This window comes from Paenibacillus solanacearum, from assembly GCF_910593845.1.
GTDB lineage: Bacteria > Bacillota > Bacilli > Paenibacillales > NBRC-103111 > Paenibacillus_G > Paenibacillus_G solanacearum.
Map to the genome: position 1 here is coordinate 1 of NZ_CAJVAS010000005.1, position 115,343 is coordinate 115,343.

At 51.9% G+C, this 115,343-nt stretch carries 106 protein-coding genes, 1 pseudogene and 2 riboswitches (1 of these 109 running past the window's edge); of the genes and pseudogenes, 17 read left to right on the forward strand and 90 right to left on the reverse strand.

The window, feature by feature from the left end; all coding sequences use genetic code 11:
* Positions 1–1,413: 1,413 nt before the first annotated feature.
* The 22 genes from KXG62_RS07725 to KXG62_RS07830 form a co-directional block, all read right to left on the reverse strand.
* Complete coding sequence (locus KXG62_RS07725; protein ID WP_218091372.1) at positions 1,414–1,923, reverse strand: VanZ family protein; 510 nt, start codon at positions 1,921–1,923, stop codon at positions 1,414–1,416.
* Positions 1,924–2,006: 83 nt separating this feature from the next.
* Positions 2,007–3,383: a sugar phosphate nucleotidyltransferase gene (locus tag KXG62_RS07730; protein ID WP_218091373.1), complete on the reverse strand. Its 1,377-nt coding sequence runs from the start codon at positions 3,381–3,383 to the stop codon at positions 2,007–2,009.
* 18 nt (positions 3,384–3,401) lie between these two features.
* Positions 3,402–4,541 (reverse strand): glycosyltransferase, encoded by a 1,140-nt coding sequence (locus KXG62_RS07735; protein WP_246627342.1) that lies wholly within the window; start codon positions 4,539–4,541, stop codon positions 3,402–3,404.
* Entirely contained in the window at positions 4,538–5,743 is a 1,206-nt protein-coding gene (locus tag KXG62_RS07740) for a glycosyltransferase family 4 protein (RefSeq protein WP_218091374.1), read from the reverse strand. Before KXG62_RS07740 ends, KXG62_RS07735 begins: the two co-directional genes overlap by 4 nt.
* Complete coding sequence (locus KXG62_RS07745; RefSeq protein ID WP_343223446.1) at positions 5,740–6,939, reverse strand: glycosyltransferase family 4 protein; 1,200 nt, start codon at positions 6,937–6,939, stop codon at positions 5,740–5,742. Before KXG62_RS07745 ends, KXG62_RS07740 begins: the two co-directional genes overlap by 4 nt.
* Before the next feature lie 10 nt (positions 6,940–6,949).
* Positions 6,950–8,140, reverse strand: coding sequence for a glycosyltransferase family 4 protein (locus KXG62_RS07750; protein ID WP_218091376.1), 1,191 nt, complete (start codon positions 8,138–8,140; stop codon positions 6,950–6,952).
* Entirely contained in the window at positions 8,133–9,281 is a 1,149-nt protein-coding gene (locus KXG62_RS07755; protein WP_218091377.1) for a glycosyltransferase family 4 protein, read from the reverse strand. Before KXG62_RS07755 ends, KXG62_RS07750 begins: the two co-directional genes overlap by 8 nt.
* Positions 9,282–9,305: 24 nt before the next feature.
* On the reverse strand, positions 9,306–10,400 hold the full coding sequence (locus KXG62_RS07760; RefSeq protein WP_218091378.1) for a glycosyltransferase: 1,095 nt from the start codon (positions 10,398–10,400) through the stop codon (positions 9,306–9,308).
* Between the two features lie 70 nt (positions 10,401–10,470).
* Entirely contained in the window at positions 10,471–11,787 is a 1,317-nt protein-coding gene (locus KXG62_RS07765; RefSeq protein WP_218091379.1) for an oligosaccharide flippase family protein, read from the reverse strand.
* Positions 11,788–11,790: 3 nt separating this feature from the next.
* Complete coding sequence (locus tag KXG62_RS07770; protein WP_218091380.1) at positions 11,791–13,500, reverse strand: hypothetical protein; 1,710 nt, start codon at positions 13,498–13,500, stop codon at positions 11,791–11,793.
* A gap of 11 nt (positions 13,501–13,511) precedes the next feature.
* Positions 13,512–14,816 carry an efflux RND transporter periplasmic adaptor subunit gene (locus KXG62_RS07775; RefSeq protein WP_218091381.1) on the reverse strand — a complete coding sequence of 435 codons (1,305 nt, stop codon included), beginning with the start codon at positions 14,814–14,816 and terminating at the stop codon, positions 13,512–13,514.
* The gene (locus KXG62_RS07780) at positions 14,783–16,207 is read right to left on the reverse strand and encodes a hypothetical protein (protein WP_218091382.1); all 1,425 of its coding nucleotides are present in this window, start codon (positions 16,205–16,207) and stop codon (positions 14,783–14,785) included. Before KXG62_RS07780 ends, KXG62_RS07775 begins: the two co-directional genes overlap by 34 nt.
* 219 nt (positions 16,208–16,426) lie before the next feature.
* Positions 16,427–17,800 carry a UDP-glucose dehydrogenase family protein gene (locus KXG62_RS07785; protein ID WP_218091383.1) on the reverse strand — a complete coding sequence of 458 codons (1,374 nt, stop codon included), beginning with the start codon at positions 17,798–17,800 and terminating at the stop codon, positions 16,427–16,429.
* A 50-nt stretch (positions 17,801–17,850) separates the two neighbouring features.
* A complete protein-coding gene (gene galU / locus KXG62_RS07790; RefSeq protein WP_218091384.1) occupies positions 17,851–18,741 on the reverse strand; it encodes a UTP--glucose-1-phosphate uridylyltransferase GalU in 891 nt (296 codons plus the stop codon).
* 253 nt (positions 18,742–18,994) lie between these two features.
* Positions 18,995–19,642, reverse strand: a complete 648-nt coding sequence (locus KXG62_RS07795) for a CpsD/CapB family tyrosine-protein kinase (RefSeq protein ID WP_218091385.1) — start codon at positions 19,640–19,642, stop codon at positions 18,995–18,997.
* Positions 19,611–20,411 (reverse strand): YveK family protein, encoded by an 801-nt coding sequence (locus tag KXG62_RS07800; protein ID WP_218091386.1) that lies wholly within the window; start codon positions 20,409–20,411, stop codon positions 19,611–19,613. Before KXG62_RS07800 ends, KXG62_RS07795 begins: the two co-directional genes overlap by 32 nt.
* Before the next feature lie 241 nt (positions 20,412–20,652).
* Positions 20,653–20,829: a hypothetical protein gene (locus KXG62_RS07805; RefSeq protein WP_218091387.1), complete on the reverse strand. Its 177-nt coding sequence runs from the start codon at positions 20,827–20,829 to the stop codon at positions 20,653–20,655.
* Entirely contained in the window at positions 20,826–22,718 is a 1,893-nt protein-coding gene (locus tag KXG62_RS07810; protein WP_246627343.1) for an ABC transporter ATP-binding protein, read from the reverse strand. The genes KXG62_RS07805 and KXG62_RS07810 overlap by 4 nt, the downstream gene beginning before the upstream one ends.
* Positions 22,616–23,095 (reverse strand): signal peptidase I, encoded by a 480-nt coding sequence (locus KXG62_RS34610; RefSeq protein ID WP_425517336.1) that lies wholly within the window; start codon positions 23,093–23,095, stop codon positions 22,616–22,618. Before KXG62_RS34610 ends, KXG62_RS07810 begins: the two co-directional genes overlap by 103 nt.
* Positions 23,085–23,354, reverse strand: a complete 270-nt coding sequence (locus tag KXG62_RS07820; protein ID WP_218091390.1) for a PqqD family protein — start codon at positions 23,352–23,354, stop codon at positions 23,085–23,087. The genes KXG62_RS34610 and KXG62_RS07820 overlap by 11 nt, the downstream gene beginning before the upstream one ends.
* The gene (locus KXG62_RS07825) at positions 23,351–24,145 is read right to left on the reverse strand and encodes a hypothetical protein (protein WP_218091391.1); all 795 of its coding nucleotides are present in this window, start codon (positions 24,143–24,145) and stop codon (positions 23,351–23,353) included. Before KXG62_RS07825 ends, KXG62_RS07820 begins: the two co-directional genes overlap by 4 nt.
* A 24-nt stretch (positions 24,146–24,169) precedes the next feature.
* Positions 24,170–25,129 (reverse strand): nucleotidyltransferase family protein, encoded by a 960-nt coding sequence (locus KXG62_RS07830; RefSeq protein WP_218091392.1) that lies wholly within the window; start codon positions 25,127–25,129, stop codon positions 24,170–24,172.
* Between the two features lie 122 nt (positions 25,130–25,251).
* On the opposite strand from KXG62_RS07830, the gene KXG62_RS07835 reads away from it, so the two are divergent.
* Both KXG62_RS07835 and KXG62_RS07840 read left to right on the forward strand, forming a co-directional pair.
* A complete protein-coding gene (locus KXG62_RS07835; protein ID WP_218091393.1) occupies positions 25,252–28,056 on the forward strand; it encodes a PA14 domain-containing protein in 2,805 nt (934 codons plus the stop codon).
* Positions 28,057–28,205: 149 nt separating this feature from the next.
* Positions 28,206–29,711: an IS1182 family transposase gene (locus tag KXG62_RS07840; RefSeq protein WP_218091394.1), complete on the forward strand. Its 1,506-nt coding sequence runs from the start codon at positions 28,206–28,208 to the stop codon at positions 29,709–29,711.
* Positions 29,712–30,021: 310 nt separating this feature from the next.
* On the opposite strand, the gene KXG62_RS07845 is transcribed toward KXG62_RS07840, so the two are convergent.
* The 14 genes and pseudogenes from KXG62_RS07845 to KXG62_RS07910 all read right to left on the reverse strand — a co-directional run bounded on the left by KXG62_RS07845 (position 30,022) and on the right by KXG62_RS07910 (position 42,388).
* On the reverse strand, positions 30,022–31,293 hold the full coding sequence (locus tag KXG62_RS07845; protein ID WP_218091395.1) for an IS110 family RNA-guided transposase: 1,272 nt from the start codon (positions 31,291–31,293) through the stop codon (positions 30,022–30,024).
* Positions 31,294–31,667: 374 nt separating this feature from the next.
* Entirely contained in the window at positions 31,668–32,573 is a 906-nt protein-coding gene (locus tag KXG62_RS07850) for a glycosyltransferase family 2 protein (protein WP_218091396.1), read from the reverse strand.
* A 34-nt stretch (positions 32,574–32,607) separates the two neighbouring features.
* Positions 32,608–33,589 (reverse strand): annotated as a pseudogene (gene rfbB / locus KXG62_RS07855) (dTDP-glucose 4,6-dehydratase); the annotation flags it as partial.
* Positions 33,590–34,444 carry a dTDP-4-dehydrorhamnose reductase gene (gene rfbD, locus KXG62_RS07860; RefSeq protein WP_218091397.1) on the reverse strand — a complete coding sequence of 285 codons (855 nt, stop codon included), beginning with the start codon at positions 34,442–34,444 and terminating at the stop codon, positions 33,590–33,592.
* 3 nt (positions 34,445–34,447) lie between these two features.
* Complete coding sequence (rfbC, locus tag KXG62_RS07865) at positions 34,448–35,008, reverse strand: dTDP-4-dehydrorhamnose 3,5-epimerase (RefSeq protein WP_218091398.1); 561 nt, start codon at positions 35,006–35,008, stop codon at positions 34,448–34,450.
* Between the two features lie 14 nt (positions 35,009–35,022).
* Positions 35,023–35,901, reverse strand: coding sequence for a glucose-1-phosphate thymidylyltransferase RfbA (gene rfbA / locus KXG62_RS07870; RefSeq protein WP_218091399.1), 879 nt, complete (start codon positions 35,899–35,901; stop codon positions 35,023–35,025).
* Positions 35,902–36,149: 248 nt separating this feature from the next.
* The gene (locus KXG62_RS07875) at positions 36,150–36,377 is read right to left on the reverse strand and encodes a helix-turn-helix domain-containing protein (protein ID WP_218091400.1); all 228 of its coding nucleotides are present in this window, start codon (positions 36,375–36,377) and stop codon (positions 36,150–36,152) included.
* A gap of 83 nt (positions 36,378–36,460) precedes the next feature.
* On the reverse strand, positions 36,461–37,618 hold the full coding sequence (locus tag KXG62_RS07880) for a glycosyltransferase (protein WP_218091401.1): 1,158 nt from the start codon (positions 37,616–37,618) through the stop codon (positions 36,461–36,463).
* A 62-nt stretch (positions 37,619–37,680) separates the two neighbouring features.
* Positions 37,681–38,859, reverse strand: coding sequence for a glycosyltransferase family 4 protein (locus KXG62_RS07885; protein ID WP_218091402.1), 1,179 nt, complete (start codon positions 38,857–38,859; stop codon positions 37,681–37,683).
* Between the two features lie 103 nt (positions 38,860–38,962).
* A complete protein-coding gene (locus KXG62_RS07890; RefSeq protein WP_218091403.1) occupies positions 38,963–39,643 on the reverse strand; it encodes a sugar transferase in 681 nt (226 codons plus the stop codon).
* A 98-nt stretch (positions 39,644–39,741) separates the two neighbouring features.
* Positions 39,742–40,224 carry a thioredoxin family protein gene (locus KXG62_RS07895; protein ID WP_218091404.1) on the reverse strand — a complete coding sequence of 161 codons (483 nt, stop codon included), beginning with the start codon at positions 40,222–40,224 and terminating at the stop codon, positions 39,742–39,744.
* An 854-nt stretch (positions 40,225–41,078) separates the two neighbouring features.
* Positions 41,079–41,417: a helix-turn-helix domain-containing protein gene (locus tag KXG62_RS07900; RefSeq protein WP_218091596.1), complete on the reverse strand. Its 339-nt coding sequence runs from the start codon at positions 41,415–41,417 to the stop codon at positions 41,079–41,081.
* Between the two features lie 133 nt (positions 41,418–41,550).
* Positions 41,551–41,724 (reverse strand): hypothetical protein, encoded by a 174-nt coding sequence (locus tag KXG62_RS07905; protein WP_218091405.1) that lies wholly within the window; start codon positions 41,722–41,724, stop codon positions 41,551–41,553.
* 223 nt (positions 41,725–41,947) lie between these two features.
* On the reverse strand, positions 41,948–42,388 hold the full coding sequence (locus KXG62_RS07910) for a hypothetical protein (protein WP_218091406.1): 441 nt from the start codon (positions 42,386–42,388) through the stop codon (positions 41,948–41,950).
* Between the two features lie 214 nt (positions 42,389–42,602).
* Between KXG62_RS07910 and KXG62_RS07915 the strand changes: the two genes are divergently transcribed.
* Together KXG62_RS07915 and KXG62_RS07920 are read left to right on the forward strand one after the other, a co-directional pair.
* The gene (locus KXG62_RS07915; protein WP_218091407.1) at positions 42,603–42,977 is read left to right on the forward strand and encodes a helix-turn-helix domain-containing protein; all 375 of its coding nucleotides are present in this window, start codon (positions 42,603–42,605) and stop codon (positions 42,975–42,977) included.
* 463 nt (positions 42,978–43,440) lie between these two features.
* Positions 43,441–43,629 carry a hypothetical protein gene (locus tag KXG62_RS07920; RefSeq protein ID WP_218091408.1) on the forward strand — a complete coding sequence of 63 codons (189 nt, stop codon included), beginning with the start codon at positions 43,441–43,443 and terminating at the stop codon, positions 43,627–43,629.
* 337 nt (positions 43,630–43,966) lie between these two features.
* Here KXG62_RS07920 and KXG62_RS07925 read toward each other — a convergent pair whose 3' ends face one another.
* From KXG62_RS07925 to KXG62_RS07970, 10 genes are all read right to left on the reverse strand, one after another.
* Positions 43,967–45,208: a DUF1501 domain-containing protein gene (locus tag KXG62_RS07925; RefSeq protein WP_218091409.1), complete on the reverse strand. Its 1,242-nt coding sequence runs from the start codon at positions 45,206–45,208 to the stop codon at positions 43,967–43,969.
* A 15-nt stretch (positions 45,209–45,223) separates the two neighbouring features.
* Positions 45,224–46,540 (reverse strand): DUF1800 domain-containing protein, encoded by a 1,317-nt coding sequence (locus tag KXG62_RS07930; RefSeq protein ID WP_218091410.1) that lies wholly within the window; start codon positions 46,538–46,540, stop codon positions 45,224–45,226.
* 247 nt (positions 46,541–46,787) lie between these two features.
* Positions 46,788–48,212 carry a type I glutamate--ammonia ligase gene (gene glnA / locus KXG62_RS07935; protein ID WP_218091411.1) on the reverse strand — a complete coding sequence of 475 codons (1,425 nt, stop codon included), beginning with the start codon at positions 48,210–48,212 and terminating at the stop codon, positions 46,788–46,790.
* Between the two features lie 261 nt (positions 48,213–48,473).
* Entirely contained in the window at positions 48,474–49,517 is a 1,044-nt protein-coding gene (gene aroF / locus KXG62_RS07940; RefSeq protein ID WP_218091412.1) for a 3-deoxy-7-phosphoheptulonate synthase, read from the reverse strand.
* Positions 49,518–49,641: 124 nt separating this feature from the next.
* A complete protein-coding gene (locus tag KXG62_RS07945; RefSeq protein WP_218091413.1) occupies positions 49,642–50,178 on the reverse strand; it encodes a DUF2062 domain-containing protein in 537 nt (178 codons plus the stop codon).
* A gap of 33 nt (positions 50,179–50,211) precedes the next feature.
* Complete coding sequence (locus tag KXG62_RS07950) at positions 50,212–51,165, reverse strand: 4-hydroxy-3-methylbut-2-enyl diphosphate reductase (RefSeq protein ID WP_218091414.1); 954 nt, start codon at positions 51,163–51,165, stop codon at positions 50,212–50,214.
* 43 nt (positions 51,166–51,208) lie between these two features.
* Positions 51,209–52,744 (reverse strand): sensor histidine kinase, encoded by a 1,536-nt coding sequence (locus KXG62_RS07955; protein ID WP_218091415.1) that lies wholly within the window; start codon positions 52,742–52,744, stop codon positions 51,209–51,211.
* Position 52,745: 1 nt separating this feature from the next.
* Positions 52,746–53,438, reverse strand: a complete 693-nt coding sequence (locus tag KXG62_RS07960) for a response regulator transcription factor (RefSeq protein ID WP_218091416.1) — start codon at positions 53,436–53,438, stop codon at positions 52,746–52,748.
* Positions 53,439–53,612: 174 nt separating this feature from the next.
* Positions 53,613–55,190 (reverse strand): trypsin-like peptidase domain-containing protein, encoded by a 1,578-nt coding sequence (locus KXG62_RS07965; RefSeq protein WP_218091417.1) that lies wholly within the window; start codon positions 55,188–55,190, stop codon positions 53,613–53,615.
* A gap of 190 nt (positions 55,191–55,380) precedes the next feature.
* Complete coding sequence (locus KXG62_RS07970; protein ID WP_218091418.1) at positions 55,381–55,791, reverse strand: YugN family protein; 411 nt, start codon at positions 55,789–55,791, stop codon at positions 55,381–55,383.
* Positions 55,792–56,014: 223 nt separating this feature from the next.
* On the opposite strand from KXG62_RS07970, the gene KXG62_RS07975 reads away from it, so the two are divergent.
* Positions 56,015–57,316: an ammonium transporter gene (locus KXG62_RS07975; RefSeq protein WP_218091419.1), complete on the forward strand. Its 1,302-nt coding sequence runs from the start codon at positions 56,015–56,017 to the stop codon at positions 57,314–57,316.
* Between the two features lie 260 nt (positions 57,317–57,576).
* Here the strand turns inward: KXG62_RS07975 and KXG62_RS07980 are convergent, their stop codons facing one another.
* The 5 genes from KXG62_RS07980 to KXG62_RS08000 all read right to left on the reverse strand — a co-directional run bounded on the left by KXG62_RS07980 (position 57,577) and on the right by KXG62_RS08000 (position 62,403).
* Positions 57,577–57,918 (reverse strand): hypothetical protein, encoded by a 342-nt coding sequence (locus KXG62_RS07980; protein WP_246627345.1) that lies wholly within the window; start codon positions 57,916–57,918, stop codon positions 57,577–57,579.
* Positions 57,919–58,147: 229 nt separating this feature from the next.
* Positions 58,148–58,291 carry a hypothetical protein gene (locus KXG62_RS07985; RefSeq protein WP_218091421.1) on the reverse strand — a complete coding sequence of 48 codons (144 nt, stop codon included), beginning with the start codon at positions 58,289–58,291 and terminating at the stop codon, positions 58,148–58,150.
* 61 nt (positions 58,292–58,352) lie between these two features.
* Positions 58,353–59,009, reverse strand: a complete 657-nt coding sequence (locus KXG62_RS07990; RefSeq protein ID WP_218091422.1) for a 3D domain-containing protein — start codon at positions 59,007–59,009, stop codon at positions 58,353–58,355.
* A 225-nt stretch (positions 59,010–59,234) separates the two neighbouring features.
* Positions 59,235–61,172 carry a threonine--tRNA ligase gene (thrS, locus tag KXG62_RS07995; protein WP_218091423.1) on the reverse strand — a complete coding sequence of 646 codons (1,938 nt, stop codon included), beginning with the start codon at positions 61,170–61,172 and terminating at the stop codon, positions 59,235–59,237.
* 301 nt (positions 61,173–61,473) lie between these two features.
* Positions 61,474–62,403 (reverse strand): putative sporulation protein YtxC, encoded by a 930-nt coding sequence (locus KXG62_RS08000; RefSeq protein WP_218091424.1) that lies wholly within the window; start codon positions 62,401–62,403, stop codon positions 61,474–61,476.
* A gap of 302 nt (positions 62,404–62,705) precedes the next feature.
* Here KXG62_RS08000 and KXG62_RS08005 point away from each other — a divergent pair, with 302 nt between their 5' ends.
* Positions 62,706–64,265 (forward strand): L,D-transpeptidase family protein, encoded by a 1,560-nt coding sequence (locus KXG62_RS08005; protein ID WP_218091425.1) that lies wholly within the window; start codon positions 62,706–62,708, stop codon positions 64,263–64,265.
* 101 nt (positions 64,266–64,366) lie between these two features.
* On the opposite strand, the gene mqnC is transcribed toward KXG62_RS08005, so the two are convergent.
* The 3 genes from mqnC to metA form a co-directional block, all read right to left on the reverse strand.
* Positions 64,367–65,509 (reverse strand): cyclic dehypoxanthinyl futalosine synthase, encoded by a 1,143-nt coding sequence (gene mqnC / locus KXG62_RS08010; RefSeq protein WP_218091426.1) that lies wholly within the window; start codon positions 65,507–65,509, stop codon positions 64,367–64,369.
* A 121-nt stretch (positions 65,510–65,630) separates the two neighbouring features.
* On the reverse strand, positions 65,631–66,824 hold the full coding sequence (locus KXG62_RS08015) for an aminotransferase class I/II-fold pyridoxal phosphate-dependent enzyme (RefSeq protein ID WP_218091427.1): 1,194 nt from the start codon (positions 66,822–66,824) through the stop codon (positions 65,631–65,633).
* Complete coding sequence (gene metA, locus KXG62_RS08020; protein ID WP_218091428.1) at positions 66,821–67,747, reverse strand: homoserine O-acetyltransferase MetA; 927 nt, start codon at positions 67,745–67,747, stop codon at positions 66,821–66,823. The genes KXG62_RS08015 and metA overlap by 4 nt, the downstream gene beginning before the upstream one ends.
* Positions 67,748–67,854: 107 nt before the next feature.
* Positions 67,855–67,984, reverse strand: a riboswitch (SAM riboswitch).
* A 531-nt stretch (positions 67,985–68,515) separates the two neighbouring features.
* Between metA and corA the strand changes: the two genes are divergently transcribed.
* Entirely contained in the window at positions 68,516–69,451 is a 936-nt protein-coding gene (corA, locus tag KXG62_RS08025; protein ID WP_218091429.1) for a magnesium/cobalt transporter CorA, read from the forward strand.
* A gap of 115 nt (positions 69,452–69,566) precedes the next feature.
* On the opposite strand, the gene KXG62_RS08030 is transcribed toward corA, so the two are convergent.
* Entirely contained in the window at positions 69,567–70,568 is a 1,002-nt protein-coding gene (locus KXG62_RS08030; RefSeq protein WP_246627360.1) for an HRDC domain-containing protein, read from the reverse strand.
* Between the two features lie 263 nt (positions 70,569–70,831).
* On the opposite strand from KXG62_RS08030, the gene KXG62_RS08035 reads away from it, so the two are divergent.
* Complete coding sequence (locus tag KXG62_RS08035; RefSeq protein WP_218091431.1) at positions 70,832–71,134, forward strand: hypothetical protein; 303 nt, start codon at positions 70,832–70,834, stop codon at positions 71,132–71,134.
* Between the two features lie 155 nt (positions 71,135–71,289).
* On the opposite strand, the gene ilvD is transcribed toward KXG62_RS08035, so the two are convergent.
* Complete coding sequence (gene ilvD, locus KXG62_RS08040; RefSeq protein ID WP_218091432.1) at positions 71,290–72,975, reverse strand: dihydroxy-acid dehydratase; 1,686 nt, start codon at positions 72,973–72,975, stop codon at positions 71,290–71,292.
* A 219-nt stretch (positions 72,976–73,194) separates the two neighbouring features.
* Here ilvD and KXG62_RS08045 point away from each other — a divergent pair, with 219 nt between their 5' ends.
* Positions 73,195–73,488, forward strand: a complete 294-nt coding sequence (locus tag KXG62_RS08045) for a DUF3055 domain-containing protein (RefSeq protein ID WP_218091433.1) — start codon at positions 73,195–73,197, stop codon at positions 73,486–73,488.
* A 95-nt stretch (positions 73,489–73,583) separates the two neighbouring features.
* On the opposite strand, the gene KXG62_RS08050 is transcribed toward KXG62_RS08045, so the two are convergent.
* Complete coding sequence (locus KXG62_RS08050; protein WP_218091434.1) at positions 73,584–73,901, reverse strand: cupin domain-containing protein; 318 nt, start codon at positions 73,899–73,901, stop codon at positions 73,584–73,586.
* Between the two features lie 144 nt (positions 73,902–74,045).
* A complete protein-coding gene (locus KXG62_RS08055; RefSeq protein WP_218091435.1) occupies positions 74,046–74,558 on the reverse strand; it encodes an acyl-CoA thioesterase in 513 nt (170 codons plus the stop codon).
* Positions 74,559–74,830: 272 nt separating this feature from the next.
* On the opposite strand from KXG62_RS08055, the gene KXG62_RS08060 reads away from it, so the two are divergent.
* Positions 74,831–75,607 (forward strand): pirin family protein, encoded by a 777-nt coding sequence (locus KXG62_RS08060; protein ID WP_218091436.1) that lies wholly within the window; start codon positions 74,831–74,833, stop codon positions 75,605–75,607.
* Positions 75,608–75,773: 166 nt separating this feature from the next.
* Here KXG62_RS08060 and KXG62_RS08065 read toward each other — a convergent pair whose 3' ends face one another.
* Complete coding sequence (locus KXG62_RS08065; RefSeq protein WP_218091437.1) at positions 75,774–76,658, reverse strand: 5'-3' exonuclease; 885 nt, start codon at positions 76,656–76,658, stop codon at positions 75,774–75,776.
* Between the two features lie 169 nt (positions 76,659–76,827).
* On the opposite strand from KXG62_RS08065, the gene KXG62_RS08070 reads away from it, so the two are divergent.
* The 4 genes from KXG62_RS08070 (at position 76,828) to KXG62_RS08085 (ending at position 81,039) form a co-directional block, all read left to right on the forward strand.
* The gene (locus KXG62_RS08070; protein ID WP_218091438.1) at positions 76,828–78,399 is read left to right on the forward strand and encodes a spore germination protein; all 1,572 of its coding nucleotides are present in this window, start codon (positions 76,828–76,830) and stop codon (positions 78,397–78,399) included.
* Positions 78,400–78,460: 61 nt separating this feature from the next.
* Positions 78,461–79,621: a Ger(x)C family spore germination protein gene (locus KXG62_RS08075; protein WP_246627346.1), complete on the forward strand. Its 1,161-nt coding sequence runs from the start codon at positions 78,461–78,463 to the stop codon at positions 79,619–79,621.
* Between the two features lie 35 nt (positions 79,622–79,656).
* Complete coding sequence (locus tag KXG62_RS08080) at positions 79,657–79,902, forward strand: hypothetical protein (RefSeq protein ID WP_218091439.1); 246 nt, start codon at positions 79,657–79,659, stop codon at positions 79,900–79,902.
* 9 nt (positions 79,903–79,911) lie between these two features.
* Positions 79,912–81,039 (forward strand): GerAB/ArcD/ProY family transporter, encoded by a 1,128-nt coding sequence (locus tag KXG62_RS08085; protein ID WP_246627347.1) that lies wholly within the window; start codon positions 79,912–79,914, stop codon positions 81,037–81,039.
* Between the two features lie 98 nt (positions 81,040–81,137).
* On the opposite strand, the gene KXG62_RS08090 is transcribed toward KXG62_RS08085, so the two are convergent.
* From KXG62_RS08090 to KXG62_RS08115, 6 genes are all read right to left on the reverse strand, one after another.
* Positions 81,138–82,103 (reverse strand): AraC family transcriptional regulator, encoded by a 966-nt coding sequence (locus KXG62_RS08090; RefSeq protein ID WP_218091440.1) that lies wholly within the window; start codon positions 82,101–82,103, stop codon positions 81,138–81,140.
* Entirely contained in the window at positions 82,100–83,119 is a 1,020-nt protein-coding gene (locus KXG62_RS08095) for a Gfo/Idh/MocA family protein (protein ID WP_218091441.1), read from the reverse strand. Before KXG62_RS08095 ends, KXG62_RS08090 begins: the two co-directional genes overlap by 4 nt.
* A gap of 36 nt (positions 83,120–83,155) precedes the next feature.
* Complete coding sequence (locus KXG62_RS08100) at positions 83,156–84,238, reverse strand: Gfo/Idh/MocA family protein (protein WP_218091442.1); 1,083 nt, start codon at positions 84,236–84,238, stop codon at positions 83,156–83,158.
* Between the two features lie 691 nt (positions 84,239–84,929).
* Positions 84,930–86,108, reverse strand: a complete 1,179-nt coding sequence (locus KXG62_RS08105) for an LL-diaminopimelate aminotransferase (RefSeq protein WP_218091443.1) — start codon at positions 86,106–86,108, stop codon at positions 84,930–84,932.
* A gap of 72 nt (positions 86,109–86,180) precedes the next feature.
* On the reverse strand, positions 86,181–87,266 hold the full coding sequence (locus KXG62_RS08110; RefSeq protein ID WP_246627348.1) for a site-2 protease family protein: 1,086 nt from the start codon (positions 87,264–87,266) through the stop codon (positions 86,181–86,183).
* A gap of 18 nt (positions 87,267–87,284) precedes the next feature.
* Positions 87,285–87,659, reverse strand: coding sequence for a Spx/MgsR family RNA polymerase-binding regulatory protein (locus tag KXG62_RS08115; RefSeq protein WP_218091444.1), 375 nt, complete (start codon positions 87,657–87,659; stop codon positions 87,285–87,287).
* Positions 87,660–87,883: 224 nt separating this feature from the next.
* On the opposite strand from KXG62_RS08115, the gene KXG62_RS08120 reads away from it, so the two are divergent.
* Positions 87,884–88,567 carry a YdcF family protein gene (locus tag KXG62_RS08120; RefSeq protein ID WP_246627349.1) on the forward strand — a complete coding sequence of 228 codons (684 nt, stop codon included), beginning with the start codon at positions 87,884–87,886 and terminating at the stop codon, positions 88,565–88,567.
* 85 nt (positions 88,568–88,652) lie between these two features.
* Here KXG62_RS08120 and KXG62_RS08125 read toward each other — a convergent pair whose 3' ends face one another.
* The 18 genes from KXG62_RS08125 to KXG62_RS08210 form a co-directional block, all read right to left on the reverse strand.
* Positions 88,653–89,627, reverse strand: a complete 975-nt coding sequence (locus tag KXG62_RS08125) for an RluA family pseudouridine synthase (RefSeq protein WP_218091445.1) — start codon at positions 89,625–89,627, stop codon at positions 88,653–88,655.
* Complete coding sequence (locus KXG62_RS08130; RefSeq protein WP_218091446.1) at positions 89,624–90,193, reverse strand: cob(I)yrinic acid a,c-diamide adenosyltransferase; 570 nt, start codon at positions 90,191–90,193, stop codon at positions 89,624–89,626. The genes KXG62_RS08125 and KXG62_RS08130 overlap by 4 nt, the downstream gene beginning before the upstream one ends.
* Positions 90,194–90,400: 207 nt before the next feature.
* The gene (locus KXG62_RS34515; protein WP_218091447.1) at positions 90,401–93,067 is read right to left on the reverse strand and encodes a cobyric acid synthase; all 2,667 of its coding nucleotides are present in this window, start codon (positions 93,065–93,067) and stop codon (positions 90,401–90,403) included.
* Positions 93,068–93,094: 27 nt separating this feature from the next.
* Positions 93,095–93,916, reverse strand: coding sequence for an adenosylcobinamide-GDP ribazoletransferase (gene cobS / locus KXG62_RS08140; protein ID WP_218091448.1), 822 nt, complete (start codon positions 93,914–93,916; stop codon positions 93,095–93,097).
* A complete protein-coding gene (gene cbiB, locus KXG62_RS08145; protein ID WP_218091449.1) occupies positions 93,895–94,878 on the reverse strand; it encodes an adenosylcobinamide-phosphate synthase CbiB in 984 nt (327 codons plus the stop codon). The genes cobS and cbiB overlap by 22 nt, the downstream gene beginning before the upstream one ends.
* Positions 94,879–94,905: 27 nt before the next feature.
* Positions 94,906–95,451 (reverse strand): bifunctional adenosylcobinamide kinase/adenosylcobinamide-phosphate guanylyltransferase, encoded by a 546-nt coding sequence (gene cobU / locus KXG62_RS08150; protein WP_218091450.1) that lies wholly within the window; start codon positions 95,449–95,451, stop codon positions 94,906–94,908.
* Between the two features lie 113 nt (positions 95,452–95,564).
* On the reverse strand, positions 95,565–96,638 hold the full coding sequence (gene cobT, locus KXG62_RS08155; RefSeq protein ID WP_246627363.1) for a nicotinate-nucleotide--dimethylbenzimidazole phosphoribosyltransferase: 1,074 nt from the start codon (positions 96,636–96,638) through the stop codon (positions 95,565–95,567).
* Positions 96,639–96,643: 5 nt separating this feature from the next.
* Entirely contained in the window at positions 96,644–97,432 is a 789-nt protein-coding gene (locus tag KXG62_RS08160; RefSeq protein ID WP_218091452.1) for an ABC transporter ATP-binding protein, read from the reverse strand.
* 44 nt (positions 97,433–97,476) lie between these two features.
* On the reverse strand, positions 97,477–98,523 hold the full coding sequence (locus KXG62_RS08165; protein ID WP_218091453.1) for a FecCD family ABC transporter permease: 1,047 nt from the start codon (positions 98,521–98,523) through the stop codon (positions 97,477–97,479).
* Positions 98,524–99,543 (reverse strand): ABC transporter substrate-binding protein, encoded by a 1,020-nt coding sequence (locus KXG62_RS08170; protein WP_218091454.1) that lies wholly within the window; start codon positions 99,541–99,543, stop codon positions 98,524–98,526. It lies immediately after the preceding gene.
* A gap of 228 nt (positions 99,544–99,771) precedes the next feature.
* A riboswitch (cobalamin riboswitch) is annotated at positions 99,772–99,981 on the reverse strand.
* 46 nt (positions 99,982–100,027) lie between these two features.
* Complete coding sequence (locus KXG62_RS08175) at positions 100,028–100,549, reverse strand: type 2 periplasmic-binding domain-containing protein (RefSeq protein ID WP_218091455.1); 522 nt, start codon at positions 100,547–100,549, stop codon at positions 100,028–100,030.
* Between the two features lie 112 nt (positions 100,550–100,661).
* A complete protein-coding gene (locus tag KXG62_RS08180) occupies positions 100,662–100,931 on the reverse strand; it encodes an aspartyl-phosphate phosphatase Spo0E family protein (protein WP_218091456.1) in 270 nt (89 codons plus the stop codon).
* A 140-nt stretch (positions 100,932–101,071) separates the two neighbouring features.
* Positions 101,072–102,271: an aminotransferase class I/II-fold pyridoxal phosphate-dependent enzyme gene (locus KXG62_RS08185; RefSeq protein ID WP_218091457.1), complete on the reverse strand. Its 1,200-nt coding sequence runs from the start codon at positions 102,269–102,271 to the stop codon at positions 101,072–101,074.
* 16 nt (positions 102,272–102,287) lie between these two features.
* Complete coding sequence (locus KXG62_RS08190; protein ID WP_218091458.1) at positions 102,288–102,779, reverse strand: Lrp/AsnC family transcriptional regulator; 492 nt, start codon at positions 102,777–102,779, stop codon at positions 102,288–102,290.
* Positions 102,780–102,932: 153 nt separating this feature from the next.
* Complete coding sequence (locus KXG62_RS08195; RefSeq protein WP_218091459.1) at positions 102,933–103,211, reverse strand: hypothetical protein; 279 nt, start codon at positions 103,209–103,211, stop codon at positions 102,933–102,935.
* A gap of 168 nt (positions 103,212–103,379) precedes the next feature.
* Positions 103,380–104,309, reverse strand: coding sequence for a cysteine synthase A (gene cysK / locus KXG62_RS08200; RefSeq protein WP_218091460.1), 930 nt, complete (start codon positions 104,307–104,309; stop codon positions 103,380–103,382).
* A gap of 57 nt (positions 104,310–104,366) precedes the next feature.
* Positions 104,367–105,431: a flavin-containing monooxygenase gene (locus KXG62_RS08205; RefSeq protein WP_218091461.1), complete on the reverse strand. Its 1,065-nt coding sequence runs from the start codon at positions 105,429–105,431 to the stop codon at positions 104,367–104,369.
* A gap of 19 nt (positions 105,432–105,450) precedes the next feature.
* Positions 105,451–106,299 carry a cation diffusion facilitator family transporter gene (locus tag KXG62_RS08210; protein WP_246627350.1) on the reverse strand — a complete coding sequence of 283 codons (849 nt, stop codon included), beginning with the start codon at positions 106,297–106,299 and terminating at the stop codon, positions 105,451–105,453.
* A 33-nt stretch (positions 106,300–106,332) separates the two neighbouring features.
* On the opposite strand from KXG62_RS08210, the gene KXG62_RS34040 reads away from it, so the two are divergent.
* Complete coding sequence (locus KXG62_RS34040) at positions 106,333–106,626, forward strand: hypothetical protein (protein WP_246627351.1); 294 nt, start codon at positions 106,333–106,335, stop codon at positions 106,624–106,626.
* Between the two features lie 679 nt (positions 106,627–107,305).
* On the opposite strand, the gene KXG62_RS08215 is transcribed toward KXG62_RS34040, so the two are convergent.
* The 7 genes from KXG62_RS08215 to KXG62_RS08245 all read right to left on the reverse strand — a co-directional run bounded on the left by KXG62_RS08215 (position 107,306) and on the right by KXG62_RS08245 (position 114,965).
* Positions 107,306–107,719, reverse strand: a complete 414-nt coding sequence (locus KXG62_RS08215) for a hypothetical protein (RefSeq protein ID WP_218091463.1) — start codon at positions 107,717–107,719, stop codon at positions 107,306–107,308.
* 96 nt (positions 107,720–107,815) lie between these two features.
* Positions 107,816–108,655 (reverse strand): helix-turn-helix transcriptional regulator, encoded by an 840-nt coding sequence (locus KXG62_RS08220; protein ID WP_218091464.1) that lies wholly within the window; start codon positions 108,653–108,655, stop codon positions 107,816–107,818.
* Between the two features lie 322 nt (positions 108,656–108,977).
* Complete coding sequence (locus KXG62_RS08225) at positions 108,978–110,297, reverse strand: MFS transporter (RefSeq protein WP_218091465.1); 1,320 nt, start codon at positions 110,295–110,297, stop codon at positions 108,978–108,980.
* Positions 110,298–110,485: 188 nt separating this feature from the next.
* Positions 110,486–110,971: a hypothetical protein gene (locus KXG62_RS08230; protein ID WP_218091466.1), complete on the reverse strand. Its 486-nt coding sequence runs from the start codon at positions 110,969–110,971 to the stop codon at positions 110,486–110,488.
* A gap of 189 nt (positions 110,972–111,160) precedes the next feature.
* On the reverse strand, positions 111,161–111,580 hold the full coding sequence (locus KXG62_RS08235) for a DUF350 domain-containing protein (RefSeq protein WP_218091601.1): 420 nt from the start codon (positions 111,578–111,580) through the stop codon (positions 111,161–111,163).
* A 108-nt stretch (positions 111,581–111,688) separates the two neighbouring features.
* Entirely contained in the window at positions 111,689–112,369 is a 681-nt protein-coding gene (locus tag KXG62_RS08240; RefSeq protein WP_218091467.1) for a PspA/IM30 family protein, read from the reverse strand.
* Positions 112,370–112,577: 208 nt separating this feature from the next.
* Complete coding sequence (locus KXG62_RS08245; protein WP_218091468.1) at positions 112,578–114,965, reverse strand: endonuclease MutS2; 2,388 nt, start codon at positions 114,963–114,965, stop codon at positions 112,578–112,580.
* A 230-nt stretch (positions 114,966–115,195) separates the two neighbouring features.
* On the opposite strand from KXG62_RS08245, the gene KXG62_RS08250 reads away from it, so the two are divergent.
* Positions 115,196–115,343: the 5' portion of a phage holin family protein gene (locus KXG62_RS08250; RefSeq protein WP_218091469.1), read on the forward strand. It continues 221 nt past the right edge of the window; the window shows 148 of its 369 coding nt (coding positions 1–148); it begins with the start codon at positions 115,196–115,198; its stop codon lies beyond the right edge, outside the window.

A 115,343-nucleotide genomic window follows, 5' to 3' on the forward strand; every position in this document is an offset into this window, starting at 1 on the left:
CAGGATCGTGGTAGACTTTTTCATGGAGTCGTCACCTTTCGGTTTGTTTGTAGGGGTACAAACAGTTTACCGGGTTGACGGCTTTTTTTCTACCATTTTGTGGTTATTCAACAGACGTGATCTGTTATAACTATTCGGTTTATTTCATTACTGTTTTATTCAAACTGAATATCATCATTCCGTCAGGTATTTTCGTGCGTGATCAAATTAATGCAATCGGTGTGAGTGGTTTTTATTATCATTGCCCTCTCCTCTAAGGCTACAGTATCATCGAGAAACCATCTAAAGCAATCGATAAACGAATCGCCGGGGTTCATCCGATTGCCAAACACTCGTTGCCTATGAAAACTTCGCAATAAATATGTATGTAATAATTCAACCTTATTGCGCCTGAACCCAGATTCTCACTGTTTCTGCTACTCCATAATATCCAAAAGTTGATGGTTTCGAGTGTCCTGAATTTGATGGTTATGTTGACCGTTTAATGTAAAGCAGTCAAGCCCGCGAAGCGTTTATTTAGCTTGACTGGTGACTCAATGCTCCCACGCTTGATTGATGCCCAGCAAACCGTTGTTGGGCCTGCCACGCGGCGAACGATGAGGTGCAGGGGACGAGTTCCCTGCATTTCCCCTTTAGGGAACGGAAGGGGTAGTAGATCGGCTTCTAGCTTGCAGCATGTCGACTGTCAATGTCCTAATCGATACCCGAATGTGCGCTTTATGGTTCACAGTGATGTCACGCTGAATTTGTATAATAAACAACAAACAACCGCTCCCATTCGAGGGGCGGTTGCTGTGCAATTTGATCTTGAACTCTATCTTGGGTAGTAGCTGCCGTCCGGACGTAAACATACTGGAGCGCCTGTTACTAGATCCTGCCCCGGATGGTCTGGAGGACTACATGAAAGCAAAGTCTCGAAGGTAATGTGATAATGTCCGAGCACTACCGGTTTGTCATACGTTCTTTTCATGGGTAATTCATCTCCTTAGACATAATTATTACTTAGTATATCTATTAGAAAAATAAATATACTTCGTTCCACGAGAATGTTTACCTCCGTATACCCGGGCGAAAGTGCTTTTACTTAACTTTTATAGTAACTTCCGGTTCGAAGGTATATTTTTAGTATAGTACTTGCACTTTGACATATTCCATCGAACGCTGAAAAAAATTTTGTTGAAAAAATATTTTTTTAGTACGCTTTCTCGGCAAACATGATAGGGGGTTTATGGGAAAAATAGGTTGACTTGTCGTAATTTTGTGAGAATTGATAGGAAGTAATATTTTTTTGCGCTGGAGTTGGCGACTATTGGAAGCAATAGAAGAGAAGAGGGGTAAGCTTTCGATATGCGTATTCGGATGAACAACTATTTTCGGGGGAGTTGCAGGGGAGGTGAACCGATACGGAGGAAGCTAGCTAGCGCGCTCCCTCTTTTTTCTTTTACTAATAACATATAAAATAAACGCGCTAACGATCAGGCCGACAATTCCTCCCGTAAAGTCCAAGCCTACATCAATGGCTTCTCCTTTCCGATGAAGATGCAGCGTCTGATTCCATTCATCCACTGCAGCCGCAGAAGCTAAAAGGAGCAGCACTAGAGATATCTTCCAACGAAAGCGAATTTTATAAGGAAACAAGGCCAGATATAAAAGCCCTCCAAGCATAGAATACATAAACAGATGGGCTGCCTTTCGGAATAAAAATTCCACCGAACGAAACGGCTCGTGCTTGAATAAATAAATGCGATCCCCATACTTGACGGCAATATTGGGAAGCAGCTTGCCTAGTTCGCGCTCGTTGAGATGCTTATTCAAATAAGGGATAATCGTTTGTTTATCATAAGATTGGGATGAAAAGCTAAAGACAAGCAATATACATAACAGTAGCGGAAGACAATACACTACAGGTTTTAACCTTGCCATACATTCCCCTCTCGCAAGCACTCCACAATAACGGGATTCCTTGGCGTTGCCGCCCGGAGGAATCCCGTTTGCAGAATCTATTGTTATACTGAACAATAAGATTCGATGATTTCATCCCAAGACAAACAGAAACGGATTATATCCTCCTCCACTAACTCGCAGCCGGTTTGTACTTCTATAATTTCCAAATCAGTGATCGCCCGGATGCTATGTTTGGCTTCATGCGGAATCTTGACAACATCTCCGGCTTTTACATGATGCAAACGGCCATTCAAGATGAGTTCTCCCTCGCCGGCAATGATCGTCCATACTTCGCTGCGTTTGCTGTGCATCTGGTAACTTAAATTTTTTCCGGATTCGATACAAATCCCTTTCGTCAATACTTCGTAACCTTCAGAAAACTTCTTGAAATCCAACACCCGGTAAGTTCCCCAACGCCGCTCCTCATACATCGGGCGCTGCTCGAAATGCTTTATGAAATCCTTCACTTGCGGGGAGGCCCCCTTCTCGGCAACGAGAATGCCATCCGGGCTGGTGGATACGATAATATTGGATACGCCAATAACCGCGACGGGGATATCCAATTCATTAATCAAGTGCGTATTATGCGAATCGGGGCTGACCGCGCCATGCCCAATGACAGCAGAGCCAATCTCTTCCGTCAGCGTATTCCATGTTCCAAGATCCTTCCAGCAACCATCGAAAGGGACGACCGCAATATGTTTCGCTTTCTCTACGACTTCATAGTCAAAGCTGATCTTCGGTATTTTGGCATATTGCTTAACCATCTCTTCATACTGGATCGGTAGTCCTTTTTGTACGAGCAGATCGATAAGATACCCCAGTTTGAATGCAAATACGCCGCAGTTCCAGAGCGCATGTCGTTCGATCAACTGTGCAGCCTTTGCCTGATCCGGTTTCTCGGCGAAATGGCTAACCGTATAAAATGCCCGGCTCCCGTTCTGATCCGGAGCATGCGGAACGATATAGCCATATTTCTCGGAAGGATAGGTCGGTTGTACGCCCATCAGCGCCAACTCGGCACCTGATTGGTGAATAACGGCCTCTAGACTTTTCAATGCGGCAAAAAATGCGTCTTCCACGTAAGGATCTACCGGCATAATCGTAACGACTTCATTCGTACTTATGCCCTCCATGGAATATAAATAGGTTGCCGCGAGTGCAATGGCGGGAAACGTATCCCGCCGCTCTGGCTCAATAATTAACGGTACCTCCGCCCCCACCTGACTCTGTAACATTTCCATTTGTCCCTTACCCGTAGCGACGTACGAGTGATGACCCATCCCTGCGGTGTCAAGCTGTCTCCATACCCTTTGAACCATCGACTCCAGTCTTTGACCCGGTCCCTGAAGAATCCTAAGAAATTGCTTTGATCTAGAATCGTTGGATAAGGGCCAAAGCCTTTTGCCGGAACCCCCGGATAACAATACCAGTTTCATCTTCAAACCTCCCTTTCATTAGTTTTCTGAAACGGCAGCCAACGGCAGGTTGGCCGCACGACGATTCATTTTACTTTCGATGAAAGCCAACAACTCGCGGCAAAACCGTGCCTCACCGAAACGCTCTGCATGTCGACGTATCTCGACTGAATCCCAGTTCAGCTTATCAAAGCGATTCAGAGCATCGATTAAAGATTCGACAGTTGGTTGCTCGAAATAGCATCCGTTCAAACCGGGTATGATCGTATCCAGTGCCCCGCCCCCCCGGTAGGCGACCACGGGACGCCCGCATGCATTGACTTCCAGTGGGGTAATACCGAAGTCCTCTAGCCCGGGGAAGAGAAACGCATGACAATCTTTCATATACCGGACTACCTCCGCATCTGCCAGTCGTCCCTTGAACTCTACCGTTGGACCCGCAAGGGATTGCAGCCGCCCCCCATCGGGTCCATCGCCGATTACAACCAGTCTTTTGCCCAATCGTGTACAAGCCTCGACAGCCAGGTCCAGCCTCTTGTAAGAAACAAGCCTGGATACGATCAAATAATAATCTTGCTCCGCCGAGGTAGCCGACACGGAAAACCGAGAAACGTTGACTGGTGGAAAAATGACGGAAGATGAACGATCGTAATACGTTCTGATTCGCTGCTGTACAACAGACGAGTTGGCTACAAAATGATCCACGCGGCTCGAGGTGACTACATCCCAATGACGAAGGGGAATAACCATCGCTTCAACCATTTTTTTTATACTTTTAGGAATTTGGAGTCCTTCAACATAAGTGCCGAAATCCCATGCAAACCGCATTGGCGTATGGCAGTAGCAAACATGAACGGCATCCTTATCTGACATGACTCCCTTGGCATAAGCGCTGCTGGAGCTAATAATCAAATCGTAGCCGCGCAAATCGATCGACCGTACGGCCAGCGGATACAGCCAAAAAAAATGTTTAAACCGTCTAAGAATCCCGGGTATATTCTGCATCCAAGTGGTTCGAATATCCGCCCCGCGCAGCTCCGGCGCCAACCTGTTCCGGTCTGCAATCGTTGTATAAATAGGCGCATCGGGAAATAACCGATGAAGCACCGCCACAACTCTTTCGGCCCCGCCCATTTGGTTCAAATAATCGTGAACAATAGCTACCCGCATTTTATTCATTGGGAAACCCCCTTCCCTACGTTTTGTTCCAATACGATCCCACCGCGTGATTGCGGGGTTACGATGTGATCATAGATCGCCTCGATCTTTTCAACCGTCTTCTCGATGGTGAAATGTTCTTTCACCCTCTTATGGGCCAACTTTCCCATACCGTCTCTAAGGTTCGGATACGATAGCAGGCCCGAGGCATATTTGTACAGTTCATCCACATTTCCGATTTCGTATAGAAAGCCGCTTTCGCCATTAACGATAATTTCCGGAACGCCACCGGCATTCGTAGCGATAACGGGAGTCGATTGAGACATCGCTTCGATAAGCACACGCCCGAAAGGCTCGTGATCCGAGCATAATAAAAGGAGATCCGCCGCTGAGCAGATCTCCAACACGTCTTTCCTAAACCCTGCAAACCGGACTCGCTCGCTGATTTGCAGCTTGCCTGCGAGTTTATGCAGGTATTCCCAATATCTTTCGTTTTCTTCCCTAAACTTGGCCTCACCGACGACCCATAGGTATACGTCTTGGCCGTTCTTTATTAACCGATGCGCTCCTAGAATCGCGTCTTCCTGCCTTTTCCAAGGCGTTATTTGTCCGATGATTACCATCACTTGACTCCCCAATGGAGTGTTCAGCTGCTCTCTTACGGACTGTCTGCATGTTTTCTTTTCTTCATCGGACATTTCTCTGAGCGGAACGCCGTTATGTACGAGATGAAGCTTATCGGCAAGCTGCGGATGGCGGAATCCGTGAATAACGGATTGCGAAATTCCGATGATGGCCCGCACCGATATTCCGGCCAACCATTCAATGCATTTTCCGATGCCCCCCTTCGGGGGATTATCCCGGACATGCCATACGACCGGCCGGCGATGAATCCAGCCGAAGAGGGCGGCCATGATTCCAGCACGCAATGAATTCGCATGAATCAGCTCCACCTGGTGCTTGCGGATTTGGCTCGCAAACAAATACCCCGCCCACAGCATTCCTATCATATGCACCAGGAGAAGCAGTGGATTCTTCGTTAATCTCGCTCTGTAGCTGGGAATGCTCACCGTCTCCAGGCCATACTCGCGAGCCCGCTGCAGCAGCTCGCCTTCCGGGGCAAACAAAATCGGTTTCGCCTTCGTCATATGCCTCGCAGTTAGCAGCAAACTGATCTCCGCTCCACTGACATCGCTGGTATGGTTGTAGAATGCTACATTCATCGTAACACAAGCTCCTTCCGCTCTCTTTCGGCAATGGCTTGTTCAAACACCGACGTAATCCCTTTTGCCGCTCGTTCCCATGTATAATGCTGCTGCACAAATTCCAGACATGCTTCCCTCGAAGGGAGGAGCGTCCCTCCTCGCAGAACGGAGATGATTCGTGCAGCCATCGCTTCCGGCGTACTATCTTGAAATAATAAATTTTTCGAGAGCCCTTCCAGTATTTCTTTGGTCCCGCCGTATGGCGTCCCGATGACTGGCGTTCCACAAGCAAGCGCCTCAACCGTGACTAGTCCGAAGCCCTCAAGCGTCAACGTAGGCACGATGCTTAGATCGGAAGCCTGATACCATCGAACCAAATCTTCATTGGTTACCCTGCCCAAAAATCGAATGCGAGCGCCGAGACCCGATTGGTGCGCCAACTGCTCCAATGTTTCACGCATCGTTCCGTCCCCCGCGATATACAGCATAGCCTCAGGAATCTCTGCCGCGATTTGACGCATAGCCAAAATCAGGTGATCAATCCCCATCCGGTGAACTAGGCGTCTGGCACAGAACAGCACCTTATGATCCTCATGCAGGCCCATCTCTCTTCGCAGCCTTGGGCGATTGGATGCCGGTTGAAACCGCCGAACGTCAGGCGCGCCGGGAATTCGGTGAATTCGATCTTTATTTACTCCGTATTCGCCAGATAAAATATCTTTGAAATATTGGCTCAGTACAATAAAATGATCCGTTCGGCGATAAGCCATGAGCTCGATTTGCTTTTTCATCTCATACCGCAGCTTTTGTCCGAGTCCTCCCTGCCCTTGATCCTCCACGAACGATTCTTGAGCCCAGGGACCATGAAAATGGGTCACAATGGGGACGGACCGAGGAATCAAGTTCCGGGTAATTAGTGAAGAATAAAGGGCGAAATGCGGATTAAAAATATCTGTGTGTCCTGTTTTAAATGCCTTTCCGGTCACTTGCCTGAAGGCTTTGATTCGAGACCAGGTGCCCGGGCGATCAGGGTGGTTAATGACATCCTTCATATAATTCGGGGCTGTCGTTCGCTCTCCGAAGGCAGTCATAAAACCCGAAACCTGGTGTCCATACCGTCTCATAGCTTCCAGATAATCTGCAAAATAGCGGTTCAGGCCGCCGGGTGTATGTTCAATCCAACCCATACCGGTTGCGAGAATTTTCATAGTCATGTCCCCCTGTTTAATTGGCTAAAGAAACTCCATTCGATTTCCAGATTGGGGATAATACTTCAGAATATTGCGCTACACACTTTCGAAAATCATAATTGGTTGTCGCTAGCCTTGCCGCTTTGGCTATCCGTATTCGATCATTGTCGTCGTTCTTAAGCTTAACAATACTTTCTGCCAAACCCTTTGCGTCCCTAGGCGACACAATAATCCCATTAACCCCATGACAAATCGCATCCTTCATTCCTGTAGAGTCGGTAACAATGGTTGGCACGCCCGTTGCCATAGCTTCCAAAGGAGCAAGGCCGAACCCGTCGTTAATCGATGAATGGACGCAAAGGTGAGAGTTTCTTAATGCCGGGACGGGATCGCCAACGCCAAGCTTAATATCGATTCCAGATTTCATGTAATCCAGAATGAGATTACGAATGGACCTCCAGCCGATTCCGCCGTAGAGCGTAACTTCGATTTCTCTGTCTTCCGTCATCTTGACAGCTTCAAGTAAATATTGAAATCCTTTTAATAAAGAAACCTGGCCAACGGAAATGATTCTAAACTTCTCGCCCTTTGCTCTCGGAATGAGGCTGGATTGCTCCGGCACCGGCTGAAAACGTTCGGTGTTTACACCAAGCGGGGAAAACAAGAGCTTATCGGGACGAATCCCTTGACGAATGAAGGAATCCTTTTGCAACTGGGACGCTACAGTGATGTAGTCGGCCAGCTCGTATTCCCTCATGACGCGTTCTACCCATAGTTTATGAAAGGGTGATCCTTTCATCTTGTATTTACGATGTTCTTCGTTAGTGTCGGAGTAAAGCTCACTTACATGAGTAGTCGCGGCCTCGAGTACCGTAATTCCGCCAGCCCCACGAACCTTTCGAAAGCTGTTTTCCGCGTAGCCCGGAAATGAATGATACACAATCGGCATCTTTGCCAGCTGTATACTCACCTCACGATCAAAATAAACACTTTCCCAATATACCTTGGTCGCAGGCATCCATCGCATTGGCGTATATTTGACAAACTTATTCCATGTGGGACTGGGGATTTTATTTATCCCGTCAGACGAAGATGAAGATGGAGAAGAAGTGAATACATGCGCAGCGCCACCGCCATGCTTTACGGATTGATAAACAAAGTTCAAATGACCGCCTAACCCGCCTTGACCGACCCCAGCGATGCATCCCATAAATACCTTATACAATGTTCTTTCCCCCTTCCAGCACAGCCTCTACGAGGTCGATCCGTTTTCTTCCGGGCGTTCCAACGATTGGGGTGCTTGAACCGGAAATCAATTCAGCAATGGTGACCGCCAAATGTTCGGCGTCGGCTCGTTTCGCAACGTAAATCCCATCCATATAATCGGCCCATTCTGGGAGTCCTCCCGCATCGAATACAATCACAGGCTTACCCATTCTTCTGGCTTCAGGCACGACTAACGGCGAGGGGTCGGGATAGATTGATGGAACGACTACCACATCCGACTCGGCATACCAACCATCGATTTCTTTTCCCGGAACTTTGCCTACGAAATGTACATGGTCCGTTACTTTTAATTTTAGACTTAAGCTCTTCAAAGTTTCTTTGTACCAACCATCCCCGATAATCGTACATTCTACATTGAATCCTCTGTCATTCAATGTTGGGACGGCTTGCAGCAAGTACTGAACGCCTTTAGTATAAACTAGCCGGCCGACATATAAAATTTTGATTTTCTTCTTTTTCTGCGGCATGATGAGTGAGCTCATGTTCCCAAGTTGATTTAATGTGTTATCAAATACGCGAATTTTATCATCCGGAATTCCTTCTATTAATAAAAACTCGCGTATTGCCTCGCTGACGGGATAAACCTGGATACAACGATGAAGGGCAGAAACCATTGAAAGATGCAAAGAGATGGACTCAATCGCCTTCAGTGGGGAGACATTCGTTCCGCATCTCCGCGTATACCAGTTCAACATGCATGACAGGCCCCCCCGTTTCATGCACAAATCTTCATTATCCCGATATAACCTCGCACCTGATGGACACATGACGCAGTGAACTGTCGCTACCGTAGGATATTTACGGGCTAGACGTTCGACAATTTTTGCAGTATGCGGTATGGTATGCCATACGATGAGGTCTGGCCGGAATTTCTCTGCATATGCCATCCATTGTTCCGGGACATCCGCTAACGATACCGTTTTGAATTCCTCTTCGCCCCAAAAGTTGCTATCGTTTGTTTTTAAGGCAACCAGCGTTGTCTGATGACCTTTTTTTATTAATTCGAGGGAAAAATTGTATATAAATCTTTCGAGCCCACCTGCCGAACTAAACTGATCGGCTATCTGCAGTATTCTCATAATACCCTCCGCTTCATCTCAATGTTAGATGATTGCCCCTCTGCATGCCGCATCGTTAAACAAAACGGAATGTAACACACAGTTAATGTTTTTGCTAACGGTGGATAAAGTAAATTGTTCAAGCTCCCCCTTATTGCCTTGCGAGGTTACCGCTTTTCTTATAGCCTCTTGGAATCCCTCCGAACTAGGAGATACTAATCGAACATTTGGAAAACCCCAATGCTTAAGCTCTCTAAGCTCGTTAGAAACCACTTCAGCTCCTGCAGCTGTATACTCGAGCACCTTGATAGGACAGGCACATTGGTAGTAATCGTCTTCGTCACCTGGATACAGGCCAATGTCCGAAGCGCAAAAATACTTGGGTACCTCCGAATATGGAACCTTTCCCAACATTTCGAATCGATCAGGGTGACGGGATTCCATAATTTTTTGCCGTATTGGGTCAGCCAGTTCTCCATCGCCTATAAGTAAGCACTTCACATTCGGTATATCCAGCTGGTCGATTGCATCCATAAAGTAAAGCTTTCGGGAAGCTGTTAGTCCGATCAGGCTGATCAGTAACGTATCCGGGGATATCCCGATCAATTTCTTAGCCTCGATTTTTGGTATACAAAATTTAGAGGTGTCGATTGGAGTAGGGATCCAATGAGCATTTTTTGTCCATCGACTAGCCCGGATTTGCAATTCAATGGAGGTGCAAAGCGCTGTTCGGTCTTTGACAAGAAATTGTTGTTCCATCTCATCACTTAACAAATCAAAATAATCAATAATGATGGGAACCTCGAACTTATGGGGTGGATACCCTATGACATACCAGTTGTTAGGACAAATTACAGCATCAATCTTTAGTTTTCGAACAATTCCTTTGATCTTCATCCAAGCTAAGGTTTGATTCCAGATTGGAATTTTGTTATTTGGTAACCATTTGGCGGCAGTCGGCAAAAGCTGAATACTTAGCTGGTTCGTAATCTCTTCGTTGTGGGCCCCAAACTGTCTCCACGATTTCCATCGAACGATGTATGGTTCATGGCCGGCCAACCGTAGGGCGTCAGCCAAGTAATCCGTACGTTGTCTATTCCCCGATTGGTTGGGTGAAATACTTAGTAATAAAACCTTCATCAGATCTTTACTCCCCCTTTGGTTGATTCTTGAGCATGTAAATGAGATTGCACTCTCTATAATTAATTCGTTAATCCGTCACAGAGGGCTGATTACGGGTGCGCAGTACTTTCTGTTTTGCCTGGGCAACCATTGTTTTTAGCGGCTCCAGACTAAAATGAAACAACCGGCGCCAAAGCAACCCCAGGCTCGTGCATTTGTATATCACAAATGCCCACTTCACTAAACTCACGATCATAATGGCTAAAGCGGCTCCAATTCCGCCAAACCATTGCAGCATTATAAAGGCTGAAGTTCCACCGCAAACAAGACCTAGCAATTCCGCATAGGTTACGAAGTGAAATTTGCCTTCGGTGGATATATAATTCGTCATTACCACATAAGCAACATTCAGAGGCGCGCTAGCCAACAAAATCTGCCCCATCAGGATCGATTCGTTGTATTCGGGTCCATAAACAAAAGGAAGCGCGAAAGGCAGCAAAGCAGATGCGATAGCAGCCAGGAATAAGGTCATATAGAATAGGATCCCATGTATCCGTTCAACCTGTCTTTGCCTTTCCCCTTTCTGCATATCCATCAATTTGGGAAACAAGTAAGTACCAATTGCGCCAACGAGTATGGAAGGCAGCATCGTCGCAATACTGGCTGAAACTGTATATATCCCTAATGCATATGTGGTAAGGAACAGAGAAATAAGCAACTGATCTAGATTGTTGCCAAAAGTACCTACGATGAAGCCTGAATATAGCTGTATTCCCTTGCCAAACAACTCGCGCCCTGTTTTTAGAACGTTAGCAACCTTTGGCTGGATCACGTTTAAAACCCACATTAATGAGATTAAGAATAATCCCAATGACCAAACCAAACTGCAAATGACAAAGCTGCGTACAGAGTAATGATTTGTTAGCAGCAGCGTACAAATCATAAGCAAAATGCCCACCGGATTCATAATCCGGAGGGCCAGCACCTTACCAAACATATTTTTGGTTTGTAATGTACCGATCAATCCGTCGGACAAAAGGCCAAACGGCAAGGAAATCAAAGAGATTTGAGCAAGTGCAATGACTTTGTTCGATTGGTTGGCCAACAAATTAGGCAGAATACATTCACCTATCAAAAGACCGATTAGACCGATGCATGCACCAATAACCAAGTACACGCCGAAATACTCCCTTTGCTTTTCGGGAAACTGCTTCCCCAGATAAATAACCGCGCCCGGTAAGCCGATCGTGAAGAGAATCGTAAACAAACCACTCCAACGCGTAGCCGTTGCCAGCTCCCCCCTTCCTTCGGGGCCTAAGTATCTGGCACTGAGAATTCCGGTAACCAAATTAATCGCGATAACTAAAATGTTAATTCCAAGGCTGGATAGGAATAGTTTTTTCATAGGCTACCTTTGCTTGAACGATTTTACGAGTCTCTTCGCCTCACCGAATGGAGTATCGATGGATTCGTAGATATTCACCATCAGTTGGTTTTCAATTTGGTCGGTCCGAATATCGTCGAATATAAAAGATTGTTTGCCACTAACCAGTCGATTTACCCCTGTGAAGGAAAACGATTGCGAACCTATGGCTCTCCCCGAGGTATCGGCCAATTCAATCTTCAACTTGGAAAAATTTTGGTCGACCACGATGTTCTCAAGTCTCTTGATATCCAAATCCATATTCATCTTATACTTATATTTTCCTTGATCATATAAAGTGGACACAGACCAATAATTTAGATTGGCTTCGAACGGATAAAACGTCAGTTTGCTGTCATCCGTTTCCTTCTGAACCTGTGTCCGGAACGATGCGATCGGTATTCGGTATGGTGCGGCGGACTGACCATCCAACAGATTCATGACCAGCTCGTTGCCCTTCTCCGAATTCGGCAGATTAAAGGAGTAGCTGATCACGTAGCTTAAATTAGGGATAAGCTCCTGCACGACTGCGCTTTGTCTGGCGCCGAGGTAATTGTAGCCGTCGTTCGTACGAATTCCTGCCAGAATTCCAGGAACCGGTAAGGGCTGTCCCGTCTTGTTCTGCAATTTAAACTTGGCTACGGCCATCTGGTACCCCTCGCCTTCGGCTCCGTGCATATGCAGTTCTACCAGTGAAACGTCGACGCCTTGCGGCACCAGCTTATTCAGCGAATCAAATGCAATCACACTGTTAAAGCCGCCGGCAACTGGCTGTTCAGACCCGTACAGGGTATCCAGTGAAATATTCAGCCTTCCTATCCGCAAGCCTAGTACAGTTTTATCCGATTGAACATAATTCTCCTGATTCAAGACCGTTAAACTTTTTAGCTGTACACCCTCCTCCAGCGGAATTGCATAATATAACTGCTGCTTCTCCCCGGGCTCCAGTGTTACCGGTTCTGTCGCGGCAATTCTTTTGCCATGATACACTTTATTATCGGTATTCCCGTCTAACTGGATGTCCGGTACCATCTCCTTCATCGTACCCATGTTTTCCACGAGAAGGGTAACAACCGCCACTGGCCCTTGAGCGCTATTCTGATGAATTACCTGCATCGGCGTGTATCGCAAGCTTACGGACAATACTGGAATAGCGAATGGCTGTTTCCAGGCCAGCTTCTGCACTCCCCCATTATCAAAGGATTTCCCCCCGTTCCATTGATCGGTGATCGGAATGGAAAGAACCGTTTTCTCGCGGATCGGGTATTCAAACTCATCTTTATCCACCCAATAAAGTGACGTGATCTTAAAATCGGTATTCCGTTCCAATGTGACGAGATAGCTTAACTCAACCTTCTCCTGCGGTTGAATAGCCGCTGCGTTGTTCTCACTCGGACGCAGTGTGTAATAGGTACCGGTATCTGTCACTACCCGTAGATCATATTCCGGCACGCGTGTCATCTGACTGCCTGTATTAAACATTTTGATAACTACGCCGATCTGCGTTCCGCTTGCCGCCCGTTCATTTAATATGCTTTTTACTTCAACCTGAACCGACTCGTTCAGAGCATATCGTTCCACTGTTTGGTAAACGGGCACCGACTCGTTGTCGGCAGCCACAAGATTAACCGGATATGCCAATATACTAGCCAAAATAACGAAAGCAGCCATAGCTTTATTCCAATGATGTATCACGGTTTATGCCCTCACTTTTTCGCTTGATTGCCGGCGGATGCCAGCTGTACTATTTCTTTATCCTTCAATTGGTTCGGATCAGAGATAACAATCGTATCCCCTTCCTTCAAGCCGGAAAGGACCTCCTGGTACAACTCGTCATCGCTTAGGCGTCCAAGCTCCACCTTTCGCCGTTCCACGCTATTACCGCTTGTAACTAGGAAAACGTAATTTTCTTCCACTTTCTTAACAATGCTGGCCAAAGGGATAGCCAGTACAACTTGTTCGTTTTCGCTTGTGAGCTGAATGCGGGTTCTCATTCCCGGTTTGAACTTAAGATCACCGTTAGGGACTTCCAAAATTAATTCGTACCCTTTCGTTTGAGGATCAATGACACTGGACATAAAGCTGATATTCGCTTTAGCTTTTTCCTTTTCCGCGGAACCCGGCAGGTAGAATGAAAGCTCGCTTTTTCCTCGCACCAGCCGGGCTGCCTGCTCTGGCAGCTGGGACCTGATCTTGATCGGATCAAATCTTTGAATCAGACCAACCTTGGTTCCTTTTCCTGCGGTCATTCCCTTCTCCAGCTGCAGCTCGGTAAGAATGCCGTCCGCCGGCGCTTTAACGTCAAGACCTGAAGCCAGTTCGTCGAATTGTTGAAGGTTTAATTGGGTTTCCTTAAGCTGTGTCTGAAGCGAAGATAAAAAGTCCGTCGCTTCAAACGACTTCAGCTTTTGCCTAAGTAAGGCGAGATCCATTTGCGCATTGCTCAATTGCGACTCTGCCTGCTGTACCTGAAGTTTTTTGGCAAGCCCGGCCTCATAATCGTTTTTAATTTTATTTCGGGCTCGAGTCAGATCGACAATTCCATGCTCCGCCTTCTGTATGGCATTTTGCATTTCCGATCTGTTCAATTCCCTGTTATTGCGTGCCTGTTGAATGGCATCTTCCGCTTTTCGTACGGCAAGAGACAATCTCTCCCGTTCGAATTTGGCATCTTTGGAGAACAGCAGCAGGATGACATCCCCTTCTTTAACGCTGTCTCCTCGTTTTTTAAATATTTCTTCGATCGTCCCTTCCGTCTGAGCAAGCACATCGAATTGTACGGAAGCAATAAACTCCGCCGCCTGTTCCGGCGACTCGCCCAACTTCTGTTTAGCCAGCTTCCACGTTTTGACGCTCTTCTGCTGCTGTTCCTGGGCCAATACCTCTTTCTCCGGCTGAAATACTTTGATAGCCGAACACCCTGCAAGAACCGACAAACTTAATCCCAACACACCAACCGCTCTTAAATGACGGTAGGCTATTTTTCGACGATGCTTCCGTTGTTTACGCATTCCGATAACTCCCTCCTACGGATTAAAGTAATCTTGTCCAAGTAACCTATACAAAGCCAAATAATTGCACAAGTCGAGTAGTTTCCACCGATAGACCAGCTTCCAATTGTTGCAAGCAATATCCCTAATATGATTAATCCCGTAGTACTAGAATTGGCTTCTCTAAATGCCATCCGAAGTGCTTCGAAGATGATTAACCCATAAATCGCCCCACCGATAATACCGTCGGATATCATGATATTGCTTAAATCCACCTCTGAACTGGCCCCTGTGTCAGACATCTTTGCAGCCAAAGTCGTAATACCAAGTCCTTGACCAATCGGCATTTGGAACCCATGGAGCAACCCATTCTGGAACATCGCTAAATGAGTTAATGCGGTGGAATGTTCTTCATCGAACGGGTTCGCCAACCCGTTCACTTGATGAGCGATCAGTGCACTTTCGCTTTGGATTTTCGTAATTGCGGAAAAGCTAGCTAATAATGAGATACCCACAATAACAGTTATAATAACTCTAGCTGCTCCCCTTCTAACACTCATTACCGTAACAATTGCTAGAGAGAATGCTGTAAGAAAAACCGGCGTTCTTTGCGATTGCATAAACATTGCGTAACAAAGAAGAGGTAGCATCATAACAGATGCTAGTCGAAGTAAGATTGTTCCGCGAAGTAGCAATACCCAGGCAATGACTATACTAATAACAAGGTAAAGAGTATATTCCGCAGCATTCGTATATAAGGAAAATGCTCGTGACCCGTTGCCGATCATAAGGGCAGCATAACCAGCTACATCAATCCACGATTCTTCAAAATTCAAAAAACCGTAATAAATTTGCTTCAACCCATAAAGGGCGCTAATCACCCCAATTAAGCATACCGTTCCGCAGATAACCTTCATCCAACGCCCGTTTAAGTAAATTCGGGATAGAACCATCCAAAATAAGGGGACGATATAGAACATCACTCCCCCTAGTCCTGTCAGAAGGCTTCCTTGAAGCGGATTAAATACTTGCACCGCGTCGATAAGTATCATCCAGCGGACTAGTTTAAACAGCCGGGTATCCTCATCCTTCGGAATCCCTTGCCGCCGAATATATGTCCAATATACCCAATACGATCCGAGAAGCATGATCATGGCCGGGGCAAGAATAACAAGCGGGTCAAATGAGCTCCATCCGGATGAAGGAATGAGCGCCCTGCGAAGAAAACCCATAAAGGGGAGGTAGATGAGCAGCCCGAAAAGCACCCACCGGGGCTGACTTATACTTAGTGCAGTAAATACTAGGCTGATAGCCGCAAACAATATGATCCTTATTTTAGTTGGATCTACCACCGCTCGTCCTAATAAGTAGCCGCACATGCTAAAAAAAACAATCCAGAGGATCGTCTTCATGGCCCGGTTCCCTTGAAATTTGTGCAGAATGGCATACAAGCCCCAACGCCTACTTCCCTATTCGAGATTTTAGACACATTCGTATGTATTCCATGACTGCGGGCTTCATGAATAGTCGATGCCGCAGCCCGGTTTATTGTCGATGTCATGGGAATCAAAATACGTACCGAGGGAAGCGATCACCAGGTCCGAAGGTTCAAGCCTCCCCCGAGAAAACTATTAATGCATATTTGCATACTCGCAATTTCGTTTACTGCCGATACCGATTCCTTCGTATTCCAGGCCGTGGATATTCGCTGCCTGTAATGCATTACGACCATCAATAATTAACGGCCGTCGCATAAGGGAAACAACATCTTTGGGATCCAAACTTGTATATTCGGGCCATTCCGTTACGATCAACGCTGCATCTGCATTGAACAAAGCCTCTGTTGCACTTACGGCAAAATGTACCGACTCCGGAAGTAAAGACATCGCTTTATCCATGGCCACCGGATCATGCACTCGAACCTTAGCCCCCTGGGATAAGAGGGCATGTATTATGGGAAAACTGGGAGCCTCTCGAAGATCGTCCGTCCCTGGCTTGAAAGACAAGCCCAAGACCGAAATTTGTTTGCCGGACAATTCCCCAAGACGATCTTGCAGCTTCTCAAGCATAATCAATTTCTGAGACTGATTCACTTCAATTACGGCGGACAGAAGCTTGAAATCATAGCCGTTCGTATCTGCAATAAACCGCAGTGCCCGCGTATCCTTCGGGAAACAGCTTCCGCCATAGCCGATCCCCGCTTGCAAAAATGAAGAACCAATTCGCGAATCTTTGCCGATAATAGAAGCGACATGCGTTACATCCGCCCCAACACGGTCGCACACATTCGCGATTTCATTGATAAAACTTATCTTCATAGCCAGATATGCATTCGCTGCATACTTTGCCAATTCCGCGCTTCTGCGGTCAACTACAATATATTCGGGACCTCGATAACCGACGGGTCGCAAGGCTTGCATCGGGGGCTGGAAGCTTTGTTCCGCAATACCGGCATAAAGTTCATACAGAAGCTTGCTTGAATATTCATCGCCGCCTACGACAATCCGGTCGGGATATAGCGTATCCTGAATGGCCCTGCCTTGCCGTAAAAACTCAGGGTTGGACGTTACTTTCACGCGATCTTCCAACCCGACCTCCTTAATCTTGCGGTCAATTTGATCGGCTGTTCCCACCGGCACCGTACTTTTATTGACCAATACGGTCGGGCTGTTCTTCGTCCGAATAAAATCCAATGTTTCAGCCACGGCTGAGAATAAGTACGTCAAATTAGGCGAGCCATCGGAATTAGCCGGCGTACCGACCGCAAAGAAAATGACATCGGCATGCTCCACCGCTTCCCGCGAAGGCGTAACGAAACGAAGGTAATCCTGCCGCAATTGGATCAATTCTTTCAAACCCGGCTCATAAAAAGGCATGTTTCCTAGATCCAGCTGCTTGATCTTCGTCTCGTCTACATCCACGCAAGTAACATCATGCTCCAAGTAAGCCATTGAAACAGCGGTTGTCAAGCCTACATAACCCGTTCCGATCACAGTTACTTTCATATATTAACTCCCCTGACAAGCACACATTGTGCTGTTTCTTCTCGATTCATCTAGCCGATGACATGGGGCAAAGAATCTCTCTCCAGCATCGTTTCCATCGCTTTCAGAAGGGGACCGCGGAGCTCGTGATTGCGTAGAGCGAAGTCCAGGGTCGTAAGGATAAAGCCCAGTTTCTCACCGACATCGTAACGGGTTCCTTGGAAGTGAAAGGCATAGACTCGCTGTATTTCGTTCAATTTTTGAATGGCGTCCGTTAATTGAATCTCACCCCCGGCGCCTTCCTCCTGAAGATCAAGGAAACGAAAAATCTCGGGCGTAAGCACGTATCTTCCCATGATCGCAAGGTTGGATGGAGCTTTCCCAGACCGGGGCTTCTCGACAAATTGGTTGACTTGATACAAGCTGCCTGCCTTGGACAACGGATCGATAATACCGTAACGGTGGGTTTCGTTATCTGCGACCGGTTGAATCCCGATAATGGAGCTGCTGGTTTTCTCGAATTGTTGAATCAATTGCTTCAGACAAGGGGTTTCGGATTGAACAATATCATCGCCGAGCAGCACCGCGAACGGTTCATCGCCGATGAACCTTCGGGCACACCATATCGCATGACCCAAGCCCTTTGGTTCCTTCTGGCGTATATAATGGATTTCCACCTTGGAAGAACGGCGAACTTCCTCGAGAAGTTCCACCTTCCCCTTCATGGCCAAATTGGTTTCGAGTTCAAATGCATGGTCGAAGTGATCTTCAATTGCACGTTTCCCTTTCCCCGTTACGATAATAATATCCTCAATTCCCGATTCAACGGCTTCCTCAACAATGTATTGGATCGTTGGTTTGTCGATGATCGGAAGCATTTCCTTAGGCATTGCCTTGGTTGCCGGCAGAAATCGGGTTCCGAGCCCGGCGGCAGGAATAATCGCCTTTCTTACGCTTTTCATTGTTTTCCCTCCAATTGCGATTTTTGTCTGTTATCAGCAATAAAATACCTAACTTCGTTGTCTTAACAAAAAATAAAACAACAAAGTTAGATCCTTTATAATAAGGGCATTCAACCCTGCCTCACGTCACACCCTCGACAATGAATGTCTAAGGTTTATTGCAACCCACAGCATGACCGAGTGCCTACAATTGATAAAGGTATAGTAGACATTACCTGCGACGAAAAAAGAATCCGTGTAGAGGTTATGAAGATTATGACGATTTTTTGCTCACTTTGTTCAGCAACGTTCCGATCAAGCGCGCTTCCGCATGCGCCAGCTCCTCTTTCAGCTTCAGCGCAGTCCCTGGTTTTACCTTTCCACATTCCATGACGAGCAGAACACCGTCGCATTTGGCCGCCATAATCTTCGCATCAATATATTTCAATGCCGGTGGCGTATCTACCACAATCACGTCGAATCGATTCTTCAATTCCTGCATCAAACGATCGAACTCTTCGGAGGATAGCAGTCCCGACGGATTCATCTGCGTATATCCGGTGGGAATGTATGTCAGGTTAGGAAACCTTGTATTTTTCAAAATTTCATTGGAGGAATTCAACTTCGTCAAATACTGACATAAACCAAGTTGATTCGAATCGTTAAACCACGAATGGATCGCGGGCTTGCGAAGATCCGCATCAAGCAGAACAACCTTTTTGCCGGAAGTCGCATAAGACAACGCAAGATTAAGACAACTTGTCGTCCGTCCTTCCCCCGGACTTGTCGACACAACAGCTATGCTTTGCATTCCGTGTTTTTTGATTGAAAAATCCAGATTGACTTTGAGATTCATAAAAACGTCGTCAACTTGCGGCAATAATTCGATGTTATCCTTCGACTTTGGCATATTGAGCGTCACCTACCCGTTTTTCCTGAAATATCGGTTTCAATCTTTGCGCATGTTTTGTCTTCATCCTTGGAATCGATGCAAGCACGGGAGCCCCCATCAAACGTTGAATATCTTCCTCATTCTTGAGTGTGTCGTCCAAAAAATCGAGCAAAAACGCGATGCCAACGGCGAATAATAGCGAAACCGCAGCACTGATTAAAATATATTGATTTGAACGTTTGTTGATCGGTAAGGGGTTGTCATCGATACCAGCTGAATTCAGGATCGTTACGTTGTTCACCTTCATAATCTTGGGTATTTCGCTTTGAAAAACGGAGGATACGGCGTTTACGACTTTCGTCGCTCTCTCGTAAGAAGTATCGGCAACGGATAGCGTCATAACCTGCGTATTGTTTACCGATTGAACGTTGATCATGCGGCTGAGCAGATCCGGGGTCAGACCGAGCTCGGGATATCTTTGGACGACTTTATCCATAATCGCCGGGGTTCGAATAATTTCCTTGTACGTATTGATCAGTTGAATATTCAAGCCAACGGCTGAAAGATCCATTTGTTCCCTTCCCATCTGCTCGATTTCCACCGTCTTGTTCACAATAAATTTAGTCGATGCCTGATAAACAGGGGTATATACTGAATAGCTGTACGCGGCCGTTGTCAGCGTCGCAATGATGACGCATAGGATGATAAGAACCAACCTTTTTCGAATGATCCCAAAATACTGTTTAAGCTCCATAATTACCCTCCGTTGTTTGCTTTTCACAATCATCGTTAGATACATAACGTATCATAAGTACAATCACTACTCTATGATACAATTTGTATCTTGTCAAACATTTTTTTATAATCTGACATTATTTTTTCAAAACGACAGTTGCGATATAATTATCTTTCAATAAATTTATATAGACAAAATTGGAAATATCCGTATATAATATCGTTGTTGATACATAACGTATCGAAAAAACACGAACTAAGGAGGTGATCTTATGCCAAAAAGGTCTTATTCTAAGCCAGCCGTATTAAACCACCAGCTGATAAGCTTTGAAACGTTGCTGTCGTGCAATCCTCCGAATATTCCGGGGCAACGGCTCGACAATGGCAACAGAATTTGCTTGCTGCCCAACGGAGCTGGCTGGTTCGAATCGAAATAATGAAAAAGAGCCGGGATGCATAAACATTCCAGCTCTTTTTTTCATGCCAATTCAACCGCCTCCCTCTCCCGGCTGTATTGAATTTGATAGAGCCTGAAATATAGCCCTTTCTTACTTATAAGCTCGTGATGCGTCCCGTGTTCAACCAATCGTCCCCGGTCTAAAACCGCTATAAGATCCGCGTTTTGGATTGTGGATAGACGATGTGCGATAACCATCGTTGTCCGATTCCTCATAAGCTTCTCCAGCGCTCCTTGGACCAACTGCTCGGTCTCGCTGTCCAATGCCGAAGTAGCCTCGTCCAGAAGCAAGATCGGCGCATCCTTCAGTATAGCTCTGGCAATGGCGATTCGCTGCCGCTGTCCCCCGGATAATCGGATCCCTCTTTCTCCAATTTGCGTACCGTAACCATTAGGCAGTGCCATGATAAATTCGTGCGCGTTCGCTTCCTTGGCGGCCGCTATCAGCTCCTCTTCGCTTGCACCGATTTTACCGTAGGCAATGTTGTCCCTTATGCTCCCGTCAAATAAATAAGTTTCCTGGGGTACGTATGCCGTACAGCTTCTCAATTGGGCGTAGGACATCAAACTTACAGGCTGATTGTCGAATAATATTTCCCCTGACTGTGGCTTATAAAAGCCCATCAGCAAATTAAATAACGTGCTCTTGCCAGCGCCGCTCGGTCCCACCAAAGCAACAGTTTTACCGGAAAGTACGGTTAAATTAAATTGATCCAGGCTGATCGTATGACCGTTATAGCTGAAACGGATATCCTTAATCTCTATCCCACCACTTATAGTGGGAACCGGCTGATAATTAGAAAGTTCTCGTGTCTCGGTGGGCTCGTTAAATACTTCATGCACTCTTTCCAATGCCGCTACAGAACGTTGAAGAGCCCCCCACATGCCGGCCAATCCGGTCAGTGGGTAAACAAGGTATTGAACAAGATTGATAAAGGCAAGCAAGTCACCAACAGACATCGAACCGGCCATTACGTAGCGGATCCCTAGTCCTAGGCAGACAAGAAACGATAAAGAACCGGCCGAGTTGGCCCCTGCCTGGAACCAGCCCCTGAGATTTGCCAGCTTGAGTTCCAATGCCAGCAGTTTGCTATTGATGTCCTCATATTGAAAATATTTCTTGTTTTCGAGCGTGAATGATCGGACGATGGCATACCCGGCAAAGCTATCGTTTAAGAAGGCGTAGAGCCTGGCGAGCGTATCGTGAACCGCTCTGCTGTTACGTCGAATAAGTTGTCCGAATACGGCACCCGACAAAGCGGCAACGGGACCGAGCAGCAGACAAATTAACGCTAGAGTTCCGTTAATTTTAAACAAATAGACAAAGGCGCCAATGGCCATAAGCGGCAGCCGGACCACGCTAAGCATGTTGCTTCCGATGGCTCCGTCAATGCTATTTACATCGTTGGTCAACCGCGAGACCATCTCTCCGGAATGATGATTTTCGTAATATTTGGCGGGCAGTCGCATCATATGATGGAACAATGCATTCTTCAAATCCGTACGAACCTTTACCACCGCTGTTGCTTCGAGATATGTACTGAAGTAGCTGATCGCGCTGCTCAATACAACAAATAATACCCCATAGAACAATAGGCTCTTCACTTCCGATATATTTCTATCAACGGCAGCATCCGTCATGTTTTGCAGAAACCAAGTAAAAAACAGTGTAACTCCGATACCGCTGAACATCGTAATAAAGAGCCAGAGGTAGGTTTCCCAATAGCGCACAACATACGGCAAAATCAGGAGAAGCGGTCTCTTCATTTCCCCGATTTTCAAGTTACGTTTCCACATCGAATAAAATTTAGTTAAGATGTCCATAGCCGTTTTTTCATTCCCCGCAGTATTCTGGAAGTTCGCAGATACATATGAATAAGCCGGGAGAGCAGGGGAAACCGAATGACCAACCATCCCCACAGCTTCATCCAAGAGACGGATGTGCTAAAGACGATCAACCGCTTGCGGATCGATGTCATTCTCCCAATGACCCGGTTCGCCGGCACGGGTTCATCGGGGTACAAGTTCGAATCCCCCTTGCAGACGATCAATGCCTCCTTTTCGCTTTGCATTCGTCCGATGCAACGATGCCCGACCAATCTTCCCGGGTTGTCAAGAAACAATACGATGTCTCCTTTTTTCAACCTGGATAGATCGATAGGCTCGAAACGGCAAATATCCCCGGTACGGATAAACGGCAACATGCTGGCGCCATGGGAAGGGATATCGACATAACCTTGCTTCATCATGACATCTTGAATAGCTCTCAATAAAACGACATTAGCTTGCATCTTCTATAAGTCCCAGCTGATCCAGATGCGTCAGGAATGTAGTCACATCCTGCACCGCTTCCTGTGCTGTAATGTCATAATGCTTCTGCAATTCCAGAGCCAACGAATCCGCCGTTTGCGGCTCTTTTAGCAAAGTCCAGCAAAGGCCGCCGACTTCGTTTAGCTTGGTTACCGTATATTGCTCCGCATTTAAGATCAGCCATTCTTGTTCCGTTTCCATGACTTCCACATTCATACTACGTTTGAATTTCTTGCTCACTTGATTTCCTCCCAGAATGTATTATTCTTTTGAAAGTAAAGCTCATATACAGGTACCTTCCCTGCTAACAGTCTACACATCCGAAATACCTTCTTCGTTTCCTCCGGATGGTGCGCCCAGTAAAACACCCGCTGCAGAAGCTGCTGAATCCCCTCCATGACACCCATGCGCAATCTGCGATTGTCAGGGGATTGGCGCAAAATTTGAATCGCAGTTAAAGGATATGTCCCTGGAAGCTCAGGAAGCTCCGTGTCGCTACGGAAGGGTGAATTGTACACAACGACATCATTCTCGGTTATTTTGATGATCGTCGCTTCGTCGGATAGAATTGGCCTTGGTTGCGATAGCTGGGCCACGGTAGATTTCCCTGCGCCGGAATGACCGGCAAACAAGTAAGCCCTCTCCTGTTCCAACAAGCAAGAGGAATGGATGAGGAGGCCCCATTCATACTGTGTAATATAGGCGCTATACAAATTAACCATTGCGTGCTTTAACGCAAAGTCGTCGTGTATGCAGATGCGAACCGCTTTGTATTGCTTATCGATTTCAATGAGATAATCCGTTCGCTTATAGATCTTGCATTCATCCGTTATGGTCACTTCTACGTTGTAATCCTGAAAAGAAGAACCATAACCCTCTTCGATGACTACCGAGAGATCGGCTTCTTGTGTCGTTGCAAGAGAAACCGGCTCTGCATCATACTTTTGGCAAATGAACTCTTTCACAAAGTCGGATTCTGTTTTCAGCAGAAGCGTGTGCTCCGCGATCTGAACAATAAAGGCAGTTTCCATCCCTTTTTTCCCCTTCATCTAATCTTAGTAAGCTCTTCGCAGCGATTTCATCTGGTGTCTGATCGTATCGAAGATCAGATGCTTGAAAAAGAACTTGTACAAGAAGTAATGTTTCGTTCGAATTCCCAGCTTCGCGTACTTGATGACGTCATAACTCCAGTGTGTTTCAATAACGCAAAAGGGTAATGGCTTTATCTCGTGCAAATGAGGAAATTGTTGGTACACGATAGAGAGAGCAGCTTGAATTCTTTTGCTTGTCTTGTCATATGCCGCCTGTTCCATCAGCTCTTTGTAACTCAGCTTATCCCCACACTGATGAATCATTTGAACTATATCCAGCAAATAGCGTATCGAGTCCATCTGGTGTCTGGCTCCGTGAAGACAAATAAAATAAAACGTGTGAAGATCGGACATTTGTTTAACATAGCTGTATTCTTTGAACACCTCGGCATCCCGCCAGAACGGTTCAATATGCAGGTCGGACCAATGCTGCTTATCGAGTGTCCAGTGCAATTCGATCATCAATCCATCTTTATCGTGCAGCCGGGCATGATGATCTTTAATAATCTCAAAGCGATAACCCATTTTCTGAAGACAAGCGATGGAAGCATCTAATTGGGAAGCAGGAACGAGCAGATCGATATCGCTGCTCACCCTTGCGGCGAAATATCCAAAATACCGCTCTGCAAAGTGAACTCCTTTCAAGGGGATAACCTTTAGCCCCTCAGATTCGAACCTGTTAATGCTTTCCTGTTCCTTATGCTTCATAAACAGATTTTGGTGTAGTCCTTTCGTATACTTTTCACGAAGCTTTTCCGCAAAAAAATCAGGCGTTTGATCGATTCCTCTATGCTTCATTAGATGATAGACTTGTGATGATAGAGAAAACAATTCAATTTCCTTTAAAGCGATCTCGTACTGGGATGGTGTCCAGGCAAGCGCGCTTCGTGAATCATATAATGATCGAAGTAAAGGAAGTATCATAATATCCCCCATTTAAATTGTTACAATTCGTATCACAACACATCTTTACTTTAGAATACAAAGTGTATCATGTCAATATGCAAGCTGCTCTGACTTCAAAATATTTAGCAGGAGGTTACAAAATGAAACGTTTTACACCATTACTCTTGACCATTGTTTTGATGTTAGGCACCTGCTTACCTGGCGTCGGGATACTTTACAATCACCCAACTCCGCTAGCGCAGGCCGCGGTCTTGGAACGGCCTTATGTAGATTGGAAGCAGCAGGAAGTGCCGTTTGGCACCCGATCGTTCTACAGCGCCCCTTGGCGTTCCTATATGGATACATGGGATTCGGGACGCTTTCTCGAAACGTTAGGCATTAATTTTAATGTGGCCCCCCAAGAGGCGGAGGCAACCGCCAAGGTGCTCGCGGAGGCAGGAATCCGTTCCGCAAGGGTCGAAATCGGCTGGGGGCATCTTTCTTTCGAAGATGATTCGCAATTTGTTGCTCAACAGAAACAAAATTTTAACAGAATGCTTACCGCGCTGCGCGACAACAATATTCGTCCGCTGATTCTGCTAAACGCTAACTCCGGTAGCCCCGTCCCAAATAAACAATTTGAAGTTACGCTTAGCAAAAGTGCCAAAGCTGGCGATACAGTTATATATCTCCAGTCAACCGCCGGAATTCGCCCCAAATACACAGGATTGATGGGTATGGCCTATCAAACGATGTATCCCGTGATCACTCAAGTGGATTCCGTAACGGGCCGCTCTGAACTTTCCGTTCCATTGCCAAAGGATTTGCCACAAGGGAAACTCAGGTTGATTGAACTGAAATATCAACCTATATCCGGTACTCAATTTACCGATGGTTCGATGAACCCAGCCGCCGAAGAAACCTTAAATGGGTGGAACAACTATGTGAAAACCGTTACCGACTTTGTTAAAGACGTACTTGGTACAAACAATGCCTCCGATGCCGGTTTCGATTTGGAAGTGTGGAATGAACTTACATTCGGAAGCCATTTTTTGAACATTAACAACTATTACAACCCGCCGCTATCCTTCTCAAAACCGCTTAGCTATACGAGCAACGGCGGAACGGTAACCGATTATGAAGTCCTGCTGCTCGCTACTGCAGATTATGTAGCGCGTTCGGAGAATAAGCTGCCCGGTGTCCATGTAATCAGCGGCTTTTCGAACCAGAGGCCTTGGGAGAACGGCAGTTCCATATTGCCGGGGCAGGCAGGTTTTAGCCGTCACTACTATACGAGCAATTCCGTCGTTAATGAAACGACATTCCCTAATAAACCAACCTTCGGAGCTACAGGCACTCTTGACAAAGAATTCTACGTTCCCGATCATGATATTTATTTTCCGGAACGCTGGTTTTACGCCTATCAAACCGAATTTGTCGTTCGCGATCTTCAGCCATTTCCCGGTCCCTGGAGCATACACCATCGGTATTCCAATCCAGGGAATGGCAAACCATCCGAAGTATGGATGACGGAAACTAATTTATTCCGACTCCCCTTCGCACAAAATTTGATGACTGCAACAAACGTGGATATGAAGAACGAGAACCTAATCAATGTTATGCATCGAATGGGAATGAAATCCATGATGCGAATTTACACCTTTTATAGCCATAAAGGGATTAAAGCAGCAGAAATTTTTGCAGCGAAGGATGGAGATCTGACTTTTGGCGTACTTCCAAGCGCCTTTTTCGAGGAACTTCGGAAAAATAATTATAATTTGACGCCTTCCGTTCGGGAAAAAGCAGGTCCCAGCCTCAAAGCTCTTTCGAATGTTGTCCAATTGATGAAAACCGGGAAATCCATTGAGCTTACACGTCCGTTAAAGGTAGAAAGCCTAAATGAGCCTGAGCCGCGACTCGTCTTTAAAGGCGATGGCACGCCCGAACACCCCGATGTTTATCAACGTGACGATTTCACCTTACTTCCTTATCAGTTGGATTCCAATAAGTTTGCCGTTGGATATTACGTCATCACCAGGGACATGACGAAAACCTGGGATAGCACGAAAGATATTCTGGATCCGGCCAGATACGACATGCCTCCGGAACAATTTGAAATGACCTTGTCTAATATTAGAGGAAAGAATGTGAAGGTATATGCATACGATCCGTTAACCAATATGAACATTAACGTGCCACTTGTAAGAACCACGCCTACAACGATTACAGTGACGTTGGAAACAATGGACTATCCTAGATTCTTAATGATCGAAGAAGAAGGAACAGGCCCGCTTATTACGAGACCGCAATTAGTAAAGTCATCCGGTAAGGCCATATTTTCGTTTATTCCTAACTTATCGGGTAAAGTCTCGATCAGTTGGGGCCCGTATCCCATACGATCAACTGGAACATTTAAGGAAGAAAGCTTTCCTCTTAATCAGTTTGACAAACCCCCGATTTCTTCACGGGAAGTACAATTAATTAATATTACTAAAGAATCAGGTGAAATGGCTAATAGCAAGGGTTCGTGGAGATGGACGGGGACTATTGTGCCTAAATATACGGAGAATTACACGTTCTTAATCGATTCAGATAGTTGTAGGCTTGGACTCTATATTGATGGAAAAAACATCATTCAATCGTGCAGTATTATACCGGCTAGTGGTTCTATTCAGCTAGAAGCCGGAAAGCCGTATGAACTAGATTTAAGATACTCCAATGACTATGCTTTTCCGCATAATGTTTCCCTTTACTGGGCCAGTGCAAGCCAAACGCGAGAAATTGTCGCTCCCGACAACAAAGGCAAAAATCAATTGGTCGCAAATGTTACGGGAAATCTCGCCGGCGTTCTCAACTTGCCCAATTTGAAAAGCGGTGAAGGCGTCAAAATGGAATATGAAAGCGAAGGAATTATCATACGATTCCCCCAATGGAATTACGATACCCGAGGAGTACTCTGGCCGTAATCTACTTTCAATAAAATACCGCTTGCTCTTCGAGGATGCCACTGAAAAAATCCATTCATACGAAAAGGGTACAGTCCTTCAAGAAAGTTGAAGAGGCTGTACCTTTTTTGGCGTATAATGGAGTCATCACGAAAAGCGGGTGAGAGCGGATGATTCGGCAACAACAAACCTTGGTTCTAAGTCCTTACGCGGCACTGTATGACATCGTCGTGCCGAAGGATAACATGCTCCGTCAAATCAACGAACTGGTGGACTTCACCTTCATATATGAGGAACTGGAAGCAAAATATTGTTTGGACAATGGACGTAATGCCATTGACCCCATTCGCATGTTTAAATATCTCCTGCTGAAAGCCATCTTTGAACTTTCAGATGTAGACATTGTCGAGCGCTCTAAGTATGACCTGTCGTTCAAATACTTCCTTGGCATGGCACCGGAAGACCCGGTAATCGATGCGAGCTCCCTGACGAAATTCCGCAAACTGCGGTTGAAAGACATCAACCTGTTGGACATGCTCATCGGGAAGACAGTAGCCCTCGCCATTGAGAAGGAAATCCTGAAGAGCAACTCTGTTATTGTGGATGCTACGCATTCGAAAGCGCGATATAACCAGAAGTCGCCGCGGGAAATTCTGCAAGATCGTGCACGGAAGCTGCGGAAGGCCGTTTACTCCATGGATGAGTCGGTTAAAGTTCGCATGCCCGTTAAAAACACGAGCGATGAGCTGCAGGAAGAAATCGCGTACTGCCAAAGACTCATTACCTTCATCGAGACGGAGTCGGGAATTGCACAAGTACCGAAGATTTCGGAACCGTTGAACCTGTTAAAGGAGACGTTCGAGGATGATTTGGAACAGCTTCGTCTGGCAGCCGACCCCGATGTACGCGTGGGACACAAGAGTGCGGACTCCGCTTTCTTTGGCTACAAGACACATTTGGCCATGACCGAAGAACGAATCATTACGGCAGCTGTGATTACAACAGGCGAGAAGAATGATGGTAAGCAACTGGAGACGCTAGTCGAAAAAAGCAAAGCGGCAGGCATGCAGGTCAAAACTGTAATTGGCGATACCGCATATTCCGAGAAGGATAACATTTCGTACGCGAAAAAGAACGAGATCGAACTTGTATCCAAGCTTAATCCCAACATCACACAGGGCACCCGACAGAAAGAAGACGAGTTCCTTTTCAACAAAGGTGCAGGTATGTACGTATGCAAAGCGGGTCATATGGCATTCCGAAAGGCACGCCAAGGCAAGAAAGATCGCGGCAAAAACCAGAGAGATACCTATTATTTTGACGTTGAAACATGCAAGCATTGTCCGCTGAATGAAGGCTGCTACAAAGAAGGGGCCAAGAGCAAGACCTACTCCGTGACCATTGCATCTGATGAACATTCCGAACAAATGACATTCCAAGAAACGGAGTATTTCAAAACAAAGGCCAAGGAACGCTACAAAATTGAAGCAAAGAACAGCGAACTCAAACATGGACACGGGTACGAAGTCGCCACATCCTCGGGTCTGCTTGGCATGCAATTGCAAGGAGCAATGGCCATATTTGCAGTGAATCTCAAGCGAATATTGAAACTCCCTCAGTACAATGTAGTTTTCTCACGCATGCTCGCTTATTCGCAGGATCTCACCCATGGATAAATCGTTTTCTGGACATGAGAGACTTGGACCGGCGTATTCGGCAACCGAAAGGCATGCGGGAACAGAAGGGGCGAGATTTCGCTCCTTTTTTGTTGTGCTGCTGCACGCTGCTCCACGTACCGCCGGAGGCTTTCACTCCCATTGCTCAACGGGTCAATGCCCTTTCATTCCTCCGTTACGCCTATCCCGTGGGTGGAGGCCGGTTATCCTAACGGTACGGGTCTGGGCCCTTTTGTTCAACGCAATGCGGTACTCCGTGCAATCTTGAGATCCTGCGAATAAGCCAGTTTTCGTGCTGATCGAGAAGCGGTTAAGCTGTTTGCTTCATTGGAAGGGTTCGATTCGGTTCGTAGCCTTCACCGCTTTGTGCCATGGTAACCAGGAGGCGAGCCAGCTTGCCGCAAAGCTTCATCACGGAGCGCATCGGCTTCATGCTTTTCGTCTTTACATTCAATTCGTGCTGTCGTTTAAATGCTTCATCATTCAAGATGAGGGCCATGGTTGCCATAAACAGGACATGCCGAAGTCTGGGTCGGCCCCGTTTGCTGATCGACATCTGGCCTTTCCACTTGCCTGAGCTCGCTTCAGCCAGATTGAGGCCGGCATGCCGCAGCAAAGCATTACCATGTGCATAGCCGCTGAGATCGCCAGCTTCACCTAGTATGCCGGCGACCGACAGAGTGCTCATGCCTTTCATCGCCAGCAGGGGCCTAGCCAGCGGGATCCGAGCCAGTGCAGCCGCCACTTCATTCTCGATGACTTGCAACTGCTCCATAGCCAGATCATATTCGGCAAGCAGCTGTTGCAGATGAAGTTTGTAGGCTTTTTCAGCATGCTTGGCACCGACTGAACACCTTGCCAGTGCCAGCAGTTCGGAAGCTCTCCGTTCACCGCTGTGCCGTTTCATGACCGTTTTCCAGCCGTCGATGACCTGGCGGACGGTGAGCTTTTGAAGATCGGCAGGCGTAGGAAAGAGGCGTAGTGTGGCTAGCGATCCGGAGCCAATGAGGTGCTTGTATACCTGCCGCAGCTCCGGGAACACAATGTCGATCCAGCGGTGAATCTGGTTCTTGACGCTGACGAGACGATGGACAATGGTCTCCCGGTTTGCCATAAACACACGCAGTTCCATGAACATTTCACTGGTTTCTTTGATGAAGGTGTAGTAGCCGTTTTTGACCATGTCGGCGATAACAAAGGCATCTTTGATGTCGCTTTTGGAGGGCGTATTGTCGAGGTTTTCCTTGTTCTTTTTGACAAGATGAGGATTTACCAACACGACCTCGAGGTTCCGATCTTTGAGCCAGGCAGCGAGGCTGAGCCAGTAGTGGCCGGTTGGTTCCATGCCGATGATGGTGTCGTTAAGTTGGTGCGTCTCCTGCAGATCTTTCATCCACTGCAGCAGTTGAGTGAAGCCGGCATCGTCGTTAGAGAAGTGAAAGGGAGTCCCAAGCAGGATCCCACGGAAGTTAACTGCGCGAGCGACATGGGACTGCTGGGCAATGTCGATGCCGACGACAAGGTGCTGGGTTGAAATGTGTTCGAGTAGTTGATTTTGTTTGGTTTGAGCTTTAAACTTCAAGATAGAGCGACCTCCTTAAGATGGCTAAAGGGCTATGACCCGTGACTAACACCATCGTACCGGAGTCGCTCGTTTTTGTGCAAAGCGCAAAATTAACGCTCTACAGGAATCCTAACGGATTGAAATTTAAGGGTGACTTCCACGTGAATAAGACCTAAAAAAGAAGACATCTCCCTCAAAAAAATGGGGTAGATGTCTTCTTTGATTTTGATCTTACCACCGAAGAAAAAAACAGCCAATCCTATTCCTTTTCGATGGAAATACAGCATGGAATCCGCAGTCAAGTAACACCTACATCTTTATTCGTATTTTTGAATCGATCTACTAGTTTCCATTTTGCAAACGTCCCTTCGGGAACTTTATTAGTATAATTTTCAGCTTATAAAAGACTTCACCAATGTTTTCCATGCATAGATTAAAGACGGGGACGTTTGAATAGCTTTCCAAAGCTTTTTTTGCGCTCCGGCTTTATCCCCGTGTTTCAACATTTCTCTCCCCCAAAGTACCCGCCAGTTCGCTAGTTCTTGCTTCATCAGCTTCTTTTCTTTGTAAGGAACATTCGGATCTAGACACATTCTCTTAAGAACACCCTCTGTCTGTTCAAGAACTTTGCCTAGCTTTGCTTTGCTATTTTGCCCCGGATGCTCCATCATCAGAAAATCTTTGTCGGGAAGGTAGACACCCTTAGTATGCTTTATTAAAGATAATTGGATGTTTAAACTAAAATCAAGAACAAGATCATCATTTTTTACAGCATCCCAACAATTCTTTACCAAGGAAGTTCTATAGACCGAGGCTCCGACGAACCACATTCTGGAGATTGCCGCTCGTAGAAGGCCGTACGAATCCATAACGATCTTTTCCATTTCCTTCTGGTTTGCACCTAACGGATTTCCTTCCCGATCTATTCTTTCGTAGTTCGAAAAAGTCACGACGATGGAAGGATCACTGGCCATTATTTCAACACGATGTGACAAAAAATCGGGACGTAACTGGTCGTCATCCATAAGAAAACTAAACAGCTCTCCCCTGGCTAAATTCAGTCCTTTCCCCCAATTTCCTACCATGCCAAGCCTTGTTTCATTTCTAAAATATTTGATTCGGGGGTCGTTGTATCGTTGTATGACCTCGGTTGTATCATCGTCGCTTTGATCATCCACAATAACAAGCTCAAAATTGCCATAAGTTTGCGAAAGAACACTATTGATCGCATTCACAAGCCCCCAAGAACGGTTGTATGTCGGTATGATCACACTGGTTAGAAGTCCCTTTTGACCCATAAAATTCCCCCTCCTTATCGACTACACTAGAATAACCATTCAATATATGTTCCCACCATTCTCGATGATCGAGATACCATTCAATTGTTTGCGCAATTCCCGTCTCGAATGTATAAGCTGCCTTCCACCCTAATTTATCGATTTTGGAAGGATCAATCGCGTACCGCTTGTCATGCCCTGGACGATCTGCGATAAATTGTATTGCATCTTCGGATCTTCCTAATTGATGAACAATCGTTTTTACCACATCCAGATTAGTTCTTTCATTATGCCCTCCAATGTTATAGACCTCGCCATTTGCCCCTTCATGAAGCACTAAATCGATAGCTGAACAATGATCACTTACATGTAGCCAATCACGAATATTTTGACCGTCGCCATATACAGGCACCTTACGGCCGGATAATATACTTGTAATGGTCAGTGGAATCAGCTTCTCTGGAAAATGATTATGGGCCGTAATTATTCGAGCAGCGGGTAATGTTCACTGGCAAACCGAATGTTTCATGATACGCACGAACTAATAAGTCCGATGCCGCTTTACTCGCGCTATACGGACTATTCGGACGCAATGGAGTTTCTTCCGTAAAAAATGTGGTCGGGTCGAAAGTAAGTTCCCCGTATACTTCGTCCGTTGAAACATGGACAAATTTCGCAACACGATACTTCTTTGCTGCCTCTAACAGAATCTGCGTTCCCATTACATTCGTACGAACAAAAATGCCCGGGTCCAATATTGAACGGTCCACATGACTTTCTGCAGCAAAATGTACGATAAATTCAAACCTTTCTTTGTCGAAAATGGATAGGATAGTCTCTCGTTCTGTAATGTCTGCTTTTATAAAACGATAATTCCCCATCCTCTCTATATTGCGATGTTTGCTTAATTCACCCGCATAGGTCAGCGAATCTAAATTGCATATTTCATACTCAGGGTGGCGCTGTACCATGTATTGAACGAAGTTGCCTCCGATAAACCCCGCTCCGCCAGTAACGAGAATTTTTGCCCGTGTCATCTATTTCACCTCTTGGGATAATTCACTGATAAATTGTTTCAAAGCATCCTGCCAACGTGGTAGCAGCTTAAATCCGTTGTCAACCAGCAATTGCTTTGACAAACGGGAATTTTTGGGACGTGCGGCCCTAGTTGGGTATTGTTCCGTTGAAATTGCATTTACTTTCACTGTTTTGTTGGACAGCCTATAGATTTCGGAGGCGAATTCTGCCCAGCTGCAGTACCCTTCGTTAGTGACGTGATATAGCCCAAACTTATCTCCTTGGATCATATCAATTAACAATCTGGCCAAATCACATGTATATGTTGGGGAGCCGAACTGATCTCCGACCACATTGATTTCATCATGACTTTCAGACAGCCTAAGCATGTTCTTAACAAAATTGTTTCCATTCATGCCGAATACCCACGAGATTCTTACAATAAAATAATTAGTCAGTAGAGACTCTACAACTTTCTCTCCTTCATACTTTGTTAACCCGTAATAGTTAATAGGAGTGGGCATATCTGATTCTTTGTACGGCGTTTCGCTTTTTCCATCAAAAACATAATCCGTACTCATATACATAAATTTTGCACGTACATTCTTGGCCGCTAATGCCAGATACTTTGTACCTTCCACATTGACATTCCAGCAAGTTCGTCGGTCCTCTTCGGCCCTGTCGACCGCCGTATAAGCGCCACAATGAATGATCGCATCCGGACGCATCCTATTAACAAAGCTGTAAACCTCTTGTTCATTAATAATGTCCAAGTCTTTGGAACCAATTCCGTTCATGTCGAATCCGCGTATTAATCCTTCACGAACTACATCAAATCCGAGTTGCCCGGTGTATCCGGTCACTAAAATTTTCATTAGTTAATCTCCATATATGAAGTTATTTTCAGCATCCGCTAATCGCGGCGCTTTCCTATCTTTCTCAGAAAGAATAGGCGGGACTTCTAATGGCCAATCAATTCCAATGGTACGATCGTTCCAAATAATACCACGGTCTAGATCTGGAGAATATATCTCATCGACCTTATACTGTACCTCCGTATTATCTGCCAAGGTAATAAACCCATGTGCAAAGCCCGACGGAATGAGCAATTGCTTCTTGTTATCTGCACTCAATTCAATTCCAACCCAGCGGCCGAAGCTCGGACTCCCTTGCCGAATATCTACTGCAACATCGAAGATGACACCTCGCGTACATCGAACGAGCTTCGTTTGCGGCTTTGGATGCAACTGATAATGCACACCTCGCAAAGTTCCTCTTATAGCCGAAAAAGACTGGTTATCCTGAACAAAATTAAATCCGATTCCGGCTTCTTTATACTTCTTATCACTGTAAGTTTCCATAAACCAACCACGCTTGTCTCCATATACATCCGGTTCAATAATCTTTACACCCTGTAAAAAGGTTTCGATGACATTCATAACCACACCTCATGCTAATATTTAATATCCCCGTTTGCCACCCTCAGCAGATATTGGCCATATCCGGTTTTCGACGACCGTTTTCCCGATTCTATTAATTGTTCCTTTCTGATCCATCCATTAATATAAGCGACTTCTTCCGGAGCAGCTATTTTGATTCCTTGATGTTCTTCGACAGTACGTACAAAATTCGTGGCATCTACCAAACTTTGGTGAGTTCCTGTGTCCAGCCATGTGTATCCGCGACCTAGAAGCTCCACTTCGAGCTCACCCATCAACAAATATTGTTCGTTAACGCAGGTGATCTCTAATTCACCTCGTTTAGATGGCTTGATATTTTTCGCGATCTCTACAACTCTGTTATCATAAAAGTATAAGCCTGTCACCGCGTAATTTGATTTAGGACGAACAGGCTTTTCCTCAATACTTATAACCTTGCCAGTCGCATTGAACTCTACAACGCCGAATCGTTCCGGATCCGGGACATGATAACCAAATACGGTAGCCCCCCATTCCTTTTGCGCAGCACGTTGAAGGATTCTTCTCATTCCATTCCCATAATAAATATTGTCACCTAATATCATTGCAACCGATTGCTTTTCGATAAATTCTTCTCCGATAAGAAAGGCTTGGGCTAAGCCTTCTGGCTTTGATTGAATTTTATATTGGAGTGAAACCCCAAACTGAGAACCATCTCCCAATAAGGCCTCAAAACGCGGTGTATCATCCGGTGTAGATATAACTAATATGTCTCTTATTCCCGCAAGCATTAATGTAGATAAGGGATAATATATCATTGGTTTATCATAAACAGGCAGTAGCTGTTTACTTGTAACCATAGTTAATGGATAAAGGCGGGTCCCACTTCCACCTGCTAAAATTATTCCTTTCAACCTTGTCCACCCTCCTCTTTATAGAGCCAATACTTTAACTTAATAGACCACATCCCCCTCGGTCCCCCCCTTCGGCAACATGGCTCAATATTTATAGTTTATCGGATGCCACATACCACACCTTCTCAATGATTTGTAATTCCGAAATCACGTATCTAGCAAACTCATTATACCACTAATGATACAGTTTGTATCAGCGTATTCGAAATAAAACAGGGTCACGTAAATGTCTTGTGCCCTGTCGGCCTTCATGCTTTTCCTTGAATCTGAGACCCATCTTCATTTCCTTCAATAACATATTCTACACTGACAGAGAAGTATTTGGCCAGCTTCATGAGGGTATCATAATCCGGTTGTCTGCGATCATTCTCATAATGAGAAAGGGCTGCTCGTGTTACTCCAATTATTCGGGCCAGTTCGCCCTGCGTAATTCTCCGTTGCTCCCGCAGCTCGGAAATTCGCTTCCCCAATTTCATTGGTATGAATTCCGTCCTTTCCTACACAAGTCCAAACTCCGTCAAGAGGATAGCCTTGTATGATAAGTAAATTTGGTCGCATTTCAATTGGCATCTCTCTTCGCATGGTTTGATTTTTTAAAATCGACGATCTCCTGTTCGAAGGTCTTGGCCATCATCTGCTTGCTATAACTGCTTTGCACGCTTTTTAACCCAATTTCCGCTTTATGCCTGCGCTCGGTTACATCGGCCGCAAGGCGGAGTAAGGCTGCTGCTAAATCCTCGGTATCGCCTTCCCGGCATATCCAGCCTCCCCCAGTTTGACGGATCAGTTTGGGAATCTCACCGCTATCGCTGCCTAGTACGGGAACTCCGCACGCCATCGACTCGATAATGACCCTGCCGAACTGTTCTTTCCAGTTTGGCTTTGTCAGCGAGGGCAGCACCAGGATATCCAGCGTGTTCATCCATTGATGAACCTCATTATGTTTTATTTGATCGGCGATCCAAACATGCTCTGGAAACTGCGCCTGCGTCTTGCGCACCTCTTCCATCAAATCACCGTTGCCAACGAAGACAAACTTCATTCGAGCATCATCAAGCATTTTAACCGCTTCCAACAAGTGCCGAACCCCCTTCTCCTCCACGAAACGACCCACATAACCGACCACGAAATGGTCTTCCGCTCCAATGAGCTTCCGGATTGTAGCTCTTTCAATTGCCGAAGGTTGGAACTGCCTTGTATCCACTCCAAGTGGGAACGGAAAAAGAGCTCCCTGGTACCGCTTTTGTCTCAAGACACTGCCTACTTCGCTGCTAACTACAGCAGCTGCATCGGTACGGGATAATACATACCGTTCCATCCAACGAAATGGCGGGGGATACTGTTTATTAATATTTTGTGCTGAGTAGATCATCCGCATCATCGGTAAATTTCGGGAGGCATAGAACGCCTGCCAAGCGCTTAAAGCGTAAGGCTCTTCCTCCACAAAGAGCACATCGGGACGAAATTTGACAATCAGCGGTCGCATATCGGATTGATAATAATGGAGCGGAATACTTTCCGGAAATCCTACTTTTCGTGTCTCGATCCCCCCTTGAAACCCGGCCCACCGATTGACCTGAATAGCCCCATTAGAGTAACCTGTACGAAAATTTGCCGGCAAAATGAGCTGTACTTGATGCCCTAAAGCTTCGAGCTCTGCATAAAACTGCTGATTCACATCCGTTACGCACGGATGACTAACCGCCAATATTCTCATACGATCCATCCCTTCTTTCTAACCTTGCTTATTTCTTCAGTTGCGGGCACAGTTACTTTCGCTCAAATACGCACCACGATACCCCTTTCTTTATGTCGTTGCTCGCTCAGATCGTAATGCCCCAATAACTCCCGGTACATGTTATCCCATGTCAATTCTTCGACCTGTATCCTTGCCCGTTTCCCATAGACGCGATAGCGTTCCATATCGCTTAATACATCTATTAGTGTCGAAGCGATTTCATCGGCATTGCGGTTTACAAGAAGCCCATTTACGTGATGAGTAATTAAATCTTCTACCCCTCCAACCTTAGTGGAAACAACCACCAGACCTGCCGCAGCGGCTTCGTGCACTACCAATGAGAACGTTTCATAACTCGATGGAAATACGAAGATGTCGCTCATCCCAAACCAATGATGAGGTTCTGGCTGTTTGCCGGCAAATCGGACACGTCCTTGAAATTCCGGAGAAACCAACTTTTGATACGCCTCCTGATCTCCTTTGCCGACAACAAGCAAGTACAGACCCGGAATGCGGCCCGCGATCTGATTAAACGCCTTTATGGCCAAATCTAGTCCTTTCAGCGGCCAATCCCCGCCCATAAATAGAAGAACCGTTCCTTCCTCCGAAACTCCATATTGCTTTCGAAGATCTTTCTTGGCACCGGCGTTATGAGGAATGAATTTTTGAATATTTACGCCGTTCGGAAGATGGCCTACCTGCTCGTACGTATACGGAAAGTCTTCCAATATTTCTTTCCGAACCCGATTGGAAACTGCGAGCAACTTTCGGGTCCGGCTTGGACGATAAACGATGCGCTCCATCGTACGAGCAATAAACGATGCCGCTCTGCTATTTAACTTTCGCAGTCGTGATACTTCGCCCTTCGCCCGCGAATCCCCGGTTGCTTTCAAGTAACCGGAGTGGCAAAAATGTACGGTTGAAAAATCCGCCCGATTGAATACAATTGCACCTGTCGTATGAAGAATGTGCCGCTTGACGAACAAAAGCCTTAGACTAGCCAGAATAGCAAACAAAATCATTTTTACAGGAACCGGCCTTGTTACAACGGGTATTTTGATAAATGTGATGCCTTCCGGATTTGTTATATTCAGGGTGGAGGCGACCACCGTTACCTGGTAGTCTTCCTTAAGACGCATAATCATTTCATTGAGGTGAACTTCCATTCCACCCAATCCCCCTGCGTCATGAGCAACGATAGCAATGGTTTTTTTTTTCATTTCACAGCTCCTTCTAAGCTGACGATTTATCAATACAATTTGTATCAATACGAGCGAATGGGTGCTTAGTCAATAGTCTTTTGGCATCTTTCGTATGTCTTGCTTAATATGCATCTTTAGATTTCAACATAACGATAATGGTCTTTAATATAATCTTGATGTCCATAAGAAGCGTTCGCTCCATTATATATTTCAAATCCATCTCTACCATTTCGCGGAATCCGACGTTGCTCCTGCCGCTAACCTGCCATATGCCGGTGCATCCCGGTGTAACTAACAAACGAAGCTTATCATATTCCGAATATTCGTGTACTTCCCGAGGAAGTGGAGGCCTCGGCCCAACGAGGCTCATCTCGCCATTTAATACGTTCCACAATTGTGGAAGTTCATCGATGCTCGTCTTCCGAATCCAGCGTCCGACCCGGGTTATACGGGGATCGTTTTTGATCTTGAACATCGCCCCTGCAATTTCATTTTGTTCTAGGAGGCTTGGCAACAACTGTTCAGCGTTGTTCACCATGGAACGGAATTTATACATCCCGAATGGTTTTCCGTTTTTTCCAACGCGTGTCTGTTTGAAAAAAATCGGCCCTCTCGGATCTTCCAGCTTTATTAAACATCCGATAATAAATAAAAAAGGCAGCAACAAAATAATTCCTATCCCGGCGCCGATTACGTCCATCATTCTTTTCACTATTAAGTAGCGGACTTGCAAATCAGCGTAATGCAGAGGGTAAATAGACACGTTATCCATGCTTCCCACGTTACTATCCGACGAACTCATAGCTTGAATGCACTCCTTTAGGTGTAAATAGATCACAAAAAATAATACAAATTATCGCAATCCGAATGAATCATTTCATGACGAGCATCGCTTTTCCCTCATTGCTTGTATTTCGCCATAAAATTCTTAAAAGCTTCTTTTGATTGTTCCCCTTCCAGTCGTTCAACTTCTATGCCTGCTTTGTAATAAATAACCGTGGGAGTACCTCTGATTTTGTAATGTTCCCATCCATCCTTAAATTCGTCTAGATTGAATTGTCTTAACGTCACATTCATTTCTTTGGCCAGCGGCATAAGAATCGGTGATGTAGCCCTGCAATGCGGGCAAGTCGAACCAAAATAATAAAGAAAAAAATTTTCTTTATTCGCAATTTTCTGGTCAAGCTCCACAGGCAAAATAATGTTCTGATAGTTCGGGTCATCAAGCAATTTCAACGACTCCGGGTTTAAATTCTCCGGGGATATTCCGTATACGTTGTTTGCATATTTCGCATATTTCGCTTGGGTCGTGTGCTGATTGATGAGATATCCGCTAATGAACAGAACGACAATAATTGAGAAATAGATAGCTAATTTTCTCATGATCTCCCTCACTTCAATGGTCCCATTAATTTAACGTTGCAGTATTAAACAGTATTTAAACGAATATTTTAGCTTTACGCGTCCTTGAACGAATGCATATTGTAATACGCAAACAGACGCAAATATCGCGCCCTCCTTCAGCAAAAAAAATAGCGGCCATTCCTTCTACCTTCAAATTTACGATACAATACGTATCATGTCAATGATTTTAACTACAAAACAGTATATTCCCGAAGGGTTCGGATCGATTGACGGTCGCCATCCGGTAATTTTCAGACAGGCCTTTCAACAAGCGATTTATGACGCGCCTTGATCGGATGCTTCCTAAGCGGTGGGGTATCCAGACTAGACCGCATTGATTATGGCATAAGAGTGACCGTCATATTCAACGGAGACGGGTGACCAAATTATTAGCAGAATCTATATCCTTACCATATAATTGTTCCCGGAGTGAGCTTCAACGTCGGCAATTACTTGGAACACCACATAAATTCAGAAATTAAACGATAGCGGGCATCCGATCATTAGCAAAAAATTAACGAACTCTTCACCGCAATAGCGATCGTTGAAGGCCCCCTCCCTTCACCGCTCATCGGATCGATCGTATCCTTAATTGTCATTGTGCCATGACGCACGTATTGTATAGGTGGAGCATTAGCGAGCGTTTCGCATCGAAATCCTAATCCCGCCACCCGACTGAACCGAGGAAGTCGTTTCGGAAGCGCAACCCTACGGACCTGGACTGGGAGACATTGATTCGTCCGACGGCCGGGATGCGCTCCTAACCTTCCCTCAAACAATAAGCTGACCCCCAAGCATTCCTTCTCCCAGGGGTCAGCTTATATTATGTTCATTTACATTTGCTGCTGCATCGTGGCGGCATTGGCCGAATAATGTTCAACGAACTGCTTGACCATATCAATACTGATCCCTTGACGCTTGAATTCGCGGGACAAATGAATCCACTCTCGCTCCGAAGGGGTCAATTCCTCCGGCAAATCGTCCTTGATTAACGCCTCGACCTTCACCCCCAGCACCTCCGAAATTTTCCGGATAAATTCAAACGAGGGGTTGCTTTGAATATTGCGTTCGATGGAACTGAGGTACGATTTGGCAACGCCGGCTCTTCGGGCGAGCTCATTGAGAGAAAGTCTCTTTTGTTTACGGTACGTTTGGATCCGCTTTCCAATCATCATGCGCGATAACCTCTCTTTTCGATTTGGGCATGGAGTGTAACGCTTTATAAAGAACATGAACTTATATTTTTTTCGAAACATTATGTATCAATCAAGCGATAAAAAAGCGCTTTCTTTTCTGAGGCTTAGGTTAACGCAAGTCATCGGAAGAATCGTCGGACCGGTCGGACCGGGACGGATCGTTTCGGTTGGGAGACAAAAAATGATCGAGTGAATTGTATTTATTCGCTTGAATATTCAATTGCGCAAATATTTTTTGGATATCGAGCTGAATTTTACTTTGATTGTCATTCGAAATGGTCATGTATCGAGGCCCCCAGTAAAGGTCTTTTAACTAACAATCTAGTTTCCGTGTTGCGATTCTATCATTAACTTTATGATACATAATGTATCCTGTCAATTGTATTTTTCCCATTTTTTCCGTTTTTTTTATTTATTTTTACTTAATTTTACTTTAGCTTTAACGAAGCGAATGAATGTTCTTAGACATCGGGGGCGATGATTGTCGTATAACGAAGTCCATTCCGCTAGGTTAAAAAATTGATTCTCGGTCGACAATAATAAAGAGATCCATAGCTGCTATGTTTGCGGGATAACACCGGATCGGACCGTTTGAGCAGCTCATTGACCGTATAATAGAGCAGCGTGCGCGCTCTATCCGTCATGCCGATCTTGACGCCGTATGTATAATCGCCTTGACCGGTCTGCCGGCTCTGTATGCTTCCGTGGAACGCGACAAAAGTTCCGTCCATCTCGATACGAAATAGCAAACGATATCGGGAGGAAAGCGGAAGTTCTAGCTGCGAGCGGAATGTCAATAGATCGCGATCCAGGCATTCCCATTCGACAAGAGCGGGCTTGGACATTTTACGGTTGTCGTCGGGAAGCTCGATGAACATCTTGCATGCGTACCCGGATACCTGCTTAAGTACCAGGATTTGTTCGGGTGATATTAAATATTGTTTCATTTGACATCTTCCCATAAATCAATTTTTTAGGTAAAATAAAACCAAAGATACATAATGTAAATTTAAAGTCAATTCTGCACGGTGAACATCGAAATAAGATACATTTCGTATCCGAAACTGCATGTTTTTGCATTCTTTTTCAGGCTGTCTGTTTTGTAATATACAGTGAACATTTCAGGCTACATATGTATGGTCTTAACGGAGGTACGATAACATGAATTATGGGGAGCGGATTGCTTCTTTAAGAGAGAAACTATCGATGACACAAGAGGATTTGTCTAACAAACTCGGTATTAGCCGTGCTTCGTTATCGCATTACGAGAATAACCGAAGAGCGCCGGACTACGAGACGATTGTTAAGATTGCAAATCTATTTCATGTGTCAATTGATTATCTGATCGGCAGAACAGAAGATCCGCATATGGTACTCGATGAAGAAGTACGCGAATTTGTGGATAGTCTGGAGCTGTCCGACGAGAAAATTATGGAAAAGTTTTCGTTGATGATTGACGGTAAGAAGCTTAGCGTCGAAGAGGCCAAGCGTTTCATCGCGTTCGTCCGGGCTGAGCGTTCCATTAATAAAAATTAACGATTTGCATGCTTACTTTTGCTGCATTCGGTATTTGACCATTGAATCATTTGACGGTCAAGTACCTTTTTTTATTTCGCGCGGCTACGGATGTTTGCTCCTTTGTTCGCATCGTTGTCTCTTTATTACCATTACAGTTACATTTTGTATCATATACATACGATTGTCAATAGATTTTATATACAAAATGTACCAATAATAGGTTAGCTTTTCGTTTTAAACTATTATTTTTGTAAAAATAATTCGATAGTTGGTATATTCACGATGTTTTTTTCATTCCATTCTACTACCTATGTCCTACCGTGTCATAAAAAAGGTTACTTTAGAATCAATTTTATAATTTACCCCCTTTTATCAAGAAGGTTTAATATTTCATCTACAAACTTTGACAAAATCATCATGTGGCGAGCCTTATAATTTTAATTAAAGTAATATTTAGTAATACATAGGAGTGATTTTATTTATGGAGATGAAACCATCCCGCCTCACGACTTCCACTCGAGAAATCGATATTATAGTCATCGTCAAAGCGTTAAGCCTCGATGCGAAGGTTACTTTGGGCGAAGTGTTCGCCGCCGGTTGCGAGAAACCGACGCACTTCGCGCTCAGCGGCACGGCCTATTCCACGCCGAACGGTTACTCGATCTTATAGGTTCGCCGCACTCTTACGTCAATGATATGCAGCAGGTTCTCTGAAATGTAACAATCGTAATCGACATCCTCCATCTCCTCCGTGCCTCGGCTTCATGATGAGTCTTTTACGCAACGTATTGCACCGCCTCCAGACGATCTTTTTGCGCCCTGAGAAAGCCGCATGTGCGGTCCGCATCTTACCAGAACAGTCACACATAACCGTCGCCGTATGCCGCTATGCATCGATGCTGCTGAATACTGTGCTGCGCCATTTCTTCAACACGTCAGTCATCCATTCGTGCGGCAAAAAAATAAACCTGACGGAATGATTTCCGCCAGGTCCTTTGCTTACGCTTTTATATGAAAGCAATCCTCTCGTACGACTTGCCGAGCACGCTCTGCGCGTCGCCCTGCAGCCACCGGTCGAGAACCGTATAATAGATCGAGCGAAAATCGACCTCATACTTCAAGTCGCCGTTGCTGTCCAGGTTCGTCAAGCTCGGCATGACGCCGTACAGCCCGCCCTTTACTTTGCCGCCAAGCACAAACACCGGCGCAGCCGTGCCATGATCCGTTCCGCCCGTGCCGTTCTCCTTGACGCGCCGGCCGAACTCGGAGAACGCCATCGTGACGACGCGGTTCTCCAGACCTTGTACCTCCAGGTCCTGGTAAAAGGCGCCCAGCGCCTGATCCAGCTGCTTCAGCAACACGGCGTGCTGCTCCTTCTCCTGAATATGATCGTCGAATCCGCCGAGCTGCAAGTAAAATACGCGGGTGCCGGAATTGCCCGAGAGCATTTTGACGACGAGCTGCAGGTCTTTGGCGATCCCCGTCTTCGGATACTCGATCTTCGCCTGATAGGCGTTCACGAGCGAATGCACGGCTTCCACGCTCTCGTACGCTTCTTTGCCGTGATCGCATGTGACGCGAATGACGGTGCCTTGCCGCTGCGGGTCGTACATATCCATGAACGCTTTGGCAATCCGGTTCTGGTCTGCTTTCGGCGTCTTCGGATCGACGAAATTGTATGTCTCCAGCGACTGAATGACCGGCACGTTCACTTTTGGCGACATGAACGCTTTATTGGCGCTATTGCCGATCTGCAGTGTCTTGAGCGGATTGTTGACCGCAAGGAGCGACGACTCCGCATACCGTCCCAGCCAGCCCGTGCTCGCCATCTTCTCGGGCTCGGCCGTTTGCCATATGTCCATCGACCGGAAATGGGAGCGATCCGGCTTCGGATAACCGACGCCTTGGACGATCGCCAGCTTGCCGTCGTTGAAATAGCTGTGCATATTCGCAAGACTAGGGTGCAGCCCGACTTCGTTGTTCAGGGCAAGCACCTGCTGCTCCGTAATCTTCAGCGTCGGGCGGGCATCGAAGTACCCGCCCATCCCGTAAGGAATCAACGTATTGATGCCGTCGTTGCCTCCCGAAAGCTGGATGACGACAAGAACGGGAGATTCCGGCCCCGCCTCATCCGTGCCCTGCGCCTTCAGGACCGAGCCGTTCGCAGCAAAAATCATTGGCCCGCCGAGCCCCAGCGTTGCCAGCAGCGCAGAACCTTTGATCAGAAAGTCTCTTCTGGTCAGCTTCATCCGATTTCTCCCCTTCTATTTCATCTGCGCATCCGGGCTGATCATAATCAGCTGGAGCAAGCCGCGCATGCCGTTCACTTTTTGCTTGGAGTGGACAAACGTTTCTTCCGCGTAGGAGGAAAGCACGTTTATGGAGCGTTCCCCCAGCAGCGGAATGCCTGCCTGACTCGCAAAATGGGCGACCCACTGCTGCGGCTCCGCTTGATCGCTCAGCAAAAACGTCTTGGAATTGAGCACATTGCCGTTAATCCGCTTGGCCACGGACTCAGCGAACTGATAGCGGGCAAGCAGGTTCGTCGTCATCAGCCACGTTGTCCCGCCTCTCCAGCCGGCTACATCGGGAGGCAGGAACAGCTCCTGTCCCATCTTGCGCATCGATTGGGCGAAACCTTTGGCCATCGGCAGGTTGAACGCCTTCAAGATGCCTGCAACATAGTCGGCCGGCGTCTTGATCATCGCCCCGCGATGCTCCAGACTGTAGAACGCGTCGGACAGGAACAAGTAATTCAGCGTCTCCCCGATATGATGCGTCTGGGCGAAGACATCGGCGATTTCCCATATCCATTCCGCCGAAGGGCGCTCCGAAGCGAAGTAAGTGAGCAGCTTCATCGCAACAAACCGCGGGAGCGCTTCCTGCTTGAACAATACGTCCACCACGTCGGTTTCATCGAAGTTGCCGGTTTCGCCGAGAATTGTCTTTTTGCCGGTGTCGTGCTGCTTCGAATTGAAGCTGATCGTATCCGTCTTCTTGTCGTACACCCAGCCGGTCAAGGACCGGGCGGCTTCTTTAATGTCATCTTCCGTATAGTTGCCGACCCCTAGCGTGAACAATTCCATCACTTCGCGGGCGTAGTTTTCGTTCGGCTTCCCTTTTTTGTTGTTATTCGTGTCGAGGTACAGCATCATGGCCGGGTCTTTGCCGACCGCCTCGACAAGCGCGCGGAAATCGCCTGTCGCATGCTTGCGAAACAGGTCGTTTTGCCGAAGAATCAGCGGAATCTCTCTTACCTTCTGGTAAGAGGTCGCAAAATGACCATGCCAAAACAACGTCATTTTCTCAATCAGCGGTGCCTCCGTATTCACCATCCGATAGAGCCAATACGTCTGCTGATCGACGATTTGATCGCCGACCAAATTTTTGCCGTCTGCTTTCAACTCTTTGAACGGCGTCAAATTTTCTTCTTTCCCTGTCAGCGATTCGCCGGCAATCAGCCGTCGTACCGTTTCTTCCCTCCCCAGCTCCAAGGAAGCGCTTACCTCTGCTTTACCCGGGAAGAACGTCGCTCTGCTCAGCAGATGCGCCGCCTCTTGTTCAGTCCATTGAGCACCCATCCATTGCACCACCCAACGCAGCATTTTACAGTATAGCTTCATTATAATGGCGGATTGTTACAAAACCATTACCGATCCGGCCCATTCCCAGCTTGGCGGATCTGCTGCTTTGATTAAATTTTTTTAATCATCTGCGGCGGCCAAAGGACAAAAAAAATCCGGCACCTGTAGGAAACAGATGCCGGACTTCGCCGTCACACCGCCGCTCGTGCGGCCGTGAGGCTACATATAAGAATAAGTGCGAATCTTACAGATCGAAGTACAAGGAGTACTCGTGCGGATGAATGCGGATTGCTACGGCTTTCGCTTGCTCACGGTGCAGGTTGATGTAGTTATCGATGAAGTCTTTCGAGAAGACATCGCCTTCTGTCAAGAATTCATAGTCTGCTTCCAGAGCGTTGAGCGCTTCATCCAGCGTTCCAGGAACGCTGCGGATTTCGCCTTTCTCTGCATCGGACAGCTCGTAGATGTTCTTGTCGAGCGGACCGTAGCCAAGAGCGCGAGGATCGATTTTCTTCTTGATACCGTCCAGACCTGCAAGCAGCATAGCGGCAAATGCAAGGTATGGGTTCGCCGTGGAGTCCGGTGTACGGAACTCGATGCGGCAGCCTTTCGGCGTTACAGCAGCAACCGGAATACGAACGGCTGCGGAACGGTTTCCTTTGGAGAATACCAGGTTCACCGGCGCTTCGTAACCAGGAACCAGACGCTTGAAGGAGTTCGTGCTCGGGTTCGTGATGGCGATCAGTGCAGGAGCATGGTACAGGATCCCGCCGATGTAGTGAAGCGCCATTTCGCTCAAGTTGCCGTAGCCGTTTTTGTCGTAGAACAACGGGCTGTCGCCGTTGAAGATCGATTGGTGAACGTGCATCCCGCTGCCGTTGTCGCCGAAGATCGGCTTCGGCATGAAGGTTGCCACTTTACCGTATTGTCTTGCTGTGTTTTGAACGATATATTTGTATTTCAACAAATTGTCTGCGGTTTTTGTCAACGTGTCGAAACGGAAGTTGATTTCGCCTTGGCCGGCTGTCGCTACTTCATGGTGATGACGCTCGATGCGCAGGCCGGCTTCCATCAACAAACGACACATTTCGCTGCGGATATCTTGCTGGGAGTCCGTCGGGCCTACAGGAACGTAGCCGCCTTTGTGTCCTACTTTGAAGCCCAGGTTGCCGCCTTCTTCTTTGCGGTTCGTGTTCCAGTGTGCTTCTTCGGAATCCACGAAGAAAGAAGAAGTGTTTTGCTTGCTTTCGAAACGAACTTCGTCAAAAATGAAAAATTCGGATTCAGGAGCGAAGAATGCTGTCGTGCCAACGCCGGTTTTTTGCAAATATTCTTCGGCTTTTTGAGCGATGCTGCGAGGGTCGCGCTCATAACGTTCACCGTCAGGCGTGTGAATGTTACACATTACCACCAGCGTCGGGTGTGCTGTGAAAGGATCGATGTAGACGCTCTCCGTATCCGGCATCATGACCATGTCGGACTCTTCGATGCCTCTGAAACCAGGGATGGAAGAACCGTCAAATGCAACGCCGTTCACGAATGTTTCTTCGTCAACTTCAACTGCAGGCAAAGAAATGTGATGTGCTCTGCCGCTCAAATCGACAAACCGGAAATCGATCCACTCGATGCCTTTTTCTTTAATTGTGTTTAACACGTTTTGAACTGACATGGACTCGCTTACCTCCTAATTTCCGAACATTCCAACCACTTTGTTCGTACATTGTTCAAGTTTTTATTTAATATGGACTTATTATAAAACGTTTCGCCGAGAATCGTCAATACTTATGTCAGGTATTTTTTATCGGTGTGTTAGGTATGCTCACACAAGACACAAGATTTTCATATTTCCAGACAAAAAAAGCTTGACTTTTCGCTGTTTCGCGAAAATTCAAGCTTTTTCGACAAACTTTTCATTTCCCTTACGAATTTGTCATGTCAGAACGGGCTCTTTTTTCGTATCAAAACGCTTGCCGCACAGCGGAGCCAGCTTCTCCAGATCGACCATCAGGCGGGCGAACTGATCCGGGAACAACGATTGTACCCCGTCGCCGGTCATCGAGTTGTCCGGGTCCGTATGCATTTCCACGATCAAGCCGTTGGCGCCGGCCGCGACGGATGCTTTGCACATCGGCTCTACGAGCTCGCGCCGCCCCGTCCCGTGGCTCGGGTCGGAGATAACCGGCAGATGGCTGAGCGTTTGCAGCGCCGGGATCGCCGCCAAGTCGAGCGTATTGCGAGTGTACTGCTCGAAGGTGCGGATTCCGCGCTCGCACAGCATAACGTTCGGATTTCCGCCCGCAAGTATATATTCTGCCGCATTCAAAAATTCATCGTATGTCGCGCTGAAACCGCGTTTGAGCAGCACAGGCGTCTGGATCGTTCCAAGCTTGCGCAGCAAGTCGAAGTTCTGCATGTTGCGCGTGCCGACCTGGAGAATGTCCGCGTATTCGGCGCATACATCGACGTATTCCGGCGTCATGACTTCCGTTATGGTCAGCAGGCCATGCTTTTTGCCCGCTTCCGCCATCATCACAAGACCTTCCACGCCGGTACCTTGGAAGCTGTACGGGCCTGTTCTCGGCTTGAACGCTCCGCCGCGCAGTACTTGCGCGCCCGACGCTTTGACCAGCCTTGCGATCTCATCGATCTGCTCTGGCGTTTCCACCGCGCAAGGTCCGCCCATGACGACGAGCTCGTCGCCGCCGATCTCGACGCCTTTGATCTTGATGACCGTGTTATCCGGATGGAAGTCCCGGCTTGCCAGCTTATACGACTTGGAAATTTTGACGACTTGCTCCACGCCGGATAGCTGGCGAAGCTGCTCGGCAAGCGTCGGGCTTGCATTGCCGATAATGCCGATAACCGTACGATCCACGCCTTGGGAGACATGGGCGGTTACTTCGTGTTTTTCGATATGGTGGACAATTTCGGCAATGCGTTCTTGCGTTACCTTATTGGATAAAATAACGATCATAAGAGCACGCTCCTTCAGGACGAGTATTTTAGCACTTCGACGCTTATACGCTTTTAAGCTTTTAATCACTAAAGTGACTATACAACGGGAAGCCTTTCCCCGTCAATACTTATATATATTACTTTTACGAACCGTTCGGGTTGGACGAGAGCAGCAGCTGTTCCTTCCGCTTCCTCCGCTTTTCCTTGCGCTTATTGTGAAACCACTCCAGCGTCCACTTGATCGGAAAGTACGCGATCAGCCCGAGGATCACCCCGTCAATGGCGCCGCCGACAATCAGCTTGAGATTAAACCGGATGAACGTATCGAGCCAATCCGGCAGCAGCTGCAGCAGATGCCCCCTTGTCCCTTTCGGCAGCACCATGGCCCCGACCTTCCGGTTTAAGAACGACATCGGAATGTAGATGATTTTCCCGAAGACGAAGCCGAGCAGCGCCGCGGCCATGCTGGCCCGGAACAAGTACACAAGCGGAAATATAAGAAAAAAGGCAAGTCCGGCCGTCGGGAGCGTAAACATTTCAATCGCAAGCCCGATGGAGAAGCCCAGCGCCACCATGCCCGGACCTCCCTTGGCTCGGGTCAGCAGCAAATATTTGTATTTAAACCAGCGAGGAATTCGGCTCGGTTGAAAAGGCTTTTTGATTTTCGCCGTTTTGTTCATCTGCTGCTACGTCCCTTCCCGCTTCTGCGATGTCTATTCTACGCTTGCTTTTTGCTTGGGAGCAGGGATCAGGCGGTTCAAATTGACGGTCCGCCGAATTTCCCACGTTTCCGGCCGTTTGGGGTCATACTGCTCCAAATAGCCGATGACTTCCTTCGTGATCGGCGTCGGCGTTGAAGCGCCCGATGTGACGGCCACCCGCCGCACCGGCTCAAGCCATTCCCGCTGCAGCTCCGTCACATCGGCGATACGGTAAGCTCTGACGCCCGCAATGTCTTCCGACACTTGGGCAAGCCGATTCGAATTATTGCTTCGAGGATCGCCGACCACGATGAGCAGGTCTGCGTCTTTGGCCTGTTCGGCGACCGCTTCCTGGCGCACCTGCGTGGCAAGGCAAATTTCGTTGTGGATTTCCGCATGCGGAAACCGCTCGATCAGTTTGTTCATAATATGCTTGATATCCCACTGGCTCATCGTCGTCTGGTTCGTGATGATAACCCTGCCGCCCGACAAATTCAGTGCCTCGGCTTCCTCCGGCTTCTCGATCAGGTGAACGCGTTCCGGAGATACTCCGACGGCGCCTTCCGGCTCGGGATGGCCTTTTTTGCCGATATAAATGACATCGTAGCCTTCGGCGGTTTTCTCGCGGATCAAATCATGTGTCCTCGTCACGTCGGGACAAGTGGCGTCCACCACCGTAAGCCCCTTCTCCCTGGCTCGCGCGCGGACTTCCGGCGAAACGCCGTGAGCCGTGAAGATCACGGTTCCGCATTCGATTTGTTCCAATATATCCAACCGGTTCGAGCCGTCCAGCGTGACGATGCCTTCCTTCTCGAAATAATCCGTAACGTGAGCGTTGTGAACGATCATGCCCAATATATAGACAGGCCGCGGCAGATTGAGGTTTTTGGCCGTCTGCATGGCCAGTGTCATCGCATCGACGACGCCGTAGCAGTAACCGCGCGGGGAAATTTTGATTACGTCCATGCTGCACCTGCCTTTGTCGAAATTTTGTAGTTCCTTTGTATGATTATACCTGATTCTGATCCGCGATGGAATGCCCTTCCGTCCCCTGTACCTCGATCGCCCCGGAGGAGCTGGCCGGCAGCCATATGACAAAAGTCGACCCTTCGTCCTTCAGCGTCTTCACCTCGATCGAGCCGTGATGCTCGTCGATGATCCAGCGGGCGATCGACAGCCCCAGACCGGTGCCGGCTTTCTGGCCCCGCGAAGGATCCGCGCGGTAAAAGCGATCGAATATATGCGGAACTTCCTCTTTGTCCATCCCGATCCCGGTATCCTCGATCCGGATACCCACTTGTCCTTCGTGCCGGAGCGCGTCGAGGCGGACGAAGCCCGCGTCGGTGTACTTGAACGCATTCTCGATAAAGATGAATAACAGCTGCTGCAAGTAATCCGCATTGCCCATCACGTATACGCCGTTCAGGCTGTCGAGATGGCCGATCTGGAACTCCGCGCTCCTCGGCAGCAGCGCCGCCTTGCGCGCCACTTCGTCGATGATCGGACGAATCGGCTGATTCGTCTTCGCCATCTGGAATCCGGCGTCGGCTCTGGCCAGCGACAGCAGATCGTTCACGAGCCGCGACATCCGCTCGGCCTCGCCGGAAATATCATGCATCGCTTCCAGCGTCAGCTCCAGCTTCTGGCCTTCGTCGGGCCCGGCTTTCAGCGCCGCCTGCTTCCACATTTTTTCCAGCAGCTCCACATTCCCGCGAATCGTCGTCAGCGGCGTGCGCAGCTCGTGCGAAGCGTCGGATACGAACCGGCGCTGCGCCGAGTAAGCTTCCTCGAGCTCCGCATAGGCGTGCTGCAGCCGGCCGAGCATGCCGTTGATCGTCTCCGTCAGCACCCCGATCTCGTCGTTCGGTCCGTTGTATTCGATCCGCCTGTCGAGGTCAATCCCCTTCTCGATACGGTTGGTCGCATCGATGACCTGTCCGATCGGCTTGAGCACCTTACGCGCGAGGAACCAGCCCACGGAAGCCGCCAGCAAAATCGCTACAAGCCCCGTTACCGTCAAAATCAACCGCAGCATGACGAACAAGCGGTCGTCGGCGTACATCGCCGACTGCATAATGCCGGCGGGCAGTTCCGACGCAGCGGGAAAGCGGGTAGCATAAATCGGCGTATAATATAGAATAAAGTCCATGTTATCGATCCGTGCCTTTTCGTATAAGCACGACTCGTTCAAGATGCATTTCATTTTTTTCGTATCGATATCGGGAAATTGGATCCCGACTTCCTGCAGCCTCGATGACGGGAATTTCGTCCCATTGTCCACATTGACCACTTGAAACAATACATTGTTGCCCCGCGGTACCCCGCCCACGATATTAAAAATATAGCCGGGCTTGCCGCCTTCCAGTGAAAAGGTGTACGTCGCGATCGTTCTCGACCGCAGCAATTCCGTTTGTGCGCGCAGATCATCCTTTAACGAACTGTAATAAATCGTATGAAGAAATATATACAACCCCAGACCGAGCAGCAGCAGCGTTGCCGTTAAAATCGCGGTGTACCATAGCGTCAGCCGAAGCCGAATCGACATGTCAGCTCTCTCCTCTTAACACGTAACCGGCGCCGCGAACCGTCTGGATGATCCGCTTGTGGCCATGCTCCTCCGTTTTTTGCCGCAGAAGCGCAATATACACTTCCAGCACATTCGATTCCCCGCTATAATCGTATCCCCATATTTTCTCCATTATAATGTCACGGGACAGCACGCGCCGCGGATTTTGCAGAAACAGGTGAAGCAGCTCGAACTCCTTCGTCGTCAATTCGACCAGTTGACCGCCGCGGTACACTTCCCGCGTATCCAGATCCATGAAGATGTCCAGGTAATGCAGACGGTTCGTCGCCTGCTCCGATTTCTCGGACGATTTCCGGCGCAGCATAACGCGAATGCGGGCCAGCAGCTCCTCCAGCGCAAACGGCTTCACCAAATAATCGTCGCCACCGAGGTCGAGCCCTTTGACCCGATCCGACACGTCATCCTTGGCCGTGAGCATCAACACAGGCACATCCGATCCGCCTTCGCGAATGCGGCGCACGACTTCCCAGCCGTCGAGCTGCGGCATCATGACGTCGAGTATGACGATGTCCGGCTCATGCTCAAGAATTTGCTTCAGCCCGTCCATCCCATGGTTCGCCGTAAACACCGTATACCCTTCGAAGGCCAGACTGCGCCGCAGCATCGAAGTAATTTTATCGTCATCGTCAATCACCAATATTTTTTCTCTCATCTCATCGATTCACCCGCCTGCTTCTATTGTAAGAACAAATCCCCCAAAAGTGAAGCGACCCGCCAAAGCCTACATCTGTTCCTGGCCGGGAGTCCTTCGCTTAACAACATATATACACTGAAAAAAGAGACAGAGCGCAGGGGGCGCGCTCTGCCTTGATTCAGATGCGATCTATTATTTCTGCTCCGCATTCCGGTCGCCGATCGCCACGTCGATCACCATCTTTTTGCCGTCGCGCATGACGCCGAACGATGCTTTGTCGCCTACCTTCAGCTTTTTGATCGCCGTGACGAGATCGTCGGACGTTTTCATTTTCGCGCCGTTCAGTTCGACGATGACGTCATATGGACGAATGCCCGCCTGGAACGCAGGACTCTTGCGCTCAACCGAAGCGACGATGGCGCCGTCGGTGCTGTCGAGCTTCAGCTCGGAGAGCCATTCTTTGTCGACATTTTGCAGCTGTACGCCGATGTACGGAGCCGGTTCCTTCGGAATTTTCACGTTGTTCTTCAAGTTGTCGAGCACCGCCGAAATCGTGCTGGTCGGAATGGCGAAGCCGATGCCTTGCGCCTGCGAGCTGACCGCCGTGTTGATCCCTATGACCTCGCCGTTCAAGTTGAGCAGCGGACCGCCGGAGTTGCCGGGGTTGATCGAAGCGTCGGTTTGCAGCAGATGCTTGTACTCGCGGGTCCCTTTTTGGTCCGGGATGCTGATCGGGCGTTCTTTCGCGCTGAGCACGCCGACCGTCACCGTATGGTCGAAGCCATACGGGTTGCCGATCGCCACGACCCAGTCACCTACGCTTAAGTTATCCGCACTGCCGAGCGGCAGCGTCGGGAAGTCTTTGTCCCCTTCGATCTTCAGCGCGGCGAGATCCAGATCGTAGCTGTTGCCAAGCAAAGTCGCCTTGAGCGGCTTGTCGTAGCCTTGCACGGTGACCCAAATTTCGTCGGCACCGTCAATGACGTGCTCGTTGGTCAAAATATATCCGGATTTCTCGAAGATGAATCCGGTTCCCATCCCGCCCGGCTGCAGCTGATCGGAGCTTTTCGGCTTTTGACTGCCGCCGAAGTCATCTCCAAAAAACTGGCGGAAGAACGGATCGTCGAAGAACGGATTGCCGGTGCGGCCGCTAGAGCTCTTGGCTTTCACTTTCGTCTCGATCTTCACGACGGCGGGACTCGCTTGCTCTACGATTTGGGCAATATTATTCGGGCGGCCGAGATCCAGCGCCGACGGTCTCACGCCGCCGTTACCCGTCGATGCCACAGGCGCCGATCCGGAAGATCCGCTGCCGGTCATCACGCCTTGCGCTCCGGTAAACAGGTTCATTTTGTCGGATGCGAACATCAGCGCGCCGACCACGACGACGCCGGCCATGAAGGAAGCGAATACGCTCTTGAAGCCCCCTCCGGATTTCTTCGGCACGCCAAGCTGCCAGTTGCCCAGCGGCGTTCCGTTCGCATCGTCCGGTTGTCCGTAGCTGAATGGACGAAGCGGCTTCGGCGGCGTCACTTCCACAGGCGTGGAGCCCTCGCTGTCCCGGGCGGTCGTGTCGGCCGTGTTCGGATTGAACGGACCGTAGGAGAAATAATGGGATGTTCGCTCCATCCGTTCCTGATGCGAAGCCGGCTCTTGCTCGTACTGAGGCCGGGATTCGCCGCGTCTTGTCGTATCGTCATTATACTTGCCATCGTCTTGCGGACGACGAAAGAAGTCATTGTAGTTGTTATTATTGTTGTTGTTGTCCATAGCGATAACCTCCATTGAAAATAAGGCTTCTTGCAAGCATCCTATAGTCTGATGTCTTCGGGACGGCGGGAGCTTCCAAAAAAAAACGCTCCATCCTTGCGTCCGTAAGACTTATTGTTGACTATATATTGCACGCGCAACCTTAAAGAAACCTTAAAGGAAAATAAAATGGAGGTAAAAATAAACGTCTTTAACGCCAGCTGCTCTCCACCTTCGAAAGCAGCGCCTTCGCTTCTTCAATCCATTTGCCCTCGACGCCGGCATCCTTGTCTACCGGCTCCTGGAATTGGTTCATGAGCGCGCCATAGGTGTTCACCTGCGCTTCTTTGTCCAATCCTTCATTATATAGATGCTTTAATACAAACGGCTCGCCGATCCGCACGACGGCATCGGTCGAATCCGTGTCGCCGTCCAGCCTCCCGTGCGTCACCTCGAATGGAATGCGCAGCCATACTTTATGCGCCTCATCCAAATAACGGTCGTAGCAGCCGTGGTCATATTCCCAGTTCCCGCCCAGCGTGAACTCGAATGCGTGCAGCTGATGCCTTACTTTCTCGAACGCTTCTTCCTTACCAGTCAGCTTTGAATGCAATGGGATCATTTCGTTTCCCTCCGTTTTTTCGCCAAATCTTATACGTTATAGAATGAGCCGGATTTAGGAAAAGTATGCTTTGTTCGGAAATGGAGGAGCCGCAATAGAGTAGAAACGAACAATTCGTATTCCGTGTTAATTTATCTTACGTATTCCGTTGACATACCTGTCACGCAATTTTATAATAAGGGGCGGAATGGGTGTCCGCATGCTATTGAAGGGGATGAGCTTCATGGATATAACTACGCTGAGCAACGGCCTGGACACGATCTGGGTCGTGCTCACGGCAGCGATGATCTTGCTGATGGAAGGCGGCTTCGCCTTGCTGGAGGCCGGATTCGTCCGGCAAAAAAACGCCGTCAGCATCATTATGAAAGTGTTTGTCGACATTACGTTCGGGGCATTGATTTTTTACTTTTTTGGGTTCGCTTTCATGTATGGCAAAGACTTCTCCGGCCTGATCGGTACAAGCGGCTTCATGATGGGAGGAGACCTGACGCATATCACACTGTCGATCTCCCATGATACGTATTGGCTGTTCCAAAGCGCCTTCGTCATCGCCGTTATTTCGATCGTATCCGGCGCTGTCGCGGAACGCGTCAACTTTCGAGCCTATATCTTGTATACGATTGCCATGACCGGGCTCATTTATCCGATAGCCGGACACTGGGTATGGAGCGTCGGCGGCTGGCTCGGCGGGCTGGGGATGATCGACTTTGCAGGCTCGGCCGTCATTCACGCGCTCGGCGGATTTTCCGCGCTGGCGGCCGCCATTCTCATTGGGCCGCGCATCGGCAAGTTTGCCGAGAACGGCACCCCTAATATCGTTCCGCCGTCGAACTTGCCGCTCGCTTCCGTCGGCGCCTTCATTCTGTGGTTCGGCTGGTTCGGGTTCAACTCGGGAAGCACGCTAAGCGCCACGAACGCGGGCATCGGCCACATTGCGGTGACGACGATGCTGGCGGCGTCGGCTGGCGGCGCAACCTGCATCCTGTTCACGATGCTGCGCTATCGCAAGGCCGATCCGCCGATGGTCATTAACGGCTCGCTTGCCGGGCTGGTCGGCATTACGGCCGGCTGCGCGTTCGTCAGCGACAGCGCAGCCATATTGATCGGCGCGGTATGCGGCATCGCGATGGTGTTCGCGACGGAGTTTCTTGAATCGCGCCGCATTGACGATCCCGTCGGGGCATTCGCCGTTCATGGCGTCAGCGGCAGCCTCGGAACGCTCGCGCTCGGATTGTTCGCCAAGCCCGAGCTGACCTCAAGCGTAGGGCAAGGCTACAGCGGACTGCTGTACGGCGGAGGCTTCCAGCTGCTCGGCGTACAGGCACTAGGGCTGGTGACCGTATCGGTCTGGGGGTTCGCGCTGACATGGCTCACCTTGAAAGCCATCGGCCGCTTCGTACCGGTGCGGGTCAGCCGCGACGAAGAGCTCGTCGGACTCGATGTCGGCATACACGGCGTGCCCGCCTACAGCGAGGAGCATGACTTTATCGAGATCGAGCGGCTCACGATATCCAAGCACAAATAAACGGCAGCATATACGAATCCACATCATACGGCCTGCCACGCAGCGAGATCGGCCACGCATCGGCGCTTAAGCCTCCACCTAACGCTCTTCCTGCTTGGAAGAGCGTTTTTGCAGCGCAAAAAAAGCTTCAGCGAACCGTCTCGGCGGTAGGCGAAGCCTGCCTTTGTTAAACCATGTGCTTAATCCAAAAAAGCTCCGGATGGATCGGAGCCTTTACGTTTCGTCCGCTATGTCTTTCGTTCAACCAAAAGCAGTATACCTTAACCGAGCTCCTTCTCCAACTCTTCGCTGACATCGACAAGATCGGTCGGGCGGCTTTGCTGCAAAATGTCGCGGGCATGCTCAATCTCCTGCCGAAGCTTGCGGATTTGTTCCATCGGTTTCTTGACATAATGTATATATTCAACAGCCAGATGATGGTCCGGCTTTTTCCCGGCAAACATTTTGCGCAAAGCTGACATGGACTGATAGTTTCGTTCTTCGATCATCCGCTTTTTCTCATAGCGCTGCACCGCTTGCTCGATCTCGGCGATCTGCTCCTCTTTCCGAGCGATGAATGCTTCTAAAAACGGGTACACTTCGGCCGCTTTCCGTTTGTTCACCTGTACCAGGCCCCCTGACCATAACGCATTCAGCATGAAACATCACCTATCCGATAATGTTAACAATGATTACAATATGTTTATTTTACAACAAACATTCCGCTTTGAAAACAAAAAAATCAAGGAAAACGAAAGAAGATGGCAATATTGTTAACACTGAAAAAAGGAAACCCGGGCTAATCACCGCAGGTTTCCTTTTTGGATATGTTTTTTGTATGGTTACGCGTAATTACACGTTTTGGTTTTCGTTTTCGAATTGGTTTGCATTCTGGTTTGCGTTAGTTTGAGCGGCTTGCTGCTGCTTTGCGTTTACCGCTACTTCTTGCGCAAACTCCGTATCGTTGTTTTGTTTACGGTTTTTGTTTTTCGCCATGGATATCACCTCCCCTTCGTCCTTTAGTATGGACAGAAGCGGAGAGCGTATGACAGGAAATTTAAAACAAAAGCTCTTTTTTCAGCTGGTCCCACATCGCTTCGTTCATTTTGCCGCTGCCTTTTTTGACAACGAAAACATGAAGCGTCTTTTTGCCCCATTCCCTGTACACCTGGTCCTTCGTTTCAAAATATAGATCGATGCGATTGCCCTTGATCGCTCCGCCCGTATCGGTGACAACGCCGTAACCATATCCCGGAATGTACAGCACGGTACCGATCGGAAAGACAGACGGGTCGGCGGCGATAGTCGAGAACGACTCGACGTCGCGCATCACCTTCATGCCGGAGTAAGTGAGCCCGTATTCGGGATGTCCCGGATTTTTACCTGTTGACTCGATGCCGGCGTAATAGCCAGTAGCGATGACCTCTACCGCTTTGAGCTTGGTCAAATCTTGATCCTTATGCGGGAACAGCTTGTAGCTTCGGGCCCGCGATTGTACGGTCTGTACGGCCTGACCCGTCATCACGGCCGATACGGGCCGTATCTCGTTTTTCCCGGCGTTTGCGCCGGATGTACCTGCTTTGATTTCGGCGACCGGAGAAGGCGGCTGAGCGCTTCCGATCGATGGCCCATCTTGTTCAAACCACATCAATACGGACAGCATCAGAGTGATGAGACAAATCCATTTTGCATGGCTTGCGGTTTTCGGTAACATATGTTTTCGTTAAACCTCCCCTTAATATAAGAGACTGCCCAACGAAAATAAAATATATACATAAACCGAAGCACATGACCGCTGCGCCTAAGTCAAAAAGCCTGCCTCTCAGGCAGGCAAGCTCTCATCCGGCGCCGCCGCATAGTGGCGCCGATTCGAAGCTCTGCTCAGAAAGACAGGCTGCTGTATGGTCTATTCACAATCGGTGTAAGCGAAGCTGGCTTGTTACACCTGTTTGGAGCGAATATCTTCGTTGATCAAGCCGATCACCGCATCCAGGCTGTGCCCGCCGAGATCGCCTTGGCCGCGTCGCCGTACCGAAACACCGCCGCTGCTTATTTCATTCTCGCCGACAACAAGCATATACGGGATTTTTTCAAGCTGCGCCTCGCGGATTTTGTAGCCAAGCTTCTCGTTGCGCAGGTCCGCTTCAACACGGATGCCCGCTTGCGCCAGCTTCTCTTCCACTTCCTTGGCGTAGCCGTCGAAATTGCCGGATACCGGCAATATCTTGGCTTGTACCGGACACAGCCATGTCGGCAGCGCACCGGCAAAGTTCTCAAGCAGGAACGCCGTCATGCGCTCCATCGTCGAGATGATGCCGCGATGAATGACGACCGGACGATGCTTCTGCCCATCGGCGCCGATATATTCGAGCTGGAACCGTTCCGGCAGCAGGAAGTCGAGCTGGGCCGTCGACAGCGTCTCTTCTTTCTTCAGCGCGGTCTTGATCTGCACGTCCAGCTTCGGCCCGTAGAAGGCCGCTTCGCCTTCCGCTTCGAAGAACGGCAAGCCGAGCTCCTCGACGACCTCACGCAGCATGCGCTGCGACATTTCCCACATTTCGTCGTTCTGGAAGTACTTCTCGGTGTCCTTCGGATCGCGGTACGACAGACGGAAACGGTATTCCTTGATGCCGAAATCTTCGTACACTTGGCGAATCAGATTGACGACGCGAGCGAACTCTTCCTTGATTTGATCCGGCCGGCAAAAAATATGCGCGTCGTTGAGCGTCATCGCTCTTACGCGGTGGAGGCCGGTCAATGCGCCGGACATTTCGTAGCGGTGCATCGTACCAAGCTCGGCAACCCGGATCGGCAAGTCGCGGTAGCTGCGCATGTCGCTCTTGTACACCATCATATGGTGCGGGCAGTTCATCGGGCGCAGTACAAGCTCCTCATTATCCATAATCATTTTCGGGAACATGTCTTCCTGGTAATGATCCCAGTGGCCGCTCGTCTTGTACAGCTCGACATTGGCGAGCACCGGCGTATAGACGTGCTGGTAGCCGAGACGTTCTTCCAGATCGACGATGTAACGTTCCATCGTGCGGCGCACTTTGGCGCCGTGCGGCAGCCACAGCGGCAAGCCTTGGCCCACTTCATTGGAGAACGTGAACATTTTCAGCTCTTTGCCGAGTTTGCGGTGATCGCGTTTTTTCGCTTCCTCCAGCAGATGAAGATGCTCGTCCAATTCGGCTTTTTTCGGGAACGCCGTGCCGTAAATGCGCTGCAGCATTTTGTTCTTCGAGTCTCCGCGCCAGTAAGCACCCGCTACGCTAAGCAGCTTGAACGCTTTGATGCGGCCGGTTGAAGGCAGGTGCGGCCCGCGGCACAAGTCGAAAAATTCGCCTTGATCATAGATCGTAATGACCGACGTTTCCGGCAAATCGCGGATCAGCTCCAGCTTTAGCGGATCTTCCAGCTCGGAGAAGATGCGAATAGCTTCCTCGCGGCTTACAACCCGGCGGGTAATCGGCAAGTTCTCCTGCACGATCCGCTCCATTTCTTTCTCAATCTTTGCCAGGTCCTCCGGCGTGAGCGAGTTGTCCATATCGATATCGTAATAGAAGCCGTCCTCGATGACCGGACCGATGCCGAGCTTCACGTTTTTCTCGCCGTAGATGCGTTTGATCGCTTGTGCCATCAAGTGCGCCGTGCTGTGCCGGTATACCTCAAGGCCGTCGCTGCTGTCCAGCGTAACGATTTCAAGCGCTGCATCGTCGTTCAGCGGCGTGCTCAAATCCACCAGCTTGCCGTCGACTTTGCCGACCACCGCATTTTTTCTCAACCCGGAGCTGATCGATCCGGCGACTTCTTCTACCGTCGTTCCGGCGTTATACTCGCGAACCGCGCCATCCGGAAAAGTAACTTTGACTGACATGATCATTAAACCTCCCTTTGATTTGCAGCAAACAAAAAAAGCGCATCATCCCGAAAGGGACGAGTGCGCTCAGCTCGTGGTTCCACCCTCATTCGACCGAAAGCCAAGCTTCACAGCCTGCCGTTCAATCCTCGAAGCATTCTGTAACGGGAATGACCCGGTGACCGATACTGGGTGCGCATGCACCGTTCCCTGTCACGGCTACGAAGGGGTAAACGAAAGTCGCGGGACGGAAGGAATTTCAGCCTACGTTCCTTCTCTCTGGACAGCACTTCAACCGTTCATGTCTTCGATCGTTGCCTTATCTTTTATTATATTCGGCGGCGGCGCCCCGGTCAAGGTTATGGCATAACCTGCAATAGCCGCATACTTCCACCCGATTTTCGAATATTTGCTTGATCGTATGGATGACCTGCTGCTCCGGCTCGCGCGTGTGAATATAAATTTGCTGCGGCGATACCGAGATGAGCGTGCTGACGATCATATCCTCGAAGTTCATATCCTTCTCGAGCATCTCCACCGTAACGACCGCTTCCGGGTCGTCAGTATCGATTTGTTCCATTCGGTCGTTCAGAAGCAGAAACTCGTTGCCGCCCTTATGGAACAAATGAACGAACGGAATTCGCGCCTCTTGAATGTATACAAAATATTGCAATAACGAAATAAACTCCTGGTATTGGCGGTCCATGACGAACTCGTCCACGGCATATTCAGCCACGTCGCGCAATTCGTCGATGTAAGGATGCAGCCGGAACCGTACATAGCCTTCCAAATTCAGCTCCGTTTGCTCCTTCAAATAGTCAGCCAGTTCTCCTGAAATTTTGGCCTTGCGTCGATTGTATACCTCGCCGGCCGCTCTCTCCGCTTCCCATTCGCCTGTCCCGCTTAACATTTGCTCGCAATAGCTCATAATGCGATCGATGTCTTCCTCTTTGTCGTAATGAAATTCCTGCTTGAGCAAGAAGCGAAGAATGCGGCGCTCTTCCACGAGCAGGATATAATCCGCAATCGCATTGCCCGCCCATTCAAACAACGGATCTCCGTCGGTCTGCAGTTGAAAACCGGGCAGTACCCCGTAGACCTCGATTTCGCCCCTTCCTTCATACCGGTTCATTGCTATATGAATGGATTCCTTGTTATGTAGCCGTTCCATGGAGCTTGTCATCATGCCATACAACTGCTCCGCCTGCGCTTCCACGCGATTCGTCAACTGGATTGCAAACAGCTTCATCCTGAACACTCCTTTCCTGCCGCAGCTCTCGTATAAAGTATATGGCCCGGGGTTCGCATATATACAATAATCAGCTCCCCGCCGCATAGTAATAAATGAGAGCGATGCGTAATTCAGGGTGGTATGCTACCTGCTCACGCGTCGCCAAGACACGGACGAAGATAAAGTTCATGAGAAAGCGATCCGCGCAATAACCTTCTTATATGACTCTCACTATCGGATACATATTGTATATTTTACTTTCGATACTTTTGATTTTATGATACTATTTGTATCATAACCATTGCTTAGGGAGGATTTCCATGAGCAGTTCCCATAAGAACCGGAATGGCGCCGGTGAAGACAACCTCGTTCATCTGCATAAAAATGTGTTCCTTAGCCGCGGCGACTCCCAGTATTATGAAAAGGTCATTCGCTATTTGGACCCGAGCTCGCCCGAAGCGCATTATCATTTGGCGCAGCAATACGAGCAGCAGGGCTTCCCGGATAAAGCGCTTCATCATTATAAGGAAGCGATGAAGACACGGCCTTCCCCGTTTTTTTATGCCGCAGTGAACGGGGCCGAACGGCTGAAACAGCAGCCGCAGCCATCCGCTGCCGTGAAACCGAGCCGAGCACCGCGTGAAGCAGCTCCCCCGAAGCCTGCAGCCGTCGTTCCTTCATTCGTGAAAATCGGGCTCATGCTCCTGCTATTGATCAATCTGCTGCTCATTGCCGTGCTTTACGGTCCCATCGCCGTGTCCAAAGCCGTGTCTGTGCTCAAGTCTTCGACGGTCGGCAAAGAGGTGAGCTACGAAACGACGGAATCGCCGTTTCTGATAACGTTCGCCTACGGCACCCCTAATGCGCAAGTGGAAACGGTCCTGCACCAGAAGGCGATTACACTGGCGGAGGCTTATCCGAAGCAGGGCATTGTCATTTACGGAATTCAGTCCGCCGCGCCGAACGAAGGCCATATCGCCGTCCCGCTCACCGACGAAGCCTCCAAAACCAATGCGTTCGTTACTGCCGAGTACAATCCGGTCGTCGACCGAGCGGTAAAAATCCGCTTTCTGCATCCCGATGTCCAGAAGGCGAAGCCGCGTACGGAAGCGGCCGCGAATATCGTACGCACCGCCCTGCAAACGTATATCGCCGATCACGGCTCAGCCCCCGCCTCCATCGAACGATTAACGCAAAATTATCCCGATAACTATTTAAGCTTCATCCCTATGGAAGCGCATTCCGGTTCGGCAAATGTCCGAACCGTTTTTAATGGGCGGGGCGGCTGGATATTTAATCCGGCAGAGACGGATCCGGAACGGATGTTTTACCCGAATCTCGAGCCGGAGGAGCTGGCCGTGCTCGGCCGCCTGCCGTACGCACCGGTCATGGTGACGATCGATACGGCGGAGCATACGCTTCAGCTCCGTTCGGGAGAAGCTATGCTGGCCCGTTATCCGGTCGGACTCGGTGCCGAAGGGCACTTGACGCCGGAAGGAACGTTCCGCGTCGGCGAACGGGTCACGATGCCGCTCGGGAAGCAGCCGGGCGTCTATGGCACGGCGGCGCTCGGACTCGGAGCGATCGCGATCCACGGGACCTCCGATGCCGATTCCATCGGACAAAATCGCTCGCTTGGCTGTATCCGGCTGAGCAACGACAACATCGAAGCATTGTTCCCGCTCGTGCCGCGAGGCGCAGCGGTCGTCATTGCCGGCGGCCGGCCGGCAGCAGCCTCCGATGCCGATGCCGCGGCCAAGGCTACTTCCTCAACCATACCGCCGCTCATGCCACCGTCCCTATTTGATCCAGACGGAGCTGCACTTAAAGGCCGCAGCAACGAAAACGCCGGAAGCACCGTGTTCCAATGGCTCGGCTAACGCGCTGCCGCCCACACCACAAACACAAAAAAAACGCTTATCCATGCGAAATCCTTCGGCGGATTTGCACAGATAAGCGTTTCGTTTGATTATGCTCTTGACTAATTTTGCATGACGAAATCGTTATCCACCTTCGTGACGGACTCGTCGTCGAACGTTCGCAAAATCTCATACCTCGTATTGCGCTGCGCCGGAATTTTCCCCGCCTCGCGAATGATTTGCAGCGTCGACGAAATGTTCACTTTATGCGTCGTGCCCGCCGCGGACACGACGTTCTCCTCGATCATCGTCGAGCCGAAATCGTTGCAGCCGTACTGCAGCGACAGCTTGCCCACTTCCGGCCCCATTGTGACCCAAGACGACTGGAAGTTCTTGATATTGTCGAGCATGATGCGGCTGATCGCCACGTTCTTGAGATAGTCTTCCGGCCCAAGCTTCTCGGCCTTCATGTTCGTATTATCCGGCTGGAACGTCCAGGAGATGAACGCCAGGAATCCTTCTGAATCCCAGCCGTTCTTGATGCACTCGTCCTGCGCTTCGCGAACCCGCAGCAGATGGAGCGCCCGCTCTTCATGCGATTCGCCAAAGCCGATGACCATCGTCGCGGTCGTGTTCATGCCGATGCGCTGCGCGGTTTGCATGACGTCCATCCAATCGCGCCACGAGCCCTTCAGCCGGCTGATTTTGCGGCGCGTCCGGTCATCGAGAATTTCCCCGCCGCCGCCCGGCAGCGAGTCGAGTCCCGCCGCGTGAATTTCCCGCACAACCTCCTCCAGCGAAAGGCCGTTCGATACTTCTTTCATTTTCATGATTTCCGCCGGTGAGAACGAATGCATCGTAATGTCCGGGAACCGTTTCTTGATTTCACGGAGCAAATTCGTATAGTAAGTAAACGGTAAATTCGGATTCGTGCCGCCCTGCATCAATATTTCGGTACCGCCGACGTCGATCGTCTCCTGAATTTTTTGGAAAATGACCTCATCCGGCAGCACATATCCTTCCGCCGAGCCCGGCGAGCGGTAAAAGGCGCAAAACCGGCAGTAGACGTCGCAAATGTTCGTATAGTTGACGTTTCTTCCGATGACAAAAGTCGTAATCGGATCAGGATGGTGGCGCAGCATCATCTGGTTCGCCACATGTCCCATTTTCTCAATTTCATTCGAATCGTACAGCGCTATGCAATCTTCCACAGAAATGCGGTTTCCTGCCAGCGCCTGGTCCAGTATCCGGTCGATGGAACTCATCGCAGCTTCAACTCCTTTGTAGTCAATCGTAACATAAAACCGGGCGCGCCCGCCATAGAAAAAGACCGCCAATCGGCCCTGCGGCCCGAGTGGACGGTCAATTGTCATTAATTTGTGAACGTCAGCCTTGCGTATCGGCCTCGATTTCTTGTCTCGCGAGCTCGATGGCCCGGGACAAGTCGGCGATCAAATCGTCCGCATGCTCAATTCCGACCGAATAACGCAGCAGCTTGTCGTCAACGCCAATCTTGTTGCGGATATCCAGCGGAATGTCCGCATGCGTCTGCACGGCCGGATACGTCATGAGCGATTCAACGCCCCCCAAGCTTTCGGCGAACGCGATCAGGCGGATATGACGCAATATCGGCTCAATGTAACGCGCATCTTTCATTTTGAAGGAGAAAATGCCCGTGTTGCCGGACGATTGCCTATTTTGCACGTCATGCCCCGGATGGCTCGGAAGCGCCGGGTAATATACAGATTCGACCAGCGGATGCTCTTGAAGATAAGAAGCGATAACCGTTGCGTTATGCTGGTGCCGCTCCATACGCAGCGCGAGCGTCTTCATCCCGCGCATCAGCAGCCAGCTGTCCTGCGGACCGAGCACCGCGCCGATCGAGTTGTGCAGGAACGCCATTTGCTCGGACAGCTCCTTGCCTTTGGTGACGATCAAGCCTGCGAGCACGTCGTTATGGCCGCCCAAATATTTGGTCGCGCTATGGATGACAATGTCCGCGCCAAGCTCAATCGGGCGTTGGAAAAACGGCGTGAGCAGCGTATTGTCAACAATGGAGATCAAGCCCTTTTTGCGAGCCCAGCCGCAAACCAGCTCCAGATCGGTAATCATCATGAGCGGATTGGTCGGTGTCTCGATCACGATCCCTTTCGTATTCGGCTGCACGCTCGTCTCGAGCGCATCCAGATCGTTCGTGTCCACATACGTGGCGGTCACGCCGAAACGGGACATGATGCGCTCCAGCAGACGGTACGTCCCTCCGTACAGATCGAGCGATACGATCAGATGGTCGCCTTGGCTGAATAGCGCGAATATCGTTTGCAGCGCCGCCATCCCCGAGCTGCAGGCAAAGCCTGCGTCACCGGATTCCAGCTCGGCAATCGCGTCCTCGAGCACTTTGCGCGTCGGGCTTTTCGTACGCGCGTAGTCAAAGCCGGTGCTCTGCCCAAGCTTCGGATGGCGAAACGCCGTCGCTTGATACACCGGAAAGCTGACCGCTCCGGTAACCGGCTCTTCCTGGGAACCGATCTGTGCGAGTCGGCTTTCGATTTTCAAATCTTCGCTACCGCTATGGCTCATATTACATACTCTCCCTTGTGCAGATCATACGGCGTTTCTTGGTATACATAGTAGTTCAACCAGTTGGAGAACAGCAGGTTCGCATGAGCTCTCCAAGTGTTCAGAGGCGGTTTGGCCGGATCGTCGTTCGGGTAATAATTTTTCGGAACGGCTACCTCAAGCCCTTTGTTGATGTCGCGGTCATATTCATATTTCAATGTACACGCATCATATTCGGAATGGCCGGTAACGAAAATTTGCTTCCCGTCCTTCGTGGCGACGATATATACGCCCGCTTCTTCCGATTCCGACAATATTTCAAGCTCCGGATGGCGTTCGATGTCTTCCCGCCGCACCTCGGTATGACGCGATTGGGGCGCTAGGAACAGCTCGTCGAAGCCGCGCAGCAGCTTCACGTTCGGCTTGCTGACCGTGTGCGGGAATACGCCGAACATTTTCTCCTCGAGGCCGAGCTTTGGCACGCCGAAATGATGATACAATCCGGCCTGGGCAGCCCAGCAAATATGAAACGTGGAGGTGACGTGCGTCTTGCTCCATTCCATAATCTGCTTCAGCTCTTCCCAGTAAGTCACATCTTCGAATTCGTACAATTCAACCGGCGCTCCGGTGATGATCATGCCGTCAAGCCGTTCGTATTTGACGTCGTCAAACGTTTTATAAAATTGCTCCAGATGTTCGGGAGACGTATTTTTGGAAGTGTGGGTTCTCGGATGCAGCAATATAAATTCGACTTGAAGCGGAGTGTTGCCGATCAGCCGCAGCAGCTGGGTTTCGGTGGTCTCCTTCGTCGGCATAAGGTTCAAAATCGCAATGCGAAGCGGCCGAATATCTTGATGATACGCAACGCTTTCGTCCATAACGAAAATATTCTCGTTGATCAGCACTTCTTTTGCCGGCAAATGATCAGGTACTTTAATGGGCATCGGGTTCACTCCTTCTTAGTTGGATTCGCTCGCACTCTTGGCGGCAAGAGCTAAAAAGGCCTCTTCCCGCGCGTACGAGAAAGGCCTTTGTATGCATACATCGTCCTCTCTCATCTCTCAGAAGCATACGCTTCCGCAAGAATTAGCACCGTGCATCGCCCTGCGCCGCAATGGCGCAAAGTTTTGTCGGTTGCCGGGTGTCATCGGGCTAGTCCCTCGACCTGCTCTTGATAAGAGTTTGAAACCGAATCTATTTGGTTGTGTTTGGTTATTACTAATGTAATCGAAAATGGTTCCACCGTCAAGAAGAACGTTATGACAATCGCCTTCTTTCACGGCATGCTGCTGCCCCAGGAACCAATTCCTTCCGAATGCATATGCATATAGCAAGACAAAGTGCATACAGGCTTGCGAATCCGCCGGTTTTGTCTTGAAAGCTGATTTTTGAAGGTTTATACTTAGACAAGTATTCCTGTTTAAAATCGCTTGCAGCGCAGCATACAGGAATCGCAAAACGACCGTAAGCACGCGGCGCAAAATCGTGTAACGAAGGGGTGCAGCATTCGAATGGACGGAGACCCGAGGAGTATCTACGTTCAACAACAACCGAATATTTCGAGCGGAACCCGGCGACCGGACGCGTTCGATGCTTGCGCAAACGTACTTCGATATGGACATGCGGCATCGATTCCGATGCTTGTTCGTGCCTGGGGATAAGCGCGGCCGGCATGTTCTGGTTCCTCTCGATCACATGAAGGGGTGGAACCTATGAAGGCACGCTTAGTTCAGGACGGCGTTTTCACGCTTGTCGAAGACATTACCCAGACGATCGATCCGCCTCAGCACGGTTTTTATTGGATTGACGCCGATGTTGAGGATTTGGAATTGTTACAGCCCTTATTTCATCTTCATGAGCTTGCCGTCGAAGACGTACTAATGGAGGAAGAGCAGCGTCCGAAGATTGAATTGTACGATACGCATTACTTTATTGTGATGAACAGCATCCGGTTCGATGACGAGGAAATTTTTCTGCGCGCGCTTAACATTTTTCTGGGCAAACATTATATCATTACAGTTACACGCCAAAAAATCAATGAGATACGCGCACTCAAGCCGATTTTGTGGGAAGAGGAAGTTACGCAGCCGGATCAGTTTCTGTACCACCTGATGGACCTGATCGTCGACAACTACACGAATGTCGGCGACCGGATCGATGCGAAGATCGAAAAGCTTGAGGAAGACATTCTCATGCACACGAAGAAATCGCATTTGAATGAAATTATCAGCCTCCGAAGCGAAATTTTGTGGTTAAAAAAGGTGCTCAATCCGCAAAAAGAAGTGATCGGCACGCTCCATAAAAAGGAGCTGAGGCTGATCAGCGAGCCGCTGAAAAAATATTTCGGCGACATATACGAGAACGCCGTAAAAATATCGGAAACGTTCGATACGTTCCGCGATTTGATGGCCAACTTGCGCGAAGCTTACCAGTCGAGCATCGCCAGCCGCGCCAATGAAATCATGCGCGTGTTCACGGCGCTGACGACGATATTCATGCCCTTGACGTTCATCACCGGCATCTACGGAATGAACTTCGATTATATCCCCGGGCTTCATTGGGATTACGGCGGCGTGGCCGCGGTCGTATTCATGGTGCTTGTCGCCATCTCGATGTTCGTTTTGTTCCGCAAAAAGGATTGGCTGTGAAGCGCCGCTTCACTGCGATAACCGATAACATACTGGCGCCTGTCGAGCGCCAGATGACAATAAAGGGTCCTACCGGTATATCCCGGCAGGACCCTTCTGCTTATTCCGCGGCCGCTCAGCTCGCGGCGCCCGCCTTCACGCCGTTGACGCGGCGGTACTTGAGGCGAAGCAGGCGCAGCCATTCGTAGACCCGGTCCGCTTCCTTCGCGCTGAAGGCATTGTCCCGGTAAACCGCCTGCAGAATAGGCTTCAGGTAGCGGTCGCCTTGCTGCTCGAATGCCTGCCATGCCTGTTCCCGCTCTCCCTCGGGCATCGGCTCCAGCATCTGTTCGATGTAGGCCTCCAGATCGTAGCCATCGCGGTCCAGCTCCTCGATCCACTGCAGCAGCTCACGCCGCTGCACTTTGATTTGCTCCTGCAGCGCATCGAGCCGCTCACCCCGGTGGATCGCCTCCAGCAGCGTGCGCTTCATCTCCTGCTTCTCGTTCTCCGCCTTCCGCTTGCGCTCTTTCTCCTGAAGCATCCAGGCTTGGAAGTCGTCGCGGTTGATTTGATCCTCCACCCAGCTGAGAGGGAATGCTGTGCTGCGCTGGCATGGGGCGGTCAAAGCGAGTATATCGGCGCCGTAAGCGGCCGTCTTGCCGCGCCCGAAGCCGGGAAGCTGCTGCAGCTCCTCGGCCGTCTGCGGCACAAAGGCGCTGATCATGCGCAGCATCCGGTTCGTTGCGACGATGAACGGCGCTTTGCCTTCCCGTCCGGCCTGCTTCAGCCGCCAGACGCGCAGCGCCTCGTACAGGCTCTCATCGCTGTTCGCTTCGCTGTAATAATGCAGCATCTGGATAAACATGCTGCGCCCGTCCATACCGGACAAATCGTTTCCGTTCAGCTCGACGACCGGCTTGAATCCTTCGCTTATCTTCATGAACAGACGTTCTCGGAACGCGGCGTGAAGCTCTTCCCATTGCAATCCTTCATACCAGCTTTCCTGCGTCCGATGGCCGTCTTCCTTCGTTTCGGTCCACAGCACGCGGAAGCTCCCCTGCTGTTCGCCGATCGATACTTGCGCCGTCCGGACCCGCCCTTCGTCCGTCGCCTTCTCCAGTGTATTCAAAAACATCAGATTCAATTGAATCCCTCCTGATCCAATAAAGTAGGCAATCGTTTCAAACGAAACGGCAAAAAGCACCCCTCTTCCATATGGCGTCCCATAGGCAAGAGAGGTGCTTCCTCACGATCGTTTGAAATTATTTCCATGTTAGCACAGACATGCGGTTTTGACAACCATATTTTGCAATGCGCTGCAGCGCGACTTACAGGATAAGCCCGCTTCCGACAGGACACAATGTAACCGACAAACGCAATTTGCTGGGAGTGATATCAATGGCGGATCATAATCACAATGAAGACGGATTTATGCAGGAAGCACCGGACAAAAAATATACGGACGTCGGTACCGTATTGTCGCAAAGCAATGATTTAACGGCCGAGGAATTTCCGGAAGGCCCTTACGGCAGCAGCATCGAAGTCGAGAAGCTTGGGAAGAGCACGCCGTGGCGCGTGGACCAGCGATCGCCGAATACGTATACATATGAAAACCGCGAGCTGCACGCCGGGCTGTCTCGTGGCTACCCGGGTGCGCATGAGACGCATGATTCGCCGGGAGACGACCGCGCCGAGGAATAGCGTGGTGAGACGGACATACGCCGCGCTTGTTTCCAGACGTCCGTTGCGAGCGGGCTGCGTAGAGTAACTCCATGCCGCATCAAAACGCAAAAAACGCTGCCCCAGCCCGTTCCTTCGCGGAACGGTGCGGCACAGCGTTATTGGTATAGCCTTAATTAGATTTTCATCACGCCGCCGGTGCTTGCGTTCGTTACAAGCTTGGAGTAACGGGCCAGGTAGCCGGTTTTTACTTTCGGCTCGAACCCTTTCCAGTTCGCTCTGCGGCGTTCGAATTCTTCGTCGCTGATGAGCAGCTCGATTTTGCGGTTCTCAAGATCCAGCTCGATGATATCGCCGTCCTCGACGAATGCAATCGGACCGCCTTCCGCCGCTTCCGGGGAAATGTGGCCGATGCTGATGCCGCGGGATGCGCCGGAGAAACGGCCGTCCGTAATCAGGCCGACCTTCGCGCCGAGACCCATACCGACGATTTGCGACGTTGGCGCCAGCATTTCCGGCATCCCCGGACCACCCTTCGGCCCTTCGTAGCGAATAACGACGACATGTCCTTCTTTAACCTTGCCATTCGCAATGCCGGAGAGCGCGTCTTCCTGGGAATCGAAGCAGATCGCAGGTCCCTTATGGTAGCCGCCGACGGATTTATCAACCGCGCCGACCTTGATGATCGAGCCGTTCGGAGCGAGGTTGCCGAACAATACGGCAAGACCGCCGCGCTCGGAATGCGGATTGTCGAGCGGGTGGATAACGTCCTTGTCCAAAATTTCGCAGCCCGCTACGTTTTCGCGCAGCGTTTTGGCCGTAACGGTCAGGCAATCGCCGTGCAGCGCGCCCGGCTTCTTGAGCAGCTCGTTGATGATCGCGCTCACGCCGCCTGCGTTATGCACGTCTTCGATATGATAATCGGAAGCCGGCGCAATTTTCGCCAGATGCGGTACGCGGTTGGCGATTTCGTTGATGCGCTCGATCGGGTATTCGAAGCCCGCTTCATGAGCCAGCGCCAGCGTGTGAAGCACCGTGTTCGTCGATCCGCCCATCGCCATGTCCAGCGCGAAAGCATTGTCGATCGCTTCCAGCGTTACGATATCGCGAGGCTTGATATCTTTCTCGATCAGTTCCATCAGCTGCTTCGCGGAACGCTTCACGAATTCTCTGCGATCTTCGGAGATCGCAAGAATCGTGCCGTTGCCCGGAAGCGCAAGGCCGAGACCTTCGGCCAGACAGTTCATCGAGTTGGCTGTGAACATACCGGAACAGGAACCGCAAGTCGGGCAGCCGAACTGCTCAAGCTCCTGCAAGCTTTTCTCGTCGATTTTGCCGACCTGGAACGCGCCGACGCCTTCGAATACGGAAGTAAGCGAGATAGCGCGGCCGTCGCTCGTTCTGCCCGCTTTCATCGGCCCGCCGCTGACCATAATCGTCGGGATGTTGACGCGCAGCGCGCCCATCATCATGCCCGGCGTAATTTTGTCGCAGTTCGGGATGCAGACCATGCCGTCGAACCAGTGCGCGGAAACGACCGTTTCCAGGGAGTCTGCAATAATTTCACGGCTCGGCAGGGAATAACGCATGCCGATATGCCCCATCGCAATGCCGTCGTCAACGCCAATTGTATTGAATTCAAACGGAACGCCGCCTGCTTCACGGATCGCTTCTTTGACGATCTTACCGAACTCCTGCAGGTGAACGTGCCCCGGAATAATGTCGATATAAGAGTTGCAAACCGCGATGAACGGCTTGTCGAAATCCTCCTCTTTGACGCCTGCCGCTCGAAGCAAACTGCGGTGCGGTGCGCGGTCAAAGCCTTTTTTAATCATGTCGCTTCTCATTTTTGCTTTGGACATTTCGCCTGAAGCCTCCGTTTCTATACGAATCAAGTAGTAATCCTTTAATGCCTAATAATCTCCTACAGATTGTACCATGTTTCAGCGAAATTGAAAATGTGAGGCAGGCGGCAAAATAAGCCTTGCCGGAGCGAATGCGCTCTTTTTTGCCGCTCGGCGCGGGAATCTGTTATAATTCGGATAGCTTTCAGAATAACGATGTACCGAGGGGGGAACGGCATGAAGGAATTCGATTTTTTGTACGACGGCACCGAAGAGACGAAAACCCGCTTCGTATGCGTCGTAGGCGAGTCGCTGCGGCGTTTTGATTTGGCGATTACGTCGACGAACCGGTTTTACGGGAAAATGCTCGTCACAGACTTGCAAATGGGCCGTACGGCGGTCATCGGACCGGATGATTTGGATGAAGAAGGCTACCTGGAGCATGTCTACAAGCTGAACGAGGAAGAAGCAGCCGAGCTCAAGGCGTTCTTGTCCGAAGTGGTAGGACCGATCAGCTTCACCGATATATAAGCGTCCGTCGAGAGATGTGCCCGATGTACGAAAAAGCCGATCCTGACCGTGACGAACGGAGTCAGAATCGGCTTTTTTACTCGTTTCGGCCATGCTTAGCGCTTCACGAGATCTTCCCTGACCGGCGTAAACGAATCGAGCAGCGCGCTCGGTTCCAGCGCCCGGCAGCCATGCTTCGCTCCACTAGGAATGTAGATCGTCTCGCCGGCGGAGATTACTTTCTTGTCGCCGTCGACGGTAAATTCAAGCTTCCCTCTCAAGCAGTAGGACAACTGCTCATGCGGATGGCTGTGGATGTATCCTTCCGCGCCTTCTTCAAAGTGCACTTCCATCATCATCAATCCTGCGCCCGGCTCGAAAATTTTACGTTTGACGCCCGGCTCCGCATTTTCCCATACATTGATGTTGCTCATTGGATTCCCTCCGCTTCGGTGACGTGGCTTAGTCATTGCGTAACTTCCATTATACCCGATGGCGGGACAAAGACGTAGCGGATTTTTTCAGGTGGGGCAGGCCTTTTTACAGGTTTGCCCTCGGACGGAACCATCCCGAACCGGCTATTCCCAAGGAAACCTCATCGTTAAGTAATCCGCGAATTTGCGGCTTTCCTCCCGCCGCATTCGGCGCATCTCCGCACGGTGCACCGCCGTTTCGTGCAGCCGCTTCTCTTCCTCGGTCTGCGGCACGACTTGCGGCACAGGTACTGTCTTCCCGTTCTCATCCAGCGCGACGAACGTCAGAAACGCAGTCGCTGCGATATGCCGAACGCCGGTCCGCAAATCCTCGGTGATCACCTTGACGAACACTTCCATCGAGCTGCGCCCCGTCCACGTAACAAACGACTCCAGACAAACCGAATCCGTCGGGCGGACCGGCAGCAAAAAATCGACCGAGTCGGTCGAAGCGGTCACGACCATTTGACGGCAATGCTTCGTCGCGGCAATCGAGGCGATATCGTCGATATACGCCATTAATTTGCCTCCGAACAGCGTATCGTGGTTGTTGACATCCGTCGGGAATACCCGCGACGTTTTATAGCAGCGGGATTCGTTAGCGTACCTTTGTTCCATGCAGTCCATTCTCCTTTAGCCCTGTACGATTGTATTGCTTCTGACTCTTAGAATACCACAGTCCTCCAAGGCTCATCACGAAAAAACAGCCGGGCCCTCGGAGAAGCGAAGTTCGCCCGACGGCCACACCGTGCCGCAACGTACGCCTGGAATTTGTCGGAGAGCAACGTGTAGGACACAAAGATTGACAGAAGAAATATTTCGTTCTATAATAATCTTAAATTTAAGATATATAAAATAAAGATGATTCATGGAGAAAGGGTGTGCTTTTCATGACCATTCGCAACTATTCCCCTGCCGAGCAAGCGGTTGGCGCCTTTGACGGCGGAACGATTACAGAGCAGAAGCCGATCGGGTTCCCCGGAGAGGGCTCGGCAGTACGTCGCGTGGGGCCGCTCTTTTACTGGGCTTGGTTCCAATCGGAACAGGGCGGCCGCCTTCCGCTGCATCCGCACCGGGGCTTTGAAATTTTGACGTATGTGCTTCATGGTGAGGTGAATCACCGCGATTCGCTCGGCCGGGCAAGCTTGGTCGGCACGGGGGGCGCGCAGGTGATGCAAACCGGCCGCGGCGTGTCGCATGCCGAAGAATTCCGCGCCGGCGTATCCGGCTTCCAAATCTGGTTCGAGCCGTACTACGGCGACGCTGTCAAGCGTGTTCCGACGTATACGCAGTACGAACACGAGCAGTTCCCCGCGTCATTGGATGCAGACGGATCCGTCAAGACGGTCATCGGCCCCGGCGCGCCGATCGACTTGGTAGCCGACGTGCGCATGTGGGACGTCGCACTGGAAGCCGGCCGCGGCCGCGCCTTCGATATTCCGGCGGGCTACTCGATGGCTGGACTCGTCGTAGAGGGCGAATCGGCGCATTGGTCCTTTGGCGGCGAGAACGCGAACGTGCCGCTCAAGCATTTTGCCGTAGCCGATGCAGCGGACGACAGCCGGCTGCTCATTCAAGCCGGTGGTGAACAAGCGGCGCGTATCATTCTGATTCAAGTGCCGACGGAGCTCGGATACTTGCCCTACAACAAGATCCCGCTAACGTAAATCGGAAGGGACGAGACCTCTAATCTCATAATCAACGACAACAAGCCAATACGCGCGTACATCTTACGCCGCGTATTGGCTTGTTGAACATGAAATGGCGGATAACGCGAACCATAGATACTTTACACAGCAGTTTTTCCGGTGCTTGCCGTCTGTCCCGCCCCCGTTACCCGATCAGCCTGTCCAGCCCTTTGAATTCGAGCTCTTCAAACTTGCTGAGCACCGTTTGCCGGTCCATCTCCCAGAAGCACGACTCCAGCGCGCAGGCCACCGGCGCCTCCAAGCATATGGTGGCAAGGCTTCTCGACAGATGAAGCATATCGAGCTGGGCTTCGATTTTGGAACGGACGCCTTTCGGCAGCTGCGCCATATTTTCCAGAATCCCATCCACGGAGCCGTATTCGATGAGCAGCTTCAGCGCCGTTTTCTCGCCGATCCCCTTCACGCCCGGATAGTTGTCCGCCGTATCGCCCATCAATCCTTTCAGATCAATAATTTGCTGTGGCGTCAGCTGCTTCTCCTCCAGCAGCGTTTTGGGGGTATAAACAGCATAATTGCCTTGCCCTTTCTTCATGATGACGACGTGAACCGTATCGGAGACAAGCTGCAGCATGTCATGATCGCCTGTCAGTATGTATACTTGCGCTTCCTCGCCGTACAGCTTGGCGAGCGTGCCGATGCAATCATCGGCCTCAAAGCCCGGCACGCCGATGTTGACGACGCCGAAGCTGGCGGTCATTTCCTTCACCAGATCGAACTGCGGAATAAGCTCTTCGGGGCAATCGACCCGATTGGCCTTGTAATCGCTGAACTGCTCGCTGCGGAACGTCTTGCTTCCCATGTCCCAGCAGCATACGACGTGGCTCGGCTTGAAGCGCTGCACCGCGTCCCAAAAATATTTCACGAAACCGAACACCGCGTTGGTCGGAACGCCCGCCTTTGTCTTCATAATGTAGCCGCCGTACGATGTCGCGTAAAAAGCGCGGAACAGCAGCGCCATGCCGTCGACCATCAGCACTTTGGGCGGCATGTTGTGATTCTCGGTTGTCATCCGCATCTCTCCCTATTCTCTTATGCTATGAAATGATTATAGCATAAAATACTTTTTCATAGAGTCGGCCCATTCGTATGGAACGAGCCGGAGCTATGCATGTTCATGGCAATTTTGGTAACAATAAGCTTCAAGTTCCAGCACTAACCTGTAAGGGAATCGATGGACCATGTGGAAATTGTTCCTGGGCAAGAATCGTCCGAACCGCCGTTCCCCCGCGGTGGCCGCCCAACCCCGGCACAATCCGGATCCGGAGGGACGCGGCTGCACTCTGATCTCGCGGGCTTTACCGGATAACATGAAGCGGATTGCGGAAGCCTTCGCCCACTGCGAGGACTTGATTCAAGATCATTGGAGATACGGACCCGATCTCTCGCATACAGCGTTCTCCGTCTATTTCGAAACGCTGCTTGAGCACAAGGAATTGAACTACATGAAGGAATCGCTGCAGGATCTTGTCGCTCACGAGGTTGGGCCGGCCGAGACGATTACGCCCGAGCAAGTGATGTCGTTTTTTGAGAGAAACGGCGTTTCCGCCAAATCGGCGAAAGTGCTCTACGATTTTGACGAAGCCTTATCCCATATTTTGGACGGGGACATCGTCATCTTTTTCGATCATTGGGATAAAGCGCTGCGCTATTCGTCGCGCGGACTGGTGACGAGACAAATTACCGAATCGATCACCGAACCGGTCGTACAAGGACCGCATATGAGCGCCGTCGAGGATCTCAATAAAAATATCGGGTTGCTTCGAGATCTGCTCAAATCATGCAAGCTCAAGGTCGAGAAGAAGACAGTCGGAACAGAAAGCCGCCGAACCGTCGCTTTCAGCTACTTGGAGGGAGCGGTGAATCCGGAAACGCTAGCCGAGTTCAAACGCCGCATCTCCCAGATCGACGCGGAAGAAATTTTGGAGACGTCGTATTTGGAGGAATGGCTTGACGAAGCCTCCTCTTCTCCCTTCCCTCAAGTCCGCTACACGGAACGGCCGGATGTCGCAATCGCCGGTCTGCTGGACGGCAAAATCGTCGCCATGGTCAGCGGTACGCCGACGCTCCTGATATGCCCAGGTTTATTCTTTGAGTTTTTTTCGGCCAGCGAAGACTACTATCACCGAACCGTCTTCACTTCCTTAATCCGGCTGCTCCGGGTCGGAGCGTTTCTGATCGCGCTGCTGCTGCCGAGCACGTATATCGCCTTATCTACTTTCCATTCCGAGCTGCTCCCGACCGTTCTGCTTCTCGCGATACTCGATACAAGAGAAGGCATTCCGTTTCCCGCCTTTATCGAAGCGCTGATTATGGAGTTTTTTTTCGAGCTGCTGCGGGAAGCCGGCATTCGTCTGCCTCGGCCGATCGGCTCCGCCGTCAGCATCGTGGGCGCGCTCGTCATCGGTCAGGCGGCGATTCAGGCCAAGATCGCTTCGCCGGTCATGGTCATCGTCGTCGCCCTGACGGGAATCGCTTCGTTCGCGCTGCCGCAGTACAATATGGCGGTCGCGATCCGAATATTGCGTTTCCCGCTCATGATTCTTGCCGCTACGCTCGGCGGGCTCGGGATTATGACCGGCTTCCTGCTGACGTTCCTGCATCTGGCCAGCTTGCGCTCGCTCGGCCAGCCCTATTTGGCGACGATGGCGCCGCTGGAAATCAAACAGCTGCGCGATGTGTTTTTCATTGTTCCGCGCAAACTATTGACACAGCATCCGCGCAACCGCCATTTGCACAAAAAAAATCCGTAAGCATCATTGTTCCGAACGGTTCTTTCCGTAGACGAGGAGCGGATGAAAGGAGGATGCACATTTGAGACCGCGCCTGACCATCGCCTTTTGTTCCATTATGCTCTTCATCCTATCCGGCTGCGGAGATAAAGCGGAGCTGACTGAATTCGGGTTTGTCCAGGCGGTGGCCGTCGATCTGACGGACAAGGGGACCATTGCGCTGACGACCCACTTCTACAACCCGACGGGCGGGGGCGAAACGAACGTGGCCGTCAAGCAAGGTCAGCGCGGTCTCAATATTCGGACGGAAGGCGACACGACCTTCGAAGCGGTGCGCGATATCCCGATCCACCTCGGGAGAAAAGCGAAATGGGACCACATGCGCATCATTTTGATCGGAGAAGCGATTGCCCGGTCGCAAAGCCTTGGAGAAGTGCTCGATTATTTTTCCCGGGATCACGAACCGCGCGCTACCGTACTTGTGCTGCTGACCAAAGGCAGCGCAGCGGGGTATCTGCACGTCGCTCCGTTTATCGAATATACGATTGGCCAGCAACTGCGGGAAATCGAAGATTCGGGATCGCGGTATTCCGCCAAGACGACCAAGATCCCGCTGCTCGATCTGGCCATCCAATTAAGAAGCGAAGCCGGTGTGGCGGCACTTCCCTACGTCTACAGCCAGAACGCGGAGAAAAAAATACTGTCCGTCGCCGGGATCGCGCTGCTGAAGGATGGCAAGCTCTCCGGGAACATTTTGACGCCTAGCAATACGCAATATTGGTTAATGCTCACGGACCGTTACAAGAGCGGTGTAATCGAGTTTCCCTGCGGCGACGACACGAAGAAAAACGGAAAAGAATCGCTTGAGGTCATGTCCTTGAAAACGATCGTGAAGCCGGTCATCCTCAACGATACGCTTGAAATCCGCGTACGTACCAAAATCAAAGGCTCGGTGTCCGAGCTTCAGTGCTCTTCGCTGGATACGAAGGAAGAAACCGACCGGTTTGAGGATCATATTAAAAAAACAGTTGAGCGAGGAATGCGGAATATGATTGCCGTTCTGCAAAAAAGACAGCTGGACGCCCTTGGCATCGGGGATCAAATTTACCGAAAAAACCCGCAGCTGTGGAGAAGGTGGAAGCCGGATTGGGGAGAGCGCTTTGCACAGAGCCGCTTTGTCATCGAACTGGAAGTCAACGTATTGAATACCGGAATGACCGTAGGAAATCCTTTCTCGAAGTAACCGGTCCGGTATGTGTAGAACGAGGTGATATCGCGATGGTTGGAAAATGCATTTTTTTATTCCTGCTATTTGCCATGATGCTCGGCTGCGACCGTTCGCGTTGGAAACGGACGAGTGTTCGGGGGCGCATCTTGTACGGCGTACTCCTGCTTCCCTCCATGTACCTCGGCATCCTATTTGCAGCGGATCTGCAATGGCCGAATCTGAACGATCTCATCTCATACTTTTTGGGCGAGCCGGCCAAACGCATTGTCGAATCGGTCAAGCTTCCGCCCCCGTGAAGGTGATGAATGATGAAGAAGTCCGAAACCGTCAGCTCCTTTCAAATGGCGATGCTGTTCCTGGCCTACGGCACCGGCTCAGCCGTCATCAATATCCCCGCCCCCTTGACCGGCGCCGCCCGGAACGGAGCCTGGATTTCGGTGCTGCTTGCATGTGCGGCGGGTCTGCTGCTGCTCTTCGCTTGTCTTTATTTATACCGCGCGAACCCCGGGCTGGATTTTATAGAGCACAGCGAAAAGACGATCGGGCGATGGCTAACCTTGATCTTGGCCATCCCGTATCTTTGCGCCGTCTTTTGGATGCTTGCCGCGATCGTGATTGATATCGGGATTTTTTTCAAAAGCACGATGATGAAACAAACGTCGGCCGATTTGATTCATACGCTATTTTTTGTGCTGGCTGCATTGACCGCCCGGGCGGGCATCGAAGTGATGGCACGCATGTTCGTCCTGCTGCTGCTATCGATGATCGGATTCATTATGATCGTCCTGCTGATGGCTGCCCCTCACTATCACCCGTATTTTTTGCTTCCGCTTATGCCGGACGGGATCAAGCCGGTGCTTCACGGAGCCTATATCGCGTACGGCTTCCCCTTCGCCGAAGCCAGTCTGTTTGCGATGATGCTCCCTTATGTCAGAAATCAGGATAAACATGTGTTGGGCAAGCATATGGTTTGGGCGCTTCTCGTCAACGGCGTCACGCTTCTTGCGTCGGTCCTCTGCTCGATTATGACCGAAGGACCGCTGGCCGGGCATATGAAATTCTCGTTGTTCCAACTGGCGAGGCTTATTTATATCCAGGAAATATTCGAACGCGTGGAGTCCGTCATCGGTTTTTCGCTCATTGCCGGCTCTTATATGAAGGCGACGATTGTTTTGTTCATTTTGTCCAAGACGTTAACGCGTCTGGCCAAGCTGCAGGATGATCGCATCCTGATCTATCCGATTGCGCTGGCGTGCCTGCTGCTGTCCGTTACGATGTACCGCAACGAGACGGAATTTATTGAAGGCGTGAACGTGATCTGGCCTCTGCTCAATAATATCGCTTTTAACGTACCGCTCATTCTGGTGCTGACAGTGACACTGTTTAAGCGAAATTGGAGAAAGGGCCGGCCCTCGCCAGCCCCATCACCATAGTAATCATTTTCAGACCATTCGTATGGCGGAACATATGAAAAAGAGAGAGCGTCTGCTTTCTCGCCGCTGCTGTAGCGGAGAAAACGCAAACGCTCTCTTCACGGCTGCGGACGAAGCCGGTTCTGCATCCGGTACTGCATCGGCGTCGTGCCAAGCTTTTTCTTGAACACGTAATGCAAGTAGTTGGCGCTGGAGAAGCCATTCTGAAAGGCGATCTGATCGATCGTCGCATCGCTGTCCGCCAGTTCGCTGCAAATGTGCATCAGCCGCACCTGCTCGATATATTCGCTGAAGGTGCCGCCGGTCTGCTCGCGAAAAATGCGCTGCAGCTGGCGTGCGCTGATCTGCACCCGCTCGGCCACCACCTCCAGCGTCAGCGGCGCCATGTAGTTGTCCTTGATGAACTGCACGGCCATTTGATACCGGTAGTGCTTCATGTCGCGGGACGGCAGCTCGGGCTGCGGCATCATCTCGTATGCGCGTGTCATCCGCAGCAAAATTTGGATGATCGACTGCTTGATGACCGTCAGCACGCCCGGCTGATTTTCATGCCATGCCCTGTAGGCCGTAAGAAAGCATTCCATCGCACGGTATTGATCGAGCACCGGCCGGGCCGGCAGCTGCTCCAGCTGGCGAATGCATGATTCGGCTTCCGCCCGCTCCCACCGGGCCCCCCATTCCTGCGAGTCTTCTTCGTCCGACGCCGGCAGCTTCTGTATATCGATATGCAGACAAAGCTCATCCATCGCTTCGAATGCATCGGCTTCCTGAAAGTGCATCAGTCCCGGTCCCGTCAAGTACATCATCCCCTCATGAAGGGAGAACGGCTCGTTGCCGAGGATCACTTTGCCTTTGCCTCGCGGTATAAAGTGAAGCTCAAAGTCCGAATGCTTATGAAACTGGATCGCTTTGCCTGCCGCAAAGCTCGTGTGATGAAAGCGAAGCATGCGGATGCCGTAGCCGCCCCATCGAAATTGAACATCGAGCCGGTCAAGCGCTTGCGGATTGGACAGCATCAGCTCATACGGATACGGCCTCGCACTTACCCGGGACTGGCCGTTCATCGCTTTAAATCGGAGAGCTTGATGGCGCCGCCGGAGGAGGCCGACAAGTTGGACGCTTCCATCAAGCGCGTCAGATCAAGCGCCAATTCGATATTTTCCGTCGCCGTCGTGCCTTGTTCGATATGGGCGACCCATTGCTTGAAGGCCGACGGCTTCTCTGCCGGAAGCTCCTGCACGGTCCATTCCTTGCTCGCTTCCTCGCCCAGCTTCGATGTGCGCAGAAGCAGCTTGTTGTCATGGGTCGAGTACAGCAGGCTGCCTTCCGTGCCGTGAACTTCAACGACGAACGGCGAGAACCGGTTCACGAAGCCGGCCTCGACGATCGCGAGCGCGCCGTTCGGATAACGAAGAACGGATACCGCGTTGTCTTCCACTTCCCGGCCTGTGACGTAGCCGTAATTCGCCGTAACGCTCTCCGGCACGCCGAGGAACAGCCTTGCCAAATACATCGGATGGCAGCCGAGATCGATCATCGCGCCGCCGCCGCATTGCTCCGCATTGTAGAAATGCGCCGGCAGCCAGCCGTACGCGCTGTTAGCCGTCGGGATCGCGCCGTTATGGGACAGCCGGTTACGCACCAGCGTAATGTCTCCCAGCAAGCCTTGGGCGAGTATTTCCTGCACCGCCAGCGTGTAGCTGTGATTCAGGCGCGGGAGCGAAACGGTAAGCTTGACGCCGGCTTCCTCCACGGCAGCCAATATTTCATTGCATTCCTTGAGGGTCGTCGCCACTACTTTTTCCGTGAAGATGTGCTTGCCCGCTTTGGCTGCGGCCACCATCACGTCACGATGCATATGGGTCGGCGTATCGACAATGACGCCGTCGATGTCTTTCTGTGCCAGCAGCTCGCTCAATTCGTCGTAAAACCGCACGCCGCGCGCTTCGGCTTCTTTCCGGCCGCGCTCCGGCTGCTCGTCCCATACCGCGACGATTTCCGTTCCCGGATGTTCCGTGACCTGCTTGGCGTAATCTCTTGCATGGACATGCCAGAAGCTCAGCATCGCTACTCTAATCATTGCGCTTGCCCTCCCGAATGTATGAGTGATATTGGATTAGTCGAAATAAACCGCTTTGCCGGTTTTCGCCGATTCATAAATAGCTTCCAAAATCTCAGAAACAACGCAAGCTTGCTCCGGCGTAACGACAGGCTCTTTGTCGTTCAAGATCGCGTCTATCCACAGGCGCGCTTCCTTCTCCTCCGACTTTTCCTTCTTGCCGTCATAGAAGGCGACGCCGCCTGCGTCAAGCTGCACTTTGTTCGTATACAAGCGGCTGTGCTTCTCCCCGTTCAGGCGCAGTCCATCTTCCATATCCGCGCCAGCCTCAGTGCCGCTAAGCGTACATTTTGCTTCCTTCACGTCGAGCGTATTTAGCGCCCAGCTCGATTCGAGCACGATGGTCGCGCCGTTCTTCATCACGATCATGCCCATCGCCGAATCTTCGACCGTAAATTTCTTAGGATCCCACGGCCCCCACGCATTGGCAGCGTTTTCTTTGCCGGACAGCTTATGGAACGACGTGCCAAGCACAACCTTCGGTTCGTAGTTGTTCATCATCCAGAGCGTCAAGTCGAGCGCATGCGTACCGATATCGATGAGCGGTCCGCCGCCCTGCTTCTCCTCGTCCAGAAAAACGCCCCATGTCGGAACGGCGCGTCGGCGAATCGCATGTGCCTTCGCATAGTAAATTTCGCCGAGCTCCCCGTCCTCGCAGATTTGCTTCATGAACCAGCTGTCCGGGCGGTAACGGTTATTGTAGCCGATCGTAAGTTTCTTGCCGGTGCGCTTCGCCGCCTCAACCATCCGGCGCGCGTCGGCCGCCGTTTTGGCCATCGGCTTCTCGCACATGACGTGCTTGTCGGCCTCGAGCGAGGCGATCGAAATCTCGGCATGGGAATCGTTCGGCGTGCATACGTGCACCACATCGATGGAAGGGTCTGCAATCAAACTGCGGTAATCCTCGTATACTTTGGCTCCTTCGACGCCATATTGGGCCGCGGCTTTCTCCGCTTTACTCAAAATGATATCACAAAAAGCGACAAGTTCAACTTCCGGTTGTTTGGACAAGCTCGGCAGATGCTTTCCGTTGGCGATGCCGCCGCAGCCGATGATTCCGATCTTTAATTTTCGAGACATATGCAGTTCTCCTCCTCTATTTGGCAAGACTTGTATAAATAGTACCATGTTTAGAAACAGGTTGAAATTGCGAATTAGCGACAGCCTAGACTCAGATTTCACGACATCTCTTCATAAAAAAATGCTGAACCGGCGTATCTGGACAGCGCTTCCATTCAGCGGAGTGTCCTGCACATGCCATTCGACCGGTCGCACGTCGCGTCGACAAGCCCTTGAACATTAGCCAGCAGTCTCCTGTATGGCCGGCTCCAGGAATCCTAGGCGCGCGTTTCGACGCAATGCGGTTGCCGATCCGTCCTTGTCGGGGCCCGTTCGACAACCGCGAAGTTCGCCGTTCAGGGCAGAAACGACAACCTGCGGCTTCCCTCCTTTTCGACACGGCCTCGGCTTCCGAACGCGCTTTCGGCCGGTGCGACCGCGGCTTCGCTTATATAGAAACCTCTGGCTGACCTGATCATACGAAAAGCCGCCCCGCAGCATGGAGCGACTATCAATTTCATCATCGTTTCGACATGAACGGAATGCGGAGCCATCGCGCCCCCCGTTCTACATCATTTCGCAGAGCCCGCTCCGGAAGTAACCCATGCTTCGAGCTCTAACGCCCTGCCGGATCCCGAGAGGCTTGTTTAACCCCTAAGACCGTCAGCTCGGTTCACTTTCCTGATGCCGGACCTTGCTTCCAATCACCGTTTCACCCTTGCCGGCTGCTCAAAAACGCGCCGATCCGGTCCACCGCTTCCCGCAGCCGGTCCTGCTCCTGCACAAGCGCGATGCGGACATAGCCTTCGCCCTCCTGCCCGAACGCATCGCCCGGAATTACGACAACCCCCGCATGATACACCATTTCCCGGGAAATTTGTCGAGATGTCCAGCCTTCCGGAATGCGAGCCCAGATGAACATTGTCGCTTTCGGTTTATCGATGTTCCACCCGGCGCGGCGCAGTCCTTCCACGACGATATCGCGCCTTTTCTCATATACTTCCGCTACGGAACAGCCGCCCGCCATGTCCTCTTCCAGCGCTGCAATGCCGGCCCGCTGTACGGCGACGAACACCCCATAGTCGATATTGGACTTCAGCATACGGAGCGATTGTACCGCGTCTTCCCGACCGACCATAAACGCGATGCGGCAGCCGGCCATATTGAAGCTTTTCGACAAGGAATGGAACTCGACCGCGCAGCGCTTCGCCCCTTCGACCTCCAGAATGCTTGGAGGTCGAAAGCCGTCAAAGGCCATTTCGGAATATGCCAAATCATGTACGATCAGCAGGTCATGCTTCTCGGCATAATCGACAACCCGCTCGAAAAAGTCCAGCGTTGCCACGGCCGACAACGGATTGCTCGGATAATTGAGCAGCATAAACTTCGCCTTCGCGGCAACGTCCGGCGGGATGCTGTCGAGGTCGGGCAAAAACCCGTTCTCCTCCCGCAGAGGCAAATAGTACGGCGTCACCCCTGCGAGCACCAGGCTTGCCGAATAAATCGGATACCCGGGATCCGGCACCATGACCGTATCGCCCGGGTCGGTCACCGACATCGCGAGGTGCGCCAACCCGTCCTGGGAACCCATCAAGGTGACGATCTCCGTCTCCGGATTCAGTTCGACGCCGAACCGGTGCTTGTACCACTTGGCAACCGTCTCGCGAAAAGCAAGACTTCCTTCGGAAGTCGGATAGCCGTATGCAGCCGGATCGGCAACAGCCTCCTGCAGCGCCCGGATCACCTTCGGGGAAGGCGGCCGGTCCGGGCTCCCGATGCCGAGGTCGATGACGTCGACGCCGCGGGCCGCGACGTCCTTTTTCCAATGCGCCACCTCAGAAAAAATAGCCGAACCAAGTTCGGCCAATCGTTTGGATTGAAGCTGTTTCATGGGATTAACCTCTTTTTCGATAAATATGGATGCCACGGCGTTAATATTTCACCTGCTTGATGATCAAGGGGATTAACCCTGCACGTCCAGACCGGTTACCCGGTGAACGGCATTCATCATACCGATCAGGTAGGCGGCAAGCAGCACGTAAGCGATGCCGAACTTCCACCGCGAAGCTGTGGGAACGTCATAATATTTGTCATTCTCGAACAGCGTGTAGTCGACCTGGCAATGAATCATCAGATGTAGGCCGTCCTCTTTGTGCATATGCTCCAGACGGGTCACATGCGTCCGTTTGACAATGCCCTGATGCATAAGCGGAATGGTGCCCTGGAAATCAAGCCCATCCCAGTACAGCCGCACGTACTGCTGTCCTTCCAGACTGGAATATGTGACGAACGGCAGCTCCCTGCGGTGCTCCGTGCCGGGAATAAGATATCCCTGCTCGATCAAAGGCTCCGCGTGCACCAGAAAGCTGGCGGTTACGAAGCGCTCTTCGCCCTGATTGCGATGCTTCACGTACTTTTTGTACAAATCATAGGCGAACATCGCCCAGATGATAAAAAAGATGACCGCGCGAAAATAAATGATGACGACGAGTCCGCCGATCAAGCCGACCAGCCAGAGCCATCTCGTTACCGCCGTCGCGATGCGCCCCCCGTCCAGCGGATGAATCGGAAGCAGGTTAATCAGATTAAGAAAAAATCCGACATAAGCGAGCGAATAAAGCAGCTTGCTGATCTCGCCGTCCGCCGCATAGGCAGCTGCGAACACGGCGGTGGCGCCGATTGTGCCGAGCAGTGGACCGCCATAAGCCATGTAAGCCTCGGTCACCGCATCCCGGGGGTGACGCTTCATGTTGATCAGCGCCCCGAGAAACGGGATGAACACCGGCGCCGTCACCGGAAGCCCCTTCCGCTTGGCCGCAAGGACGTGACCGAGCTCGTGGACGAACAGCAGCAGCACGAAGCCGATGGAAAATCCCCATGGGAATATGAGCGCGTAAGCCCCGATCGACACGAACATCGAGAGGATCGCGCCGCCGACCTTGCCGAATTTCAGGAGCGGCAGCAGCGTCTTCCCTTTAGCCAATATAAACATGGCCGCCGCGCCGATATACCAGAACGGATTGTTTTTCTTCTTTTGTTTTTGCTGCAACCGACATCACTCTCCTTGTTAGCGGGCGTTCCCCCAAACCTCGGCGTACGATTCGGGCTTGAACCCGACGGTCACCGTGACGCCGTCCGTCACGACAGGTCTTTTGATCAGCCGGCCGTTTGCAGCAAGCAGCTCGATCATCTCTTCCCGGCTCATGCCCGGAAGCTTGTCCTTCAGCTTCATCTCTTTGTACACTTCGCCGGAGACGTTGAACCACTTGCGGATATCGAGACCGCTGCGCGGAATCATGTCCTTCAGCTGCTCCGCCGTGGGAGGATGGTCGAATATATGGATCGCCTCCACCTCGTAGCTGGACTCCTTCAACCATTTCAACGCGCTTCTGCACGTACCGCATTGCGGGTATTGATACATCGTAACTTGTTTATTGCCCATTGTTCTGCCATCCTTGTCCGTTAATCATTGTACTGTGATTCGCTCTCAATTATACCGATGTTGACAGCCGCCCTGCAAATTTGCTAGGCAGCGGAGGTTGAATCCGCGCAGGGTTCCATGGATAATGAAATGGTAAAGCGATCCAAACCAGGAACGGGGCGAGACTCATTATTTATGTCCTTAAAGCATTATACAGCTTCATCCTCCCGCCGGGGCTTATCATTGTGCTGCTTGTCCTTGCCGCGTTGGTGCTTCGCTATCGCAAGCAGCACATCAGCGCCGCCATGATGACCATCATGGCAGTGCTGATGTATGCCGTCTCCACCCCGCTCGTCGGTTCGGCTGCTCTGCAGCCGCTGGAAAGCCGCTATGCTCCGCCCGCCGTGATCGACGGCGACGTCTATGTGATGCTCACCGGGGGAAGTGTGCAGGGCACGCCCGAGCCGAGCGGCATCGGGAGCCCAGGCGTGTACACGCTAAGCCGCATCGCCGCCGTTGCCGAGCTGTATGCGAAGAAGCCGCTGCCCATTCTCATATCGGGCGGCCAAGTATACGAAGATTCGGGAAATGAAGGCCGGCTGTCGATGCGCGTACTCACCGCGCTCGGCGTTCCGGCCAAAGATATCGTCCTCGAAGACCAAAGCCGTACGACACAGGAAAATGCCCGGTACTCCAAAGCGCTGCTGGAGAAAAACGGCTACAAGAAGCCGATTCTCGTCACATCGGCCTTTCATATGCCGCGGGCGATGAAGCATTTTCGAGCGCAGCAGGTAGAAGCGATTCCTTATCCCGTCGGCTATTTGAACAGCCGCAATACGGGCTGGAGTGCGAGGCAGCTGCTGCCGTCCTCGTCGGCGCTGGACTGGCTCAGCACGGCGCTCAAGGAATATATCGGCATGCTGCAATAGTGCGGAATATCGCCACAATCCCTGCTCGCATCCCGCATGAGCAAAAAAATCCGCTGGTTCCCTATAGGGGCAGCGGATTTTGAATTTATACGTCCTGAGCGGCATCGTCATTCTGCGATTGCAGCCGCTCGATGCATTGCCGCATATCTTCGGGGAGCGGCGCGGTGAACTCCATCCACGCCTTGCTGACCGGATGCGTCAGCCCCAGAACGCTGGCGTGCAGCGCATGGCGCGACAGCCCGTAATCGGCCTCCAGATTCGCATCGGACACCGTCTCCCCCGCCACTGTCCGGTACAAGCCGTACAGCTTATCGCCGATGAGCGGGTAGCCGAGATGCTTCATATGCACGCGAATCTGATGCGTACGCCCGGTCTCCAGCCATAATCGGACCATCGTCGCTGCCGCGAACCGTTGCTCCACCCGGTAGTGCGTGACGGCGGAATAGCCCGACGGCGTCACGATCCGAATATGTGGCGATTCGGGATCTCGGTCGATCGGCGCATCCACCGTCCCTTCGTCGTCCGGCAAGCGCCCGTGCACAAGGGCGATGTACTCTTTCTTCAACTGATGGGCTTGCATTTGCTCCGATATTTGCTGATGCACGTACGGATTTTTGGCGACGGCGAGCGCTCCCGACGTTTCCTGGTCGAGCCGGTGAACCGGGCGGAAGCGGAACGACTCGCCCTTTTGCAGCCAATAATGGACGACGCCGTTGGCGAGCGTTTCCGTATAGTGCCCGTGCGTCGGATGGACGATCACTCCCGCTTCCTTATTCAGCACAAGCAGCTCTTCATCCTCGTATAGAATGTCAAGCGCCATCGGCTGCGGTAAAATGTCGTCCGACGTTTCCATCTCCATCCGTACCGCGATCCGGTCTCCCGCGTGCAGCTTCACATTGATATATTTGCGTTCTCCATTGACGGTAATCCCCTGCTCGGTCAATTTCAGCCGGGACATCAGCTTTCGGGAAATCATCAGCCTTTTTTGCAAAATCGTCCGCAGCACAAAGCCGTCTTCCTCGTCGGGGACGATATATTCCAGTGGTTTATAGTAGCTCATGACTTGCGGCGGAACACCTCGGCACTGCGCGCATATTCCACGTCGGGAAGCGCTGCGCGATGATTGGCCGTGCGAGCCACAGTGAAGAACAGATCGGACAGTCGGTTCAAATAACGGCGAACCTGTTCGTTGATCGGCTGTGTGCGGGCGAGCGTGACAACTCTCCGCTCCGCTCTGCGGCATACGGTCCGGCAGACGTGAAGCGTAGAGGAAGCCAGATTGCCGCCCGGCAATATAAACCGCTTGATGTCGGGTGTCTCGGCATCGTACTTGTCAATCCAGGTCTCGAGCCGGTCCACCATCTCCGCCGTCACTTTGTACGGCCTGAGCTCCTGCTTCAGCAGCGCCAGATCCGAGCCGCAGTCGAACAGCTCATGCTGAATTTCGAGCAAGTCCGCCAGCAGATCGGCATCCCGCTCCGTATCCAGAAACCCCATCGCCTGCCCGACAAAACAGTTAAGCTCGTCTACCGTCCCATACGCCTCCACTCGCACATCGTCTTTATCGACGCGTCCGCCGATGACACCGGTTTGGCCGGCATCGCCCGTTCTCGTATAAATTCTCATTGGCATATCCCTCCCGATCAATATGGTGCTATCAATAATTGAACTGCCTCCATGCGGCATTCGACGCGGTTGTCCGCGAAGTTTCTTAGAAATCGACTGACACGGTTCCTACGCGCGTGAACCCCAGGCGCGCGTGTAGGCGCTAAGGCGCGGTCGGTCGAACCCCACTCTGAACGAGTCTCGACCGTTCCATGCCATAGGCCGATTCTATTCCTTGATCATGGCATATAACTGCGGCAAATCCAAGTGCGCGCGCACATGATCGGCCAGCCGGTCGAACGCGGCTTCCCGCCGTTCCATGAACCGCAATTCCGCCGGCAGCGGCTCCAATCCCTTATCCAGCCGGACCCGGTTCAGCCAAGCCCGGCGAAAATCGTCGTTATGCAGGATGCCGTGCAAATACGTGCCCCACACGCGGCCGTCCTCGGTCGCCGCCCCTTCTTCCTGACGGCTGCCGTCCTCGCGGACGATTTCAAACGGATGACGGACCGGACGTGTAAATTCGGTCTGACCCATATGAATTTCATAACCGTGCACCGGCATCGCTTCCCCGCCGTACAAGCTCGCCATCGCTTCGGAGCGCACGGTTTGCTTCTCGCGCGCGAATTCCGTCTGCGCCGGAAACAGCCCGATCCCGCGCAGCTCCGGCTCGCCGGATTCCACCAGCAGCGGGTCCAGCAGCTTCTCGCCGAGCATCTGGTAGCCTGCGCAAATGCCCGTGACGAATCCGCCGTCTTCGGCATACTGCGCCAGCTTCCGGTCTAATCCGGCATGGCGAAGATACAGCAGGTCGTCTATCGTGTTTTTGCTGCCCGGCACAATGACTGCATCCGGCCGGCCGAAATCGCCAGCGCCGGTGACGAACCGCAGCCGCACGTCCGGCTCGAACGATAACGGATCGATATCGGTGAAATTCGAGATGCGGGGCAAGCGGATAACGGCAATGTCGAGCAGATCCGGCTGCCGCTCCTGCGAAGCGGACATTCTCCCGCTCTCCGCCAATCTGCGGTCGAGCGATGCGGAATCTTCGTCCTCCAGCCCGAGCTGAGGCAAATAAGGAATGACGCCGAGCACCGGCTTGCCCGTCCGCTCCTCGAGCCAGTCGATGCCCGGCTGCAGCAGCGTCACGTCGCCGCGAAACTTGTTAATCACAAATCCTTTCACCCGTGCCCGCTCCTCGGGCGTCAATATATCGAGCGTACCGACCAGCGAAGCGAACACCCCGCCTCGGTCGATATCGGCGACGAGCAGCACCGGCGCATCCGCCCACCCGGCCAGCCGCATGTTGACGATGTCGCGGTCCTTCAGATTCACTTCCGCAGGGCTGCCCGCTCCCTCGATTACGACGATGTCATAGCTTTGGCGCAGACGGGCTAGCGACTCCTTGACCACCGCCTCCGCTTCCGGCAAATACCGTTCCCGATAAGCTCTTGCGTCCAGATCGCGGTACGGCTTGCCGTGAACGACCACCTGCGACACCATATCCTTCTTCGGCTTGAGCAGAATCGGGTTCATGTCCGTCGTCGCCGCAATCCGGCATGCATCCGCCTGCATCCCCTGCGCCCGGCCGATCTCCTTGCCGTCCGGCGTCACATACGAGTTGAGCGACATGTTTTGCGACTTGAACGGAGCCACCCGGTAGCCGTCCTGCAGCAGGATGCGGCATAGAGCGGCCGTCAGCAAGCTTTTTCCGACATCGGATGCCGTACCCTGCAGCATCAGCGTCGGCGCTAACGGATGCGCCTCGTCGATCCGCACGCCTGATAATGCGGCCCCCCTGATCGGTTCTCCCGCTCCGGTCAACGCAGCGATCGATGCTTCCAGGGCGGCAACGAGCTTCTCGTTATGCTCCCTCAGCTTGACCGCGACCCGGACATAGCTGTCGTCCAGCCCTTTGAACAGCGAGGCGTCGCGGATCAGGATACCGCGTCGGCCCATCTCCGTTTGCAGCGCTTGGGCGTTCAAGCCGAACAGCTTCAGCGACAGCAAGATGAAATTCACTTCGCTATCGTACACTTCAAGACCGATCTCGCGCAGTCGGCCGATCAGCCGGTCTTTCTCCTCCGACAGCCAGCGCAGCGTCTGCGCAGCGAACGCGTCTTCCTCGAGCACCGCCTCCCCGACCCATTGGGCCAGCGCGTTGACGCTCCAATGCACCTTAAACCGCTTCATCGCTTCAATCAGTTCGGGATGCGCGACCGCATAGCCGAGACGTATGCCGGGAATGGAAAAAAACTTCGTCATCGACCGGATCACGATCAGGCGGCGGCTTTTCGCAGCGGCCGGAATCAGCGTGAGCGATTCCTCCCTGAGGGAGAAATCGAGAAACGCCTCGTCGACGATCGCCGGAACATCCCCGGCGGCCAGTCGCCGCACGACCGCATCCGGCAGCAGCGTCCCGGTCGGATTGTTCGGGTGGCCGAGAAACAATAGATCGCACCGGGCGGCTGCCGCCTCCAGCTCCGCTTCCTGCAGCACAAAACCGTGCTCCGGCCGCAGCGGAATGTCGATTGCCCGTCCGCCGCTTTTCTCCACCGCTTCCTCATACTCCAAAAACGACGGCCGCGCCAGCCCGGTCACCTGCGGCTGAAGCGCCCGTACAGCCAAATCGATCAGCTCGGCCGCTCCGTTGCCGACCAGGATGCACGCCGGGTCAACCCCGTGCTTACGCGCCAGCTTGCGGGTCAGCTCCCGCACCGCCGGATCGGGATACTGCGCAACCTCGCGCCACCGCTCGCGCATCAGGCGTCCGACCGCTTCCGGCGGGCCGAGCGGATTCATATTCGAGCTGAAGTCGAGGAACTGCTCCTTCGGCAGACCGAATGTCTCCGCTGCCGTCCATACATCTCCCCCGTGTCCGTACCGTTCCAGCATTTCCTTTCCCCTCCCCCAACGCATTCCTTACGATAACAACCATAGCATGACCAGCAGCAGCAGTGTTTCAAGCAGTTCGTTCAAGGCGCCGTACGTGTCTCCTGTCAGCCCTCCCAGCTTGCCGCCGATGTAACGGGCGATCAGCCAGCCTGCGACAAGCGCAGCCGCTCCGAATATGGCGACAGTGACGAGACCGTGTCCCGACGCAGAAGTAACCGATACCGTAAACCAAGAAGCCGCTGCGGCCACGACGGATTGAAGCAGCAGCGTATTCCAGCCGATGCCGCGAAACATCCCGCCCATGCCTCCGCCCTGCTCCGCTCTGGCGTAAGGCCATCGCGATATGGCCGCAACCATGAACCAGCGGCTCCAGATCGTCGCGAGCGGCAGCAGCAGCAGCGCATCCGATGATCCGCCCGCCGGCCCCGATAACAGCTCCAGCAGCAGCGACCACTTCAGCAGCAGCACGACGACGCAGGCGATGACGCCCATCGCGCCGACGCGGCTGTCCTTCATAATTTCGAGCATCCGTTCCCGCGAGCGGTGGCTCAGGATACCGTCCGCCGTATCCATCAGCCCGTCGAGATGCAGCGCCCCGGTCAACGCAATCCAGAAGCCCAGCAGCAGCGAAGCGGCAGGAAGCGGCGGGACGACGAGCAGGAGCAGTTTACCAGCCGCGGCCAGCAGCCATCCAAGGACGAGGCCGACGACCGGGTAGAACACGACGCTGCGGCGGAACAAAGCATCGTCATAATGAAGCGTTACCGGCAGCGGCAGCCGGGTCAAAAATTGAAACGCGGCAATAAACGCCGCGCCCCAAGCCTGTATTACAGCGACAGCAGCGCGCACAGCAGCAGCCCCCCCGCAACCGTGAAGCTGACCGTATACATCAGCTTCACGGTTCTTCTAATATCTTCCCGCTCGCGCTCCCGCAGCGGCCAGCCCATCCGCGCCCGTTCGCTGACGCGGCCGTAATACACGTTCACGCCGCCGAGCTCGATGCCGAGCGCGCCGGCCACCGCCGATTCGGGAATGCCGCTGTTCGGACTCGGATGCAGCCGGGCGAAGCGCCGGATCGCGCCGAGCGACCGGACTGCATGCAGTCCCGGCGTTACCGCAGCCGCCAGCACAAGCAGCAGCCCGGTTATTCTGGCCGGGATCCAGTTCAGCACATCGTCCCAGCGCGCGGACGCCCAGCCGAAATCGAGATATCGATCATTCTTGTAACCGACCATCGAATCGAGCGTGTTGGACGCGCGGTACAGCATGGCGAGCGGCGCGCCGCCGAGCAGCGCGTAACAAATCGGAGAAATAACGGCGTCGACGATATTTTCCGCCACCGTTTCGACTGTCGCCCGCGTAATCTCCGGTTCATCGAGACGCGTGGTGTCCCGTCCCACGATATAGCCGACATATTTCCGCGCATCCTCCAGGCGCTCTTCCTGCAGTGGCGTATAAACCGCCATCGCCGCCTCGCGCAGCCCTTTCACAGCGATGGTCGTGGAAATAAACCAGACGTTCACAGCGTATCCGAAGTACGGATGAATGGCCGAAGCCGCCCATACCGCAAGCCCGATCACGCCGAATGCTCCGCTGACCGTGACCGCCGCAAGCAGCAGCCCTTTGCAGCGCTTGACCGCTGCGGAATCTGCTTCCGGGCGCAGCAGAAGCTTCTCCAACGCCCCGATCACCCGGCCGATCCATGTGACCGGATGCGTGTACCAGCGCCAGTTCGGATCGCCGAGCAGTAAGTCCAATACGATGGCCGCCAGCACCATCCATAGCGTTTCTTGCACCGAAAAAAATAACAAAGCCGTTCCCCCGAACTGCGATCCGAATTATAAACGGAATGCCTGACTTTTCAGCTCTACCGGAATGCCGGCGGTCACAAGAACTAGTTGATCCGCCGTCCGGGCCAGCTTCTGGTTCATGCGGCCGGACAAATCGCGAAAAATGCGTCCCAGCTTGTATTCCGGGACGAGGCCGTAGCCGACCTCATTGGTCACCAGCACGACCGGACTGCTCATCGAACCGAAGACGTCCGCCAGCTCATCGATCCGGGACTCGACGAGTCGCTCCGCATCCGGTTCGTGCTCGCAGCGCAGCAGCCAATTCGACAGCCAGAGCGTCAAGCAATCGACTAGGATGACCGGCGCTGCCGTGGAACGAAGCGTCTCCGCTAATGCGTAAGGCTCCTCCGTCGTGTCCCAATGAAATCCCCGGCTGCGCCGGTCCGCCTGATGCAGCTCGATACGCGCCTTCATCTCCTCGTCAAACGCTTGCGCTGTAGCGACATATAAACCCCGTTCGCCAAGCTTCGCGGCATAGGCTTCCGCGAAGCCGCTTTTCCCGCTCCGGGCGCCGCCGGTTACGAGCACTTTCATGAACATCCCCTCCCGATTGCGTCGCATTAGAGACCATAGTTACGCGTTCGATCGCCGTGCTTCGAAGCTATAATGCTATCCAGCAGCAAATGGCCCTCACACTCAACCGCGCTTTATCCGTTCGCCGGTGTGCTTGCTCCGGATACGCCGGCATCGGCGAACGACGCCATTTCTTTCATGATGCGCACGGCCGCCTCGATGAGCGGCAGCGCCAGCACGGCGCCGGTTCCTTCCCCCAGCCGCATATCCATATGAAGCATCGGCGTCAGTCCGATCTCCTCCAGCAACATCGCATGGCCCTGCTCCTGCGACAAATGCGAAGCGATCATATACGACGCGCTAAGCGGCGACAAGCGGCTGGCGACGAGCGCTGCCGCCGAGGAGATGAATCCGTCGACGACGACGGGAATCCGGCGGCGCGCCGCCCCGAGAATGACACCGACCAGCCCCGCGATTTCGAGGCCGCCGACTTTGGCCAGCACGTCTAGGGGGTCGGCCGGGTCCGGCCGGTTGACCTCGATGGCGCGGGCAATGACGGCTTGCTTATGCAGCAGCCGCTTGTCGTCGATGCCCGTTCCGCGCCCTGCGGCGAGCGCCGCATCCTTCCCGCCCAGCACGGCGAGAATCGCCGAGCTCGGCGTCGTATTGCCGATGCCCATCTCGCCCGTCGCAAGCAGGCCGTAGCCCTGACCGGCGAGCTCTTCAACGAGCCGGACGCCGACCATGACGGCCTCGGCGGCTTCCTCCCGCGACATCGCCGGCCCCTTAGCCATATTCGCCGTGCCGAAGCGGACTTTGCGCGAGTGCAGCGACGGATGCGACAGCTCCGCATTGACGCCGATATCGACGCAGATCACGTCCGTTCCCGTCTGACGCGACAGCACGTTAACGGCGGCGCCGCCATTCAGAAAGTTCATCACCATTTGCGGCGTCACTTCGGCCGGGAATGCGCTGACCCCTTCCTCGCATACGCCGTGGTCGCCGGCCATCACGATCACGGCTTTGCGTCCCAAGTCCGGCTTGATCTCCCTGCGAATGCCGGCAAGCTGCTTCGCCACGTCCTCCATCCGGCCCAAGCTTCCCGGCGGCTTGGTCAACTGGTCCAAATGGACCGACGCTTCCTCCACTTTCCCCGCATCCAGCGGCTCGATCGCTTGAACGGTATCCTTTAATGCCGACTCCCACATAGACATCAAACGTCCCCTCTCCCCAGTAAAATTTGCGGCGCGCCGTTGTCCGGATGGGCCATCACATAAGGGCGCGTGCCGTACACGCGCTCCAGCAGTCCCGCTTCCATCACATCCTCCGGCTTGCCGATGCCAACGATACTCCCGCTCTGCAGCAGCATGAGCCTGTCGCAATACTGCGCCGCCAGATTCAAATCATGCAGCACGGAGATGACGGTCAACCCGCATTCCTGCTGCCACTTGCGAATCCGGTCCATCATGTCCACCTGGTACCCGATATCCAGAAAGGTCGTCGGCTCGTCAAGCAGCAGCAGCTTCGGTTCCTGCGCCATCGCCTTCCCGAGCGCCACCCGCTGCCTTTCCCCGCCGCTCAAGGCGTCTACGGTCCGGCCCTCCATCGGGCGCAGCTTGAGCCAATCCAATATGCGCTCCACCATCTGCTCATCGTCCTCGCCCGGCTCGCGGCCGAGCCAGTTTTGAAACGGATACCGGCCCATCTCGATCACTTCCCGTACCGTAAAGCCGAGCGGCGGCAGCGCATCCTGATGCAGCACAGCCAGCGATTTCGCAAGCGCTTTGCGCTGAATGCGCTGTACCGGCCGGTCGTCCAGATGCACTTCCCCGGCCGTCGGACGCTCTACACCCGAAATCGTATGCAGCAATGTCGACTTGCCGCTGCCGTTCGGCCCGAGAATGCAAAACCATTCCCCCCGCTCCACATGGAAGCTGATTTCGCTCAGCACTTCCCGGGCGCCGTACGATTTGCTCAGCTGCGTCACTTCGACTTTGACCATAAGCGCTTCCCCTTTCGCATCGTTTCATCCCCGTTCGTCCCGCATCATCCGCCGGACGACGTCATCCCGCGCTTGTTGCGGCGCAGCAAATAAGCAAAAAACGGGGCGCCCATGAACGCCGTCACAATGCCGAGCGGCAGCTCCGTCGGGCTGAGCAGCGTGCGGGCGATCGTATCCGCCCACAGCACATAGACCGCGCCGCCGATCAATGAGAGCGGTAACAGCAAGCGGTAGTCCGGACCGACCAGCAATCGGAGCAGATGCGGGATCAGCAGGCCGACGAAGGCGATGACGCCGGACACGGACACAGCCGCCGCCGTAATCAACGTCGAGACGAGCAGCACGATCAGCTTGGTCCGCTCGACGTGAACGCCGAGATGTGCAGCCTGCCGCTCCCCGAGCGCAAACAAATTCATTGCCCGGCCGTATCCGAGCAATATCGCGGCGCCGAGCGCAAGATAAGGCAGCAGCACAACCGAATACGACCACCCGCGCAGCGCCAAGCTCCCCATCAGCCAAAAAATAATTTCGTTAATGACTTGCTTGGACATCGCGACCATAAGCGATACGAACGCACCCAGAAAAGCCTGCATCACGACGCCGGACAAAAGAACCGTCTCCATCCGCAGCTTGCCATCGGTCCGCGCGAGCAGCAGCACGGTTCCGAGCGAGAGCATCCCCGTCAGGAAGGCGACGACCGGAACCGTCCACTGGCCGAACAAGGCGTACTGCAGCCCGAACAAGATGAGAAAGGCGGCGCCCACCGATGCTCCCGACGATACGCCGAGCGTATATGGATCAGCCAGCGGATTGCGCAGCACGCCCTGGAAGGCGGCGCCGGCCAGCCCGAGAGCCGCCCCCACGAGCATGCCAAGCACGACGCGCGGCAGACGAACCCGCCAAATAATTTGCTCCGACGCGGCGTTCCAGTCGGCTGCGATCCGGTCACCAAGTCCGGGAATTTGATGCAACATAATCTTCCATACATGCATCAGCGGAATCGGCACCGCGCCGATGGACAAAGCCGCGGTTGCGGACAGCAAAAGCAGGGCGAATGACGCCCCGCCCCAAATCCACAGCTTCCGCTTCATCTATTTCACCCGTTCCGGGTAGATGCCTTTGGCGAATTCGACGAGCGCCTGGGTAATTCTCGGTCCCGGCCGGCTCATCGTATCCTTGTCCACGCCCGCGAGCTTGTTCGATTTAACCGCCTCGATCTGATTCCAGCCGCTGCGCTCGCGAATGATTTGATCGAGCGTTTTTTTCGACTGGTCGTCGATCAAATTTTTCGGATACAAAATGACTTGCGGATTCGCCGCAATAATTTTTTCTTCGCTGATCTTCACGTAGCCTTTCTCACTGGACGCCACGTTGACGCCGCCCGATAACGTGATCAGCTCGTCGATAAACTCGCCCTTTCCGACCGTCCAGCCCGGCGAAAATTCGATGAACACTTTTTTCTTCTGCTCCGGCGCCACGTCTTTGACGGCGTCCGTCACCTTCTTGCGGTCCGCTTCCATCGAGGCGGCCAGCTTCTCGGCCTGCTCCTGGCGGTCAAAAATTTGACCCATCATGCGAACGTTGCGGATCACATCATTGATCGTCTTCGGCTCCAGCTTGAACAGGTTCACCTTCAGCCCGCGCAGCTTCTCGACGGCCGGCGTCTGCATCGACACCCCGGTCACGACCAGATCGGCCCCGGCGGCGATCAGCGCTTCTTCGTTCGGCTTGACGATGCTCCCAAGCTTCGGCTTCGCTTTCGCTTCCGCCGGATAGTCGCAAAAATCCGACACGCCGACGATTTTATCGCCGAGCCCGAGCGCGAACAGCGTCTCCGTCTCCGCCGGCGAAACCGATGCGATACGTTCCGGCGCCTTCGCAAACACGAATTCTTTGCCCGTCGCATCCGTGACCTTCAGCGGATATACGGTCTTCTTCGCCGCATTCCCCGCCTGCACCTCGCCCCCGCCTGCTTTCGGCGGGGCGGCGGCTTCCCCTTGCCCCTCCAGCTTGTCTTTGGCGCCGCAGCCGACCATGACCGCCGCAAGCGCAGCCGATAGCGAAACGACCGCGATCGACCGTTTCAGTTTATTCCAGCGATTGTCCCACATCCCACTCATCTCCCGTAAGTACGCAATTAGCGACGTTTCTCCCCTGATTCCGATCGAAACCTCTTCGATGACCCTGCTTCACGTAAAAGTCGTTAAAAAAGCCCCCGGCTCCGCAAGTACGGCAGCAGGGGGCACCCTGTTCGATTCGCTTTCGGCGCCCGTACGTCTATCGTCGGATCTGCCGCATCGCAAGTGTGCATGTTCTGCTCCTTTTCCTCGAAAGGATACAACGGTCATCCCGTTCAGGCAGGTTTCCTGGCTCATGGATCGCGGAACATCCGCAAGGCCCCAGCCTTCCCATTCATAAGAACAGTGGCATAACATGGAGCTTGGATCCAATGACAGTGGCGGGACCGCGCCGGATTCGCACCGGCTTCCCTTTTAACCCGCGGGCTTGCATGATTCGTAAGCCGGGGCACCCGAACAGCTCTATTCAATTCCCGAAACTTCCGCATTCGCAGCCGTGTCCCGGGCGTACCGCATCTTATTTCTGCGCAATCTGCTTCATGACCTGCTTCGACTTTTCCATGTTCGGCGCATTCGCCGGGATAAAGGCGTAAAGGTCTTTGCCGTTAAAATTCAACTCGGTAAACCATTTGGTCTTCTCCATCGGTATACCGTACAGATGTTTCTGCGTCTTGCCGTCCTCCGTAATTTCCAGCACGCCGTCGGGGAAATCTTCCGCCTTGGCCAGATCGTCCAGCGGAACGTAGCCGCCCTGCTGTCCGAGCGCCTTGAACTGCTGTGTCGGAATAATAATAATGCCGTTCTCCGCCGCAGCGATTTCCACCATTAATTTCTCCACCGAAAAGATCGGCGTTGTCAGCACCTTTACCGTCGGAGCCGTACCGAGCTTCGCTTGCAGCGATTGTCCCAGCTTATCCGCCACTTCATTCGGCACACCGGTTGCGGACATCAAGAAAATCGGCACATCCGCCTTCGGCCCCCCGCCGCATCCAGCCAGTACAAAAAGCAGCAGCAGAGCAATCAGCACATTCCGTCTCATGAAGCTTCTCTGTCCCTTCTTTGCCGGCCGGCAGCGCCCCGGCTTTCTATTGCTTCATCTTACCATAAACAAGCTTCCGTTTTCAAAACGTTTGCGCAAAAAAAGAAGCCGATTACGACCGGCCTCTCTTGTTCTGGTTCATGAATTCATTAATTTTCTTGTCAAGCTCCATGCTGATCTCGACGACTTGCTCCGAAGTGAGGCTGCAGCCGCTTTGCACGAGCTTCTCCAGCTCGATACGCAGCCGGTATATATCGTCTTCTAAAGATAATGCAGATGAGGCCTGTTTTTTTTCTCCAAAAAACCACTTAGCCTTTTGATCGTTTTCACGAATCCATCCGAAATGCAAGTACCGGCGAAGTTGATATTCCGGAAAAGCCATTTTGCATCCCTCCCACTACATATCTTTAGTCCTATGGAAGAGGAGCTCCATAAACTATTAATATATGAAACTTCTCTACTATAAAGATACCAGTTTTGGAATCGTTTGAAAATGACTTATTTTGGCGTATGCTGTCGAATTTACAGCTTTTGGATAAACTTTCCTATACGTTCGATCGCTTCTGTCAGCTGATTCACGGAATAAGCATACGAGCAGCGCAAAAAGCCCTCGCCGCCACTCCCGAATACATGCCCCGGCACCGCTGCGACTTTAGCCTCAAACAACAACCGCTGGGCAAATTCCTCTGAACTAAGCCCCGTCGACTGGATCGACGGAAACGCATAAAATGCTCCCTGCGGCTCATGGCACTCCAGTCCGATCTGGCGGAATCCTTGCACCACCAACCGGCGGCGCTGGTTATACGACTCGACCATCCGGTCCTTCTCTTCCATCCCGTTCCGGAGCGCTTCCAGCGCGGCAACCTGCCCCATCGAAGGCGCGCACATGACCGTATATTGATGAATCTTGAGCATGGCCGAGATCAGCTCCCGGTGGCCGCAAGCATAGCCCATCCGCCAGCCGGTCATCGCGAACGCCTTGGAGAAGCCGCTCACCAGAATCGTCCGGTCGCGCATGCCGGGCAGCGAAGCGAAGCTGACGTGCTTTTGCTCGTACGTTAATTCGGCGTAAATTTCATCGGAGATGACGATCAGATCATGCTCTTCGACCACTTTGGCGATCGGCAGCCAGTCCTCGTACGTCATGATGCCCCCGGTCGGATTGCTCGGGTAGCACAGGATGAGCAGCTTGGACTTTGGCGTTATGGCTGCTTTCAGCGACTCGGCCGTCAGCTTGAACTGATCCTTGGCGAACGTTTCGATGCCGACGGGAATGCCGCCGCCGATCCTCGCGATCGGGTTATAGGAAATGTAGCACGGTTCCGGAATAAGTATTTCATCCCCGGGAGACACGAGCGCCCGCAGCGCCAAATCGATCGCCTCGCTGCCGCCTACGGTGACCAGCACCTCGTCGGAAGGCTCATACAGCAGCTGGAACGAATCGTACAAATATTCGGCAATCGCTTCCCGCAGCTCGGGCAAGCCTGCGTTCGGCGTATATTTCGTATTGCCGCGCTCCAGCGAGTAGACGCAAGCTTCGCGCACATGCCATGGCGTGCTGAAATCCGGTTCGCCGACGCCGAGGGAAATGATGTCTTTGCTGCCATTCACCAGATCAAAAAACTTCCGAATGCCCGAGGGCTCGATTTCCCGTACCAACGGCGCCAAATAACGGCTCATGGAAGCGTCTTTTTGCGCTTGATCCTGTTTATGCTCTATCATTGTTCCTCAGCGTCCTTTACGGTGAGATTAGAAGACGGCGGTCATCCTCATGATCCTCGAACGTAATGCCGTCCTGCTTGTATTTTTTTAAAATAAAATGCGTCTTCGTCGACAGCACCCGATCGATCGGGGACAGCTTGTTGGATACGAAGGACGCCACTTCTTTCAGCGTTTTCCCTTCAATCTCCACCAGCAGGTCGTACGCTCCGGACATCAAATAAACGGATTTCACTTCCGGATACAGGTAGATGCGCTCCGCGATGGCATCGAAGCCGCGCCCGCGCTCCGGCGTAATTTGCACCTCGATGAGGGCGGTCACCTTCTCGTTGTCGACCTTTGCCCAGTTGACGACCGTGGCGTATTTAACGATGACGTGCGCCTCTTCCAGCTCCCGGATCGCCTCCGCCACTTCCGCCTCCGACGCGCCCAGCATGGTCGCGATCAAGGCCGGCGAACGCCGCGCGTCCTCCTTCAGCAGATCGACGATCTTCATCTTAAATTGTTCCATGGTTTGGTCCTCCTCCAAAGCTTATTTTTTCATATTACACCCAAGGGGCTGTATTTGGCAAAGGGAATTGTCGACTCCATACAGCAAGCAGCCCCCATGCAGGCACGGGGGCTGGACGATTCATCTATATTCAGCAATGGCGTAACGCCGACGTTATTCCAGCAGCAGCAGCTTGCGCATGTAGCTTTCAATTTCCCGCTCCCGGTAGGACGGCAGCACCGTGAATTCGAATTGCGGCTCGCTTCCGCTACCCTCCACCAGCCGTCCGATCGCCACGAGCCGATCATCCTCATCGTACGCAGCGATGACGCGGCGGCTCTGCGAGCACACTTCGTACATAAGCGGCCCCTCCGCCGCGGAATTGGCGATGGAATCCGCCAACTGCTTGAACTGCGATTCGGCCGGAAGCTCATTATGCAGTGCGATTTTCATACCCGTTCTCCCTTCGAGCAGAAATGATAAACAATCACCTTATAAATTATTATACACATAAATGTATATTTATTCAATGCTTATTTCTTTAACTTCGCCCACGAAAAAAGGGCGCTTGTCTCTATGACAAACACCTTTCTTTCACTCGTATGCAGCTTTAATGCAGATTTATCCAAAAATGTCCATACTGAGATACCGCTCGCCCGTATCAGGCGCGATGCACAACACCCGCTTGCCTTTGCCGAGCTTGCGCGCTACCTGCAGTCCGGTCCACACCGAGGCGCCGGCCGAGGGGCCGACCAATATGCCCTCCAGCCAAGCCAAATCCCGCGTCGTCCGCAGCGCGTCTTCATCGGACACCTGGACGATTTCGTCATAAACGCTCGTATTGAGGATCGCGGGAACGAAGCCGGGGCTTGTACCGACCAGCTTATGCGGACCCGGCTGCCCTCCCGACAAGACCGGCGACCCTTTCGGTTCTACGACGTAAATCTCGATTCCGGGCAGCCTCTCCCGAAGCACCTCGCCGGTCCCCGTGATCGTTCCGCCGGTGCCGGAGGACGCGACGAACGCATCGAGCCGCCCTTCCATCTGCTCAATAATTTCCAGTGCCGTCGTCACCCGATGAATGTCCGGGTTCGCCGTATTCTCGAATTGCTGCGGGATGAAGCTGTTCGGTGTACGGTCGCGCAGCTCGATCGCCTTGCGGATAGCGCCGGGCATCCGCTCCGCCGCCGGCGTGAGCACGACCTCCGCGCCGTACGCCTTCAGCAGGTTGATGCGCTCCTTCGTCATGTTATCCGGCATGACGAGGATCGCCTTGTATCCTTTCGCAGCCGCGTTCATCGCCAGCCCGATTCCGGTATTGCCGCTCGTCGGCTCGATAATCGTCGCGCCGGGCTTGATGATTCCGTCCTTCTCCGCCTGCGCAATCAAATTAAACGCCGCACGGTCCTTCACGCTTCCGCTCGGATTGAAATATTCCAGCTTGACATAAAGCTCCGCGTCGTCTTCCCCGACCAGTCTTCTGACCCGCACCGCCGGCGTATCACCGATCAGCTCCGTGATGCTGTTTACCATTTTCCTGCTCCCGCTCATGCTGCCGCCGCTCCTTTCGACCTAGCCTGCACTTGGGCTAAGCCGTTGTATTCCCCTTTATTTTATCGGATAAGTTCCGTTTGTCAAGCAATCGACCACGTGCCGGGCATCCGCTCCCACGCCGCCAAGCAGCGCCGAATTGCGGCTGCGAAGCCACGGCAAGCCCACATAATACAGCCCTGCCACGGGACTGATCCCCTTCTCGTGCAGCGGACCTCCCTCCGCATCCAGCGCGCCCGGCACGTCCAGCCACGGATAATCCGGACGAAAGCCGGTAGCCCATACGACATTGCGCGGCTCTAGCTTCGTGCCGTCGGCGAATTGAACGGCGCCGCCGCGCTGCCCCGTCACTCTCGGTCGCAAACGGACCGTTCCGCTCCGTATCGCCCGCTTCAGCTCCGGCACGAATACAGGATCCTGCCGGCTGCGCACCGCGCGGCCAAGCGGCGAATCAGCAGGAGCGTTCAATAGGCCGAGGCGGTCCAGCCACCAGAAGACGCTCCGGTTCATGATGCGCAGCGGTGCGAACCGCAGCCGGCGGCTGACGGCCAAGTGGACTTCACAGCCTTGCGAGGCAAGCTCCAGCGCGATTTGCGCTCCGGAGTTGCCGCCGCCCGCCACAAGCACGGCGCCTTCCTGCAGCTGCGCAGAATTCCGGTATTCGGAGGAATGCAGCTGCGCAACGCTGGCCGGCAGTTGTCCCGCTGCAGCCGGGATGTGCGGCTTGCGGAACGGTCCGGTCGCGATGATAACCTGCCGGGCCGCGTACTCCTCCGCATCGGCAGCGAGGCGATAGCCCGTACCTTCTCTCGTTAGCCGTGTTACGCTTGCGTTTAGCTTCACAGGCAGCTTGTAATAGTCCGCATAGCGCGCCAAGTAGTCCGCGACTTCGTCTTTGCCAGGGAAGCCGTCCGGCGCTCCGTCCAGCGGCAAGCCCGGAAGCCCGCTGAACGCGCGCGGCGTAAACAGCGTCAGCGAATCGTACCGTCTTCGCCACGATTCTCCAACCGCGCCCCCTTCGTCGAGCAGCCTAAACGACCGTCCTGCCTGCTTTAAATAGTACCCCGCGGCAAGCCCTGCTTGACCCGCTCCGATCACGATAATTTCATCCTTATGGTTCATATGTCTCACGCCTATAGGTTTATACTTTCATCGGTTGATGCATATCTTCGGATTTTTCAATTTGAATGGTCACGTGCGAGATATGGAACTGCTTCTCCATCTTGGATACCGCCTGCCGTAAAATCGTCTGGCAATCGGCTTCGGATTCGACGAGCAAATGCCCGCTTAACGAATCGAGACCGGAGGAGATGGTCCAAATATGCAGGTCATGCACATCGATCACGCCGGGAATTCGCTCCAGCGTCTCGCGCACCTGATTGGCGTCGACATGCGGCGGCGCACCTTCCATTAAAATGTTCACGCAATGCTTCACGACGCCGAAGGCTCCGCGCAAAATCAGCAGCGAAACGAGCACGGAAATGATCGGGTCGGCCCAATACCACGAAAACGCGGTCATCAACAAACCGGCGGCAATCGCCCCGACTGAGCCGAGCGCATCGCCGATAACGTGCAAATACGCGCTGCGCAGGTTGACGTTGTTCTTCACGTCGCCCTGGCGCATTAACGCCCAGGCGCTGGCTACATTCGCGAGCAGCCCGACCAGGGCGATCGCCATCATCGCTCCGCCCGCGACTTGCGGCGGGTGCTTCAAGCGCTCGTACGCTTCGTATATAATGACGGCGGCGATAAGCACCAGAGTCACTCCATTGAAGAGAGCGGCTAAGATTTCGAACCGGTAAAAGCCGTATGTTTTGGCGGCCGATGCCGGTTTGGACGCAAACCGGATCGCAATCAGGCTGAGCAAGAGCGATGCGGTATCGCTGAGCATATGCCCTGAATCGGATAACAGCGCCAGGCTGTTCGTGAACAACCCTCCGAAAAATTCAAGAAACATAATGCCGGACGTAATGATCAGCGCGATCGTCAACCCTCGTCTATTCCCTTCCCCGGAGCCGTGGTGATGGCCGTGGTGATGGGAATGACCGTGACCGTGATGATGGCCGTGAGCGTGACCATGATGATGTCCATGAGGCTCATGACGGTGGTGATGTCCATGGCTATGGAGATCGCCGGATCGTTCTGCATGCTCGCGCTCTTCCTCATCGTCATGGTCATGGCTGTGTTCGCAGTTCTGTTCGGATTTGTGTACCGGGAGTTGTTCATCGCCCCCGCTGTTCATCGGCTCGTGCACATGATCGCAGGAAGCGCCATGCGGATGATCGTGATCATCATGATGAGGCTGCTTCCCTTGTGACCCGTCTGCGCCTTTATGCTCATTTGCGCCATCGTGATCTTGCCTTAATGCGTGTTCCCGCTCAGGATCATTCGCCTTACGATTGCGGTCGTGTTCGTTGTTGCTCATTGTTCTCAGCTCCTAACCGATGCTCTGCCTGCTGGGGTGGTCCGTGATTGCAAGGGATGACGCGTTCACTGTTGGGGACATAAAGGGACCCGCCGCCTTCCTTCCAAAATATATCGCTTATAGCATACTTGCAGCTTATATATAATCGTTCCGTTTCAAAAGCGTTGACCTCGACCTCTGCTCTCTGAACTCTGTTGCCTTTGAATCGGATCGTGCTTTCAATAACATATGAATATATGCTCATATATAATTTATGTTATTCCTCACCGATTGTCAACATTAATATCTCCCATACATTGACTTTTCAGGAGCCCTTTTCGCAAACAAAAAACCGGCCCCATCAACGGGAACCGGTCTATGCTGACTTACTACTCTGTTGTCGCGGTTTATTGCAGTACATGCCTCCAGCCTGTCCGGTCGCTTACAGTCCGCTCGCAAGCATCCGGCTTACAGCCGCTACGGTGAGGGCCGTGGGGTTCGACCGACCGCCGCGCAGCACAACGCGCGCCTGGGGATTGACAGACTTCAATAATCGATCATCTCATGGCAGGCGAAGCCGGATCGCTGCTAATTACCCGCGGGCCGCTTTCTCCAGCACGGATTTCAGGTTATGCAGGTCGCTCTCCACCATTTCGGCATCTCTGTCAAACATATCATCGGTTACGCCAGGCTGCCGGAATAGCGTAAATACGACCTCGCTGCCGCGGCCATTCGGAATGACGCGAAGCGGAATCATGATTTCCTGTCCCGATTCCAGCGTCACGTAGTGGTCCAGCACGCCAAATTCGTTTCTTTCCACAAAACGGACTTTTACAAGCCCTTCCGGCGCTTCAACCAGCCACTCGTCCCCCGATTGCCGGAGCGACTTGCAAAAGCAGGGCGCCCATTCCGGAAAGTGTACGACAGCCAATATATACTCATATACTTCCTTGGCCGGACATTCAATGCTGACATGCACTATTCGGCAAGAAACGAATTCCGTCATCGCTCATCTCTCCTCTTCATTCACAGCGGTACGTTATAATCGTACCGCCAGCCCTGCCTGTCCATCTTGGAAAAAACGGACAAACTGAAGGTCCCGTCAAGTGGCGCTGGGATGAACCGATGGAAAAACATTCGCGGGAGACAACCCGTAGTAACGGCGAAAGCTGCGATTCAAATGCGATTGATCATAGTAGCCGTGCTGCGCTGCGACATCCGCGAAGCGAGACGGGGATACGCGCACGACCTGCTGGAGCATGCACTGAAATTTCACGATGTGCAGAAGCTCCTTCGGACCAGTGCCGAGCGCCTGCCGGAACATTCTTCTGACGTGCCGTTCGCTATAGCTGAGCTTGTCGGCCAGCGCCGTAACGGAAAGATTCCCGCGTTCCGCATACATGTATTCCATCCCCGAATACACTGCTGGTTCCAGCATGTCCGCACCATCGGCTGCCGCCAGCAGACCCTTCAATTTGGATTCCACGACCGGAATCATGAGGTCCGCCGATCCGCCGGTATATAGCAGCTGCTCCGACCACAGACCGGCCTCTCTTCCCCATGCTTCCTCAAGCCAGACGCGTTCCCCGGCGAACGAAGAAGCCGGGTGCTTCAATATGCGATGCGCCGTCTCCAAGTAAAAACGGATACCGAATAAAGACCGGTCCCCGGTCAGGCGCATCACCTCGTACGCAGGCATGAGCCCGGTAATGAAAGCTGTGCGGGAAACGGATGACGGCCGCAAATCAAATATAATATCGAGGCAGCCATCAGGAATCACGCGATGCTCGATCTCCCGATCCGATGCGCGGATGTTGATCGTCCAGTAACAAGCGACATAAGGCATCAGGCTGCGACTGGGTGAGTATTCCTTATATTTATATTTTGAATCGATGATGTGCTGCTGTATAACCGGCGGTTGGAGAGGTTGATACGTTCGCATGCGCTCCCCGCTCCCTTCCTTGATCTGCATTCCAATGGAAAAAAGCAATCGGCTTTACTCCATAGATCCAGCCCTCCTTATCGTATCAGAAACTTTCTCCTGCGTCCTCCTCAGCTTTATAGCCTCCAGGCCACCAATCCAAGCTTATAAGCCGTAACATAACGTCGCGTCTGGAACAAAATAAGCCCTTCCGCTACGTTGAACGCTGCCTTTTCAGTCAAAGGAGCAGCATTCGAACGCGGAAGGACTTTGAGCGAGCTTTCAAACGCGAAGCGACACTTTGGCATGATATGGCGGGCAGTCATGGTTCTCCGAAATCGCGCTACACCGCATAAACCTTTCTCATCCAATACCACGCCGCGAGCGGCGAGCTTCCGATAATAAGCATCAGCCAATGGATCGCCGCCGGCGCCTTTGTGAACGACAGCACCGTGATGAACAGCGCCGTGCCGAGCAGCCGACCCGCATTGAGCGCGAGCTCCCGCATCACAATGTATTCTTCCCGCCGTTTGGCGCTCTCCTTGTCGCCTCCGATCAGGTCGAATACGGTCGAAGTCATCGGAATGCCGTATAACGGATAGAATAGTGCGGCTCCGATGCCAAATAGAAGCAGCGTCGCAAAATTGACTTTCCAAAAAAACGGCAAAATGATCAGCACCAGCATCACGACTCCGATCAGCATCGCCACCTTGCGATAACGAGGCTTAAGCAGCCGACCCGCGACCATGAAGCTCAGCAATGCCACGGCGGAGGTGATTAGCGCAAAGTTGCCGAGGCTCATCTCGCTGCCGGTATGCACGTAAACGAGCAATCCGATCATGAAGCCGAAGACACCCTCGCGAAAGCCTTGGGCCATTAAAGCGAGGCCGACCGTACGCCAGGCGGTGTCCTTTTGCCGCAAGCATCTCCACGTCAGCAGCCATTCGTATTCGCCCGCCGTCTTGCGTTTTTTCAGGAAGAAGCTGACGACGACTCCGATTACAAACACCACAAGCGAAATGGTGAAAATGAACCTGTAGCCGGTAGCTGCAGGCATGCGAACGATCAGAAACCCGGAAATCCACGGTGCGATCATGCCTGCGCACGATCCGAGCAATCCGGCCCAGCCGTTGAACCGGTCTCTGCTGTCCGGATCCGTCACCTCGAAATAGACGACGTTGAATGCCAGCCAGAACAGTCCGGCGGACATGCCCTGCACGACCCCGAGCAGTACAAAGTAATCGACCGCGCGGGCGCCGAACCAGAGCACAAGCAAATAAAACAATGCGGAAACCGCAACGCCGATACGGAGACAGTTCATCTTATTATGTTCCTTAACCCATTTGCCTGCCAGCCAAAACGTGATGGCCATCGTCAAGTGATGCACCAGCGTGAACCAGCCGATCAGCGTGAAATCGCGGCTTGCTTTCCACAAATACACATTGACGAACGTGCCCGACAGCGCATTGGCGGCTGCGAACAACCCGTTGACGGCCAGCAGCAGCTTTGATTGCCCTGAGAGCGGTTCGCCTTTGCCCGAACCGGCTTTCCCTCCGGAAGCCTTCGGCTCTTTGCCGATCTGCTGCCAAGCGTGTCCCCGCGCGCCCGATTCTCCGCGGATGCTAACCGAAGGGAATGTATGATGTTTCGTATCCGAATGCATGCTCTCACCCATATCCACGTAATGTCTTAGTTAACCTTCCCCGTTCGGTGAAAAACATGACAAGCAACCAATATTCTCCTATGCTCCCTTCGCTCCTGCCCGATTCCCCCCGCCGCTTGAAGCGCAGGGACATGCAGCTTGAAAAAAAAGAAACCGCCGCAGCGGTTTCTTAATCAATATGATCCAGTTCATGAAGGCTTAACCTGCTTCAACCGTTCGATCATCGCGAGCCGATCCGGTTCGGATAGCTGCCGTTCGATGTAAAAACAAGAAGGACACACATATACCTGCGCCTTGAATGAAGCGGCGAGCAGCGGTTCTTTCACCATCTCGTGCACATAAGGCACGAACGAAGCATCGGCATTTTGCGTCCCGGCGAGCAGCATAAAGCTGCGGCATGACGGACATTCCGGCGCTTCCTCCTGATGATCCAGAACATGCTGAACGGCCTCTTCGTACTCGTCCATGAGATCGATCTCATCGTCCTCGTACTCTTCATCGTCGTCGTCGTCAAACGCAATCGCTTGATCCGGGTCCGTCACCGTCAAATTAATGCTGCGGTAATCGCCCAGATCGTTGAAGCAATGCGGACACGCTTCCTCGGGTCCGATCTCCGGGTCCCATACAATTTCCGTTTGACACCAAGGGCATAATTGTTCGTCGTTTTTCGGCATACGTCATTTCCTCCCCGTAAGCAGCCGGTCCGCCTGTCGGACGAACCCCGTCTCACGCATAATTAATAAAATAGTAAACGCCTACGCCGATAAACACAAGCGCAAGCGCCAACAAGGTGCCCCATAAATACTTCAAGGACGCCCCTCCTCCAATCTGCGGGTGAAACGCGTTATTCGCGGGGAAGACGATCAGGTGACGCTAGCGCCCACTACGTAAGACAGCGAAATCGAAATCATCATGGAAATCAAGCCTACGGCGCGGTTATCGTTCTTGATCTGCTCGTCAATTTTGAAATATGGCGTTAAAAATTCGAATATAAAATAAGCGACAAGCAATAATACAAAGCCATACCCCGCCCAGATGAGCGCATGAAGAATGGAGTCGTTATTCAATATGGCAAACCGGAACAAGTTGCATATCCCGAATATTTTGCCCCCTGTCGCCATCGCGACTGCGACGTTGCCATTCTTGATCTCATCCCAATCCTTGTACTTCGTGACAAGCTCGAATATGGCCAAAAAGACAATCAGCGCCAATACCGCCACGGAAAAAAAAGCTAACGTCTCCACATAAGGATTCGTCATCAACCGGTCCACCTCTTCATTCATCATTTGCTGTATTCGCCCCCTGCCTTTCGCCCGAAGGTGCAGAAAGTGATGTTTACCCAACATCCGAAGAGACTGAAGGGTGCCCCTTCAGTCTCCTATACCGCTCGATTATTCTGCTTGCTTCTTCGCGGCCAGCTTCGCACGCAGCGCCGCCAATTCATCGTCGACTCCGCTGCTCTTGTCAAGCGCGTTCAGCTCGTCATCCAGATCTTTGCCTTTGGAGCGGAGCTCGTTGCTGGCTTCCGCTTCGGCTTCCAGCTGCAGCACCTTCTCGCTCATGCGGTCGAAGCCTTTGGCCGCGTTGTCCGTTCCGAAGCCGGACATTGCCTGATTGATCTGCTTTTGCGCCTTCGCCGCTTCCGCACGGGCGACGAGCAGGTCTTTCTTGTTCTTCAGCTTGCTGAATTCGTCTTTCATCTCGGACAACTGATTGCGGAGACGGTCGGCGTTGACCTTGGCCGTTTCGTACTGCTTCTGCATCTCGTCGTATTTCAGCTGGTGCTCCTTCTTGTCCTGCAGCGCACGGCGAGCCAAGTCTTCGTTGCCCGCTTCCAGCGCCTTGAGCGCCTGCTCTTCACGCTTCTGCACCATTTCGCCGGCTTCTTCGTATTGCTGCTTGAATTTCTTCTCGATCGCGATTTGCTTCGCGACGGCCACTTCGGCCTCTCGAATATCTTCTTCCATGTCGCGAAGGAATTGGTTCAGCATTTTTACCGGGTCTTCCGCTTTATCGAGCAAGTCGTTAATCGAAGCCATCGTCAAGTCACGCAGTCTTTTAAAAATCCCCATGAGTTAAATCCTCCCGTATTGAATATTTATTCGTTCTGCTGCCAGCAGGCTTTGAAACATCGATGTTTATACTTTTTATATACGGAACTCCCCGTTCTCCCGTTTCAAGAATAGGAAAAAAACTTATATGCACCGTGCCGGCCGCTAAGTCCGGCACTGTAAATGTATTCGCGATCTCCCGGCTCAATTCCTCTTGGAGCGGCGCGATTTATTTTAACTCCGCTACTGTAACCCCTGCGCCGCCTTCGTTGTAATTGCCCATGCGGTAGCTCTTGACATGCTTATGCTTGCGGAGAAACTCCTGAATTCCTGTCCGCAGCGCGCCCGTGCCTTTGCCGTGGATGATGTACACTTGCCCGAAGTTCGAAAGATACGATTGGTCCAAAAAGCGGTCGACCTCGATCATCGCTTCCTCCACGTTGGCTCCGCGGAGGTCTAGCTCCATCTTCGCATTTTCGTCGCGAGTCCGCTTCAACGTCGAAGTCGCCTGCGGCGGAGCCTTTTTCTGCGAAGCGGACGCCTGCTTCACCAGCTCCACGTCAGAGCGGTTCACTTTCATTTTCAAAATGCCGAGCTGCACCGTCACTTCCTGATCGCCGATCAGATCGACGACATGGCCGCGCTGGTTAACGGTCGTCACAAGCACCTCGTCGCCTGGCTCTACCCGGCCGGCCTTCTTCTTCGGCGTGAGCGGCTTATGCTTCGCACGAAGCTCCGGCTCGGCCTCGTTCAACCGGCGTTTGAGCTCGCCCAGCTTATGATCCTTAACGCCGGCGGCTTCCTCACGCTGCAGACGGCGCAGCTCCGCGATCACTTCGTCGGCCTCGCGGCGCGCCTTCGCCACCGCGTCACGCGCCTCGCGCTCCGCCTTCTCGAACAGCTTATCCCGCTGTTCGTCAAAGCTGCTGCGTTCACGGGCGAGCTGCTCACGCAGCGTCTCCACCTCGCGGCGCAGCTGCTCGGCGCTGACGCGTTCAGCCTCGGCCTGCAGCCGATTCTCCTCCAGCGTTGCAATCATCGACTCGACGCGCTGATCTTCTTCGCCGACTTGCCCGCGGGCGTGGTCGATGATCACCTTCGCCAGACCGAGCCGCTCGGCAATTGCAAACGCGTTGCTTCGGCCCGGTACGCCCACAAGCAGCCGGTATGTCGGGCGAAGCGTCTGCACGTCGAATTCCATGCTGGCGTTAATGACGCCTTGGCGGTCGAAAGCATAAGCTTTCAGCTCGCTGTAGTGCGTCGTGGCGATGACGCGGCAGCCCATGCGGTGAATATGCTCCAATATCGAAATGGCGAGCGCCGATCCTTCGGCCGGATCGGTTCCGGCGCCAAGCTCGTCAAGCAGCACAAGGCTTTTCGGCGTCATTTCCCTTAGAATCCGAATAATGTTGGTCATATGGCTGGAGAACGTACTCAAATTTTGCTCGATGCTTTGCTCGTCTCCGATATCGGCATAAATGGCGTCGAACACACAGAGCTGACTGCCTTCCTCCGCCGGGACGAACAAGCCCGACATCGCCATCAAGGATAGCAAGCCGACCGTCTTCAGCGATACCGTCTTCCCTCCGGTATTCGGTCCCGTAACGATGATCGTCGAATATTTGTTGCCGAGCTCCACGTCGATCGGCACGATATGCTCGGGCGCAATGAGCGGGTGCCGTCCGCGCTTCAGCTTGATGAAACCGCGGTCGTTCAGCAGCGGCAGCGTCGCTTTCATCTCCCGCGCAAGCCCTGCTTTGGCGAATATAAAATCGAGCTCGGACAACGCCTCCACATTGACGAGCAGCGGATCAGCGGCTTCGGCTACGAGGGCGGACAAGGCCCGCAATATTTTTTCAACTTCGGCTTCTTCTTTGAGCTTCAGCTCTCTTACCCGGTTGTTGAGCTGAACGACCGACTCCGGCTCGATAAACAGCGTCGCTCCGGATGCCGACTGATCGTGAATCATACCGCCGAAATGGCCGCGATATTCCTGCTTCACCGGGATAACATAACGGTCTCCGCGGATGGTAACCAGGTTCTCCTGCAGCATCTTCTGAATGGATGGCGTACGCACCATCTGCTCCAGCCGCTCGCGCGCCCGCGATTCGCTGGTTCGCAGTTCGCTGCGAATGCGCGAAAGCTCCATGCTCGCGGAATCCAGGACTGCCGCGTTGTCGTCAATACAGCCGCGAATTCGGTCCTCAAGCGGTTTGTGATCCGTAATGCGTTCGGTCAGCTCCAGCAGCAGCGGAATCGGATGATCGTCGTTCACATCCGCCAGAAACTTGTTCAATCGCCGGCCGCCCTGGCTCGTGAGCGCGATATCCAGCAGCTCTACCGGGTTGAGCATGCCGCCGATCCTTGCCCGGTGAATCGCGGGACGAATATCCCGGATGCCCCCGAAGGGCGCTCCGCCCTTGAGCCGGTCGACGTTGACCGCTTCTTCGGTCGCCTGCAGGCGGCGCTTGACCGTCTGGAAATCGCCGCTCGGATCCAGTTCCCCTACCCGCTCCTTGCCGGCAGAGGTGGCCGCATGTCCGGCACATTTATTAATAATGGCGTGAAAATCAAGCGTCGTTAATATTTTATGGTTATAGCTATTCGTTCGGTTCAAAAGAAACCTTCCTTTCTTTCGCAAGCGCAAGACCGTCGTATGATTTTATATTATAACCAACACGCAAAAGTAAAGCTATCGGCGCTCCTGACATTTCCATTCATAAAGCGCATGTACCCAGGCTACCCTAAATGGTGCACCGCAGTAACAGCTTATGCCGTCCTCGGCGTAGGCTGACGATGCCGACTCGATTCGAAACGCCACACTTTAACGAAGGAGGAATCAGACTGATGCATTTGCTTGGACATCTCGTCAGATTTATCGTGTCTGCTTTGATGCTGATCATTGTATCTTGGATCGTTCCCGGTTTCAGTGTCGGAGGCTTCTGGAGCGCTTTCTTCTTGGCTTTGGTGATCGCCATTGCCGCATGGGTTATCG

Excerpts from the sequence above, each read along its gene's own strand:
- KXG62_RS07725 (WP_218091372.1), bottom strand. The coding sequence starts at position 1,923 with ATGGCAAGGTTAAAACCTGTAGTGTATTGTCTTCCGCTACTGTTATGT.
- KXG62_RS07730 (WP_218091373.1), bottom strand. The coding sequence starts at position 3,383 with ATGAAACTGGTATTGTTATCCGGGGGTTCCGGCAAAAGGCTTTGGCCC.
- KXG62_RS07735 (WP_246627342.1), bottom strand. The coding sequence starts at position 4,541 with ATGAATAAAATGCGGGTAGCTATTGTTCACGATTATTTGAACCAAATG.
- KXG62_RS07740 (WP_218091374.1), bottom strand. The coding sequence starts at position 5,743 with ATGAATGTAGCATTCTACAACCATACCAGCGATGTCAGTGGAGCGGAG.
- KXG62_RS07745 (WP_343223446.1), bottom strand. The coding sequence starts at position 6,939 with ATGACTATGAAAATTCTCGCAACCGGTATGGGTTGGATTGAACATACA.
- KXG62_RS07755 (WP_218091377.1), bottom strand. The coding sequence starts at position 9,281 with ATGAGAATACTGCAGATAGCCGATCAGTTTAGTTCGGCAGGTGGGCTC.
- KXG62_RS07760 (WP_218091378.1), bottom strand. The coding sequence starts at position 10,400 with ATGAAGGTTTTATTACTAAGTATTTCACCCAACCAATCGGGGAATAGA.
- KXG62_RS07765 (WP_218091379.1), bottom strand. The coding sequence starts at position 11,787 with ATGAAAAAACTATTCCTATCCAGCCTTGGAATTAACATTTTAGTTATC.
- KXG62_RS07775 (WP_218091381.1), bottom strand. The coding sequence starts at position 14,816 with ATGCGTAAACAACGGAAGCATCGTCGAAAAATAGCCTACCGTCATTTA.
- KXG62_RS07780 (WP_218091382.1), bottom strand. The coding sequence starts at position 16,207 with ATGAAGACGATCCTCTGGATTGTTTTTTTTAGCATGTGCGGCTACTTA.
- KXG62_RS07785 (WP_218091383.1), bottom strand. The coding sequence starts at position 17,800 with ATGAAAGTAACTGTGATCGGAACGGGTTATGTAGGCTTGACAACCGCT.
- galU (WP_218091384.1), bottom strand. The coding sequence starts at position 18,741 with ATGAAAAGCGTAAGAAAGGCGATTATTCCTGCCGCCGGGCTCGGAACC.
- KXG62_RS07800 (WP_218091386.1), bottom strand. The coding sequence starts at position 20,411 with ATGTATCTAACGATGATTGTGAAAAGCAAACAACGGAGGGTAATTATG.
- KXG62_RS07805 (WP_218091387.1), bottom strand. The coding sequence starts at position 20,829 with ATGAAAAAAAGAGCTGGAATGTTTATGCATCCCGGCTCTTTTTCATTA.
- KXG62_RS07810 (WP_246627343.1), bottom strand. The coding sequence starts at position 22,718 with ATGGTTGGTCATTCGGTTTCCCCTGCTCTCCCGGCTTATTCATATGTA.
- KXG62_RS34610 (WP_425517336.1), bottom strand. The coding sequence starts at position 23,095 with ATGCAAGCTAATGTCGTTTTATTGAGAGCTATTCAAGATGTCATGATG.
- KXG62_RS07825 (WP_218091391.1), bottom strand. The coding sequence starts at position 24,145 with ATGGAAACTGCCTTTATTGTTCAGATCGCGGAGCACACGCTTCTGCTG.
- KXG62_RS07830 (WP_218091392.1), bottom strand. The coding sequence starts at position 25,129 with ATGATACTTCCTTTACTTCGATCATTATATGATTCACGAAGCGCGCTT.
- KXG62_RS07835 (WP_218091393.1), top strand. The coding sequence starts at position 25,252 with ATGAAACGTTTTACACCATTACTCTTGACCATTGTTTTGATGTTAGGC.
- KXG62_RS07840 (WP_218091394.1), top strand. The coding sequence starts at position 28,206 with ATGATTCGGCAACAACAAACCTTGGTTCTAAGTCCTTACGCGGCACTG.
- KXG62_RS07850 (WP_218091396.1), bottom strand. The coding sequence starts at position 32,573 with ATGGGTCAAAAGGGACTTCTAACCAGTGTGATCATACCGACATACAAC.
- rfbD (WP_218091397.1), bottom strand. The coding sequence starts at position 34,444 with ATGAAAATTTTAGTGACCGGATACACCGGGCAACTCGGATTTGATGTA.
- rfbC (WP_218091398.1), bottom strand. The coding sequence starts at position 35,008 with ATGAATGTCATCGAAACCTTTTTACAGGGTGTAAAGATTATTGAACCG.
- KXG62_RS07875 (WP_218091400.1), bottom strand. The coding sequence starts at position 36,377 with ATGAAATTGGGGAAGCGAATTTCCGAGCTGCGGGAGCAACGGAGAATT.
- KXG62_RS07880 (WP_218091401.1), bottom strand. The coding sequence starts at position 37,618 with ATGAGAATATTGGCGGTTAGTCATCCGTGCGTAACGGATGTGAATCAG.
- KXG62_RS07885 (WP_218091402.1), bottom strand. The coding sequence starts at position 38,859 with ATGAAAAAAAAAACCATTGCTATCGTTGCTCATGACGCAGGGGGATTG.
- KXG62_RS07890 (WP_218091403.1), bottom strand. The coding sequence starts at position 39,643 with ATGAGTTCGTCGGATAGTAACGTGGGAAGCATGGATAACGTGTCTATT.
- KXG62_RS07895 (WP_218091404.1), bottom strand. The coding sequence starts at position 40,224 with ATGAGAAAATTAGCTATCTATTTCTCAATTATTGTCGTTCTGTTCATT.
- KXG62_RS07900 (WP_218091596.1), bottom strand. The coding sequence starts at position 41,417 with ATGATTGGAAAGCGGATCCAAACGTACCGTAAACAAAAGAGACTTTCT.
- KXG62_RS07905 (WP_218091405.1), bottom strand. The coding sequence starts at position 41,724 with ATGACCATTTCGAATGACAATCAAAGTAAAATTCAGCTCGATATCCAA.
- KXG62_RS07910 (WP_218091406.1), bottom strand. The coding sequence starts at position 42,388 with ATGAAACAATATTTAATATCACCCGAACAAATCCTGGTACTTAAGCAG.
- KXG62_RS07915 (WP_218091407.1), top strand. The coding sequence starts at position 42,603 with ATGAATTATGGGGAGCGGATTGCTTCTTTAAGAGAGAAACTATCGATG.
- KXG62_RS07920 (WP_218091408.1), top strand. The coding sequence starts at position 43,441 with ATGGAGATGAAACCATCCCGCCTCACGACTTCCACTCGAGAAATCGAT.
- KXG62_RS07925 (WP_218091409.1), bottom strand. The coding sequence starts at position 45,208 with ATGAAGCTGACCAGAAGAGACTTTCTGATCAAAGGTTCTGCGCTGCTG.
- KXG62_RS07930 (WP_218091410.1), bottom strand. The coding sequence starts at position 46,540 with ATGGGTGCTCAATGGACTGAACAAGAGGCGGCGCATCTGCTGAGCAGA.
- glnA (WP_218091411.1), bottom strand. The coding sequence starts at position 48,212 with ATGTCAGTTCAAAACGTGTTAAACACAATTAAAGAAAAAGGCATCGAG.
- aroF (WP_218091412.1), bottom strand. The coding sequence starts at position 49,517 with ATGATCGTTATTTTATCCAATAAGGTAACGCAAGAACGCATTGCCGAA.
- KXG62_RS07945 (WP_218091413.1), bottom strand. The coding sequence starts at position 50,178 with ATGAACAAAACGGCGAAAATCAAAAAGCCTTTTCAACCGAGCCGAATT.
- KXG62_RS07950 (WP_218091414.1), bottom strand. The coding sequence starts at position 51,165 with ATGGACGTAATCAAAATTTCCCCGCGCGGTTACTGCTACGGCGTCGTC.
- KXG62_RS07955 (WP_218091415.1), bottom strand. The coding sequence starts at position 52,744 with ATGTCGATTCGGCTTCGGCTGACGCTATGGTACACCGCGATTTTAACG.
- KXG62_RS07960 (WP_218091416.1), bottom strand. The coding sequence starts at position 53,438 with ATGAGAGAAAAAATATTGGTGATTGACGATGACGATAAAATTACTTCG.
- KXG62_RS07965 (WP_218091417.1), bottom strand. The coding sequence starts at position 55,190 with ATGGACAACAACAACAATAATAACAACTACAATGACTTCTTTCGTCGT.
- KXG62_RS07970 (WP_218091418.1), bottom strand. The coding sequence starts at position 55,791 with ATGATCCCATTGCATTCAAAGCTGACTGGTAAGGAAGAAGCGTTCGAG.
- KXG62_RS07975 (WP_218091419.1), top strand. The coding sequence starts at position 56,015 with ATGGATATAACTACGCTGAGCAACGGCCTGGACACGATCTGGGTCGTG.
- KXG62_RS07985 (WP_218091421.1), bottom strand. The coding sequence starts at position 58,291 with ATGGCGAAAAACAAAAACCGTAAACAAAACAACGATACGGAGTTTGCG.
- KXG62_RS07990 (WP_218091422.1), bottom strand. The coding sequence starts at position 59,009 with ATGTTACCGAAAACCGCAAGCCATGCAAAATGGATTTGTCTCATCACT.
- thrS (WP_218091423.1), bottom strand. The coding sequence starts at position 61,172 with ATGTCAGTCAAAGTTACTTTTCCGGATGGCGCGGTTCGCGAGTATAAC.
- KXG62_RS08000 (WP_218091424.1), bottom strand. The coding sequence starts at position 62,403 with ATGAAGCTGTTTGCAATCCAGTTGACGAATCGCGTGGAAGCGCAGGCG.
- KXG62_RS08005 (WP_218091425.1), top strand. The coding sequence starts at position 62,706 with ATGAGCAGTTCCCATAAGAACCGGAATGGCGCCGGTGAAGACAACCTC.
- mqnC (WP_218091426.1), bottom strand. The coding sequence starts at position 65,509 with ATGAGTTCCATCGACCGGATACTGGACCAGGCGCTGGCAGGAAACCGC.
- KXG62_RS08015 (WP_218091427.1), bottom strand. The coding sequence starts at position 66,824 with ATGAGCCATAGCGGTAGCGAAGATTTGAAAATCGAAAGCCGACTCGCA.
- metA (WP_218091428.1), bottom strand. The coding sequence starts at position 67,747 with ATGCCCATTAAAGTACCTGATCATTTGCCGGCAAAAGAAGTGCTGATC.
- corA (WP_218091429.1), top strand. The coding sequence starts at position 68,516 with ATGAAGGCACGCTTAGTTCAGGACGGCGTTTTCACGCTTGTCGAAGAC.
- KXG62_RS08030 (WP_246627360.1), bottom strand. The coding sequence starts at position 70,568 with ATGTTTTTGAATACACTGGAGAAGGCGACGGACGAAGGGCGGGTCCGG.
- KXG62_RS08035 (WP_218091431.1), top strand. The coding sequence starts at position 70,832 with ATGGCGGATCATAATCACAATGAAGACGGATTTATGCAGGAAGCACCG.
- ilvD (WP_218091432.1), bottom strand. The coding sequence starts at position 72,975 with ATGTCCAAAGCAAAAATGAGAAGCGACATGATTAAAAAAGGCTTTGAC.
- KXG62_RS08045 (WP_218091433.1), top strand. The coding sequence starts at position 73,195 with ATGAAGGAATTCGATTTTTTGTACGACGGCACCGAAGAGACGAAAACC.
- KXG62_RS08050 (WP_218091434.1), bottom strand. The coding sequence starts at position 73,901 with ATGAGCAACATCAATGTATGGGAAAATGCGGAGCCGGGCGTCAAACGT.
- KXG62_RS08055 (WP_218091435.1), bottom strand. The coding sequence starts at position 74,558 with ATGGAACAAAGGTACGCTAACGAATCCCGCTGCTATAAAACGTCGCGG.
- KXG62_RS08060 (WP_218091436.1), top strand. The coding sequence starts at position 74,831 with ATGACCATTCGCAACTATTCCCCTGCCGAGCAAGCGGTTGGCGCCTTT.
- KXG62_RS08065 (WP_218091437.1), bottom strand. The coding sequence starts at position 76,658 with ATGACAACCGAGAATCACAACATGCCGCCCAAAGTGCTGATGGTCGAC.
- KXG62_RS08070 (WP_218091438.1), top strand. The coding sequence starts at position 76,828 with ATGTGGAAATTGTTCCTGGGCAAGAATCGTCCGAACCGCCGTTCCCCC.
- KXG62_RS08080 (WP_218091439.1), top strand. The coding sequence starts at position 79,657 with ATGGTTGGAAAATGCATTTTTTTATTCCTGCTATTTGCCATGATGCTC.
- KXG62_RS08085 (WP_246627347.1), top strand. The coding sequence starts at position 79,912 with ATGATGAAGAAGTCCGAAACCGTCAGCTCCTTTCAAATGGCGATGCTG.
- KXG62_RS08090 (WP_218091440.1), bottom strand. The coding sequence starts at position 82,103 with ATGAACGGCCAGTCCCGGGTAAGTGCGAGGCCGTATCCGTATGAGCTG.
- KXG62_RS08095 (WP_218091441.1), bottom strand. The coding sequence starts at position 83,119 with ATGATTAGAGTAGCGATGCTGAGCTTCTGGCATGTCCATGCAAGAGAT.
- KXG62_RS08100 (WP_218091442.1), bottom strand. The coding sequence starts at position 84,238 with ATGTCTCGAAAATTAAAGATCGGAATCATCGGCTGCGGCGGCATCGCC.
- KXG62_RS08105 (WP_218091443.1), bottom strand. The coding sequence starts at position 86,108 with ATGAAACAGCTTCAATCCAAACGATTGGCCGAACTTGGTTCGGCTATT.
- KXG62_RS08115 (WP_218091444.1), bottom strand. The coding sequence starts at position 87,659 with ATGGGCAATAAACAAGTTACGATGTATCAATACCCGCAATGCGGTACG.
- KXG62_RS08125 (WP_218091445.1), bottom strand. The coding sequence starts at position 89,627 with ATGAGCTACTATAAACCACTGGAATATATCGTCCCCGACGAGGAAGAC.
- KXG62_RS08130 (WP_218091446.1), bottom strand. The coding sequence starts at position 90,193 with ATGAGAATTTATACGAGAACGGGCGATGCCGGCCAAACCGGTGTCATC.
- KXG62_RS34515 (WP_218091447.1), bottom strand. The coding sequence starts at position 93,067 with ATGCTGGAACGGTACGGACACGGGGGAGATGTATGGACGGCAGCGGAG.
- cobU (WP_218091450.1), bottom strand. The coding sequence starts at position 95,451 with ATGAAAGTGCTCGTAACCGGCGGCGCCCGGAGCGGGAAAAGCGGCTTC.
- cobT (WP_246627363.1), bottom strand. The coding sequence starts at position 96,638 with ATGTGGGAGTCGGCATTAAAGGATACCGTTCAAGCGATCGAGCCGCTG.
- KXG62_RS08160 (WP_218091452.1), bottom strand. The coding sequence starts at position 97,432 with ATGGTCAAAGTCGAAGTGACGCAGCTGAGCAAATCGTACGGCGCCCGG.
- KXG62_RS08165 (WP_218091453.1), bottom strand. The coding sequence starts at position 98,523 with ATGAAGCGGAAGCTGTGGATTTGGGGCGGGGCGTCATTCGCCCTGCTT.
- KXG62_RS08170 (WP_218091454.1), bottom strand. The coding sequence starts at position 99,543 with ATGTGGGACAATCGCTGGAATAAACTGAAACGGTCGATCGCGGTCGTT.
- KXG62_RS08175 (WP_218091455.1), bottom strand. The coding sequence starts at position 100,549 with ATGAGACGGAATGTGCTGATTGCTCTGCTGCTGCTTTTTGTACTGGCT.
- KXG62_RS08180 (WP_218091456.1), bottom strand. The coding sequence starts at position 100,931 with ATGGCTTTTCCGGAATATCAACTTCGCCGGTACTTGCATTTCGGATGG.
- KXG62_RS08185 (WP_218091457.1), bottom strand. The coding sequence starts at position 102,271 with ATGATAGAGCATAAACAGGATCAAGCGCAAAAAGACGCTTCCATGAGC.
- KXG62_RS08190 (WP_218091458.1), bottom strand. The coding sequence starts at position 102,779 with ATGGAACAATTTAAGATGAAGATCGTCGATCTGCTGAAGGAGGACGCG.
- KXG62_RS08195 (WP_218091459.1), bottom strand. The coding sequence starts at position 103,211 with ATGAAAATCGCACTGCATAATGAGCTTCCGGCCGAATCGCAGTTCAAG.
- cysK (WP_218091460.1), bottom strand. The coding sequence starts at position 104,309 with ATGAGCGGGAGCAGGAAAATGGTAAACAGCATCACGGAGCTGATCGGT.
- KXG62_RS08205 (WP_218091461.1), bottom strand. The coding sequence starts at position 105,431 with ATGAACCATAAGGATGAAATTATCGTGATCGGAGCGGGTCAAGCAGGG.
- KXG62_RS34040 (WP_246627351.1), top strand. The coding sequence starts at position 106,333 with ATGGCCGTGGTGATGGGAATGACCGTGACCGTGATGATGGCCGTGAGC.
- KXG62_RS08215 (WP_218091463.1), bottom strand. The coding sequence starts at position 107,719 with ATGACGGAATTCGTTTCTTGCCGAATAGTGCATGTCAGCATTGAATGT.
- KXG62_RS08220 (WP_218091464.1), bottom strand. The coding sequence starts at position 108,655 with ATGCGAACGTATCAACCTCTCCAACCGCCGGTTATACAGCAGCACATC.
- KXG62_RS08225 (WP_218091465.1), bottom strand. The coding sequence starts at position 110,297 with ATGCATTCGGATACGAAACATCATACATTCCCTTCGGTTAGCATCCGC.
- KXG62_RS08230 (WP_218091466.1), bottom strand. The coding sequence starts at position 110,971 with ATGCCGAAAAACGACGAACAATTATGCCCTTGGTGTCAAACGGAAATT.
- KXG62_RS08235 (WP_218091601.1), bottom strand. The coding sequence starts at position 111,580 with ATGAATGAAGAGGTGGACCGGTTGATGACGAATCCTTATGTGGAGACG.
- KXG62_RS08240 (WP_218091467.1), bottom strand. The coding sequence starts at position 112,369 with ATGGGGATTTTTAAAAGACTGCGTGACTTGACGATGGCTTCGATTAAC.